This is a genomic window from Moraxella sp. K02 (genome assembly GCF_041154755.1).
Taxonomy (GTDB): Bacteria; Pseudomonadota; Gammaproteobacteria; order Pseudomonadales; family Moraxellaceae; genus Faucicola.
This window is the reverse complement of sequence record NZ_AP031590.1, coordinates 1,614,795-1,730,137: the sequence shown is the minus strand read 5'-3', so window position 1 is coordinate 1,730,137 and position 115,343 is coordinate 1,614,795. Positions and strand designations below refer to the sequence as shown.

Annotated in this window: 95 protein-coding genes, 4 tRNA genes, 3 rRNA genes and 2 riboswitches (2 of these 104 cut by a window edge); of the genes, 56 read left to right on the top strand and 46 right to left on the bottom strand. The window is 44.2% G+C overall.

The features are described from left to right. The 18 genes from ACAM39_RS07685 to ACAM39_RS07600 all read left to right on the top strand — a co-directional run. Positions 1-3,549, top strand: partial view of a pilus assembly protein gene (locus ACAM39_RS07685; protein WP_369627239.1) — the 3' portion only. Its footprint begins 834 nt before the window's first position; only the last 3,549 of its 4,383 coding nucleotides appear in the window; the start codon falls outside the window, past its left edge; the stop codon is at positions 3,547-3,549. Positions 3,550-3,560: 11 nt separating this feature from the next. Further along, entirely contained in the window at positions 3,561-4,127 is a 567-nt protein-coding gene (locus tag ACAM39_RS07680; RefSeq protein ID WP_369627238.1) for a type IV pilin protein, read from the top strand. Continuing rightward, a complete protein-coding gene (locus tag ACAM39_RS07675; RefSeq protein ID WP_369627237.1) occupies positions 4,121-4,543 on the top strand; it encodes a type IV pilin protein in 423 nt (140 codons plus the stop codon). Before ACAM39_RS07680 ends, ACAM39_RS07675 begins: the two co-directional genes overlap by 7 nt. A 272-nt stretch (positions 4,544-4,815) precedes the next feature. After that, positions 4,816-5,724 (top strand): IS982 family transposase, encoded by a 909-nt coding sequence (locus ACAM39_RS07670; RefSeq protein WP_369627236.1) that lies wholly within the window; start codon positions 4,816-4,818, stop codon positions 5,722-5,724. A 231-nt stretch (positions 5,725-5,955) separates the two neighbouring features. Continuing rightward, on the top strand, positions 5,956-6,405 hold the full coding sequence (locus ACAM39_RS07665; protein ID WP_369627235.1) for a pilin: 450 nt from the start codon (positions 5,956-5,958) through the stop codon (positions 6,403-6,405). Positions 6,406-6,484: 79 nt separating this feature from the next. Beyond that, a complete protein-coding gene (locus ACAM39_RS07660; RefSeq protein ID WP_369627234.1) occupies positions 6,485-7,855 on the top strand; it encodes an O-antigen ligase family protein in 1,371 nt (456 codons plus the stop codon). Positions 7,856-7,984: 129 nt separating this feature from the next. Further along, a complete protein-coding gene (locus tag ACAM39_RS07655; protein ID WP_369627233.1) occupies positions 7,985-8,470 on the top strand; it encodes a pilin in 486 nt (161 codons plus the stop codon). Between the two features lie 146 nt (positions 8,471-8,616). Further along, the gene (locus ACAM39_RS07650) at positions 8,617-10,416 is read left to right on the top strand and encodes a PglL family O-oligosaccharyltransferase (RefSeq protein ID WP_369627232.1); all 1,800 of its coding nucleotides are present in this window, start codon (positions 8,617-8,619) and stop codon (positions 10,414-10,416) included. Further along, on the top strand, positions 10,416-11,681 hold the full coding sequence (locus ACAM39_RS07645; RefSeq protein ID WP_369627231.1) for an exopolysaccharide biosynthesis polyprenyl glycosylphosphotransferase: 1,266 nt from the start codon (positions 10,416-10,418) through the stop codon (positions 11,679-11,681). The genes ACAM39_RS07650 and ACAM39_RS07645 overlap by 1 nt, the downstream gene beginning before the upstream one ends. Positions 11,682-11,720: 39 nt before the next feature. Continuing rightward, entirely contained in the window at positions 11,721-12,719 is a 999-nt protein-coding gene (gene pseB / locus ACAM39_RS07640) for a UDP-N-acetylglucosamine 4,6-dehydratase (inverting) (protein WP_369627230.1), read from the top strand. 70 nt (positions 12,720-12,789) lie between these two features. Next, complete coding sequence (pseC, locus tag ACAM39_RS07635; protein ID WP_369627229.1) at positions 12,790-13,983, top strand: UDP-4-amino-4,6-dideoxy-N-acetyl-beta-L-altrosamine transaminase; 1,194 nt, start codon at positions 12,790-12,792, stop codon at positions 13,981-13,983. Beyond that, the gene (pseF, locus tag ACAM39_RS07630) at positions 13,983-14,657 is read left to right on the top strand and encodes a pseudaminic acid cytidylyltransferase (RefSeq protein WP_369627228.1); all 675 of its coding nucleotides are present in this window, start codon (positions 13,983-13,985) and stop codon (positions 14,655-14,657) included. Before pseC ends, pseF begins: the two co-directional genes overlap by 1 nt. Before the next feature lie 14 nt (positions 14,658-14,671). Continuing rightward, positions 14,672-16,366, top strand: a complete 1,695-nt coding sequence (gene pseG, locus ACAM39_RS07625) for a UDP-2,4-diacetamido-2,4,6-trideoxy-beta-L-altropyranose hydrolase (protein ID WP_369627227.1) — start codon at positions 14,672-14,674, stop codon at positions 16,364-16,366. Between the two features lie 10 nt (positions 16,367-16,376). Further along, positions 16,377-17,429 (top strand): pseudaminic acid synthase, encoded by a 1,053-nt coding sequence (gene pseI, locus ACAM39_RS07620; protein WP_369627226.1) that lies wholly within the window; start codon positions 16,377-16,379, stop codon positions 17,427-17,429. After that, positions 17,429-18,685, top strand: coding sequence for an oligosaccharide flippase family protein (locus ACAM39_RS07615; RefSeq protein ID WP_369627225.1), 1,257 nt, complete (start codon positions 17,429-17,431; stop codon positions 18,683-18,685). The genes pseI and ACAM39_RS07615 overlap by 1 nt, the downstream gene beginning before the upstream one ends. Beyond that, positions 18,682-19,683 carry a glycosyltransferase family 52 gene (locus tag ACAM39_RS07610; RefSeq protein ID WP_369627224.1) on the top strand — a complete coding sequence of 334 codons (1,002 nt, stop codon included), beginning with the start codon at positions 18,682-18,684 and terminating at the stop codon, positions 19,681-19,683. Before ACAM39_RS07615 ends, ACAM39_RS07610 begins: the two co-directional genes overlap by 4 nt. A gap of 4 nt (positions 19,684-19,687) precedes the next feature. Next, entirely contained in the window at positions 19,688-20,512 is an 825-nt protein-coding gene (locus ACAM39_RS07605) for a beta-1,6-N-acetylglucosaminyltransferase (protein ID WP_369627223.1), read from the top strand. Beyond that, positions 20,509-21,318 carry a glycosyltransferase family 2 protein gene (locus ACAM39_RS07600; RefSeq protein WP_369627222.1) on the top strand — a complete coding sequence of 270 codons (810 nt, stop codon included), beginning with the start codon at positions 20,509-20,511 and terminating at the stop codon, positions 21,316-21,318. The genes ACAM39_RS07605 and ACAM39_RS07600 overlap by 4 nt, the downstream gene beginning before the upstream one ends. Position 21,319: 1 nt before the next feature. Here ACAM39_RS07600 and mnmC1 read toward each other — a convergent pair whose 3' ends face one another. Further along, positions 21,320-23,419 (bottom strand): FAD-dependent 5-carboxymethylaminomethyl-2-thiouridine(34) oxidoreductase MnmC1, encoded by a 2,100-nt coding sequence (mnmC1, locus tag ACAM39_RS07595; RefSeq protein ID WP_369627221.1) that lies wholly within the window; start codon positions 23,417-23,419, stop codon positions 21,320-21,322. A gap of 146 nt (positions 23,420-23,565) precedes the next feature. Here mnmC1 and ACAM39_RS07590 point away from each other — a divergent pair, with 146 nt between their 5' ends. Continuing rightward, a complete protein-coding gene (locus tag ACAM39_RS07590; RefSeq protein ID WP_369627220.1) occupies positions 23,566-24,915 on the top strand; it encodes an APC family permease in 1,350 nt (449 codons plus the stop codon). Positions 24,916-24,925: 10 nt separating this feature from the next. Here the strand turns inward: ACAM39_RS07590 and ACAM39_RS07585 are convergent, their stop codons facing one another. The 4 genes from ACAM39_RS07585 to ACAM39_RS07570 all read right to left on the bottom strand — a co-directional run bounded on the left by ACAM39_RS07585 (position 24,926) and on the right by ACAM39_RS07570 (position 27,623). Continuing rightward, a complete protein-coding gene (locus ACAM39_RS07585) occupies positions 24,926-26,206 on the bottom strand; it encodes a TIGR03862 family flavoprotein (protein ID WP_369627219.1) in 1,281 nt (426 codons plus the stop codon). 44 nt (positions 26,207-26,250) lie between these two features. Next, the gene (locus ACAM39_RS07580) at positions 26,251-26,679 is read right to left on the bottom strand and encodes an SH3 domain-containing protein (protein ID WP_369627218.1); all 429 of its coding nucleotides are present in this window, start codon (positions 26,677-26,679) and stop codon (positions 26,251-26,253) included. A 65-nt stretch (positions 26,680-26,744) separates the two neighbouring features. Beyond that, positions 26,745-27,047, bottom strand: a complete 303-nt coding sequence (locus ACAM39_RS07575) for a YciI family protein (RefSeq protein ID WP_369627217.1) — start codon at positions 27,045-27,047, stop codon at positions 26,745-26,747. 12 nt (positions 27,048-27,059) lie between these two features. After that, positions 27,060-27,623 carry an inner membrane-spanning protein YciB gene (locus tag ACAM39_RS07570; protein WP_369627216.1) on the bottom strand — a complete coding sequence of 188 codons (564 nt, stop codon included), beginning with the start codon at positions 27,621-27,623 and terminating at the stop codon, positions 27,060-27,062. A gap of 203 nt (positions 27,624-27,826) precedes the next feature. Between ACAM39_RS07570 and ACAM39_RS07565 the strand changes: the two genes are divergently transcribed. Continuing rightward, positions 27,827-28,753 (top strand): PHP domain-containing protein, encoded by a 927-nt coding sequence (locus ACAM39_RS07565; protein ID WP_369627215.1) that lies wholly within the window; start codon positions 27,827-27,829, stop codon positions 28,751-28,753. Continuing rightward, entirely contained in the window at positions 28,750-29,475 is a 726-nt protein-coding gene (locus tag ACAM39_RS07560; RefSeq protein WP_369627214.1) for a hypothetical protein, read from the top strand. The genes ACAM39_RS07565 and ACAM39_RS07560 overlap by 4 nt, the downstream gene beginning before the upstream one ends. Here the strand turns inward: ACAM39_RS07560 and ACAM39_RS07555 are convergent. Next, positions 29,472-30,044, bottom strand: coding sequence for a FixH family protein (locus ACAM39_RS07555; RefSeq protein WP_369627213.1), 573 nt, complete (start codon positions 30,042-30,044; stop codon positions 29,472-29,474). The two genes, ACAM39_RS07560 and ACAM39_RS07555, sit on opposite strands and share 4 nt — an antisense overlap. Positions 30,045-30,170: 126 nt before the next feature. Beyond that, positions 30,171-31,595 (bottom strand): cytochrome c oxidase accessory protein CcoG, encoded by a 1,425-nt coding sequence (gene ccoG / locus ACAM39_RS07550; RefSeq protein ID WP_369627212.1) that lies wholly within the window; start codon positions 31,593-31,595, stop codon positions 30,171-30,173. Positions 31,596-32,179: 584 nt separating this feature from the next. Here ccoG and ACAM39_RS07545 point away from each other — a divergent pair. The 6 genes from ACAM39_RS07545 to upp all read left to right on the top strand — a co-directional run bounded on the left by ACAM39_RS07545 (position 32,180) and on the right by upp (position 38,545). Next, positions 32,180-33,711, top strand: a 16S ribosomal RNA gene (locus ACAM39_RS07545). Between the two features lie 163 nt (positions 33,712-33,874). Then, positions 33,875-33,951: transfer RNA gene (locus tag ACAM39_RS07540), tRNA-Ile, on the top strand. An 85-nt stretch (positions 33,952-34,036) separates the two neighbouring features. Continuing rightward, positions 34,037-34,112, top strand: a tRNA-Ala gene (locus ACAM39_RS07535). A gap of 300 nt (positions 34,113-34,412) precedes the next feature. Then, a 23S ribosomal RNA gene (locus tag ACAM39_RS07530) occupies positions 34,413-37,540 on the top strand. A 98-nt stretch (positions 37,541-37,638) separates the two neighbouring features. After that, positions 37,639-37,752 (top strand): 5S ribosomal RNA (rrf, locus tag ACAM39_RS07525). Together the 16S, 23S and 5S rRNA genes with 2 tRNA genes alongside form the textbook arrangement of a ribosomal RNA operon. A gap of 157 nt (positions 37,753-37,909) precedes the next feature. Then, positions 37,910-38,545, top strand: a complete 636-nt coding sequence (gene upp, locus ACAM39_RS07520) for a uracil phosphoribosyltransferase (protein ID WP_309576005.1) — start codon at positions 37,910-37,912, stop codon at positions 38,543-38,545. 71 nt (positions 38,546-38,616) lie between these two features. Here the strand turns inward: upp and ACAM39_RS07515 are convergent, their stop codons facing one another. From ACAM39_RS07515 to ACAM39_RS07495, 5 genes are all read right to left on the bottom strand, one after another. After that, positions 38,617-40,269, bottom strand: coding sequence for a vWA domain-containing protein (locus ACAM39_RS07515; protein ID WP_369627211.1), 1,653 nt, complete (start codon positions 40,267-40,269; stop codon positions 38,617-38,619). Between the two features lie 113 nt (positions 40,270-40,382). Next, positions 40,383-40,595 carry a DUF2905 domain-containing protein gene (locus ACAM39_RS07510; protein WP_036595099.1) on the bottom strand — a complete coding sequence of 71 codons (213 nt, stop codon included), beginning with the start codon at positions 40,593-40,595 and terminating at the stop codon, positions 40,383-40,385. A 110-nt stretch (positions 40,596-40,705) separates the two neighbouring features. Further along, positions 40,706-41,842 carry an LPO_1073/Vpar_1526 family protein gene (locus ACAM39_RS07505; RefSeq protein WP_369627210.1) on the bottom strand — a complete coding sequence of 379 codons (1,137 nt, stop codon included), beginning with the start codon at positions 41,840-41,842 and terminating at the stop codon, positions 40,706-40,708. Beyond that, positions 41,829-42,002 (bottom strand): hypothetical protein, encoded by a 174-nt coding sequence (locus tag ACAM39_RS07500; protein WP_369627209.1) that lies wholly within the window; start codon positions 42,000-42,002, stop codon positions 41,829-41,831. Before ACAM39_RS07500 ends, ACAM39_RS07505 begins: the two co-directional genes overlap by 14 nt. A 70-nt stretch (positions 42,003-42,072) precedes the next feature. Next, a complete protein-coding gene (locus ACAM39_RS07495; RefSeq protein WP_369627208.1) occupies positions 42,073-44,466 on the bottom strand; it encodes a YgiQ family radical SAM protein in 2,394 nt (797 codons plus the stop codon). Positions 44,467-44,889: 423 nt separating this feature from the next. Here ACAM39_RS07495 and ACAM39_RS07490 point away from each other — a divergent pair, with 423 nt between their 5' ends. Together ACAM39_RS07490 and ACAM39_RS07485 are read left to right on the top strand one after the other, a co-directional pair. Then, on the top strand, positions 44,890-45,777 hold the full coding sequence (locus ACAM39_RS07490; RefSeq protein WP_353479292.1) for a threonine/serine exporter family protein: 888 nt from the start codon (positions 44,890-44,892) through the stop codon (positions 45,775-45,777). Between the two features lie 48 nt (positions 45,778-45,825). Next, positions 45,826-46,293: a threonine/serine exporter family protein gene (locus ACAM39_RS07485; RefSeq protein ID WP_369627207.1), complete on the top strand. Its 468-nt coding sequence runs from the start codon at positions 45,826-45,828 to the stop codon at positions 46,291-46,293. Positions 46,294-46,335: 42 nt separating this feature from the next. Here ACAM39_RS07485 and ACAM39_RS07480 read toward each other — a convergent pair whose 3' ends face one another. After that, positions 46,336-46,803 (bottom strand): Lrp/AsnC family transcriptional regulator, encoded by a 468-nt coding sequence (locus tag ACAM39_RS07480; protein WP_007115873.1) that lies wholly within the window; start codon positions 46,801-46,803, stop codon positions 46,336-46,338. Between the two features lie 174 nt (positions 46,804-46,977). On the opposite strand from ACAM39_RS07480, the gene rarD reads away from it, so the two are divergent. Together rarD and ACAM39_RS07470 are read left to right on the top strand one after the other, a co-directional pair. Next, positions 46,978-47,955: an EamA family transporter RarD gene (gene rarD, locus ACAM39_RS07475; RefSeq protein WP_369627206.1), complete on the top strand. Its 978-nt coding sequence runs from the start codon at positions 46,978-46,980 to the stop codon at positions 47,953-47,955. Positions 47,956-48,055: 100 nt separating this feature from the next. Then, a complete protein-coding gene (locus ACAM39_RS07470) occupies positions 48,056-48,634 on the top strand; it encodes a BLUF domain-containing protein (RefSeq protein ID WP_369627205.1) in 579 nt (192 codons plus the stop codon). A gap of 58 nt (positions 48,635-48,692) precedes the next feature. Here ACAM39_RS07470 and ACAM39_RS07465 read toward each other — a convergent pair whose 3' ends face one another. Further along, positions 48,693-49,259, bottom strand: a complete 567-nt coding sequence (locus ACAM39_RS07465; protein ID WP_369627204.1) for a DNA-3-methyladenine glycosylase I — start codon at positions 49,257-49,259, stop codon at positions 48,693-48,695. A gap of 121 nt (positions 49,260-49,380) precedes the next feature. Next, positions 49,381-49,506, bottom strand: coding sequence for a hypothetical protein (locus tag ACAM39_RS07460; protein ID WP_369627203.1), 126 nt, complete (start codon positions 49,504-49,506; stop codon positions 49,381-49,383). Positions 49,507-49,717: 211 nt separating this feature from the next. On the opposite strand from ACAM39_RS07460, the gene ACAM39_RS07455 reads away from it, so the two are divergent. From ACAM39_RS07455 to gorA, 3 genes are all read left to right on the top strand, one after another. Next, a complete protein-coding gene (locus ACAM39_RS07455; protein WP_369627202.1) occupies positions 49,718-51,013 on the top strand; it encodes an McrB family protein in 1,296 nt (431 codons plus the stop codon). Beyond that, positions 51,010-52,248 (top strand): 5-methylcytosine restriction system specificity protein McrC, encoded by a 1,239-nt coding sequence (locus ACAM39_RS07450; protein WP_369627201.1) that lies wholly within the window; start codon positions 51,010-51,012, stop codon positions 52,246-52,248. Before ACAM39_RS07455 ends, ACAM39_RS07450 begins: the two co-directional genes overlap by 4 nt. Positions 52,249-52,381: 133 nt before the next feature. After that, positions 52,382-53,752, top strand: a complete 1,371-nt coding sequence (gorA, locus tag ACAM39_RS07445; protein ID WP_369627200.1) for a glutathione-disulfide reductase — start codon at positions 52,382-52,384, stop codon at positions 53,750-53,752. Between the two features lie 87 nt (positions 53,753-53,839). Here gorA and ACAM39_RS07440 read toward each other — a convergent pair whose 3' ends face one another. Genes ACAM39_RS07440 through potA form a run of 5 tightly spaced genes read right to left on the bottom strand, consistent with a single transcriptional unit; the run spans position 53,840 to position 58,483 of the window. Further along, positions 53,840-54,361 (bottom strand): hypothetical protein, encoded by a 522-nt coding sequence (locus tag ACAM39_RS07440; RefSeq protein ID WP_369627199.1) that lies wholly within the window; start codon positions 54,359-54,361, stop codon positions 53,840-53,842. Between the two features lie 54 nt (positions 54,362-54,415). Further along, entirely contained in the window at positions 54,416-55,546 is a 1,131-nt protein-coding gene (locus ACAM39_RS07435; protein WP_369627198.1) for an ABC transporter substrate-binding protein, read from the bottom strand. A 22-nt stretch (positions 55,547-55,568) separates the two neighbouring features. After that, positions 55,569-56,372, bottom strand: a complete 804-nt coding sequence (gene potC, locus ACAM39_RS07430; RefSeq protein WP_219300369.1) for a spermidine/putrescine ABC transporter permease PotC — start codon at positions 56,370-56,372, stop codon at positions 55,569-55,571. Positions 56,373-56,382: 10 nt separating this feature from the next. Next, positions 56,383-57,252 (bottom strand): spermidine/putrescine ABC transporter permease PotB, encoded by an 870-nt coding sequence (gene potB / locus ACAM39_RS07425; protein WP_369628590.1) that lies wholly within the window; start codon positions 57,250-57,252, stop codon positions 56,383-56,385. A gap of 55 nt (positions 57,253-57,307) precedes the next feature. Beyond that, entirely contained in the window at positions 57,308-58,483 is a 1,176-nt protein-coding gene (gene potA / locus ACAM39_RS07420) for a spermidine/putrescine ABC transporter ATP-binding protein PotA (RefSeq protein WP_472828168.1), read from the bottom strand. A 381-nt stretch (positions 58,484-58,864) separates the two neighbouring features. Here potA and ACAM39_RS07415 point away from each other — a divergent pair, with 381 nt between their 5' ends. The 3 genes from ACAM39_RS07415 to gloA all read left to right on the top strand — a co-directional run bounded on the left by ACAM39_RS07415 (position 58,865) and on the right by gloA (position 61,999). Beyond that, entirely contained in the window at positions 58,865-60,511 is a 1,647-nt protein-coding gene (locus ACAM39_RS07415) for a DUF2252 domain-containing protein (RefSeq protein ID WP_369627197.1), read from the top strand. Positions 60,512-60,629: 118 nt separating this feature from the next. After that, positions 60,630-61,271 (top strand): carbonic anhydrase, encoded by a 642-nt coding sequence (locus tag ACAM39_RS07410; protein WP_060994471.1) that lies wholly within the window; start codon positions 60,630-60,632, stop codon positions 61,269-61,271. A 233-nt stretch (positions 61,272-61,504) separates the two neighbouring features. Further along, the gene (gene gloA / locus ACAM39_RS07405; RefSeq protein ID WP_007115888.1) at positions 61,505-61,999 is read left to right on the top strand and encodes a lactoylglutathione lyase; all 495 of its coding nucleotides are present in this window, start codon (positions 61,505-61,507) and stop codon (positions 61,997-61,999) included. A gap of 67 nt (positions 62,000-62,066) precedes the next feature. Here the strand turns inward: gloA and hemF are convergent, their stop codons facing one another. Further along, positions 62,067-63,062 carry an oxygen-dependent coproporphyrinogen oxidase gene (gene hemF, locus ACAM39_RS07400; RefSeq protein WP_369628588.1) on the bottom strand — a complete coding sequence of 332 codons (996 nt, stop codon included), beginning with the start codon at positions 63,060-63,062 and terminating at the stop codon, positions 62,067-62,069. Positions 63,063-63,356: 294 nt separating this feature from the next. Between hemF and ACAM39_RS07395 the strand changes: the two genes are divergently transcribed. The 5 genes from ACAM39_RS07395 to ACAM39_RS07375 all read left to right on the top strand — a co-directional run bounded on the left by ACAM39_RS07395 (position 63,357) and on the right by ACAM39_RS07375 (position 71,190). Continuing rightward, positions 63,357-63,536 carry a hypothetical protein gene (locus tag ACAM39_RS07395; RefSeq protein ID WP_062331398.1) on the top strand — a complete coding sequence of 60 codons (180 nt, stop codon included), beginning with the start codon at positions 63,357-63,359 and terminating at the stop codon, positions 63,534-63,536. 216 nt (positions 63,537-63,752) lie between these two features. Then, positions 63,753-67,400, top strand: a complete 3,648-nt coding sequence (gene smc, locus ACAM39_RS07390; protein WP_369627196.1) for a chromosome segregation protein SMC — start codon at positions 63,753-63,755, stop codon at positions 67,398-67,400. Positions 67,401-67,558: 158 nt separating this feature from the next. Next, positions 67,559-68,500, top strand: a complete 942-nt coding sequence (locus ACAM39_RS07385; protein WP_313092522.1) for a cell division protein ZipA C-terminal FtsZ-binding domain-containing protein — start codon at positions 67,559-67,561, stop codon at positions 68,498-68,500. Between the two features lie 186 nt (positions 68,501-68,686). Further along, entirely contained in the window at positions 68,687-70,708 is a 2,022-nt protein-coding gene (gene ligA, locus ACAM39_RS07380; RefSeq protein ID WP_369628587.1) for an NAD-dependent DNA ligase LigA, read from the top strand. 203 nt (positions 70,709-70,911) lie between these two features. Further along, entirely contained in the window at positions 70,912-71,190 is a 279-nt protein-coding gene (locus ACAM39_RS07375) for a glycine zipper domain-containing protein (protein WP_128679898.1), read from the top strand. Positions 71,191-71,433: 243 nt separating this feature from the next. Here ACAM39_RS07375 and ACAM39_RS07370 read toward each other — a convergent pair. The 7 genes from ACAM39_RS07370 to leuS form a co-directional block, all read right to left on the bottom strand. After that, a tRNA-Lys gene (locus ACAM39_RS07370) sits at positions 71,434-71,509 on the bottom strand. 143 nt (positions 71,510-71,652) lie between these two features. Next, positions 71,653-71,728, bottom strand: a tRNA-Lys gene (locus tag ACAM39_RS07365). Between the two features lie 273 nt (positions 71,729-72,001). Continuing rightward, positions 72,002-73,984: a MacB family efflux pump subunit gene (locus ACAM39_RS07360; protein ID WP_369627195.1), complete on the bottom strand. Its 1,983-nt coding sequence runs from the start codon at positions 73,982-73,984 to the stop codon at positions 72,002-72,004. A gap of 96 nt (positions 73,985-74,080) precedes the next feature. Next, positions 74,081-75,391, bottom strand: a complete 1,311-nt coding sequence (locus ACAM39_RS07355; protein WP_369627194.1) for an efflux RND transporter periplasmic adaptor subunit — start codon at positions 75,389-75,391, stop codon at positions 74,081-74,083. 300 nt (positions 75,392-75,691) lie between these two features. After that, complete coding sequence (holA, locus tag ACAM39_RS07350; protein WP_369627193.1) at positions 75,692-76,711, bottom strand: DNA polymerase III subunit delta; 1,020 nt, start codon at positions 76,709-76,711, stop codon at positions 75,692-75,694. A gap of 19 nt (positions 76,712-76,730) precedes the next feature. Beyond that, positions 76,731-77,297, bottom strand: coding sequence for an LPS-assembly lipoprotein LptE (locus ACAM39_RS07345; protein WP_369627192.1), 567 nt, complete (start codon positions 77,295-77,297; stop codon positions 76,731-76,733). A 116-nt stretch (positions 77,298-77,413) separates the two neighbouring features. Then, positions 77,414-80,074: a leucine--tRNA ligase gene (leuS, locus tag ACAM39_RS07340; protein ID WP_369627191.1), complete on the bottom strand. Its 2,661-nt coding sequence runs from the start codon at positions 80,072-80,074 to the stop codon at positions 77,414-77,416. 95 nt (positions 80,075-80,169) lie between these two features. On the opposite strand from leuS, the gene ACAM39_RS07335 reads away from it, so the two are divergent. Further along, positions 80,170-80,523, top strand: coding sequence for a Spx/MgsR family RNA polymerase-binding regulatory protein (locus tag ACAM39_RS07335; RefSeq protein ID WP_369627190.1), 354 nt, complete (start codon positions 80,170-80,172; stop codon positions 80,521-80,523). 98 nt (positions 80,524-80,621) lie between these two features. On the opposite strand, the gene ccoP is transcribed toward ACAM39_RS07335, so the two are convergent. Genes ccoP through ccoN form a run of 4 tightly spaced genes read right to left on the bottom strand, consistent with a single transcriptional unit; the run spans position 80,622 to position 84,070 of the window. Then, complete coding sequence (ccoP, locus tag ACAM39_RS07330; protein ID WP_369627189.1) at positions 80,622-81,800, bottom strand: cytochrome-c oxidase, cbb3-type subunit III; 1,179 nt, start codon at positions 81,798-81,800, stop codon at positions 80,622-80,624. Further along, a complete protein-coding gene (locus ACAM39_RS07325) occupies positions 81,797-81,970 on the bottom strand; it encodes a cbb3-type cytochrome oxidase subunit 3 (protein WP_036597952.1) in 174 nt (57 codons plus the stop codon). Before ACAM39_RS07325 ends, ccoP begins: the two co-directional genes overlap by 4 nt. Further along, positions 81,970-82,587, bottom strand: coding sequence for a cytochrome-c oxidase, cbb3-type subunit II (gene ccoO / locus ACAM39_RS07320; protein ID WP_369627188.1), 618 nt, complete (start codon positions 82,585-82,587; stop codon positions 81,970-81,972). Before ccoO ends, ACAM39_RS07325 begins: the two co-directional genes overlap by 1 nt. 10 nt (positions 82,588-82,597) lie before the next feature. Continuing rightward, entirely contained in the window at positions 82,598-84,070 is a 1,473-nt protein-coding gene (ccoN, locus tag ACAM39_RS07315; protein ID WP_369627187.1) for a cytochrome-c oxidase, cbb3-type subunit I, read from the bottom strand. 523 nt (positions 84,071-84,593) lie between these two features. Here ccoN and ACAM39_RS07310 point away from each other — a divergent pair. Next, positions 84,594-84,983 (top strand): SCP2 sterol-binding domain-containing protein, encoded by a 390-nt coding sequence (locus ACAM39_RS07310; RefSeq protein WP_369627186.1) that lies wholly within the window; start codon positions 84,594-84,596, stop codon positions 84,981-84,983. 35 nt (positions 84,984-85,018) lie between these two features. Here ACAM39_RS07310 and ACAM39_RS07305 read toward each other — a convergent pair whose 3' ends face one another. Together ACAM39_RS07305 and ACAM39_RS07300 are read right to left on the bottom strand one after the other, a co-directional pair. After that, positions 85,019-85,300, bottom strand: coding sequence for a hypothetical protein (locus ACAM39_RS07305; RefSeq protein ID WP_369627185.1), 282 nt, complete (start codon positions 85,298-85,300; stop codon positions 85,019-85,021). Positions 85,301-85,595: 295 nt separating this feature from the next. Next, entirely contained in the window at positions 85,596-86,573 is a 978-nt protein-coding gene (locus ACAM39_RS07300) for a hypothetical protein (protein ID WP_369627184.1), read from the bottom strand. 462 nt (positions 86,574-87,035) lie between these two features. Between ACAM39_RS07300 and ACAM39_RS07295 the strand changes: the two genes are divergently transcribed. Together ACAM39_RS07295 and lolD are read left to right on the top strand one after the other, a co-directional pair. Then, positions 87,036-88,271 carry a lipoprotein-releasing ABC transporter permease subunit gene (locus tag ACAM39_RS07295; protein WP_369627183.1) on the top strand — a complete coding sequence of 412 codons (1,236 nt, stop codon included), beginning with the start codon at positions 87,036-87,038 and terminating at the stop codon, positions 88,269-88,271. Between the two features lie 9 nt (positions 88,272-88,280). Continuing rightward, positions 88,281-88,958 carry a lipoprotein-releasing ABC transporter ATP-binding protein LolD gene (lolD, locus tag ACAM39_RS07290; protein ID WP_369627182.1) on the top strand — a complete coding sequence of 226 codons (678 nt, stop codon included), beginning with the start codon at positions 88,281-88,283 and terminating at the stop codon, positions 88,956-88,958. Here the strand turns inward: lolD and ACAM39_RS07285 are convergent. After that, on the bottom strand, positions 88,955-89,779 hold the full coding sequence (locus ACAM39_RS07285) for a YdcF family protein (protein WP_369627181.1): 825 nt from the start codon (positions 89,777-89,779) through the stop codon (positions 88,955-88,957). The genes lolD and ACAM39_RS07285 overlap by 4 nt on opposite strands. A gap of 102 nt (positions 89,780-89,881) precedes the next feature. Here ACAM39_RS07285 and ACAM39_RS07280 point away from each other — a divergent pair, with 102 nt between their 5' ends. The 4 genes from ACAM39_RS07280 to ACAM39_RS07265 all read left to right on the top strand — a co-directional run bounded on the left by ACAM39_RS07280 (position 89,882) and on the right by ACAM39_RS07265 (position 95,649). Then, entirely contained in the window at positions 89,882-92,758 is a 2,877-nt protein-coding gene (locus ACAM39_RS07280; RefSeq protein ID WP_369627180.1) for a ComEC/Rec2 family competence protein, read from the top strand. A 91-nt stretch (positions 92,759-92,849) separates the two neighbouring features. Beyond that, entirely contained in the window at positions 92,850-93,932 is a 1,083-nt protein-coding gene (sppA, locus tag ACAM39_RS07275; RefSeq protein ID WP_369627179.1) for a signal peptide peptidase SppA, read from the top strand. A gap of 125 nt (positions 93,933-94,057) precedes the next feature. Beyond that, positions 94,058-94,885 carry an alpha/beta fold hydrolase gene (locus tag ACAM39_RS07270; RefSeq protein WP_369628586.1) on the top strand — a complete coding sequence of 276 codons (828 nt, stop codon included), beginning with the start codon at positions 94,058-94,060 and terminating at the stop codon, positions 94,883-94,885. A gap of 29 nt (positions 94,886-94,914) precedes the next feature. Continuing rightward, the gene (locus tag ACAM39_RS07265; protein WP_369627178.1) at positions 94,915-95,649 is read left to right on the top strand and encodes a CPBP family intramembrane glutamic endopeptidase; all 735 of its coding nucleotides are present in this window, start codon (positions 94,915-94,917) and stop codon (positions 95,647-95,649) included. Positions 95,650-95,666: 17 nt separating this feature from the next. Here the strand turns inward: ACAM39_RS07265 and dusA are convergent, their stop codons facing one another. The 3 genes from dusA to ACAM39_RS07250 all read right to left on the bottom strand — a co-directional run bounded on the left by dusA (position 95,667) and on the right by ACAM39_RS07250 (position 100,087). Further along, positions 95,667-96,635: a tRNA dihydrouridine(20/20a) synthase DusA gene (dusA, locus tag ACAM39_RS07260; RefSeq protein WP_369628585.1), complete on the bottom strand. Its 969-nt coding sequence runs from the start codon at positions 96,633-96,635 to the stop codon at positions 95,667-95,669. 132 nt (positions 96,636-96,767) lie between these two features. After that, positions 96,768-98,090, bottom strand: a complete 1,323-nt coding sequence (locus ACAM39_RS07255) for an MFS transporter (RefSeq protein WP_369627177.1) — start codon at positions 98,088-98,090, stop codon at positions 96,768-96,770. 299 nt (positions 98,091-98,389) lie between these two features. Next, positions 98,390-100,087 (bottom strand): phospholipase D family protein, encoded by a 1,698-nt coding sequence (locus tag ACAM39_RS07250; RefSeq protein WP_369627176.1) that lies wholly within the window; start codon positions 100,085-100,087, stop codon positions 98,390-98,392. 157 nt (positions 100,088-100,244) lie between these two features. On the opposite strand from ACAM39_RS07250, the gene ACAM39_RS07245 reads away from it, so the two are divergent. After that, entirely contained in the window at positions 100,245-101,486 is a 1,242-nt protein-coding gene (locus tag ACAM39_RS07245; RefSeq protein ID WP_369627175.1) for an O-succinylhomoserine sulfhydrylase, read from the top strand. A gap of 98 nt (positions 101,487-101,584) precedes the next feature. Here the strand turns inward: ACAM39_RS07245 and ACAM39_RS07240 are convergent, their stop codons facing one another. After that, positions 101,585-102,355 carry an NAD-dependent deacylase gene (locus ACAM39_RS07240; RefSeq protein ID WP_369627174.1) on the bottom strand — a complete coding sequence of 257 codons (771 nt, stop codon included), beginning with the start codon at positions 102,353-102,355 and terminating at the stop codon, positions 101,585-101,587. A gap of 187 nt (positions 102,356-102,542) precedes the next feature. Here ACAM39_RS07240 and ACAM39_RS07235 point away from each other — a divergent pair, with 187 nt between their 5' ends. The 3 genes from ACAM39_RS07235 to ACAM39_RS07225 all read left to right on the top strand — a co-directional run bounded on the left by ACAM39_RS07235 (position 102,543) and on the right by ACAM39_RS07225 (position 104,942). Next, positions 102,543-102,872, top strand: coding sequence for a YbaB/EbfC family nucleoid-associated protein (locus tag ACAM39_RS07235; protein ID WP_007115923.1), 330 nt, complete (start codon positions 102,543-102,545; stop codon positions 102,870-102,872). 167 nt (positions 102,873-103,039) lie between these two features. Further along, positions 103,040-103,648: a recombination mediator RecR gene (gene recR / locus ACAM39_RS07230; protein ID WP_369627173.1), complete on the top strand. Its 609-nt coding sequence runs from the start codon at positions 103,040-103,042 to the stop codon at positions 103,646-103,648. An 82-nt stretch (positions 103,649-103,730) separates the two neighbouring features. Beyond that, positions 103,731-104,942, top strand: coding sequence for a ribonuclease D (locus ACAM39_RS07225; RefSeq protein ID WP_369627172.1), 1,212 nt, complete (start codon positions 103,731-103,733; stop codon positions 104,940-104,942). Positions 104,943-104,988: 46 nt separating this feature from the next. Here the strand turns inward: ACAM39_RS07225 and ACAM39_RS07220 are convergent, their stop codons facing one another. The 6 genes from ACAM39_RS07220 to gcvT form a co-directional block, all read right to left on the bottom strand. Then, positions 104,989-106,380, bottom strand: a complete 1,392-nt coding sequence (locus ACAM39_RS07220; RefSeq protein ID WP_369627171.1) for a GntP family permease — start codon at positions 106,378-106,380, stop codon at positions 104,989-104,991. 169 nt (positions 106,381-106,549) lie between these two features. Next, positions 106,550-109,432 carry an aminomethyl-transferring glycine dehydrogenase gene (gene gcvP, locus ACAM39_RS07215; RefSeq protein WP_369627170.1) on the bottom strand — a complete coding sequence of 961 codons (2,883 nt, stop codon included), beginning with the start codon at positions 109,430-109,432 and terminating at the stop codon, positions 106,550-106,552. A 94-nt stretch (positions 109,433-109,526) separates the two neighbouring features. Continuing rightward, complete coding sequence (locus ACAM39_RS07210; protein ID WP_369627169.1) at positions 109,527-110,261, bottom strand: nitroreductase family protein; 735 nt, start codon at positions 110,259-110,261, stop codon at positions 109,527-109,529. 133 nt (positions 110,262-110,394) lie between these two features. Beyond that, a complete protein-coding gene (gcvH, locus tag ACAM39_RS07205) occupies positions 110,395-110,775 on the bottom strand; it encodes a glycine cleavage system protein GcvH (RefSeq protein ID WP_007115930.1) in 381 nt (126 codons plus the stop codon). A gap of 229 nt (positions 110,776-111,004) precedes the next feature. Beyond that, entirely contained in the window at positions 111,005-111,391 is a 387-nt protein-coding gene (locus ACAM39_RS07200) for an MliC family protein (RefSeq protein WP_036604651.1), read from the bottom strand. 114 nt (positions 111,392-111,505) lie between these two features. Beyond that, positions 111,506-112,639, bottom strand: coding sequence for a glycine cleavage system aminomethyltransferase GcvT (gene gcvT / locus ACAM39_RS07195; RefSeq protein WP_369627168.1), 1,134 nt, complete (start codon positions 112,637-112,639; stop codon positions 111,506-111,508). A 128-nt stretch (positions 112,640-112,767) separates the two neighbouring features. Then, positions 112,768-112,902: riboswitch (glycine riboswitch) on the bottom strand. A 29-nt stretch (positions 112,903-112,931) separates the two neighbouring features. Further along, positions 112,932-113,048, bottom strand: a riboswitch (glycine riboswitch). A gap of 437 nt (positions 113,049-113,485) precedes the next feature. Between gcvT and ACAM39_RS07190 the strand changes: the two genes are divergently transcribed. Continuing rightward, positions 113,486-113,947, top strand: a complete 462-nt coding sequence (locus tag ACAM39_RS07190; RefSeq protein WP_369627167.1) for a hypothetical protein — start codon at positions 113,486-113,488, stop codon at positions 113,945-113,947. Between the two features lie 94 nt (positions 113,948-114,041). Next, a complete protein-coding gene (ruvB, locus tag ACAM39_RS07185; RefSeq protein ID WP_062331309.1) occupies positions 114,042-115,025 on the top strand; it encodes a Holliday junction branch migration DNA helicase RuvB in 984 nt (327 codons plus the stop codon). Positions 115,026-115,094: 69 nt separating this feature from the next. Here the strand turns inward: ruvB and ACAM39_RS07180 are convergent, their stop codons facing one another. After that, positions 115,095-115,343 carry the 3' end of a beta strand repeat-containing protein gene (locus ACAM39_RS07180; RefSeq protein ID WP_369627166.1) on the bottom strand. Its footprint extends 7,719 nt past the window's final position, so the window shows 249 of its 7,968 coding nt (coding positions 7,720-7,968); its start codon lies beyond the right edge, outside the window; the stop codon is at positions 115,095-115,097.

Below are 115,343 nucleotides of genomic sequence, written 5' to 3'. Positions count from 1 at the left end.
GATAAAGCAGGCGGTAATATACCCGATAGGTTAACCAGTCTGAAAATCGCAATTTTTAAACTATTAGACAATGGGGGGTTAGACCCAGATAAAGTTGCGATTGGTATCGGGCAGTATTCTTCACAAACAGATGCCGATAATACTACCAAACTATATCCACCAAATTCTTCTGTTCAAGGCGATAATAAAACAGGAAAAATTCTCGTACCTGCGGCAAAACTCGACAGCACCCAAATTGAAACACTAAAAAACGCTGTTGCTGGATTAATTGGTACAGGCGGTACACCAACTGCCAATGCGTATGCTGAGTCAGGAGCTTATATGCTTGCTACTAATACCACTAATAGTAGTTATTCGTCTTACTCAGGATTTAACCGCTCTGTAAGTAGTTCAAAAAACAACTCGGCATATGAAAGCCCATTAACTGGTCTTACAGGGCAATGTAATGGACAAGGTATTTATTTTTTAACAGATGGTTATCCTAATAATTCAGGCAGTGATATTGCAAATACGATAATGAGCAAAAGTTTAAATGTCACTAGCATTAGTCCAGATACTGGCTTGATAAATGTAACTAATGGCAATGATTCGGCTACTGTAAAAGCTTGGGATTATATCGGAGCCTATGCAAAAAAGCTTAGAGATACCGCAAATCCTATAAGAATGACTATCAAAACAGCTACAGTAGGATTTGGTAGTGAGTTCAATAACCCTAATGGATTACCGACTAAAAAAATCACAATTGGTGGCGAAGAAGTTAATGTCACCGATTGCGATCAACTCAGTACACAAGATGCCATCAATCTTTGTAAGTGGGGTGAGAAATCCTATAATTATGGCGAAGGTGGCTTTTATTCTGCTCAGTCTACCGAAGATGTGGTAGATAGTGTCATTAAATTTGCCAAAGACCTAAATCAAACTTTACCCTCAGCCCCTTCAGGAACCATTGTTATCCCTGATGACCCTTACCGAGCCGATAGCCAACTAGCGGTGGCGTATTATCCTATCTTACAAGCTGATTTAAAAAATAATGTTGCGACTTGGGCAGGTAATCTAAAAAAATACAACCTTAACGAAGGTACGCTTTACGGTAAAAATAATAGTTCATTATTTTTAGATATCGCAGGTAATCTCAATCCTACTACAGAAGACCTGTGGAGTGCTGTCAGTGTGGTAAAAGATGGTGTAAATGCCAATGATTTGGTTACCTCAGGCGGATTTTATAGTAACTTACTTACCCCGAACACCGCTGTGAATAATGTAAGAACCTTGTACATTGAAGATAACACTTCCTCAAATGATACAAGTCCTCGCCTACGAAAATTGGGTGTCAATGCCTCAGGTAAAGTCACCTTGGATGGAAGTATCATCAGTACCTCAAATACCTTTGTGGATACCACCACGTATTCGCGTACCAACGTCAATTTATTACTACAATTTTTAGGTTTTACATTGACTGATGCACAAAAAACCCAAGCCTTAGCGGATTTGGTACTCACTGCACCAACGTCACCTGTCAAAGTCCTTGGAGCCACTATCCATTCAACACCAAGCATGGTGTCCTACTCAGCCGATCTTGATACCGATGGTAAAGTCAGCAGTACCCGTGATGATTATGCGTTATTCGGTTCAAGTGATGGGTCACTACACATGGTAAATGCTGATGACTATACTACTACAGGCAATGGGGGAAGAGAGCAGCTTGCCTTTATCCCTAAACAAATGCTCATCAGCCAACCACAGGCGCTTATCAATGGTACAGGCACAGATGTTGGCAAACCTTACTTTGGTGTGGATGCCCCTTGGCTAGTGAGTGCTAATTATTTTTATGACCTTGATAGCAGCAAAGTCACTGTAACGCCTTGTGCAGCAAATACGACTATCGACCCAAATAATACCCGTGACTGCCGTAATACCTACGTCCGTGCTTATGGCGGACTACGGATGGGCGGAGAAGGTATGTATGGCTTGGATTTAACGGATAAAAATAATCCTAAGATGCTATTTAGAATTGATTCTGCTACGACAGGCTTTGACCGTATGGGACAAATTTGGGCAAAACCTACCAAGGCAAAAATTGCCACAGGCATAGACTCGACAACCAAAAAAGTCAATGCTTATAAAGATGTGTTAGTCTTTGGTGGCGGTTATGATACCTGCTATGAAGATGAAAACTATCAAGTTGGCACCACAACTTCGACCTTAAGCAATCAAAAATCACAGGCATGTAACCGCACAACCGCTGCAGAATCCCTAGGCAACGCTGTATATATGGTGGATGCCAAAACAGGGGATTTAATTTGGTCAGCATCAGGCTCAGCAACACCCACGCCATCAACCAGTGTAAGTACGATGACTAACAGTATCGTAGGCGGCATTACCGTCCTTGACCGCAACAACGATGGTTATATGGATCAGTTATACTTTGCTGACCTGGGCGGTCAAGTGTTCCGTGCTGATTTTACCAATGCCGGATTCATCAAACCTGTGAGCAGTGGCACAGCTGCACCTGAAACTTCATTTAGTAATACGCGCGTAGTACGTCTACTGCAACCTGCTTTTAGTGGCGCAGATATCAAATATAATCACCGTTTTTATGAGCGTCCTGCCGTCAGTTTTTACCGTGGCGATAGTAGCTTTACTAACAGCCGATTGTTCGCTGTGGTTAATGTCATCTCAGGTGACCGTAGTTCGCCGTTATCAAAAATACGTGCTAGCGATGCCTATGCCGATAGGCTGTATGGCATTATGGACACCGATGTCACGTTGGCAGATAGTATTTTATATGCCAGTGATTTTACCACCCGCAGAGAATCTACCGCCACCAATGCGGCTAAAGTACAAAAAGTGGTAAACTTGACTGCCAATACCACAGCGTCTAGCAACTTATTGGCGTTACCTACGGTCACTGCAGATTATACGTTAGCTACCAAACAAGCGGCTATCACTTCTGTAAAAGCCAAACGTGGCTGGTACTATCCATTGACGCGCTTTGATGGATTTAATCAAGTCAAATATACCAAAGGCGTGGGTAAGTCTGAGGTCATTAATAGTTTCTTATACACCACTGTCTACAACCCCGATATGAACTATGGCGTCACTGAGTCTTGTTCTGCAAAAATCACAGGCGGCTCAGAGCGTCAATTGTACTGTCTACCTTACGGTATCTGCTTAAAACAAACCACTGATTCAGAAGGGTTGGCTATCGATGAGTATGCGACATCAACAAATGGCACGGCAGGTTTTGCGCGGGCAGGGCAAGGTATCCAAGAATTGACGCTAGGACCGCGTAGTTCTACATTATCCAATCAACGCTTATTGATTGGTACGCAAACAATTACCGATAGAGCCTCCAACCGAGTGGACTTTGGTGATGACAACGGTAAGCTACTAGCGGGTGATACGGGATCTAATAATATTGGACTTGATAGAACTAGCCAACCATTATCTGGTCTAAGTAAAACAACGGGTGATGGCTCAGCACCAGAGAATATCTACAATGACCGATATACCTTAAAGCCAAATACTTGGTTTGAAGTTAATAAATAACCGAGGCAATGATGAATCGTCACAAGGGCTTTACGCTGATTGAACTGATGGTAACGGTAGCGATGGTTGCGATACTTGCCAGTATCGCTATCCCATCGTATCGGCAATATGCCATTCGCAATGCCGAATCACAAGCGCAAGCCAAAATGAAGCAGATAGAGATTGAGCTCAATCGCTGGCGGGCGACTTCACTGACTTATAAAGGCTTTTTCCCCAAAAAAATTGCCAATGACGGTACGGTCAGTTACAGTTATGATACTGGCGCAAGCGATGATGTGGCAAATACGGTGATTTATGTGCCCGCTAACAGCACAGCAGATAATTATCAATACAAGATACGGTTGGTGGATGGCGATAATACTGCCAATAGTCTGGTGCCAACGGCATCTTCGACACTCTCTAATAGCTTGACCGCAGGTAGAGCATGGGTGATGTTTGCCACCCCCAATCCCACAAAATTTAACGATGCGCATAAAATTTTGCTCACGAGCAGTGGAACACAATGCAAAACCAAAAATAGTGACACTAGCGTTACCATCGCATCAACCAACTGTGTTACTTATTCGGAGACATGGTAATGAAAAATCGATATAGCCAACAAGGCTTTACCCTAATCGAGCTGATGATTGTGGTTGCTATTATTGGCGTGCTGGCGGCGATTGCTTACCCCAGTTATCAACGCTACGTCATCAAAACCAAACGCACCGATATGATGACAGAAATGCAAAATATCGCCTCGCAAATTGAATCGCGTAAACTGGCACAAGGCAGTTACACTAACGCAGGCACGGGATTAAATGGGAGCTTCCCTAGAAGTGGTACAGCATTATATACCATCACCCTAGTACCCACCCCCCTAACTGAACGTTGGACAATTACAGCCACCCCTATTAGTTCATCGCAGATGGCAAATGATGGTACCCTCACGCTAAACGCTCAAGGAGTCAAATGCCGAGGTACTTCATGTGGTACAGGTCAAGAGTGGAATAACTAGCTTATCAAGCTAAGCATTGAACAATTTTTGGCAGTATGGACAATATTTAGGTTGGGTGATATAAAAATAGTGACAAATATTGTCATATCTTTGACAATAACATAGGGATAAATGAATAAATTGGGATAGTTAAAAAAATTTTCATTTAGATAAGCCTCGATACACTGAATAATTTTTAAATTAACCTGAATTCGACATAAGAAAGGATAAAAAAAGAAGTCCAACATGCTAAAGTAAGTTCACCACAAACACCTTTAACCAGGACTTCTTACATGGACAATCTTGTAGAACTTTACTGCCACATCGACGACTTTTGCAAAGCCTACACAGCCGAGCAACAGCAGAAAATGCTAAAACTAAAGAACAACAGCAGTAAAAAGCGACGCAACAAACCATGCAAAATAAGTTTAGCAGAAATCATCACCATCTTGGTACTATTTCATCAAATACGCTATCGAGAATTTAAAGCCTTTTACTATGGCTATGTCTGTCAATGGCTAAAAAATGCCTTTCCAAGACTACCAAGTTACAACAGAATGGTAGAGCTGATGGAAAAAGCCGTATATCCCATGTGTGACTACCTACAATTCTTAATGCAAGGCAACTGCACAGGGATTAGCTACATCGACTCAACCAGCCTAGCAGTTTGTGATAACCACCGTATCAAGCGCAACAAAGTCTTTGCCGATACAGCAGGACGAGGAAAAAGCAGTATGGGCTGGTTCTTTGGCTTTAAATTACACGCCATCATCAACCACCGAGGTGAACTCGTGAATCTTACCGTGACAGCGGGCAATGTTGATGACAGAAAGCCTGTCAAACAACTGTGCGAAAACCAAGTCTTTGGTAAACTGTTTGGCGATAAAGGCTACATTGATAAAAAGCTGACCGCTTGGCTAGACGAAAACTTGGATGTTGAACTGATTACCAACGTCAAAAAGAATATGAAAGCTAAAGACATTGCTTGGTTAGATAAGCGATTGCTTAAACGCCGTTTCTTGATTGAGACGGTGTTTGATGAGTTAAAGAATATTTGCCATATCGAGCATTCAAGGCATCGTAGCCATGTTGGGTTTATGAGTAATTTGGTGGCAGGGCTGATTGCTTATTGCCATGAGCCCAAGAAGCCGACACTTAAAAATGTGCTGATTGAACCTTTCGTCGCTAAGATTGCTTGTTAATTCAAAGCCTTAGAGTATGGCTTATGTCGAACTGGGGTTAAATTAATAGCAAAGTAGAAGGCATATTAGTGTTAATTTGGCTAAGAAATTAAATTGGCACACAAAATGCAATGATTGTATTACCAAGGCAAAGTGATGGTTAGCAAAACTTTGCAAATTGACTTAATTACTTGGATGACTGGCTATATGATTAGGTTATCCATTTTATACACTCAAGAATAGGAGTTCATTATGAACGCTCAGAAAGGTTTTACCCTGATTGAATTAATGATTGTTGTGGCGATTATTGGTATTTTGGCTGCGATTGCGATTCCACAATATCAAAATTACATTGCTAAATCGCAAGTAAGCCGCGCTATGGGAGAAACAGCCGCAATTAAAACTGCTGTGGAGAGCTGTTTAAATGAAGGTAAAACTGCACAGGGTGCATGTCCATTAGGGGTTACTACATCTAATATTCAAACTATAACAGTTCAAGGTGCTGCTCCTGCTGCTGATGGTACTAATGGTGCTGCTTTGACTACAGGTGCTACGATTGTAGCTACTTTTGCTAATAATGCAGCTGCTACCTTAAAAGATAATAGTGCAACATTAACTTGGACACGTGATGCTAATGGTTCATGGGCTTGTTCAACCACCGCTGATGCTAAATTTAGACCAGCTGGTTGCTCAGGTTCATAATTAATAATTCTAATAATTTTATACAGGCACATCTTCGGATGTGCTTTTTTATTAATTTATTATGCAATCGAGAAAAATAATGAAGCGTGTGAATTGGGATTATATTTTTTTATGTTTGCCGCTTGTATTTATTAGTAGTGCATTCCTCGGTATTAGCAGTGAATGGATGCATAACATGATTGATAGTTGGCGGTTACAAGAATGTTTAATACTGTTATTAAGCTTCATATATGGAATCCTACGTTTTAACACCCTAACTATTAAAAAATCAAAATTTGAAATTCTTTTTATTTTCTTATTATTCATATATAGCCTTACCATCATTTCTTTTTCTAAAAATAGTCTATTAGCTTTATTAGATATCTCATTAATGGGTGCCTTATTATGCTATAGCTATTTTGTTTACCTTTTAATGATTCAAATTCCAAGACAAAAAGTAGAATTAGCAATTGCAATCGTTGCGCTTAGTCCCTTAGGTTGTACAATATGGTTATTGGTGGGGTACTACTTATACATTACTGCTGATGTACCATTAGTTTGGCATGGACTGTTTATTAATATTCGTTATTATGATGACGCTTTATTACCTTTAATATTTTTATTATGGTATCAACCTGGTTTTCTAAAAAGATTTACAAAAACCACCAATCTAATCGTTAGTTTTTTTCTTTTAACCTTATGGCTAGATGCTGCTCGTGCTAATTGGTTAGGGATTAGTGCCGGTTTAATCGCTATTGTGTTATTTTATCCTAAAGGCTATCAGAAAATACTAAACCCACTTATAAGTATATTGATTAGCTTTATTTCATATCGGATTATTCAATGCTTTGATACTTCTGCTGTTCAATATACTGTCCTGCGAGGAGAAGATGGCACACGGTGGCGGATGTGGATTGGTGCTTGGTATCAATGGTTACAAAATCCGTTTAAAGGTCTTGGTGGTGGGAATTTCGTTTTTGCCGAAGAAATTAACCCTTTAAAAATCGGTCATCCCCATAATCTTATTGTACAATTAGTTGTTGAATGGGGAGTGACAGGGCTGCTTATCAGCTTTTTAATAATTTGTAGTACTCAATGGTTAATTAATAAACGTTCACAAGTTCCTGCAATATTATTTGCAGGTTCTATAGCGCTATTAGTTAATATGTTACTATCAGGCGCGCATGTATATCCAGTTAGCCAAATGACTATATTAATTTATTTTTGCTTTATTATAAGTATTATTCAAATAAAACTAAATGGCAGGTCAGTTTTTTTTCCAAAAGCTAATCAATTTAATTTTTTGAAAGGAATAAATATTTTAAAATGGGGGTTAGGCTTTATCTTGATAATTCTCTTTATTATCTCAGACAGTTTTTTTCAATATGGAAATGATAAAGGGATGGTGAATTCTAGCCCCTCGTTAGGACCTAGATTTTGGTCAAATGCTCATTTGGTGAACATGGAATGATTTTTGTATAGATTATATGGTGTATTATTCAAAACAAGATATATAGATTATGCTCGATTTCGTTATGGTGAGGATTTAAAGTAAATTGCTTAGCAATACAATATTATATTTTAAAGGGCTTTACCCATAATGGTATATAAAAATAATATAGGATTTACTCTAGTAGAATTAATTATAGCCATTGCTATCATTGGCATTTTATCCGCTATTGCTATAGCCCAATACCAAAATTATATGGTTAAAGTACAGGCAGGTAGAATTATTGGTGAGATTGGCGAGCTTAGATTGTCAGTAGAAGACTGTCTTAATAATGGTGTTAATAATATAGGTTTGGGATCTAACGAATGCGACCCTAGGGCATCGCCATCTAATATTATTCAAGGTAATTCTCAAGTAGGGATTGTATTGCCTGACAATACTGGTATTGCACAAATTACAAATCCTTTAACCCAACAATCTACCATCACCGCTACTATATCTAACCAGACCTCACCATTAATTCATGGTAAAAAAATTGTTTGGGAAAGAAATAGCAATGGTAGCTGGTACTGTAAGTCTAATATCGAGCAAAAATACCTTGGTTCAAACTGTAACTTCGATAATACTATTAACTAATTTAGTCATGATAGTATGCTAAAGCTTATGAAAATAATAAAGTGTTAAATTAACTCAAAATTTTTTCTTCAATATGACTATAAGATAAGAAAAATGCTAAACTACCCTGTTTAGCATTTTTGCGTTTAAAGCCCACGAAAAACACCATGCTACTATCGACATCAAACCAAACGCTCACCCAAGATATCCGTCTATTTACCCTATTCATGGGGTTAGCCATTTTGACCTATCTAATGCCTTGGCATTCGCCACTGGGTCGAGATTTCGTCGTCAATGCCACCGCGTTTGGCTTTATCAGCTTAGCCATAGCCGCTTTTTTTTGGCAACATCCCATCACAAAATTGAGCAAATCTGTGCTTACTTGGTTGCTGCTAGCCCTATTGATTGTATGTCAGCCATTATTTAATCATATCGCTTACCCTGATGCGTTAATCTTTCCGGTGATAAGCTTGCTGGTCGTTGCCTTGACTGCGTTGATAGGCAGTAATATTGAAAATAAAGCGAATTTATTAAACCGCCTGTTTATTGCGGTATATCTCATGGCAATCGTCACTTTTATGATTCAAATGATGCAAACCCAAGGCTATCAGATTGATTATAAAGGCTGGGTGATTGCGCGTGGTAATGCCAATGGCGGACGCTATGATGGCAACTTTGGGCAAGCCAATCACGCAGGCTATGCGTTTGTGTTGGCGCTGTGTGGGGTGATTTATCAACTGCAGCAGTCGTTTCAAGAAAGGTTAAATGCGCCGCAGTGGCTGATTGGTCGATACCGACAATATGCGCGGTTTGGCTTGATGGTATTGTTTGTGATATTTACCATCGGCCTTGCCTTGACCCAAAGTCGGGCGGGTCTGGTGATGATGCTTGCGGTGATTCCCATTTTCTTTTTGACCCAGCCGATAGCGTGGAAAAGCAAATTATCGGCTAGCGTTTTTGGTCTTGTCATATTTGTGCTTTATTATATGGGCGCAAGCTGGCTTAGTAATTATAGCAGCGCCAATCAGCTTGGGGCAGTGAGCCGTATGGCGGGCGGGCAGGGGAACCGCTCAGCGATGAGCGAACGCGCCATGATGATATTTCATGACCATGTGCTCACAGGGGTCGGTTGGAACAACTACATGGGCGCAAGCGTTGATTATGCCCAATATTTTAAATGGCCAGAGATTGCTGACCATTCCCACAATTTTGCCACCATGATTTTGGCGGAGCTAGGTGTGTTAGGCGCGCTGTGCTTTGTGCCGATTGTTTGGCTACTGGTGCGGGCGATTCATCTGCGCCATAGTAGCGAAAGCGCGATTGCACTGGCATTTGTCATCGCCAGTATCTTGTATGCCAGTGTCGAATATCCGTTATGGTATTTTCGTTATCTCGCGGTTTTTGCCTTGTTTTTGGCGTTGATTGAACAGACCAAATGGCAACTTGTGTGGCAACCCAAACTAAGAAAAGCCATGTCTGTTGTCATGCTGGGTTTGGCGATGTTATCAGGCTACTATATTTGGCAATATTTTCATCTCAATTATTTAGATTATAATCGCTTTATCAAGCATACCAATCATCTAAATCAAGACAAAGGAATTGACTACCAAAATGATGTGTTTGGCTTTAGCGCGTATCATGACCGCATCCTTGCCATGCAAGTGCCGATTAACCGTCATCAGGCAAGCGTAAAGGAAGCCATCTTTGAAGAGGTGATAAATACCGATTCTTCCCAGTATAATATATTAGCTTATGCACAGTTCTTAGCCTATAAAGGTGACCAGCAAGCGGCATTAAAACATATCGAAGCGGCTTGTGTCATGGTAAAAAATTTGTCGGATTGTGATAATGTGGATACTGACTTGGGCAATCTTGCCAAACAAGATCCTGCGACATTTGCAGCTTTATACCGTGAGTTTCAACAATGGCGAGACGCCAATCCTGAAAAAACAGGACTTAAACCATAATGCAGCGGGTAATTTTTTTAGTATGGCAAAATATCGCGTTCCGACTTATCGTGGGCTGGGGGGTGGTGGTAATTTTGCCCGCCTTGCTGATGTGGCGAATGCGCTTTTTGCAGGGGCGCTGGCTACTGACTGAATTTAACAGTATGGTGTTAGCCACCTTGGGTGTCTTGCTAGTTACCCTTGGTCTGCGCAAACTCACCGATTTTCCAGGTCAACGCTCCATCAGCTTTGTGTTGCCAACCTTATTATTGGTGATGATGCTGTTAGGCATGGTGATTATCGTTTTTCGGTTGCCGTATTCGCTATATTACTTTGGCTTATCGGGTGTTATCGGGGCAGTGTTTTTCTTTTTATCGTTTTTACTTGAGCAAAAAGCGCACCAACCTTATATGGCGTATATTCCACTGGGACATTGTCAAAACTTTGAAGCGATTTTTCAAATCCGTTGGCTGCGCCTTGAAAAACCGCATTTGGATGCCATACAATCCAAAAAAGTGCAAGCGATAGTAGCAGACCTGTCATCGCCTGCACTCGATGAAGACTGGCAGCGATTTTTAACCGAGCAAACGTTACAGGGCAGACCAGTGTATAATAACCGCCAGGTGTATGAGTCTTTGACCGGTCGTCTGCCGATTCATCATTTGTATGAAAATGAGTTGGGTTCGTTGTTGCCCTCGCAAACCTATTTATGGTTTAAACAACTGATTGATATTATAGCAATTTTATTGGTATCACCCTTTGTACTGCTGATTGCGGTGATCACTGTCATTGCGATACGGTTGGAAAGTCCGGGTAAAGCCATATTTGTCCAAGAGCGGGTCGGGCAAGGCGGCAAACTGTTTAAAATCTATAAATTTCGTAGTATGCGCTTTGATTCAGAAAAAAATGGAGCAAAACTGGCGCAACAAAATGACCCTCGTGTGACTAGAGTCGGTAAGTTTATTCGTAAAACCCGTATCGATGAGCTGCCGCAATTTTTGAATGTGCTCAAAGGCGATATGAGCCTGATTGGACCGAGACCTGAACAGCTGAGTTTTGTCAAAACCTTTGAAAAAACCATCCCTTTTTATAATTATCGACATATCGTTAAACCCGGTATTTCTGGATGGGCGCAGGTCACACAAGGGTATGCCAGTGATACCGATGAGACAGCGCTCAAGGTACAGTACGATTTTTATTATATTAAACATATTTCTTTTGCATTAGATATCTTGATTGTGCTCAAAACCATTCAAACCATGCTGACAGGTTTTGGGGCTAGATAAACTGCGATAAATAACTTTAGCCATAATAGGTAGCGCACTATGTTAAGCAATTCAACCATTTTAGTGACAGGCGGGACAGGTTCATTTGGGCATACCTTTGTGCCGATGACGCTTGAAAAATACAATCCCAAAAAACTGATTATCCTCTCGCGTGATGAGATGAAACAGTGGGAAATGGCAAAACTGTACCAAGGCGACCCGCGGGTGCGTTTTTTTATCGGTGATGTGCGTGATAAAAACCGTCTATATCGAGCGCTTGATGGGGTGGATTATGTGGTGCATGCGGCAGCAACCAAAATCGTGCCCACTGCCGAATATAATCCGTTTGAATGTGTCAAAACCAATATCAACGGCGCAATGAATTTAATTGATGCCTGTATCGATAAGGGGGTGAAAAAAGTCGTTGCCTTATCGACTGACAAAGCGTCCAGTCCCGTGAATCTATATGGCGCGACCAAATTGGCATCGGACAAACTGTTTGTCGCAGGCAACGCCTATTCAGGGGAGCATGGTACACGCTTTTCGGTGGTACGTTATGGCAATGTCATGGGGAGTCGTGGCTCGGTGATTCCGTATTTTCTATCCATTAAAGACAGTGGCGTGCTGACCATCACAGACCCGCGTATGACCCGTTTTATGATTTCGCTTGAGCAAGGTGTGGAGTTGGTTTGGCATGCATTTGAAGACATGGTGGGCGGCGAAATTTATGTCAAAAAAATTCCCTCCATGACCATGCCAGATGTGGCAACTGCCGTTTCTGCCACAGCCGAGCAGAAAATCATTGGTATTCGTCCCGGCGAGAAACTGCATGAGCAAATGATTAGTGCTGAAGATTCTTTTCATACCTACGAATATCCTGAGCATTTTAAAATCTTGCCAACGATTAATGGCTGGGATGAAACGCCTGAACGTATCAAAGATGGTGTTAAGGTGCCAGAAGGCTTCGTGTACGCCAGTGATAATAACAGTGAGTGGATGACGACTGGACAACTACAAGAATGGATTGAAACCAACAAAGCAAAAATTGGTAAAATTTAATCGCTAACCCTTGATAACAAACCCACTTGATAACAACCCCCCCCCTTGGGCAAATATTATGACAAATATTATGGCAAATCAATTTATCCCTTATGGTCGTCAGCATATCACCCAAACTGATATTGACGCAGTGGTCGCTGTGCTACAGTCTGATTTTTTGACCCAAGGTAGTCAAGTGCCGGCGTTTGAAGAACGCGTCGCTACCTATACGGGGGCAAAGTTTGGCGTGGCGGTGAATAGTGCGACCTCAGCACTACATATTGCTTGTTTGGCATTGGGGCTTGGTCAAGGTGAAAAGGGTAAAGATGACTGGCTGTGGACGACGCCGATTACCTTTACCGCATCCGCCAACTGTGGATTGTACTGTGGTGCTAACATTGATTTTGTGGATATTGATCCGCTAACACTCAATATGTCTATCAACGCCTTGGAAGAAAAGTTACAGCGTGCCGATGCTGAAAACCGCTTGCCAAAAATAGTTATTCCCGTGCATTTCACCGGTGAACCCTGTGATATGGCGGCCATTCATGCGCTATCACAGCAATATGGCTTTAAGGTGATTGAGGACGCCTCCCATGCCATTGGTGGCAAATATCACAATCAACCAATCGGCAATTGTGAGTTTAGCGACATTACCGTGTTTAGCTTTCACCCTGTCAAAATCATTACCACCGCAGAAGGCGGACTGGCAACAACGAATGACTCGGCATTGGCGGAAAAAATGCAGCTACTGCGTAGTCATGGTATCACCCGTGATGCCAATCTAATGACCGATGAGCCTGACGGTGGTTGGTATTATCAGCAAATTGATTTGGGCTTTAACTATCGCATGACCGAATTGCAAGGGGCATTGGGGGTGAGTCAAATGAACTATTTGGATGACTTTGTCACTCGCCGTCACCAGCTTGGCAAGCGTTATGATGAATTATTAAAAGATTTGCCGATTATGTTGCCTTATCGCAATCCTGCTAATTATTCGGGGTTTCATTTATATCCCATTCAACTAACAGCGGACAGTGGCAAAACGCGTAAGCAAGTGTTTGACAGTTTGCGGGCGCAAAATATCGGGGTGAATGTGCATTATATCCCTGTGCATACGCAACCGTTTTATCAACAAATGGGCTTTAAACTTGGCGATTTTCCGCATGCTGAGCAATATTATCAACGGGCGATTAGTTTGCCATTGTATTATGATTTGAGCGAAGCATTGCAAGACCAAGTGGTGGATGCCTTAAAGATAGCGTTGGCTCAGGCATTAGCATAATGAACGTCTGTATCATCCCTGCGCGTGGGGGTAGTAAACGCATTCCCCGCAAAAACATCAAAGATTTTTGTGGCAAGCCCATGCTGGCTCGTGCCATTGCAACGGCAAAAAACAGCCAACTGTTTGAGCAGATTATCGTCTCCACTGATGATGGCGCTATTGCTGATATCGCTCAACAGTATGGTGCAACTGTCAGCCAAAGACCTGCCGCGCTTGCCGATGATTATGCCACTACCGCTGCGGTGATTCGCCATACGCTGCAGCGCGTGCCAGAAGCTCGCCATATCTGCTGTCTATACCCCTGTACGCCTTTTTTAAAACCGCAGTATTTAACCGACAGTTTTGAGCGCTGGCAGTCATCCAACAGTTTGTATTGTTTTCCGGTTTTAGAATTTGAATCCAATGTGTTACGCTCACTGAAATTAAGCGATACTGGTGAAGTGTCGAGCATGTTTAGCCAACATGAACTCACCCGAACCCAAGATTTGCCGCAGGCGTATTTTGATGCAGGGCAGTTTTATTGGGGCAGTCGTGAGGCATGGCTCTGTGAGGATAAAATCCATAATCATGCCCTAGGCTATGTGTTGCCAAAATACAGTGTTGTTGATATTGATGATGAAAATGATTGGCGATTTGCTGAGCGCCTGTACCAAGCGCAATTGGCGCTAGCATGAAGATAGGCGCTAACATGAAAATCGTGGTCCGAGCAGACGCAAGTTTAACGATGGGTAGCGGTCATATCATGCGTTGCCTCACGCTCGCTGACCGGTTAAAACAGCAAAGGCATGATATCTCGTTTATTTGTCGGGCGCATGACGGGCATTTGGCGGATTTGATTGGGCAAAAAGGTTTTGCTGTGCAGCTGTTAGCCAAAAGTGAGACTGCAGATTTTATCAAACAGCATGTCCATAGCGAGTGGCTAGGGATTAGTGAAAGCGATGATTTTGCCGAGTGTCAACCTATCTTGCAAGCATTAAAGCCAGATTGGCTGATTATAGACCATTATGCGATTGGCAAAAACTGGGAGCAGCAAGCCAAACGACTTTTGCCAAACCTTAAAATTTTAGCCATTGACGATTTAGCCGACCGAACGCACGACTGTGAGATTTTGCTCGACCAAAATTTTGGGCGAAAAAACGAAGATTATCAACCGCTTGTGCCAAGTGATTGCCAGCGACTACTAGGTACACGCTATACACTATTACGGGATGAGTTTGCCAGCTGGCGAGCTATGAGCCTAAACAGACGTAAAAGCGTACAGTCGCCCAACAATATATTGGTCAATCTTGGCGGTGTCGATAACGATAATGTCACGCTCAAGATTTTGCAAAGTCTCAATACCTTTGTGCAACAATCTGCGCAAGTGTTTAACGTGACTGTCGTCATGGGCAAAACCGCACCGCATATCGAAAGTGTACAAAGGTTTGCCAAACACGCAAGTTTTGCGTGTGCCGTACTTGTCAATGTGACTAATATGGCGCAATTGATGGCTAATGCTGACCTTGCGATTGGGGCAGCAGGCAGCACCACTTGGGAGCGCTGTTGTTTGGGCTTACCGATGGTGCTGATGGTGCTTGCCGATAACCAACAGGTGATTGCCAAAGCGTTGGCGGATAAAAACTTGGTCAAAGTGGTGACTGATATAGCTAGATTGGATGAGCAACTGCCCCGCTTGTTGAGCGAACTGGCCGACAATTATAAAAAATTCAGTCGTCAATCTGCCAAGTTGGTCGATGGGCAAGGGGCAAAACGCGTTGCGCACTGGATTGAATTTGCGCAAAAATTTCAACATTGTCAAGTGCGACAAGCGACCCAAGCCGATAGCCAGATGATTTGGCAATGGCGTAATCACATCGACGTGCGCCGGTGGATGTTTGGGCAGGATGAAATTGCCCTTGCTGATCATGAAAAGTGGTATGGCAGACAGCTTGACCGTGACAATGTGCATTTGCTGATTTTTGAAACGGATGGGAGTAAAGGCGGCGAGCCGATGGGGCTAGTCAATGTTACCCAAATGACGGTAGATAAATACCAGACGCTGCAGTTGGCAAACACCCATACGCCAAACCCTAATGCGTCAAATCCTAATTCATCAAGGCAGAATGAAAAAACTGCCAGTTGGGGGTTTTATTTATCCCCTAATAGCGCAAAAGGGCAGGGGCTTGGCTTTGCGTTGGCGGTTTTGGCGATTGCACGGATTTTCAACACCACCGATATTGGCAAAATCACCGCGCAAGTGCTGGCATATAATACCGCGTCACTGGCGTTGCATCGTAAATTGGGATTTAGCGAAACAGGCGTGCTACAACAGCATTTTGGTGTGGGTGAAAAAGTGTATGATGTGGTTGAGTTTGAATTAAAATCGCAAGATTTTTTATTTTAATGGTATTTTTATGAAGCAAAATTTTAGCATTAACCATCGCCCAATCGGTGTTGACCATGCGCCATACATCATCGCCGAAATGTCCGCCAACCACAACGGCGACATCAATAACGCTTACCGTATCATTGACATGGCAAAGGCGTGCGGGGCTGATGCGGTCAAAATGCAAACCTACACCGCAGATACCATCACCCTCAACAGCAGCGCCGCAGATTTCCAAATTCATGGGGGACTGTGGGACGGGCGTACCTTGTATGACTTGTACCAAGAAGCTTACACGCCGTGGGACTGGCATAAACCATTGTTTGACCACGCTCACAAAGTCGGTATCACCATGTTTAGCTCACCGTTTGACTTTACTGCGGTGGATTTGCTCGAGGATTTGAACGCCCCAGCGTACAAAATCGCCTCGTTTGAAGCCATTGATTTACCGCTTATCAAATATGTAGCAAGTACCGGCAAGCCAATGATTATCTCCACAGGGATGGCGGACCAAACCGAAATTGCCGAGGCGGTTGCCGCCGCTTATGATGGCGGCTGCAAACAGCTTGCGTTATTGCACTGCGTGAGTGGTTACCCAGCTCCCGCACAGGACTATAACCTGCGTACCATTGTCGATATGCAGCGCTGTTTTGGCGTGCCGATTGGCTTATCCGACCATACGCTTGACAACACCACCGCCGTGACAAGCGTGGCATTGGGGGCGTGTATCATTGAAAAACACGTCACCCTAGACCGCAATGGCGGCGGGGCGGATGACAGCTTTTCACTGGAAAAAGACGAACTCACCGCGCTCTGCCGTGACAGTAAAACCGCTTGGCAAGCGTTGGGACAAGTCGATTATGGGCGAAAATCAAGCGAAATCGGCAATGTGCAATTTCGCCGTTCACTGTATTTTGTCAAAGACATGACGGCAGGGGATGTGATTGATGAAAGCTGTATCCGTAGCGTTCGCCCTGGCTTTGGGCTTGCCCCGAAGTTTTATGATGAATTAATGGGCAAAAAAGTGCTAACGGATATCCAAGCCAATACCGCCACCTCGTGGGATGTCCTTGAAAGGTAATGTTAAATAAAATCAAACGTTTAACAAAATCCGCCCTGCTCAAAGACAGCCTAATTTATGTGGTAGGCGAGATGACCGCCAAAGCTGTGCCGTTTTTGCTATTGCCCTATTTGACACGGGTATTAGGCACAACGGGTTTTGGTGATTTGTCCTATTATTTATCGCTCACGGCATTTATTGTAATCGCCATGAGTCTGTCGCAAAATGGCGCTTTGACCCGTTACTTTTATGTGTATGGCAGGCATGGGCTAGGCAATATTTTATTGGCGGGCGGGCTATATAGTGTGGGCGTGCTGCTGATTGGGACGGTGATTAGTTGGCTGTTACATAGCGAATTGTTATTTTACTGCTTTTTTACCGCCTTTTTGCAAACCTTGATTCAAAACCAACTGGCACTGCGGCAATGCCAAAAACGCCCGTTTAGCTATCTGACCATCCAACTGGGCTTAGCCTTGGGCAATTTGCTATGGACGGTGCTGATTTTTCAGTTTTTTGCTGGCGATACCACGGATAAAGTTGCCCAGCGTCTTATCGCGATTATCTTGGCGCATGGGTTTACCTTTGTGGCAGCGTTGGCGTGGGCAAAATACCAATTTGCTATCAACTTTCGCTTTACCCCAAAACGGCTCAAACTGGGACTGGGCTATATTTTAACCCTAGGCTTGCCGCTACTGTTACATGGGTTAAGCTATACCATCAAAGGGCAACTTGACCGAGTGTTGATTCACGAGCGGTTTAGCAGTCATGAGCTAGGGGTATACTCGGCAGGGGTGCAAGTCGCTAGTAGCTTGACTATTGTGATTATGGCGGTCAATTCTGCGCTGGTGCCTCACTTATATGAACGGCTAAAATCGCAGCGCATGACAGTGAGGCAATTGCATCGACTGTTTTGGCTAAGTTTGATGGTGCCTTTTCTGTTGACTGCCATGGCGTGGGCGATGCCATCGTCATTGATGGCGTGGCTATTGGGGGCAGATTTTGCCCAAAGCCAGTATTATGTGGTGATGTTTGTACTGGCGTTTTCGCTGATAATTCCGTATTTATTGTTGGTGAATTTTTTGTTTTATCATGCCAAAAGCGCGCAAATTTCGCTGTGTTCCGTCATCTCAACGGTGGTGTATTTGGTTGCCTTGTGGGTGTTAAGTGGCGTATCACTGGCAGTGGTGCCGTATGCGACTATTATTAGTGGCGTGGTGATTTTGCCGCTCTTGTATTATTATACGCTGCAGGTGGAAAAGGTCAAAAAAACGCCATGAATCTCATTATTTGTATCACCCCCTTGCAAGTGTTGATTGCCAAGCAAATTATTAAGCAACACAGTACCCCCTTTATTGGGCTGTATTTGCCGTATGGCGTCCATTCAAAAAGCGAGCCCAAACACCGCTATTATTTTGACCAACTTGAGCAGGTCTGCGAAAAATCCGCCTTTATCGAACTGAACAATAAAACCTGGGGCGAACGTTTTGCCACCTTAAACCACATCAAAACCACACTTAACACGCTTGATATTTGGCAAAAACCTATCGAAAATGTCTATCTTGCCAGTATTGACGTGTTATTTTTGCAATATGTTATTTCTAAAGTAAAATTCCAACAGCTGTATACCTTTGATGACGGTACCGCTAATATTTTTCCCAATTCTAGCTATTTTCAACCGTTACCAAAATCCTTGCCACTACAACTTTTTAAACACGCCGTGGGCATTACTTATCCCAGTATCCCTAGTATTTTGGCTATCTCCAAAAAACATTTCACCATTTTTCCCCAGGAAAAAAATATTATAGACGCTACCGAGCCTGTTTATTTGTTTGATAAAGTAAACAATCAGCCTGATGAAAATTTGCCGTTAAAACGGCTGTTATTGGGGCAAGCCCTCGACAATTTTATCGGTGACAAAGCTTATGCTGATATTGTAGAAACAATGGTCAAGGCATTTCACCTTGACGCATTTTGTCCACACCCGCGAGAAAACTTGGATTTTAGCCATATTTTGCCGGTGATTGATAGTGATAAAATCATTGAAGATTATCTAAGCGAGGCATTGCAACAAAACCCCCAGCAACGCTTTGAAATTTATACCTTTATCAGCACTGCCGTGTTTTCGCTCAAAGAATTTCCCCGCACCCAAGTATTTATGGTGTATACCCAAGCGCTGTGGGATAAATTCCCTGATGCGTATGAATTTCTTGCCAGTCGTGGTTTTACCCTGATTAATTTAGATGACGCAGATAATCTAAATGGGTTCAAAGGGTAACTGCATGAAAAAACACGCCGTGCTGGTTCAAGCCCATCAAGATATCAGTTATTTTATTAAGCTGGCGAAAATTCAGCCCAATGTCAATTTTTATGTGCATATGGATGCTAAATCCGATTATTTTCTTGACCCTGAGACTGCACAGCTAGCCAATGTCGTTTTGCTGAGCGACAGGATATCGGTACGTTGGGGCGGGTTTAGCCAAATTGAAGCGTCGTTAAAATTGTTTGAAACAGCGTTTGCCAATGAGGACAATGCTTATTTTCATCTGTTAAGCGGTGAAGATGTGGTGTTACAACCATTTGAAGTGATAGAAAAACAGTGGCAACAGTGGTTTGATTTTCAGACGATGATGACCTGCGAGATAGCGCCACAGTATGCCTATCGCTTTATTATGGACAGTCCCCATGCCGATAGCAACTGGCAACGGCAATTGACGGGCAAAATCATCACCAAACTGCAACAAGGTGTGGCAAAAGTAAAACCCTATCACTCGCCCATTTATTTTGGCTCACAATGGTTTTCAGTAACGCGTGAAGACTGGGAAAAAATTGTGCCTTTTACCGATGAATACAGTGATTTTTTCCGTCACAAACTGGTGCCCGATGAACACTTTTTTCAAACCCTAATTACTGAAAAATTAACCAATCAAATTCGCCTAAGTAATGATAACCGCCGACAAATTATTTTTGACAAAAATGTAAATAATGGCAATAGTCCGATTTATTTGGATCTATTAAAGCTGGAGCGGGCGAAATTTGATGGCTATTGGTTTGCGCGTAAAGTAAAAAAGGATGTGGCATTGACTTGGCTGGGTGAGTTAACATGAAATTTTCTGTATTGATGTCGCTGTATGACAAAGAAAACCCCGAATTTCTGGCCGAATGTCTAGCCAGCTTGGGCAATCAAACACGCCAAGCCGATGAGATTGTGTTGGTGTTTGATGGTCCAATCAATTTGGCATTGCAAAAAGTGGTACAAGAGTTTAAGCCGCAGCTACCGTTAACGATTATCGCTTTAACAAAAAACGTCGGACTTGGACAGGCTTTGAATGCAGGTCTAAACGCTTGTCAACATGACTGGGTCATGCGCATGGATACGGATGATATCTGTGTGCCTAACCGCTTTGAGCAGCAAATCAACTTTATCCAAAACCATCCAGAAATTGACGTGTTGGGCGGGCAAATCATTGAATTTGAAAAGCAGCTGTCACAGGGGAAAAAATCTCGCACGGTGCCAACCTCACACGAGGCGATTTTTGCCTCCGCCAAGTCGCGCAATCCCATCAACCACATGACCGTTGCCTTCAAAAAATCAGCGGTACAAGCGGTCGGTAGCTATCGGCATGCGCCGCTGTTTGAAGATTATGATTTGTGGGTACGGTTATTGGTCGCTGGCTATCAGTTTGCCAATTTGCCAGAGGTGCTAGTGTATGCACGGGCAGGGGATGCGATGTATGAACGGCGCGGGGGCTTGACGTATGCCCGATACGAGTGGGCAATTCAGCAAAGTTTTTATCAACAAGGGTTTTTGCATATTGCGCAACTGCTTAAAAACCTCGCCATTCGCTTACCGGTGCGATTATTGCCAAATAGTTTACGCAGTTTGGTTTATCAAAAACTGCTGAGAAAATAACCTAGCGCCGAATGACCTTGCGATTGGGGCTTAAACTGTTGACCATCTTGTTAGCTAACGGCAATATTTCCCCGCACAGTAACCCGACCAACAGCTCACTACAAATCGGGGCATAAGCATAGCCCTTTGACCCCAATGCCGAAAATGTCCAGACTCGGCTTTTGCTTTCATAACCCGCTTGCCACACCTGCCCAACTAGGGGTAGATAATCCACGGTTTGGCTGCGGATACTGGCGCGACCCTGCCAATGAGATATGTTTTTTTCGACGGTAAACATATCGGTGTTGTTGACCAAATCGGGCACTGCACCCGCAAAATCTGCCACATTCATCTTATGGTCAGCAACTGCTGGCGTGGTATCCAAGGTATCCCTGACAAAACTTGCCCCAAGCATGACATGGCGTTTACTGTTTTCGTTAAAACTGGCGTAATAACTGCCATACTTTAGCGGCAGTCTTGGCAACTGTGCTATATCATGCTCATCGACAGCAAACCACGTCACTTGCCCACGGCTGTGATTAAAGCGTTTGATGGTGGGTAAAAAATCGCAGGTGTCTAAAGCCATGCACAAAATCACATGGTCAAAAAGCTGCTGACGCTCAGTGAATGTTAATAGCACTTGGTCGCAATCTTGCTGAAAATAGGCTTGCTGAAAATAGGTTAATTCCTCGGTTTGAAAGCTAATATTAGGGTGGCATAAAACAGCTTTGGCGAAGTTTGCGGTAGTGATTAACCCGGCATTGGGCAAAAATATCGCTTGCCCAACCTCATAACCGACCTTCGCTTTGGCTTGTTCTGCGGTCAATAAACGGGCAAATTCAATTGGAAAATCTTTGACTTCATCGAGTTGTAAGCGATTGTGTGAGAGTAAATCCAAACAGCCGGTGGTTTGTAGGATTTCAATACCGGTTTGTGCGGTCAAATAAGGGTAAAATCGACAGCTTGCCAAATAACCAATCGCATGTAGATTGGTTTCAAGGCGTTTTAGGCTGGTAAGTTTTGGCGCAAGAAAACCGCGGATGTTGCCCGATGCGCCTGCCAATGGCTTATCTTTATCAAAAATGGTGACCTTGTGCCCACGGGCGGCTAAGGCATACGCACTGCTTAACCCCGCCACTCCAGCCCCAATCACCGCCACAGACAGCGGTTTTGTAATAGCGGAAAAATTGGGTAATTCAAAGCCTTTAACGTTATTGGCTTTTCGACGCTGACGACGTCGGGATTCAAACGTGTCAGTAAAGGGTAGGGTGACAAAAAATGGTTTAATTTTTTTGTTATAGCGAAAATGGATTTCGCAAAAATTGCCGGATGTTGACTTAGGTTGAAAGCTTGCGGTGAGCATTTCTCGCTTTTTGCCAAAGCCTTTACGTTTGGCTAAGGTAAAACCATGATGTTTTAGCCCCTGTTTGACTGCGCTTGCCACGCTAAATGTCGCCAAAGTCGTGTGAGGTTTGGATAACCTTGCAATTTGAGCCAATAAATCCGCTGACCAAAGTTCTTGGTTACAGCTCGGCGCAAACCCATCAAGCAGCCACGCATCGACTTTGCCTTGCCCAGTCACTTGCGACAAACTACTCGTCGCATCGCCAAGCCATAAATCAATCGTCAATCGTTCATCAAACCAGTTCAAACGATGGCAGCCAGCCAGTGGTGGCGGATAGTTGTCAATGAGCTGTTGTGATAACCCAGCAAGCTCTGTCCACACGCTCAGCGCTTGTGCAAGGTCAGTTTTGCTTAAGGGAAATTTTTCGGCGGTAATGATATGTAAATGGCTATGATTGTCAGGTCTGATTTGTTGCCACAGTTGCCAAATAGCCAAGATATTAAGCCCTGTCCCAAAACCAATTTCACCGATGACAAATCGTTCAAAGTTCCGCAAATTAGTGAGGCGAGTGGTTAAGTCGTTGCCATCAATAAAAACATAGCGAGATTCTGCCAAGCCGTCTGTTTTGGAAAAATAAACATCGCCAAAGTCGCCAGAAATGGGGACAGTCACGCCGTTATCGTCTAACTGCCAGTGTAGTTTGGCGGTTTGAATGGTTGATGCTGGGGTGCTACTTTTGCTTGAGCTTGTGACAGGACGTTGGCTAGATTGTGACATCAGTGACCCATAATAAATAACTAAAAGTTAGTGCTGAGTAAAATATTACTAATACAAGGCTTGAAAACAGCGATTAGGGGGTATAGCATAACTGATTTTTTATCGTTGCAACATGGCATGCAGCTTTTTTTGGGTGTGGTAACAACATGAATCAATCAACTAACGGGCGTTATAACCTAATCACCGCATTGGCAATGATTGTGGGGATTGTGATTGGCTCAGGGATATTCTTTAAGGCAGACAATGTTTTAAAATATACCAACGGCAATGTGGCGTTGGGCGTGGTGGTTTTTGTATTAGCTGCGGTGGCGATTATTTTTGGTTCGCTATCGATTGCTGAGCTGGCAAAACGTACCGATGCACACGGCGGCTTGATTGGCTATGCCGATGAATTTGTCAGCCCACATTTTTCTACGATGATTGGCTGGTTTCAATTGTTTTTGTATTACCCGACGCTTGGCGTGGTGGTGACGTGGGTGGTGGGTATTTACACCGCCCTGTTATTTGGGGTAAAAGAGGCATCGCTTGAATTACAAATGGGCATTGGACTTACGTGGTTTGTCATTTGTTATCTGTTTAATGTGATGGCAGCGGTGTTTGCAGGGCGTTTCCAAGTCTTTGCCACTATCGTTAAATTAATTCCATTATTTGTGCTAGGGGTGATGGCGTTTGTCTATGGTGACCCTATGACTGCGTTAACCCATCCAAGTGAATCCGCGCGTCAAGCGACGCAGTCTTTGGCATGGCTCGGTGCCATCGGTCCGATTGCGTTTTCGTTTGATGGCTGGGTGGTCTCTACCAGTATTTCAGGGGAAATCAAACATGCCAAACGTAATTTACCGATTGCCTTAGTTGTCGCGCCTATGTTGATTCTATTGGGCTATTTGCTGTATTTTGTTGGACTTACCTCATATCTAGGCGCCGCAAAAGTGATGGCATTGGGTGATGAAAGCGTGTATGTGGTGGCAACCCAGTTATTTGGCGAAACCGCTGCCAAAGCCTTTTTGATATTTGTGGTGATTTCGGTGATGGGTACGGTGAATGGCTTGGTATTAGGGCTGATTCGTCTGCCGCATTCTTTAGCGCTCAAATCATTGATTCCGTTTAGCGCGCAATTGCGTCAGGTCTCGCCCAACTATCAGCTATCGGTTGGCTCAGCGCTGCTAGGTTTTGCCTTATCGATGTTTTGGGCGGCTGTGCATTATGCGGTGATGAAAAATCAGCTACTTGGCGATATGGATATTTCAGAAATCGCGATTGTGGTGAGTTACTTGCTGTATTTGGTATTTTACTTTGCGGTGTTTCGCTTATGGCAACAAGGTCATATCAAAAGTATGTTGTTGGGTGTGATATCGCCGATTTTGGCTGCATTGGGCTCATTGATGGTAATGTTCGGCGGTATGCAAAATCCGCTGTTTTTGCCTGTCTGCTTACCCATTTGTGGGCTCGTACTGCTGCTTGCCTACTTTTACAGTCGCTATCTGCACAGTCGATAAGTGCCTTATGTCAAGTGCATTGCGTCAACTTTTTGGATAACGCTAAAAACTGCGCCACGCCTTGTCCGGCGGCTCGGCCTGTGGCAAAACAAGCCGTTAGCAGATAGCCACCCGTTGGCGCATCCCAATCAAGCATCTCACCACAGCAAAATACATAAGGATTGGATTTTAGCGCAAAATCCTCGGTTAATGCGGTGCGTTTTACCCCACCGCCACAGCTAATCGCCTCTTCAATCGGTCGAAAACTATCGAATTCTACGGTTAACTGTTTGATTGCTTTTGTCATTTTATCGGCATCATGCCAGTGCGTTTTTGCGACGATTTCTCTGAGTAAGGCGATTTTGACCGAATCAAGTCCTGCCTTTCGCCAAAGGTTAGCTAGCGATTGTTTTTTGGGATTTTTTAAACTACTCAATAATTTTTCGTTAGCCACATCAGGTAGCAAATCAAGTTGTAGTGATACCTTGCCCGTATGATTTAATTGCTCACGCATGGCACGATTGAGCCGATATATCAGCCCGCTTTCCATGCCATACTGGGTGATGATAATGTCGCCAAAACCCTGCTCAATTTTGCCATCGGGCAATGTCAGCTGGGCTTTCACCCGTTTTAATGCTTTGCCAAAATCGCGGTGTAAATGCGCCGACCAAGGCTGCGACAGTGGGCGACAGATACCGACATTGCTGGCATAAAACGGCGTCAATTCTGCATCGCTGAGCCATGTCTGCCATTTGCCATCACTACCGAGCCGCGACCATGACATCGCGCCCGTTGCCAACACAATCGCATCAAAGCTTTGGCTAACAGTTAGGTTGCCGCTTTCATGCGCTACCGAAAAAGTCGCTTGCTTGCCGTCAATATCATCACAGCTATGCCGATAAAAAAACGTTACACCGTCCTGCTGCAGCGCTTGCAACCACGCCCGCAGTAGCGGCGAGGCTTTCATCATGGTAGGAAAGATGCGACCTGTCGAGCCAACAAAAGATTCAATCCCTAAGCGGGTCATAAAATCACGGATATGCGCCGCATTAAAATCTTCAATATGCGGCGTAAGCCAATCGTTGGGCTGATAGCGCGTGACAAAGGTATCAACGGGCTCAGCGTGCGAGATATTGAGTCCAGATTTACCGGCCATTAATAGTTTGCGGGCAGGGGAAGGTTTTTGTTCAAATACTTGGATTGTAACATCAAACTGGCGCAGATAATCTGCCACCATCAGTCCAGCAGGACCTGCGCCAATGATGGCGACGGTGGGCTTTTTTGGCAGGTCGGCTTGGTTATTTGGCATCATAGCAAGTCAATGTCAGGCTTATAGTAGTAGGCTTATAAAGTCGACTACCAACGACCTTTACGCCCTGCGACCAGCCAGCCCAGTGCGATGCCAAGTATCCCACTTATCAATGCAGTGAGCGCACCGTAGATAAAAATCTGTCCACTGCGCTCATTGACAAGCACTTTGACCTGCGTATTTAAACTATCGACTTGGTTTTGTAATTCAGCATTTTTTGCCAATAATTGTTGGTTAGCGTTGGACAACTGGCTGTCAGTGGGCTGGTTGAGCTGGGCAAGGGTAGGTTGGTTGGGGTTTTGCATCGGTGAGGTGCTACTGGCAACGCTTGAGGCAATCTGTGGCTGTTTGGCGAGCGGTTGTCCTGTTTTTGGGTCAGTGACGACAACTTGCGGTGCTGCATGGGTCAGGCTTGTCACCTGTAATACCGTCAATAACACTGCGCCGTTTGCCAAAGAGCCCACCAATTTTTTCATGCTTACCACCTATCACCACCCAGACTTTGCCAATTATGTACTACAAACAACGGTTAAAGCCAATATTAACTCACTGATTTAGGAAAAACTTGGATAAAAGGTTTGATATCCACATGACTATACACTCCATTTAATAAGTAAGGCTCTTCGCTTGCCCAAGCTTGCACGGCTTCATCGCTGTCAAAATCTACAATCAATACACTGCCACTCATTTCAGGCTCTCCGTGCGCAATTGGCGTAGGGCCTGCGATGATTAGACGGCGCTGCTCATCTAACACCGTTAGACGCTCAAGATGAGCCGGGCGAAACTGTTTGCGTAGCTCAAGGCTATCAGGGACGTCATGACCGATAATGATATAAAGTGCCATCCATATTCTCCTTTAGTTTTTTCCTTTATCATTGATTTGTTGCTGCATGTCTGGGTTTAGGTGGTTTTTTAAGAACACAAATTGCCCGATTAAAAACACCAGCATCACCGGTATCCATCCCCAGCTTTTAAAATTAATCCAGGTATCGTTGTTGGTAAAAAACGCAAAATAATATTGCAAACCTGCCATCAGCAAGAAATACCCTGCCCAAGCGAGGGTGAGTCTATTCCAGCCCGATTGGGTCAATCGAAACACATTTTTCATTGCCAACTCTAATAGCGGTTTACCTAACGCGACACTGATAATGAGGGCAATCGCAAATACGCTATTGATGACGGTTGATTTCCATTTTAAAAACGCTTCGTCATGGAAAATTAAGCTTAACCCACAAAATCCCACGGTTAAAATCAGCGTCACCCACTGCTGTTTATTGAGCTTGCCTTTTTGCCGGGCAAAATGCACCACATATACCACCAGTGTGGTAATCAATAACGCCGCCGCACCTGCCAGTACCCCTTGTTGTTTGGAAAAGTAAAAAAATGCCAGTAAAGGTAGCAAATCCAATAAACCACTCATAGTCATCTCTAACAAAAATCGCTTGTAAAAATCTTAGCCGCTAGTTTACACGGATATGCTAAAATCGAAAAGTAACTTTGCGATTTTCCTTGCTTCATCAATCACGTGCACCTGTGAGCGAGCCTGCGCAGAGTTAACCCCTCTTTGTCTTAACCCCTTTTGTCCTATTGTTGGCAACCAGCTTTTGTAATTAAGGCGTATTTGTGAATTCTTTAAATCTCGATATCTTGTCTAGCAGTCCTATTTATACCCAACTTCCGATTGATATGCACTGCCACAGTACCCGCTCAGATGGCACTTTTAGCCCAAGCGAAGTGGTGCAAAAAGCGCATGAAAAAGGGGTGAAAGTATTATCCTTAAGCGACCATGATACAGTACTTGGTATCCTTGAGGCGCGCCAAACCGCTGATAGCCTTGGTATGACGCTGATTCACGGTGTTGAAATCAGCTGTCGTCATCGTGTCATGGGCGGCTATTCCAAAAAACCTGCCCAAAATGAAAAAGTGATTCATGTACTGGGGTACGGCTTTAGTGATATCGAAACAATGCATAGCAAACTCGCTGCCATCCAAGCCAATCGAGAAACGCGCGGCTATGCGATGTGCGAGCGTGTGGCAAGTACCTTTAAACGCCCGATGGATGAGATTTGGCAGGCGGTATTAGTGCAAGCCAAAGGTAATCCGCAAGCGGTCGGTCGTACTCACATTGCCAAAGTGATGGCGGATCAAGGCTTGGTGAGTGACGTGCAAAAAGCCTTTACCGGCTATTTGGCTGACCATAAACCTTGCTATGTGGCACTTGATGGCTTATCGCTTAAAGATTGCATCAATTTGATTCATGACTGTGGTGGCAAAGCGTCTTTGGCTCACGCGACCCGTTATAATTTAACTGCCAACAAAGTGCGTAAACTGATTGCAGATTTTGCCAGTAGCGGTGGCGATGCAGTGGAATTGCCCGCCAGTAATGAACCGACTTCAACCCGCCATATGGTCGATAGAGTGATTAAAGAGCATGAGTTAAAGGTGTCTATCGGTAGTGATTTTCATGGCAGCACCATGCCGTGGCGGGTGCTTGGCGGTGTGCCAAAACTCCATGAAGGACAAGTGGGAGTTTGGGAAACTATGGTATGAAAATAGAAAAGCGCTATATCCTCATAGCGCTATTTATTGCTTTTGCGTTGAGCATAAATATATCATTCAGCGGTGTATTGGCATTTGTCATTCTAGGTAGTACGTTTTATGGATTTCATCTAATAGCCAAACAATCACGCTTGGATGATAAGAAACTTAAACAAACAAAAAATGAACCTACCGTACAGAAGCTTCTTAAAGCTAAACAGTCACAAGACTTAATAAATTGGCAGTTTGAATCAATCCCATCTTCTGTAGCTTACACGAATCAAAATGAACTTGGCTTATTGTTGTTACGTGCTGTTAGTTTATCAATTGGTTTGATAGTAATTTCAACAGAAGAGAGTCTTACAATTAAAGCTGTTTATGTCGTTGTTATTTTTCTTATAATTGGGGTTTTTATCAAATTTTTTAAAAAAGTAGCATCAATCGACTCAATCAATAATCCAATCAGCATAGAAAAAATTGAACTAACCCCCGATTGTCTTGTTCATAAAAAACATAACATAATCAAACCAATAGTTTGGCAAGACATTGAATCAATCGAATATCTTGAAAGAAATAAGATAGAGCCTTCAGCTATCAAAATACTCGTAAAGAATCAACAACCAGTTATTTTGGAGCAAAATTTTCTTACGTCAGAGATTCATACCACAATGGAAGTGCTAAAAAATTATTGGTATCTTTGTGCAAAAGGTTATCCCTTACCAAAAATTACTTAATTTTTCGCCTTTACATCAAACGCAGTCAGTGGCTTAAACTCAATCGACTTCGCCATCGGCAATTCCTCAATCGCACGCAGTCGCCAGCTATTGGCTGGGTCATGCACCACAATATAGTATTTGCCTTTAGACGGGTCTAGTTGCACATTGCCCGCATAACTGCCATCACTTAAGCGTTTGACGATAATGTCACGGTCTTTTTGCTTTTGGGTGGCATGGGAAATCTCCACTGCCAATTGCTCAGGTGCGTTAAACTTGTCACTGACGGGCGCCTCAAGTTTAAAGTTCACTGCCTGTTGGCTAATCATCATTTGACCGGTCAGCCCCAAATCATGCGCCAGTTTGTCTTTGGACACATCCGCATATAAGGTCTTACCATCCATGTACCAGTCATCACGCACGGTAGAGTCTTGGATTCTCACCGAGTAAAACACAAACCAGATACAGGCAACTACCACAAATAGCGGCAGACCAATGACAAAAATCCAAACCATATAGTTTTTATACCAAAGTTTGGATATCGACTGATTAGAAGTTGATGAAGCAGGAGAATTTATCGGTGTTGCCATAGACCACTCAGCAGATAACAATCAAAAAGCTAGTATAGCAGAAAAACCCATGCCCCAATAACGTGCGCCAATAATTTGGCACAAAAAAAGCTGATTATCAAAATCAGCTTTTTTAGCCAATCAAATTTATTTATTGGTAGTAAACACGTTATCTTTTACCGCTTTGTATTTACCGCCATCATCCACGCTCACCACTTGCATTTGGATAGGAATATTGCTTTGGGTAATCACTTTTGGATCGCCTAGTACACTGACAGGGAAGTCATAACTTTCGCCCGCTTCTAATGGAATGGTTTTAAAGCGGCTATCAAGTTTTAAGCCGGGTTGTGGTGTCAATGTCACCGCATAATCATGGTTTTGCTGGGTTTTATTGGTGATTTTGATGATGTAGTTATTTTCTACCAAACCTTGCGCATTGATTGACGACAACTGATTACGGTCACGGCGAATATCAATCTGTAGCGGTACACGGCTGGTTAAAAAATAAACCCCCGTCCCAATCAACAACGTAATCACCGCCAAATAAGCAAAAAACCGTGGACGCAAAATTTTACTTGGCTCATTCTCTACTAATTGGCGTTCGGTACTATACCGAATCAAACCGCGTGGTTTATTGACTTTATCCATGATGTCATTACACGCATCGACACAAGCCGCGCACTGGATACATTCAACTTGCAAACCATCACGAATATCGATACCGGTCGGACACACTTGCACACACATCAGACAGTTGATGCAGTCGCCTAAATTCTCATCTTCACCGCCTCTTTTACGCGCGCCACGTGGCTCACCACGTTTATAGTCATAAGTTACAATTAACGTATCTTTATCGAACATCACACTTTGGAAGCGACCATAGGGGCAAATATGGGTACAAAAGTGCTCACGCATATAGCCTGCATTGGCAAACGTCGCAAAGGTAAAAATAAGTACCGAAACCCAAGTTAATGGCGTCCAATCTGGCACAGGAATAACGCCAAACCATTGCCAACTATGATAAAGATAATCAGTCCCAACGGCATAGCTACTAAACGTCAATGCCGTCACCAACGCCATGATAAACCAAATCAAATACACCAAGCCGCGTTTCATGATTTTTTCGCCATTCCAAGGCGCTTTATCTAACTTAAACTGCTTATTACGATCACCAATGACAAGCTTCTCAGTATATTGGTACATATGCGTCCAAATCGTCTGCGGACACGCATAGCCACACCACACACGACCGGCATAAACGGTCACCATAAACAATAAAAAGGCCGCAACCATAAAGAAAAACGCAAAAATAAAAACGTCTTGGGGTAAAAAAGTTAGCCCAAATAGCACAATCTTAGAACCCGAGAAATCGAACCATATTGCTTGGTGTCCGCCATAGCGAATCCATGGCAACACCAAAAACAACAACAATAAAAAATACATACTGACAACGCGAATATTTTGATAAAAACCCGTCACAAAACGAGGATGTACGCGTTTTTTAGTGGCATCTACTTGGTGGACAGGTAGTCTAAAATCATTACCAGCAGGGGAAGGAGGTTGTACAGACATTGTTTGCCCTCACATATTTTCTGACATGAACATAAAAAATTGCGAGACGACGACCGTAAAACTAGCGAACATCGCCTAACAAAAAATTGCTTAAACAATATATTCAATTATATATCAAATAGTACTAAATACCCACAAAATAAAGGGAATTATCGACAACTGCAAAATAAATGAAAAAACTTTTCGTAGTGGTATTGACAGGCAAAAAGAAAAGCGTATAATACGCACTCACTGGCAGCGACTACAGCCACAAACTGTAGTAAAAACAACAACTTAAATTAATATAGATATAAGTTGAGCGGTCATAAAAAATTAAAGAAAAAAGTTATTGACAACACAAAATAAGCTGTTAAAATAGCGACCTTCTTAACGACATCAGCCGATGATGTTGTGAACTAAATAACAACAAACACAAGAACAACTTGTGTGGATTTTCACTTTGGCGCGAAATATTAAGATTTAATTATTTTGTTGTCTGAGTAGAAGATACTCGTAAGTTTATTTGAGCAAAGACAGTATAAATAATTGAGTCAACAAATTAAATCTATTGACACCGCGTAGCGGTGACAACAGATAGAAAGATTAAACTGAAGAGTTTGATCATGGCTCAGATTGAACGCTGGCGGCAGGCTTAACACATGCAAGTCGAACGATGAAACTCTAGCTTGCTAGAGATGATTAGTGGCGGACGGGTGAGTAACATTTAGGAATCTGCCTAGTAGTGGGGGATAGCTCGGGGAAACTCGAATTAATACCGCATACGACCTACGGGTGAAAGGGGGCGCAAGCTCTTGCTATTAGATGAGCCTAAATCAGATTAGCTAGTTGGTGGGGTAAAGGCCCACCAAGGCGACGATCTGTAACTGGTCTGAGAGGATGATCAGTCACACCGGAACTGAGACACGGTCCGGACTCCTACGGGAGGCAGCAGTGGGGAATATTGGACAATGGGGGCAACCCTGATCCAGCCATGCCGCGTGTGTGAAGAAGGCCTTTTGGTTGTAAAGCACTTTAAGCAGGGAGGAGAGGCTAATGGTTAATACCCATTAGATTAGACGTTACCTGCAGAATAAGCACCGGCTAACTCTGTGCCAGCAGCCGCGGTAATACAGAGGGTGCGAGCGTTAATCGGAATTACTGGGCGTAAAGCGAGTGTAGGTGGCTCATTAAGTCACATGTGAAATCCCCGGGCTTAACCTGGGAACTGCATGTGATACTGGTGGTGCTAGAATATGTGAGAGGGAAGTAGAATTCCAGGTGTAGCGGTGAAATGCGTAGAGATCTGGAGGAATACCGATGGCGAAGGCAGCTTCCTGGCATAATATTGACACTGAGATTCGAAAGCGTGGGTAGCAAACAGGATTAGATACCCTGGTAGTCCACGCCGTAAACGATGTCTACTAGCCGTTGGGGTCCTTGAGACTTTAGTGGCGCAGTTAACGCGATAAGTAGACCGCCTGGGGAGTACGGCCGCAAGGTTAAAACTCAAATGAATTGACGGGGGCCCGCACAAGCGGTGGAGCATGTGGTTTAATTCGATGCAACGCGAAGAACCTTACCTGGTCTTGACATAGTGAGAATCTCTCAGAGATGAGAGAGTGCCTTCGGGAACTCACATACAGGTGCTGCATGGCTGTCGTCAGCTCGTGTCGTGAGATGTTGGGTTAAGTCCCGCAACGAGCGCAACCCTTTTCCTTATTTGCCAGCGGGTTAAGCCGGGAACTTTAAGGATACTGCCAGTGACAAACTGGAGGAAGGCGGGGACGACGTCAAGTCATCATGGCCCTTACGACCAGGGCTACACACGTGCTACAATGGTAGGTACAGAGGGTTGCTACACAGCGATGTGATGCTAATCTCAAAAAGCCTATCGTAGTCCGGATTGGAGTCTGCAACTCGACTCCATGAAGTCGGAATCGCTAGTAATCGCGGATCAGAATGCCGCGGTGAATACGTTCCCGGGCCTTGTACACACCGCCCGTCACACCATGGGAGTCTATTGCACCAGAAGTAGGTAGCCTAACGAAAGAGGGCGCTTACCACGGTGTGGTCGATGACTGGGGTGAAGTCGTAACAAGGTAGCCGTAGGGGAACCTGCGGCTGGATCACCTCCTTAACTAAAGCACTAAGTGAGAATTCACAGCAAGTTGTTCTTGTGTATAAATAAGCTAATAATCGTTAATCTACAGCAGCGCAAATAGCAAGGCTAAGACTAAAATCCTTAGCAAAGGATTTTAGCTCGAACCTAAAATTGCGATGCAATTTTTTAACGGTTCTCGGGGTCTATAGCTCAGTTGGTTAGAGCACTGCCTTGATAAGGCAGGGGTCATAAGTTCAAGTCTTATTAGACCCACCATTTAACCAGAGGTTAAATGCTTTAGAATTTACTTGGTAAATTCTCTTGCACTCGGGCAAAGCGATGCTTTGCTGATCCTTGCTCAGGGGCCATAGCTCAGTTGGTAGAGCGCCTGCCTTGCACGCAGGAGGTCAGGAGTTCGACTCTCCTTGGCTCCACCATAATTAGCTTAACGTAATAAAGCAGACAGAGTAATTTAGTAAGTGTATTAAGAGATTACTTCAATCTGTTTTATCAGAAATCACGACCTGACGAGGGTCTGATAATTCAATAACAACATAGAGAAATGAGTCTGGGTTAATTATCAAGTTCCAACGAAGATAATTAACCTTAGTAATCAGCCAATCAGACCCAAAGAAATGATTGGAACAACTGATTACTTAAAAGTAAAGAGAACTGAATCAAGCGTAAACATAGGTGAAGATCGTTACCATTACCTATACGACCCTTTAGGGTTGTATAGTCAAGTAATGAAGTGCACATGGTGGATGCCTTGGCAGTCAGAGGCGATGAAAGACGTGACAGCCTGCGAAAAGCGTCGGGGAGGCGGCAATATCCTGTGATCCGGCGATATCTGAATGGGGAAACCCACTTGTCATAAGACAGGTATCGTAAATTTATTTACGAGGCAAACCGGGAGAAGTGAAACATCTCAGTAACCCGAGGAAAAGACATCAATAGAGATTCCCCTAGTAGCGGCGAGCGAACGGGGAGGAGCCGACGAGTTTTAGTGTAGAAGAAAGGTTTGGAAAGGCCTACTGTAAAGGGTGATAGTCCCGTATTCGAAACACTTTAATGAGCATATTAAGTAGGGCGGAACACGAGAAATTCTGTCTGAAGATGGGGGGACCATCCTCCAAGGCTAAATACTCCTGACTGACCGATAGTGAACCAGTACCGTGAGGGAAAGGCGAAAAGAACCCCTGTGAGGGGAGTGAAATAGAACCTGAAACCGTGTGCATACAAGCAGTCGGAGCCCCGCTACTTAATTATTTTGGAATGATAATGTTCTACGTATATATACTCAAAGGTGAAGATGGTTCGCATTATTGTGGATACACATCAGACCTAAGACAACGATTTGCCGCCCATAACAGTGGTGAAAACAAATCGACCAGTTACCAGCAATGGCAACTACTATACTATGAAGCATATCAAACAAAACAATTAGCAATGAGAAGAGAGCAAACGCTCAAACATCATGGCAAAGTTTACCAGTCCTTAATCAAGCGACTGGCAGAATAATTAAGTAGCGGGGTGACGGCGTACCTTTTGTATAATGGGTCAGCGACTTATATTCTGTAGCAAGGTTAACCGAATAGGGGAGCCGTAGGGAAACCGAGTCTTAATAGGGCGTCTAGTTGCAGGGTATAGACCCGAAACCGAGTGATCTATCCATGAGCAGGTTGAAAGTGACGTAACAGTTACCGGAGGACCGAACCCACTGTCGTTGAAAAGCCAGGGGATGACTTGTGGATAGGGGTGAAAGGCTAATCAAACTCGGTGATAGCTGGTTCTCCCCGAAAGCTATTTAGGTAGCGCCTCGGACGAACACCATTGGGGGTAGAGCACTGTTTCGGCTAGGGGGTCATCTCGACTTACCAAACCGATGCAAACTCCGAATACCGATGAGTGATATCCGGGAGACAGACGGCGGGTGCTAACGTCCGTCGTCAAGAGGGAAACAACCCAGACCGCCAGCTAAGGCCCCAAATTCCTAGTTAAGTGGGAAACGATGTGGGAAGGCACAGACAGCTAGGAGGTTGGCTTAGAAGCAGCCATCCTTTAAAGAAAGCGTAATAGCTCACTAGTCGAGTCGGCCTGCGCGGAAGATGTAACGGGGCTCAAACTAGGAGCCGAAGCTGCGGATTTAATTGTTTCAATTAAGTGGTAGGGGAGCATTGTGTAAGCCTGTGAAGGTGTGTTGTAAAGCATGCTGGAGGTATCACAAGAGCGAATGCTGACGTGAGTAACGACAATGCGAGTGAAAAGCTCGCACGCCGGAAGACCAAGGGTTCCAGTCCAACGTTAATCGGGGCTGGGTGAGTCGACCCCTAAGGCGAGGCCGAAAGGCGTAGTCGATGGGAAATCGGTTAATATTCCGATACTTGTTTATGATGCGATGGAGGGACGGAGAAGGTTATGCCAGCTTGGCGATGGTTGTCCAAGTGGAAGGATGTAGTTAGACTTAGTAGGCAAATCCGCTAGGTTATTAATGAGATCTGATAGCAAGCTGTACTTGTACAGCGAAGTGGCAAATACCCTGCTTCCAGGAAAAGCTTCTAAGCGATAGTCATAAAGAAATCGTACCCTAAACCGACACAGGTGGTCAGGTAGAGAATACCAAGGCGCTTGAGAGAACTCTGCTGAAGGAACTAGGCAAAATGGTACCGTAACTTCGGGAGAAGGTACGCTGCCGATGGTGAGTAGACATGCTCTACAAAGCTATTGGCAGTCGCAGATACCAGGCCGCTGCAACTGTTTATTAAAAACACAGCACTCTGCAAACACGAAAGTGGACGTATAGGGTGTGATGCCTGCCCGGTGCTGGAAGGTTAATTGATGGGGTTAGCGTAAGCGAAGCTCTTGATCGAAGCCCCAGTAAACGGCGGCCGTAACTATAACGGTCCTAAGGTAGCGAAATTCCTTGTCGGGTAAGTTCCGACCTGCACGAATGGCATAATGATGGCGGCGCTGTCTCCAGCAGAGACTCAGTGAAATCGAAATCGCAGTGAAGATGCTGTGTACCCGCGGCTAGACGGAAAGACCCCGTGAACCTTTACTACAGCTTTACATTGAACTTTGACCTTACCTGTGTAGGATAGGTGGGAGGCTTTGAAGCAGGCACGCCAGTGTCTGTGGAGCCATCCTTGAAATACCACCCTGGTAATGTTGGGGTTCTAACTCAAGCTTAACAGAGCTGAGGACAATGTATGGTGGGTAGTTTGACTGGGGCGGTCTCCTCCTAAAGAGTAACGGAGGAGTACGAAGGTGCGCTCAGAACGGTCGGAAATCGTTCGAAGAGTATAAAGGCAAAAGCGCGCTTAACTGCGAGACCCACAAGTCGAGCAGATACGAAAGTAGGTCTTAGTGATCCGGTGGTTCTGTATGGAAGGGCCATCGCTCAACGGATAAAAGGTACTCTGGGGATAACAGGCTGATACCGCCCAAGAGTTCATATCGACGGCGGTGTTTGGCACCTCGATGTCGGCTCATCTCATCCTGGGGCTGAAGCAGGTCCCAAGGGTATGGCTGTTCGCCATTTAAAGAGGTACGCGAGCTGGGTTTAGAACGTCGTGAGACAGTTCGGTCCCTATCTACCGTGGGCGTTGGAAATTTGAGAGGATCTGCTCCTAGTACGAGAGGACCAGAGTGGACGAACCTCTGGTGTTTCGGTTGTGACGCCAGTCGCATTGCCGAGTAGCTATGTTCGGATGGGATAACCGCTGAAAGCATCTAAGCGGGAAGCCCACCTTAAGATTAGATTTCCCTAAAGAGCCGTTGTAGACTACGACGTTGATAGGTTGGGTGTGGAAGCACAGCGATGTGTGTAGCTAACCAATACTAATTGCTCGTTTGGCTTGACTATACAACGCCTAAATGGCTTTGTAGGTAATAACGATTATCACCTCGCTTGATATAGCTGATACTTTACTTTTAAATTAACTCATTCCTCTATCCCCCTTTGCTGACGATAATAGCTTGGAGGTCCCACCTGATCCCTTCCCGAACTCAGAAGTGAAACTCCAATGCGCCAATGGTAGTGTGGTTCGCCCATGTGAGAGTAGGTCATCGTCAGCTCCCTATACCAACACCCCCTTACTATCAGTAAGGGGGTGTTTTTTGTATCCCTGAAAGACTCAGAGAAAAACTCAGAATAGAAAATTAATGTTTTTATCGCAGACTTTGGGTAAAATAGGCGAAAATTTTTGGTGTGAAATTTAAAGTGAGTGTTACCATGCAAATTACCATTATTGACCATCCCTTAGTTAAGCATAAATTATCCTTGATGCGCGAGGCAGATAGTAGCACTTATAAATTTCGTACCTTGACTAAAGAGCTTGCCCGTTTGATGGCGTATGAAGCAAGCCGTGATTTTCCCATAGAAACCATCAGCATTCAGGGCTGGGAAGGCAACCAAATTGAAGGCATTCAAATCAAAGGTAAAACCGTCACTGTCGTACCCATTTTGCGCGCAGGTTTAGGAATGCTTGATGGGGTTTTAGACCTTATTCCCACGGCAAAAATCTCGATGGTTGGATTGCAACGTGATGAGGATACCCTTGAGCCCGTGCCTTTTTTTGAAAAGTTGGTCAAAGATATTAATGAGCGTCCTGCGTTGATTTTAGATCCTATGCTTGCCACGGGCGGTAGTATGGTAGCAACGATTGATATGATGAAAAAACACGGTTGTAAAAATATTAAAGCCTTGGTATTAGTGGCAACGCCTGAAGGGGTAAAAGCGGTAAATGATGCCCATCCTGATGTGAAGATTTTTACCGCAGCACTTGATAGTCATCTCAATGAACAGGGCTATATTATTCCAGGGCTTGGGGATGCAGGGGATAAAATTTTTGGCACAAAACAGCACTGATGGGCAAAACAGTAAAGCAGTAAAAAAGCTAGATGATTTATCTAGCTTTTTTATTGACAGTTGTATAGTGACTATTTTTTGGTCGATTGTAAGCTATCGGCTAAGTCGATAAGCTTGATAAACTCGCGGCGAATACCTTGTGGGTCGTTGCCGATATTGGCTTGGGCGAGTCGCTTGCTGTCATTTAGTTGCCAATTACCGAGGTATTTGCTTTGCTTGAGGGTTTCACCAAAACTTGCCACACTTAGCGCAAATGCCAGCTCGCTGCTCGGCTGTTGGGTCTGATTGCTAATTGGCAGGGTCAAAAGCGTTGATGTGTTGCTATTTGGGGCTTTATAGCGCAGTTTTAAAAACCCCAGCTCAGTATTTTTGCCGGTGTGATTGATAGGGTAAGCTTGGTAGCGGCTATCGTCTAGCCAACCTTGCTGCCCGACAGGGGTAATTTCAAACAGCGCAACCACAGATTTGCCTGCACCTAGCTCACCTGCGTCTACTTTATCGTTGTTAAAATCTTCTTTTTCAAGGACACGATTTTCATAACCAATTAAGCGCCATTCTTTAACCGTCTGGGGATTGAATTCCACTTGGACTTTGACGTCTTTTGCTACGGTATTAAAGGTTGCTGACATTTCGTCTACCAAGGCTTTTTTGGCCTCAGACAGGCTGTCAATGTAGCTATAATTACCGTTGCCGTTATCCGCGACTTGTTCCATCATGTGGTCGTTTAAGTTGCCTTCACCAAAGCCAAACGTGGAAAGTGACACACCGCTGTCACGCTCACGGCGGATAATATCTAACATTTCATCGACGTCCGATACACCGACATTAAAATCCCCGTCGGTCATCATCAAAATGCGGTTGATGCCGTCTTTTTTATAGTGGATTTTTGCTTGTTGATAAGCCAGCTTTATCGCTGCTTCGCCGTTGGTCGAGCCACTGGCGTCTAGGCTATCAATCGCGGCTAATATTTTATCGGTATCACTGCCTTTTGTGGCAGGAAGCGTCACTTGGGTACGACCAGCATAGGTCACGATACTGATGGTATCTTGCGACCTCAATTGCTTGGTGAGCATTTTTAGCGAAGATTTGACCAGTGGTAATTTGTCGTTGTCTGACATCGAGCCTGACACATCCACCAAAAATACCAAGTTGGCAGGCGGTAAGGTGCTTTGTTTGTTGACGGTAGGGTCATCCGCTTTGATAGCCACTTTGATGATACGATTGGCGGTACGCCACGGTGCGGCAACTGTTTCGGTGCTTACCAAAAAAGGGGCGTTGGCAAGGCGCTTGGCTTGTGAAAAGTCATAGTTAAAATAGTTAATAAGCTCTTCAATACGCACCGCATCAGTAGGCGGTAATTGTCCGTCGCTCAGAAAACGGCGCACATTGGCGTAGCTGCCCGTGTCGGTATCGATACTAAAGGTGGCAACGGCATCGGTGGCGGTTTGGTGAATAGGGTTGACTGCAAGGTGCTGATATTTTTCGCTATTATCCTGTTGTCTCGGCATCGGTATCGGCATGATGGGCGAGTAGCGTGCCATCTTGCTCATTGCTGCCGCTTCCATCATCATGGCAGGTGCCGCAACTACGGGCGTTGGGTGCGAAATAACAGGTGTGGCAGGGCTGGTATCACGGCTATTTGACGGTGAGGGGCTACACGCCGTCAATAAACTTTGGGCGATGATGAGGCTCAGTAGTGTTGGCTTAAAAATGTCGCGCTGCATGACTAACTCCTTTTCAATCGTGACTGGCATAATCACAGGTTACGACATTTTTTGATGAAGAAGGCAGTTTTTTGCGATAAAACCCGCTAGACAGGGCTGTGGTTAGCGCGGTGTCAGCGGTTAAATAGGTTAAGAATAATAGTGAGAATGATACTCACGATAATCATGGTGACGATGGGGAAGTGAAAACTAAAGCCGCCGCCTTCTGAGCGATAATTAACGTCTCCCGGCATACGTCCAAACCAGCTAAAGGCATTGGGGAAAAACAGATAAATCAAGCCAATGATAAGAAATAAAATCCCTATTGCAATAAAAATTTTTGCCATGATTAAAGCCTTTTTTGTTTTTATAATGGTTTGTATTTTATAGGCTTTTAAAATTTGAATTAGCAATTTTTAGTTGTAGGGCTGTAATAAAATAGTAAAAAACAAAAGGTTTAAAAATCGAAGTTGGGTAAAGAAGGCTCACAACGTTTTGCATTAGCAGCAGCAATTACTCTCCCGACTGAAGTTAACTGAAAATTAAATGGTAAATTATCAATCCATTTAGATATCATAAGCAATTCAGCGTAGGATTCAAAAATAACATTAAATTTATTTTTAATTTCCATTGTTAGAGTTGAATCAATTTTATAACTATCATATATTTCATATAATACATTTTTTTGATTTTGGCTAAGTTGAATTCTTTTGGGTGGATTTAAACTATTATAAATATTATAAGTAATTCCATTAGTGAGATGAATTTCTTCAATCATGTTACGAGAACTAACATCTAATCTTACATAATCATTTAGAAATTTATTATCTACTAAGATATTTAAAGGTATCTTATTTTTAATTAATTTTTCTTTAGCTTTAATCAAATCTTCTGAATTTTTGCTTATACCTATAGCCATTAGACCGTTTAACGATTCGAAAATAGTATCACGAATGTTAGTTGGCTTGCTAAAAGGAATTAAGCGAATGACACTTAAAATATCTAATTGGTCAAGCCAGTCTTGACCTTCGGGTAATTTATCATAAACTATTTTTTTGGATAAATTATTCAGGATGTTTAAGCTAGTTTCAACTGAACTGGAATTTACTACAATATTTGAATAAACAAAGTATGCTGTTAGTCCTAATAAAGCTTCATCAGAAATTTCATCTATAATCTCTACAGCTCTATTTATTCCTGTTCTAATAAGTTTATTTTGACCTCGTTGGAATCTATCAAACATTAGTTCGGATAATAATTCAAAATCAAATTCCCTTTCAGATGCAGCAGCAGTTCTTTGAGCTTCTAATAATAGAACTTGGAAACTTGGATCAGCAAATGCAGTTAAAGCATCTTCAACCTTTGTCATTTTTTCTATTAAAAGATTTTCAAAATTATTTATCCTTTTAGTGGCGGTTCTAGTAGCTTCATCTGAGAAATCTTTGATAGCTAAGTTCAATTTTTCATCGAATATTTCTCTAGCTCTTTTTTCATCAATGCCAATTGTAAGGTTGGATATCTGTAGTTGGTTAGAATTATTCCCTGCTTTTTGGCTTTGGGAATCAGAATTAGAAAAAGGATTACTTAGCATCATAATCCCTACCAACTTGAGTCTGCGTAGAGTTATCACCCGCAGATTGATTTTGGTTTATAGTATTTTTAATACCAATTCTATAACCAACTGCACCGCCTGCAACTAGACCGAATACTAAAGTAATTAAAGAAGTACCTAAACCATCAAAAAACCATTCCATACATTTCTCTATAAAAATTAGTTATTTTGTATAACGTATAGTCATTTATAATTTATTCAAGACTTTCTAATTATTTACTTTTCCTCGGTGGTAAGCCAGTATGCTGAGTCTGGAAGTTACCTTTTTTCGGCTGTTTTTGGTTTGACGGTTTTTTACCAAAACTGCTTGGTGTGGGTTTCTTGCCAGATTTTTGAGCCGTGTTATCCTTAGCACTACGCTTGACCGAATCACCGCCGGCAGAACTATTTTTCTTACGGGCTGATTGATAAACATCTTCGCCCTCAAGTTTAGCATTGTATGGCGGTATCAAACATTGGCTACCATGCCCAATCAAATCCTCACGCCCCAAGTCTTTGAGCGATTGACGCAGCAGTGCCCAATTTTTGGGGTCGTGATAGCGTAGATAGGCTTTGTGGAGTTTACGCTGTTTGCCTGATTTGACGATTTCCACCCCTTCGCTGTCACGGGTGACTTTATGCAGCGGGTCTTTGGCAGTATGGTACATGGTAGTAGCAGTTGCCATTGGGCTTGGGTAAAAGGCTTGGACTTGGTCGGCACGAAAGCCATTGCGCTTGAGCCAAATCGCCAAGCTCATCATGTCGGTGTCGCTGGTGCCAGGGTGCGCGGCGATAAAATATGGAATTAAATATTGCTCTTTACCTGCTTCACGGCTGTATTTGTCGAACATCTGCTTGAAAGTATCATACGTACCCATACCCGGTTTCATCATTTTGGAGAGTACATTGGTTTCGGAATGTTCGGGGGCGATTTTGAGATAACCGCCGACATGGTGGGTGACCAATTCTTTGACATATTCGGGGTCTTTAACCGCCAAATCATAACGTAAGCCTGACGCAATCAAGATTTTTTTCACCCCTTTGATATCACGAGCTTTACGATACAGTTGGGTGAGATGACTGTGGTCGGTGAGTAAGTTGTCGCAGATATCGGGATACACGCAGGAAGGTTTGCGGCAGTTTTTCTCAATAGCATCGTCTTTGCAATGCAGACGGTACATGTTGGCAGTCGGTCCGCCAAGGTCAGAAATTACCCCAGTAAATGATGGCTCGGTGTCGCGGATTTTTTTGATTTCGCCCAAGATAGACTCTTCTGAGCGGTTTTGGATAATGCGTCCTTCATGTTCGGTAATCGAGCAGAAGGTACAGCCGCCAAAACAGCCGCGCATGATATTGACTGATAATTTAATCATGTCGTAGGCAGGAATTCTTGCGTTGCCGTAGCTAGGGTGGGGCAAACGGGCATAGGGCAAATCAAAGATATAATCCATCTCTTCCATAGTAAGTGGAATAGGCGGCGGATTGAGCCATACATCAATGTCGCCATGTCGCTGCACCAAGGCGCGGGCGTTATGCGGATTGGTTTCTAGGTGCAAAATACGGTTGGCATGGGCGTAAAGTACCGGGTCGGATTTGACTTGCTCAAAGTCGGGCAAGCGAATCACGGTTTTGTCACGGGGCGGCAACGGGCGTTTGTGTTTTAAGGCGTTTTTATTGGGGTCTTTGAGGTTAACCACTTGGATGTCTTGGCTTTCAGCGACTTTATCAGCATTGAGCACTTTGTGCTCGACTTTATCCGCCACAAACCCTTTGTATTGACTCTCAAGGGTTTTTTCTTGTTCGATGTGACAGTCGCCCACATCTTCCATCATCACATATGGATTGATAATCGGGTCAACGCGCCCAACAGTGTCGACGTCGTTACTGGCGATTTCTATCATATCGGCTTGCCAGTGTTTTTTGGTTTGTGTCGACAGATACGCGGTGCCACGCACTTTGGCAAGGTCTTCAAAACGGTAACCTTTGGCAAGTGCGTGTACAACATCGACAATCGCGCGCTCGGCATTGCCATACAGCAAAATATCAGCGCGGCTATCCATCAAAATGCTACGGCGCACTTTGTCTGACCAATAATCATAATGGGCGATACGGCGCAGCGAGCCTTCAATCCCGCCCAAAATAATGGGCACATCGGGATAGGCTTCACGGCAGCGCTGGCTATATACCACAGCCGCACGGTCGGGGCGTTTGTCGGGGGCATTGTCTGGCGAGTAGGCATCGTCACTGCGAATGCGTCTATCGGCGGTGTAGCGGTTAATCATGCTGTCCATATTGCCTGCGGTGACGCCCCAGGCAATGGTCGGTTTGCCAAGGGTCATAAAAGCGTCTTTGCTCGTCCAGTCAGGCTGGGCGATGATACCGACGCGAAAGCCTTGCGACTCTAACAGTCTGCCGATGATTGCCATACCAAAGCTTGGGTGATCGACGTAGGCATCGCCTGAGACGATAATGACATCACAGGCATCCCAACCAAGGGCATCCATTTCGGCTCGGCTCATCGGCAAAAATGGCGCAGGCTCAAAGCAGCTTGCCCAGTGTTTGTCATAGTCAAATAGGGCTTTGGTACCTTGTTTAAAGGCTTTGTTGGCAATAGTTTCGGCGGACATAGGCTTGGATATTAAATAGAATGAATATGGCTCATTTTATCATGAATCAATTTTGCGATGGGGGTTTATAGGGCGAAATAACAAAAAAACCTGATTAAATTAGTCGGGTTTAATTAAAGGGTAAAGCGATTCCATATTTTTGTAAAAATTAACGGAAAAAATGATTATCAAATGGCTAGATGGTGATTAAAATGGAGGGTAATGGAAAGTATTGAATATCGCCCTACTATTTAAACCAAAATAAACCAATCGCAGCTTTTTAAATAGATAGAAGCTTGTTAAACAACGGGTAGTTTTCAACTTTTTGTTCATTTTTCATCAACTTTTTAATCAACCTTTTAATCAATAAAGCCATACTGATTCGCTCTGATTTTATGCTAGTTTAATGCTAAAATGAGATATCAAGGTTGTTAAAATGATGCTATGACCGATACCTTTGCTGATGCCCTAGAAGCGCTTGATCCGCTAACACCTGAGCCTGCCAAGCTTTCGCCGCCGACAGAGCCGAAGCCTAGACGGCGGTTGCCGTATATGGCGTATGAACACCAGCAGCAAATCACCCGTCTGTGTGTGCGCTGTGGGCTGCTACTCATGCAATATGGGGCAGAGTCGGCAACGGTAACAGATTTGTGCCGCCGATTGGGGACAGCGCTGGGGGTGGCTAGCGTGGAGTGTGGGATTGCCTATAATGGCTTGACCATCACCACAATTTATAATAACCGCTGTATTACCACCTTGCGCGCGTCAACCACCCATGCCATCAATGCCAGTATCATTGTGCAAATTCAGCGAATCGTACTGGATTTGGAAAGTATGCCGGTGACGAGTACCCTAGAGCATGCGACCTACCGATTTGATGAGATTGATCGGGACACTTATCCTGCCAAGATGGTCGCACCGATGGTCGGTGTGGCGTGTGCTTGCTTTGCGTATTTGGCAGGGGGCGATATACTGGTGTGTTTGGTGACTTTTATTGCGAGCATGATGGGGTATTCGCTGCGGCTATGGCTGAGTAACCGCAACTTTAACCCCTTTATATCCGCGCTCATAGCGGCGTGTTTTGGCTCCATCTTCGCCAGTACCGCGCTGTTATTGGGGATTGGTAACGACCCGCATATTGCTATGGCGTCGAGTGTGCTTTGGTTGGTTCCTAGTTTTCCTTTGATAAACTCGTTGTCGGATATGCTCAAGGGTTATATGAACATCGGTATCGGGCGCTTTATGTTTGTGATTATCTTGACGTTATCGAGCTGTATCGGCATTGTGTTGTCATTGCTACTACTAAATATCAGTCATTGGGGCGTGGGTTGATGAAAGCGTTTGATAAAATTCTATTGCCAATATTGGGTAGGGTGAAAAATGGCGATTGATGCGATTGCCTTGATACGCGCAGCAACTTTTGCTTGCTTGATGACGCTTGGCTGGACACTGCTGGTCAATGTGCCGCGCCGCTATATTTGGCAATGCTTATTGTTGACGGTGCTGGGTTACGGACTTAGAGAACTCTTAAAACAACTGTCAGTCAATTTGATACTAGCGACGTTTGTGGCAGCGGGTATGTCATCCTTTGTGGCAATTTATTTGGCAAAAAAATATTTACTTACCCCAAAGATGATTTTGGTGCCTGCCATGCTGTGTATGATGCCGGGGATTACTGCGTACAAAGCCATGATTAGCTTTGTACAGCTAGGCTATTATGGCTACAATCCACAAGTATTCACCCAAATGATGGATTTTAGCTTCAATGCGATATTTGTGACCGCTGCGTTGGTGTTTGGCATCTCGTTGCCGACGTCATTTTGGTATCGCACCAAGCCTATTGTTTGAGCCCATTGTTTGAGCCCATCATCTGATGGCGCAGTAATCTAACTAATCTAACTGGATTTTCGTGCCTACCTTGGAAAAATTCATCACAAATTGACTTTTAAAGCGTCGGACATTGTTTTCATAAGTTAAATTATCACGGGTAAAACGGTGATATTCCGCCATATTTTTGGCGTGTACCAATAGCAAAAAATCATAATCCCCTGAGATTTCATAACAACTCATGACGTTGGGCAATCGGCTCATCAAGCGCTCAAAGCCATGCTGCAGCGCGGTATTTTGTTTTTCCATTTCAATCAGCACAAACGCGCTTAAATCAAAGCCCAATTCGGTGGGGTTGACAATCACCACTTGGCGAGTAATCACCCCGGTCTCTGTCATCATTTGGATACGGCGCTGACAGGTCGCTACCGATGCATGCACTTTTTCGGCGATGTTCTTGAGCGGTAGCGTCGCATCTTCTTGCAACAAGTTTAAAATACGTTTATCGATATCATCGATTTCATGAATCATAGCCATGTCCTTCTAAAAATATACAATAAGACAAATTGAGAAAAATATAGCAAATTTATCTTATATTAATGTTAATTTATCATAAATAGGGGGATTTTGAAATAATTTATCAAAGATAATTGTTATACTGCTTGGCAATTTAACCGCAAAAGCAAAAATATAACGAGGTCAATTATGTCAGTCTCCAGCGTTTTATCACCATCGTCTATCGTTGTCCAGCCCAAGGCAACAACTTCTCAGCCCGCTACCGCTGCCAAAAAGTTGCGTTTTGGGGTGGTGTTGGCATTGATTTCTAATGTGTTGTTTGGCGTGCTGTATCTGTATAGTCACTGGCTTGCACCTTTGTCAGGCACGCAAGTTTTTTTGTGGCGCATGGTGGCGATGTGGTTTGGGTTGGTGGGATTGTTGGCGATGACGCAAAGTTTTGGGCAACTCAAAACATTTTTGATGGGATTAAACAAACAACAATGGGTTTTATTGCTGTTACCGACACCGATTTTGGCAAGTCAGCTGTGGCTGTTTATGTGGGCGCCTATCAATGGACAGGCGGTCAATACCGCAATGGGGTATTTTTTGTTTCCCTTGATGATGGTACTGATGGGCTGTGTGGTGTTTAAAGAAACCTTAAATCGATTGCAGTGGGCGGCGATTATCGTTGCGGCAGCAGGGGTGGGATTGCAATTTTGGCTCGCGGGGAGTGTATCGTGGGCGACTGCATGGGTGTGTTTGACGTATCCGATTTATTATGGACTGCGCCGCTGGCAAGGGGTGCCTGCGCTGATGGGGCTGTTCGTTGATTTGTCAGTGATTGCACCGATTGCCCTGGGTTTTTTATTATGGCAAAACACGAGTGTATCGATAGTCACGGGGTCAATGACAATAGGGCTGTTAGTGATTGGGCTGGGCATGATTAGTGCGCTTGCTATGCAGACCAATCTCAAAGCCAGTCAGGTGTTGCCGATGAATACCTTTGGTATGCTTAGTTATCTTGAACCTGCGCTGATGTTTTTATTGTCCATTTTTGTGCTGCATGAAGCTGTTAATGGTACCATGATTGCCAGTTTTGCTTTAATTTGGGTAGGGGTGTTGCTGATGATTGTAAATGCAATACGAGCGTCCAAAAATAACCACTCAACCGCTATTTGTGACTAGGTAAGCTAATATTGTTGATTTAATGGATGGATAAGTATGTAAGAAATTGTTAAAATTGCGCTGAGCAAAAATTGTACAACGATAAAGACTGAGGTGCTGCTTGGGGCAAATTCACTATCTAACTTATGTGAGCCGCATAACATTGAAAGCTGGCGTAACCCCTAGAACGCTGTCTGATATTATGGCAGTGGCACAGCGTGAGAACCTTGCCCATCAAATTACCGGTTGTTTGTGCTTTGGTAATGGCTATTTTTTTCAGTACATTGAAGGCGAAAAATCAGCGATTGAGCAATTATTTGGTAACATTCAGCGTGATGGGCGCAACCGCGATGTCACGCTCAAATCTAAAGGGGTCATCGAACAACGGCTGTTTCAAGATTGGCAAATGTTGATGGTCAATATCAATAACCCAGAAACGCATGAAGATATTATCAATGCGTTTCTACCCCTATTGTCAGCTGGGTCAAAAGCGGTAGCGGCTGATAAGTTTGTTGAGGTCATGCGGTCACAATATCATCGCCGTAGCTTGGTGGATTTTCAAAGTTATTCTCTCAAAAATGTCAGTCATTATGGGGTCAATCTGCGGGGATTGCTCAAAGTGCATCAGCATTTTTTATTGGTTCAAAGCATTCTACTGGTATTGATTTTGATTAGTTTTAGCCTATTTTGGGGTCTGTAGTATCGAGAAATCTGTAGCATCGAAGAGTATGTTATCCGCTATTGACTATTAAACCCGCTTAGCGAAAATCACACGCCGCTACATGGTCATTCACCATACCGACTGCTTGCATAAACGCATAGCAAATCGTCGAGCCCACAAATTTAAATCCGTCTTTTTTGAGCTGTTTTGACATGTTATCTGAATATTCAGTGTTGGTGGGGATATCAGCAAAGGTTTTTGGGTGGTTATCCTGTGGTATTTTTGCCAAGCCGCTGGGCGACAAGTTCCAAAGATAATCACTAAAAGCTTGCGTCTGGGTGATTTTTAGATAGCATTTGGCATTGTTGATGATGGCTTTGATTTTACCGCGGTGGCGAATAATCCCCGCATCGGTCATGAGGCTATCGACCATGTCATCATCAAACTGCGCGATAATTGCAGGGTCAAAATCAGCAAATACTTGGTAATAACGCTCGCGTTTTTTGAGTATGGTAATCCAGCTGAGTCCCGCTTGCATACCTTCTAAACACAGCATGGCAAATAGATGATGGTCATCATAACTGGGCTTTCCCCATTCATTGTCGTGGTAAGCTTGATAAAGTGGGTCCGTGCCGCACCATTCACAGCGGTTATAGGCTTTCATCCTAGGTCTCATGGTATTGAAAGGTTTATTATAACCGCCTTGGGCAAAAAAAACGCCAGCATTTGCCAGCGTTTTTTAGGTATCAATTTCTAGTCTGTTTTCTAATCTATGTTTTAATCCATCAAATCGATATTTTTGGTTTCTTTAATTGAGAAGTACCAATCATGGATGCCACGGCGACCTTTTTTGGGTCATTGCGTAGCGCAATATTGTGATGATCAGGGTGCGCGGTTGCAGCCGTCGTCATGAAGTCATCCCTCCTTAGATAATAAAAGTTTAAGTGAAAATTAAGATACATAAAATATTGGAATGAATTATAAATCATAATTTGTCATCAACTTGATAAAAATAATTAAGGTGATGCAAAAATTTGGTTATTAATCACTCATTTGATAAATTTCGTCAGCTTATCCATAATAAGTCATCACAAAATACACATTAAAAATTAAGAAGTAACCATGATTCGTGAGCCAGTAAAAAATATTATCTATACGGGCGTAGCAGGGACAGGTAAGACCTATCAACTGCAACAAATCGCCAAACAATATACCGAGATATTGCCAGTAGCCAATGCAGATGATTTGCTAAAAGCTTTGCTTAAGCCACTAAGTTGGCGAGAGGTGATTTGTTTAGTATTTTTAGATGAAAGAAAAAAGGGAAAGTCATTACTTAAAGTTGCTGAAATTACTAACAACTTATTCTTTGTTACTAAGCTAAAAATTAACCAACGCGAAAAGGCAATTGCTAATACGGCATGGTCAACGCTACAGCAATTTAGTCCTGCAGATTCCAAAAATGTATTGGTAAAAAATAAATCTAGCCAATCGTATTTTGATAAAGACGATAGTAGTAATTGGTTTTTATTAGCAGACAGTTTGCCGTTATTAGCAGACTTGCAAAACAAGCTTGATGATTACCAAGCGGCGATTGACAGCCAGTCTCAGCCCAACTATTTACAGCCAAAGCTAGAACGCTTTAGTTTTGTCAGTTTTCATCAAGCGTATGGGTATGAAGAATTTGTCGAAGGGATTCGTCCCTACATCGCGGACAATGGGCAGATGAGCTACCGCGTTGAGTCAGGGGCATTTCTTAGACTGTGTCAACAAGCCAAACATGACCCTAGTCACCGTTATGCCATGTTGATTGATGAAATCAACCGCGCCAATGTCGCCCGCGTGTTTGGGGAGTTGATGAGTTTGATTGAACCGAGTAAACGTGCAGGACAGACAGATAGCCTGTCGGTGAATTTGGCGTATTCGCGTCAGCCGTTTAGTGTGCCTAGCAATGTCGATATCTACGCCACCATGAACAGCCAAGATCATTCATTGTCGCCGCTCGATATGGCATTTCGCCGCCGTTTTGAATTTATTGAATGTCAACCACAGCCACAGTTATTGGGTAAAGTCATGGCAAATGGGGCTGAGATTGATTTAGCCAAATTGTTGACCGCATTGAATGAAAGAATCTCGCAAAATTTGGCAAAAGACAGCCAGTTAGGGCATAGTTTTTTGTGGGGTATTGATTCGCTGCACGCGTTAAGCGCTGCGTTTAGCCAATCCATCATCCCGCAAGTGGCACAAGCCTGCCAGCACCATGGACAAATCTTGCAAGCAATCTTTGGGCAAACCTTTATTAGGCTGATTGATAACAAAAAAGCAACTGGATTTATGGCGCAGCAAGCGGGGTTTGACATCTATACCCAGGCGCTTGATGACCCAAATAGCTATCTTGCAATCTATCAAAGCGCCCAATGAAAGCCATCATCACGTTTGAACATAGTTACTTGACCACGGCAGATTTTGACGATGGGCAGGATTTTGACTGGCTTATCGAGCAGAATTTTGACGTGTTTCGCATTGAGCGTAAACAGCAGCGGTGGCAACTCAAAGTGCGCCACTATATCGGTGTGATTGGGTTGCCCAGTGGCGGGCAAGTGGAGATTTTGCCAAAACTTGCACAAGCCCACATTACCCATGCTGATGAAGTTACCCAAACCCGTCAATGGGTGCAACAGATGCTGACAGCGGTGTGGCAAGCCTTATTGCCCAAGTCGTTAGCCAATCTAGCCAATCAACTACTCATCAATCCTCCAGCCACCAATCCTCCATCAATCAATCATTCACTGTCGCTTAGCGAGTGGCTGCAAGCGTATTTTTGGCAGGGATTTGCGCAGTATGTCCCCAATCAGCAATATCAGCAATTTGAGCAAAATCAGCCCTATCTGCAGGGTAAATTGCTGGTCAAAGAGCAATTGCAGCATAACTGCCACCAGCCGCATAAGTTTTATCATCAGACTGAAAATTTTGTGATGGATACCGCTGGCAATCGCTTGGTGAAAACCACCATCGAGCGGGTGATTGGCAGCATGACTAGCAGCCCATTGTCGAGCCCATTACTGCCGCAGTGGCAGGCAGTGGGTACCGTTGCCAAAGACTTATACGACACCTTATTTTATCAAGCGCTGCAAGAATTGACCGCGTTGCCCAGTCTGACTGCCGAGCGTAATTATACTTTTATCAGCTTTTGTTATGCGCTGCTGACGCTACAACAAGCGAGTAGCCAAGGGCAGTTTTTGACCCCAACTTGGCTGGTGAATATGCCATTTGCCTTTGAAAAATGGGTCGGCAGAAAAATCCAACAACAATTTACAGCGCAGAATTTTGAACTGGTTGAGCAAAAAAGACAGCCATTGACCGTGCAGCAAGGGTTAACCATCAAACCCGATATTTGGCTAAAGTCTGCCGATAAACTCATTATCGCTGATGTAAAATGGAAAAAAACGGCTACTTTCAACGACATAAGCTTGGCAGATATGTACCAACTACTTGCGTACGCCAGTGAATTTGATGCCGATGAAGCTTGGCTGATTGTTCCAACGCTAAGCGCGCAATTGAAGGCACAGCCGATTGAATTTTGCCAACCCAAAAAAACCCGATTTTATCTGATGCCTTTTGCGGTGAGGCAAGGGTGTTTAAACCTTTTTCATTAAAATTATTCAAAAAAAAGCTAATTTGTTTTATTTTATCAATGAGAAAGGTGAGAATTAACAACTTTTCTAGCCGCCAAAACTTGGTAAAATAACCACATGTAACTTTGAAAATGACCAAAAAACAGGAAGAATTATGAGCAAACATTATGATTATATCGCGATTGGTGGTGGGTCAGGGGGCATTGCATCCATTAACCGTGCTGCTAGCTATGGTAAAAAATGTGCCTTGATTGAAGCCAAGCAGCTAGGCGGTACCTGCGTCAATGTGGGCTGTGTGCCCAAAAAAGTGATGTGGTATGGCGCCAATATGGCAGCGGCGATCCATCATTATGCGCCTGACTATGGCTTTGATTTGGATGTTAAAAAATTTGACTTTGCCAAATTGGTACAAAGTCGCCAAGCTTATATCAGCCGTATTCATCAGTCGTATAACAACGGCCTCAAAAATAACCAAGTCGATGTGATTCATGGTTTTGCCAAATTTGCCGACCAACATACCGTTGAGGTGTATAAAAATGACGGCACAATAGAGACCATTACCGCTGACCATATTTTGCTAGCGATGGGTGGTCGACCTGTTCGCCCCGCGATTGAAGGGGCAGAGTTCGGTATTGACTCGGATGGTTTTTTTGACTTGACCGAGTTGCCACCGCGGGTAGCGATTGTGGGGTCAGGCTATATCGGTGTCGAGATTGCAGGGGTGATGAATGCATTGGGCTCAAAGACCCATCTGATTGTGCGTAGCAAGCGGGTGCTCAAAAACTTCGATGCCGACATTGTCACCACGCTCACCCATATCATGCACGATGATGGTATCGAATTTCATTATGGATTGCTGCCACAACAAATACGTAAAAATCAGGACGGCTCATTGAGCATTGAATTGTCAAACAATGAGACCTTGACGGTGGATTGTTTGATTTGGGCAACGGGTCGCGAACCTGCAACCGATACCATCAATCTTGATAAAGCGGGCGTTGAAGTCAATGAGCAAGGCTTTGTTAAAGTCGATGCCTATCAAAATACCAATGTCGAAGGTATCTATGCCGTCGGCGACATCATCGAACATGGTATTCAATTGACCCCAGTGGCAGTGGCAGCAGGTCGTCGATTATCTGAGCGCTTGTTTAACAACAAACCCAATGAGCATTTGGACTATAATCTAGTGCCGAGCGTGATTTTTAGCCATCCACCGATTGGTACTATAGGGCTGAGTGAAGAAGAGGCCGTCAAAGGCTATGGCATCAATGCGGTTAAAGTCTATAAATCCAGTTTTACCCCGATGTATAGTGCAGTGACCAAGCACCGTGAACCGTGTCACATGAAGCTGATTTGTGTGGGTGAAGAAGAAAAAGTGGTGGGCTTGCATGGCGTCGGTTTTGGCGTTGATGAGATGATTCAAGGTTTTGCTGTGGCTATCAAGATGGGCGCCACCAAACGTGACTTTGATGACACGGTGGCGATTCATCCGACTGGCTCAGAAGAGTTTGTCACCATGCGCTAAACGGATTTTTAGGGTAAAAAAAGCGGACTTAATCATAAGCCCGCTTTTTTCGCTTTTAAACTGTTAAATTTTTATTCTTTTACTCTTTTACTCTGGGATTTGTATATCAGTGATATCAGGATAAGCTTGTTTGATAAACTCAATTTGTGCAGGGGATTCGATACGTACAATATACCATTTGTTAACGTCATCCATCTTATCTTGAATCGCCACGACATGGCTGTTGATAGTGATATCATCCATCGTGAATGTTGTCGGGAATATCACATACTCGCGCCCAGTGGTCGACTGATAGACTTTGGCTTTGCCCAAATCATAGCGATAGCTAAGTTTGGCGGTAGCCATATCTTTGAAAGTGTCATCTGCTGTTTGTATCATATGGGTTTTGAGGGTAGCAGTATCCATATCAAAACGCTCACCGATCACTACAAAAATTTGCGGCGGCATCAACGCCATAATGGGTGCGATTTGTTTGGCTTTAATGCTATCAACCACGATTTGCATATGTTGGTCAATGATACGTTCATCGGCTTTATCATAGGCGACAGCTGATAACGATAGCGGTAACAATGAGAACCCTAACATAAGCTTTTCTATTTTTGATTTCATAGATACTCCTTCATTTAGTGTATTTTTTAGTACCGCTCTTTACCAATTTGTCTGTTACATATCCACTTTGAGCCTATCCCAATACTGCTGATATAGCGCCATGATCTCATCACCTACGTCTTCACGGAACATGGCATGTTTTAGCAAATCAGCTGGCGGATACACAATCGGATTGTTGGCAAGCTCAGATGGCATTTCTTTTTTTGTCGCCTCATTGGGCGAGCCGTAGCCGATTTCTTCACTAATCATGGCAGCGTATTTGGGTCGCAAGATAAAATCGATAAATTTATGGGCGTTGTCGTTGTTTTTGGCATTTTTGGGGATGACCATGTTATCCATCCACATAATAGCGCCTTCTTTTGGATAGACAAAGTCGAGCTCTGGCATCCCTTGGTCTTGCGCCATGATGACTTCACCATTCCAAGCCAAGCCCAAGTAAGTTTCCCCTTCCATAAACGGCATGCGCGGTGCATCTGAATTAAAGGTGCGCACATTGGGCATCAGCTTGGTGAGTTTTTCATACGCTTGTTTGATGGCTTCAGGGTTTTTGGTACTGCCGTTATAACCAAGCGTCAATAGACTCATGGTGAACACGTCACGGATGTCATTCATCAGCATCACGCGCCCTTCGTACTCTGGCTTCCATAAGTCATTCCAACTGCTCAAGCTTGCTTTAGCAATGCGTTTGGTATTGACGGCAATGCCTGATGAGCCCCACAGATAGGGGATACTAAACTTATTTTCAGGGTCAAAAGGGGCATTAATAAAGGTTTTGCCGAGGTTGCCAAAATTGGTTAATTTGGCATGGTCAAGCGGCTCAAGCATCCCTTCTTTACGCATTTTATCGACAAAATCCGTCCCCGGAAATGCCACATCATACTCACCACTGCCATTCATCAGTTTGAGTTTGGCATACATGGCTTCGTTAGAATCAAAGGTGCTATAAATAACGTCGATACCTGTCTCTGCGGTAAAATCTTTAAGCACTTGGTCAGAGATATACTCCGTCCAGTTATAGACATTGACAACCTTGCCACCTTGACTGGCAGTAGGCGCAGACGCCGCAGTGCTAGTCGCGGTTTCGCTCGCTTTTTGACAACCCGTTAGATTACTTGCCAGCCCACCCGTTAAAACGGCACCGCCAACACCCAAGCCATACCCTAAAAAACGTCTTCTATTTATCATCCGAGATATCATATAAGTCTCCTTAACGTTTTTGGGTCGATGGTAGATTCATCGACTTTTTGGCAAGTAATAACTGCGAGATAATCAGACCCAGTAGTGAGATTGCGAGCAAGATTGTACCAACGGCGTTGACTTCAGGTTTTACCCCAACACGCACCATCGAATAAATCTGTAATGGTAAAATCTCAAAATCAGGTCCTGTATTGAACGTCGATACCACCACATCATCAAGTGATAGGGTAAAGGCAAGCACCCAGCCCGCCAAAATCGCAGGCAAAATAATCGGTACAAGCACCGTACGAATCATGGTAAATTCATTGGCACCCAAATCACGCGCCGCTTCTAACACTCGGGTGTCGAGGCTAGATAGACGCGCAGTCACCGTAATCACCACAAAGGGCAGACAAAAGGTAATGTGCGCAATTAGCAAGGTCACAAAACCCAGCTGTATCCCCACAATCAAAAATAACGCCAATAGCGAAATCGCCAAGACAATCTCAGGTGACATCATCAGCACAAATAGCAAGCTTTGTAGTATCGATTTACCCTTGAAGTCATAACGCTGTAACGCTAACGCCGTCAAACCGCCAATCGCAGTAGAAATCGTCGCAGCCACTACCGCCAATATTACCGAGTTGATGGCAGCTTGTACCATCGCGGCATTACTAAATAACTCGCTATACCAATGGGTACTAAAACCGCCCCACTGATAGCCGACTTTTGAGGCATTGAACGAGAAAATCACCATCACTGCAATCGGCGAGAACATCAGCAGATATACGATGGTCAAATACAGGCGAGACAGCCATTTCATAGTATTAGACATAGCGTCCCCCTTATGCCACTTCGTTGTAGTCAGTTTTGCCAATACGTTTGCTACTGGCTCGATACGCCATAATCAGCAATGCCATGGCAAGCGTCAATAGCACGGACGCCGCGGCGCCAAATGGCCAGTCACGGGCATCCAAAAACTGCGATTTGATGATATTACCCACCAGCAAGTTGCGCGAACCGCCCAAGATATCCGCCACATAAAACATGCCCATGGCAGGCAACAGTACCAGCAATACCCCTGAAATAATCCCTGGTGTAGTCAGCGGTAAAATCACGTGCCAAAAGGTCTGTAGCTTGTTAGCGCCCAAATCTTTGGATGCCAAAATATAATCGTCACGCAAATCCACAAATACCGCATACAGGGGCAGTACCATAAACGGAAACAGCAAATACACCAAGCCGCCAATCACAGCTTTTTGGGTATATAAAATTTGCAGTGGCTCGTTGATAAGCCCAAGGTTAATCAGCAGGGTGCTAAGTAGACCATTGGCCGCCATAATGAGTTTCACCGCATACAGGCGCACCAATGAGTTGGTCCAAAATGGAATCACTAGCAATAACATCAATAATGACTGCCATTTTTTATCCGCTTTACTAACAAAGTAGGCAAACGGATAACCCAGCAGCAAACAGATAATCGTCGTCATCCCTGCCATCGACAGCGAATGCAAAAACACTTTTAAATAAAGCGGATCAATCAATCGAATATAGTTGCCCATGGTGACCGGCAGTGTTAAAAACTTATCTTCATCACGGGTCAAAAAACTGGCGGCAATCACCAAGATATTGGGAATCAGGGCAAAAATAATCAACCATGCCCAAATCACAAACAGGGTCGCACGCTGAAAGCCGCGCCCGCCTTGTTTTGTCATAACAGCGGCAGGCGCGGTAGCAGTCGAAATGCTAGCGGTCGAAGGTGAAGTAGTATTATTCATCTGGCAAAATCCACTCCCAACCATCGACCCAGTCAATACGCACTTCTTGACCCAGTTTATAGTTAAAATTCGGATCGTCTTCGTTAAAGTACTCTGACGTTTTGACGATATTGCCGTTTTTTAATCGAATCACAGAATCTAGGGTACTGCCTTTATAAGCACTATCTACCACGTTGCCGATTAAGCCTTCATGAGCTTCATGGGTGTAGTACACGCGGATATCTTCAGGACGCAGCAGTAAGTTGACATTTTGACCGACTTGCACGTCAAATTTTGGCCGGGGTAATGCACGAATCGGATGAAAGCCGTCATTTTGCTCCACCACTTCCACTTTGATGGTGGCTGGATTGACCTCTAACACTTTACCTTTAAACAAGTTGGTTTCGCCAATAAAGCTTGCGGTAAACAAATTGGCAGGCGATTCATAGATACCAATGGGCGTATCAATTTGCTGGAATACGCCGTTTTTCATGACGGCAATCCGGTCAGACATCGACAAGGCTTCTTGTTGGTCGTGGGTCACGAACACAAAGGTAATACCCAGTTCACGCTGCAAGCGTTTGAGTTCTGATTGCATTTGCTCACGTAGTTTGGCATCGAGCGCTGATAGAGGTTCATCAAGTAGCAGCATTTTTGGGCGATTCACCACGGCACGGGCGATGGCGATACGCTGCTGCTGACCCCCTGACAAATCTTGCGGACGACGATTGATAGTGTGGTCAAGTTGCACCATTGCCAGCGCTTCACGCACCCGCTGGTCGATTTCGGTTTTGGGCACGCCTTTAAGTTTTAGTCCATAGGCGATATTGTCGTACACATTCATGTGCGGAAACAGGGCATACTGCTGAAACACCGTATTAATCGGACGTTTTTCCGCAGGTAAGCCTGCAATATCAACCCCTTCTAACTGCAAACTACCGGCATTGGGTAACTCAAACCCGCCAATCAAGCGTAGCAGGGTAGTTTTGCCGCAGCCAGAAGGACCTAGCAGCGTCAAAAACTCCCCGTCATAAATATCTAGATTAATATTTTGCAAAATTTGGGTATCGCCATAAGATTTGGATAAATGACGGATTTGCAGTAGTACAGGTTTTTGGTTGGTCGGCTGGGCGCTATCAGGCATAGCTGATGGTGCGTTTAGGGTGGTTTGTGGCGTTGATGCAGACATAGGCACAATCTCACGGCAAGGCTAAAATAGCGGGCTAAAATGGCATATTTATGTAGGGTCAAAGCGCAATCAGCATGACAACATAAATACAGAGTTTTTCGATAGTTTCACCTGTGAAAATACAGTTAAAAATTGCGTTCAGTATAACGGCTAAAATTAAAAAATGTTACTGAAAATTTACCTGCTGTTGATAAAATTTTAGTGGCTAATAAGGGGTTGATTTGGCACAAATAAGCAACGTAACTTTTTACCAAAGCCATTAAAATAGCAAGCTTGAACGACTTTTATGTGATGATAATTTAGCCAGTGACCGATTGAACATTTAGCTATTGAATATTTACCTATTGAAAATTTACCTATTGAAAATTTAAGAGACACGCCATGCCTAGCAAAAAAAAGCCTCAAGACCCAACGACTCAAACAGCCACTCAAACAACAAATGCCCAAACAACAAATGCCCAAACAACAACCACTCAAACAGGCGCAAACAATACGGCTTCTCAAACCACGGCTAACAAAATACCCGCAAAAAAAACAGACGCTAAAGAAACAGCCACCAAAAAAACAACAACGGACACAACAGCTGCGCTGTCCATCGCTATTGCTTTACCCAAATCCTTACAGCATGCTCAGTGTGTGGATTTGACGCGCCATCGCTACCAAGGCAAGCTACTAACCCAAGCAGATAGTATTGCGCTTGGCAAACAGCAGCGTAAGGCGTATCCATTAAAAACCTTGGCTGCCATCAGCCAACGTCCGACTGCCATCGACGCGCTCAGTGTTTATCATTGGTCCAATCAAGGTCGGTTGGCAGGGTTATTACCCATACGAGCCAAGCGCATGAGTGTATCGCCGTTTACTTTTTTTCGCGGGATGCCCGCTTTGATGCTGTTTGACCAAGCATGGCAGGGGCAACATTCTGGGCTATTTCAGCAGATTTGCGGCGATTGTCATGTCAGTAATTTTGGCGGTTATGCCAGTCCTGAACGCAATTTATTATTTGGCATTAATGATTTTGATGAAACCATCGTTGCGCCATTTGAATGGGATTTGCAGCGACTGGTCGCCAGCATTCTAATCGCCAGTCAAAGTTTTAAGTATGTAGAATCGGTGGGCTATAAGGCGATAGAAAAACTGCTGACCAGTTACCTTGATGGACTAGAAGCGCATTGCAGCTTGTCACCGCTACAAGTGTGGTATGAAAAAATCGACACCCATAAAATACTGGCAAATACCGAAGACGTGACTGTTCGTAAACGCCGTCATGCCGATTTTGAAAAAGCCAAAAAAAATGATGCGGTAAAAATGCTGCCAAAATTGACTGAGCGTGATACTGTCACAGGGTTACGCGCGTTTAAAACGGATGGTGAATTGCAGCGACCACCACACCGAGGACAGCCATTTTTTGGCGGTAGCCACGCTTTTTTTGACGCTTATCGAGATACCCTAAAGTCAGATAGACAAGTGTTGTTTGACCGGTATGATTTTACCGATGTGGCGCTCAAAGTAGTTGGGGTGGGGAGTGTCGGTACCGTGTGTGCGGTGGCATTATTCCAAGATGCCGACCATGAGCCGCTGATATTGCAAATGAAGCAAGCCAAAGCGTCTATCTTGACACCCTTACTGGCAAAACAATTTAGCCATCAAGGCAAGCGCGTGGTTGAGGGGCAACAGTTGATGCAGGCATCGAGTGATATTTTCTTGGGCTATGCATCGCTCGATAACTTTGAGGTGGATTTTTATGTCAGGCAGCTGCGGGACATGAAGTATTCGGCGTCTCTTGAGAGCATGACGGCTGCCCATTTTTACGAATATATCGAAAGCTGTGGCCATGCCTTGGCACATGCGCATACCAAAGCGGGCAATGCCGATACGCTTATGGGTTATCTGGGCAATGGTAGTGAAATCATCGCTGTCATGCAAGGGTATGCCGAGCAAACTGCGGCTCGCAATGCCCAAGATTATGCGCAATTTATGAACCAAATAGCCGATGGGCATATTGCTGTGGCAGGCGATGAGGTATTATAGTAGCTATAGAACCGTCTTGAAAAATTTTGAGTTGTAAAAAGTTTAAAATGATAAAAAATATCGCGTTTTATATCATCACAAATTTCGTTATTGCCCCTAGGTGAAAGGAGAAAACCCAATGCCAAACAGTCACTTACCGCGTCCCGAAACTGCTGAGCAAGCGCTCGAGATGCTCAAACAAGGCAACGCACGATTCGTAGAGAATGTGCAAAACCCCCAATCAACCTTGCTAGCGTCTAATGCACTCACCCATGTGCATGAACCGTTTGCGATTATTTTGGGTTGTTCAGATGCGCGCGTCCCGGCTGAGATTGTCTTTGATCAAGGTTTGGGTGATTTATTCGTCATTCGTGTAGCAGGCAACGTGGTCGCGCCGTCTCAGATTGGCTCGGTTGAGTTTGCCACTGAAAAATTCGGTACCAAGTTAGTCGTGGTGTTGGGTCATTCACATTGCGGCGCGGTGACGGCTTGTGTGGAGACACTGATCAATCCTGACCAGCAGTTTTCCCCCAATTTACGTTCGATTGTTGATCGGATTCGTCCCAGTGTTTACAACTTGCATGAAATCTATACCGCCAATGGACAAGACATTGACGCGCAAGAGTTGATTAATCGAGGCATTAAAGCCAACGTGCGTATGTCAGTCACCCAGCTCAAACATGGCTCTCGTATTCTTGAAGATGCGGTTAATAATGGTAGCTTAATTATTGTTGGTGCGGTGTATGATTTGGACACGGGTAAAGTGACCTTTATTGAGTAGCGAATATTGCATAGCGAATAGTGAATTGAGCAGCTTACCTAAGCGTAATGTTATGAGCCATGATGTTATTAGCCATGATGTTATAAGCAATGAGGGCTATATTTTTACCCAAAAGTTAATTAAAATTAAACAGTATTAAATTTTTGGCAAACTGTCGCTATTAATGACGTTTAGTCAACGTCTTTTTCTTTTAAGGTTTTTACTTTTAGAGGCATATTACAATAAGGATTACTATGTCAAACTTGTCCGCTACCAATGGGTTTATCTTTAATCACACCATGCTTAGGGTGAAAGACCCGCAAGTGTCTTTGGCTTTTTATCAAGATGTATTAGGTATGACGCTACTACAAACCAAACGCTATCCACAAGCGGAATTTGATTTGTATTTTTTGGCAAAGCTCACCGATGAACAGGTGGCAAATTTGCCGACCGATACCGCCGCGCTAGCCGCATTTACCTTTAGCCAGCCAGGGGTGCTAGAATTGACCCATAATTATGGCACTGAGTCTGATGCAGAGTTTCACTATCACAGTGGCAACAGCGAACCACAAGGATTTGGGCATATTTGTTTTGCCGTGCCAAATCTGCAAGAAGCGGTGGCTTGGTTTGAGCAACATCAAGTCACCTTTAAAAAACGCCCTGAAGAAGGCGCGATGAAAGATATTGCCTTCATCTTGGATCCAGATGGCTACTGGATAGAAATCGTACAACCAAATTTAATGGGTTAATCACCCATGAAAAAAAGGGCAATCGCAATTGCCCTTTTTTATGGTGTTTTATTAAGATTGTGTCCTATTAAACCTTGAGGTTCAGCCAATCTCTGGGTTTTAGATAAAAATCCGTGAGTTCAAATTCGGGCGTTCCTGCGAGAGGCTCATAACGATATTCCCAGCCGGTGAGCGGCGGCAGACTGACCAAAATCGACTCAATGCGCCCGTTTGATTGTAGGCCAAACAAGGTGCCGCGGTCATACACCAAATTGTATTCGACATAGCGACCGCGACGGTACAACTGAAAATTACGCTGCGGCTCGCTATAGCGCGTGTGTTTGCGTTTCTCAAAAATTGGGATAATGCCTTCAAGATAGCCATTGCCTACCGCCTGCATAAAGGCAAAGCACTTATCAAAATCCCAACCCATGCTAAGCGTGTTCAAATCATCATAAAACAAGCCGCCGATGCCGCGTTGTTCGTTACGATGCTTTAAATAAAAATACTCATCGCACCAAGTCTTAAACTTGGGATAAACGTCTGCCCCAAATGGCGCGCACAAATCATGACACACTTGGTGCCAATGTACGCAGTCTTCCATCACGGGATAAAACGGCGTCAAATCAAAGCCACCACCAAACCACCAAATCGGCTCGTAGCCTTCTTTTTCCGCGATAAACATGCGCACGTTGGCATGGCTGGTTGGCACGTTGGGATTGGTCGGATGAATCACTAGCGAGACACCGAGTGCTTGCGCTTGGCGACCGGCAAGTTCAGGGTGGCGAGCGGTGGCAGTGGCTGGCAGATGGTTGATAACAATGTGGCTAAACATCACCCCGCCTTTTTCAATCACTTTGCCACCTTGGAGTACATTGGAGCGACCACCGCCCAAATTTTGATGGGCGCCTTGCTCAGTGGGTCTTTCCCAAACATCAGCGACAAATTTGGCGTTGCTGGCACCTTCAGCATATAGATTAAAGCCGCCAGTGCCTTCTTGGTGTTCTAGCGCTTGGCAAATACGGTCTTGTAAATCAAGTAAATAAGCGCGAACGGCTTGAACATTGGGTGAGGAGAGCAGCATAGACATAGCAATAGTTCTTTTAAAAATTTTTAGCGATTATTGTAGCACACAATTGCGTGGGTAAAATTTAGCGTATTGACTGATGATACGCATAAATATTTACATAAAACCCTTAAAAAAATCGTCACAGCCGCTATCCAAATGGTCAGAAAACTCATAAAATGCCATGACGTCTTGATAACCTGATTGATAAAATTAAGTTGAGATTTTATAAACTGCTTGACCTAGTGATACAGTTAACAGGTTACCAAGTTATCAGATGGATGATTACATTAACCGTTTTTGGAGAAAACTATGAATAAATTATTAATCGCATTAGTGACGGTCATCAGCCTTGTGGGTTGTGGTAAAAAAGAAGAAGCCAAGACTGAAACCACCACGACGACAACCACCACCACAACAGCTTCTGTACCTGCCAATACAGCAACTGCAACGGCAAATACAGCGACTGCTACTGCGTCACCGGCAAAATAATATTCGCCAATAGCCTATAAAACCGCTAAGCCACTTAGCGGTTTTTTTTATGCTTTTTTTTATGCCATGGCAGATTTATCAGCTTAAGGGCTTAGCAGGTTTAGTCTGATTTGTGTGTACCCAGTTAGCATAGATCAAGTCAGCATAGATTTAATGAATAATCGCTAAAATTTTGCTAAAATAAGCGCCTTTTTTTGATACCTACACTCTAGCAACATGCGGTTAAAACAGCTCAAACTGGCAGGCTTTAAATCCTTTGCCAACCCTACAACGTTTCATTTCCCCAAAACCATCACCGCGATTGTCGGGCCCAACGGCTGCGGCAAATCCAATGTGATTGATGCCATCCGCTGGGTGCTGGGCGAATCCTCCGCCAAGCAGCTTCGTGGCGGCGCGATGAGTGATGTCATCTTTGCAGGCACGCAAGACAAGTCTGCCAAAAGCTTGGCAAGCGTAGAATTGGTGTTTGAACATACCCGCGGCGAAGATGGTAGCAGCGGCATCCACCACGCGCTCAATCTGTATCAAGAATTATCGGTACGTCGGCAAATCAATAAAGAAGGCAAATCCGATTACTTTATCAATGGTACCAAAGTCCGTCGCCGCGATGTGGTCGATATTTTTTTGGGCACAGGTCTTGGCGCGCGCTCGTATGCGGTGATTGAGCAGGGTATGATAGGGCGTATCATTGATGCCAATGCATTGCAGCTACGAGAGTTTATCGAAGAGGCGTCGGGCGTGTCGCGCTACCAAAGCCGGCGTGATGACACCCAAAAACAGCTCGATACTGCAAGCGATAATTTAGCGCGGCTACATGATATGGTCAGCGAACTGACCAGCCAACAAAAACGCCTAGAAAAACAAGCCAAAACGGCACAACAAGCCCAACAATGGCAACAAGCGCAGCAGGCGATCAGTGAACAGCTACTCATCGATGACTATGGGCGGGCATGGCAAAAACAGCAAACACTCGCGGCAGATTTTCAAGCAATGCGTGAGCGGGTGGATGCTCAGCAAATATTGATTGAAGGATTAATCGAGCAGCAGCAACTTGCCCAGCAGGCTCTGACTGAGCAACAGCAGACTCTACAAACCCAGCAAAATCTTGCTAAGGATTATTGGCAGCAGCAGCATGAAACGCAAAGTCTACTGAAACAAGCTGAGCAAGCCCTTGCCAATGACCAACAACGTCTAAATGTCCTCAATGTTGAGCTGGGTCGTTTTGCTGAGTATCAACAAGCGTTACAAGCACAAAAACAGCAAGCACAAATGCGTATTGAAGGCTTACCTGCAAAGCTTGAGCAGCTCACCGCACAGTTGCGCCAATTGCGTGAGGAGCAAGATGATTGCAAACAGCAGCGTGAGCAAATTGCAAAAAATATAGTGGCGTTAAATAAGCAAAAGCAAGACGTAGAAAAAAATCTTGCCGTCAGTGAAAACGCCCTTAAACACCATGCCAGCCAACAACAGCGCCAACAACAACGCCAAAGCGAACATGACAAAGCCGTACTGGCATGGCAGACTGCTAACGCCACATTTGATCAGCAATTTGCAGCGTTTGATAATAACGAACTAGACATGCAAATGACGAGACTCAGTGATGAGATTGAACGTCTTGAAGCCAATATCATTGCCCGTCAAGAGTCTATCGCTGACCAAGCCGATGAAGTTGACAGCTTAACCCGTCAGCATCGCCAAGCTGAGCAGCAGTACCAAGCGTGGCAAACCGAGCACGCGACACTACAAAATTTTCTAGCCCAACAAGAAACTGCCCTTGCCCAAGTTAGCCACCATTCAGTCAATCAAGAACACACTAGCAGTTTGCCAAAACTTATCAGTCAACTGCAATTGACCGAAACAGGTAAGGGGTATGCCAATGTTTTTGATACCCTAGTTACGGTATTTTCCAAATGGTCTATCGCGGCTGACCAAGATTTTGCCCAAATCATCCATGACCATGCGGTGTTTATTGATAATCAATCAGCTTTACCTAACACCTCGAAAAATAATACAGCGAACAGCCATCTAATAGACGGTTGTTTGCCACTGTCTGCTTTGATTGCGGCGCCCAATCTGGCTATTTTTCAGCAGGTTTGGATCAGTGCGACGCCATTTGACCGGGCAGATGTGCAGGATAAAGGGCTGCTCGATAACTTACCAACGGGCGATTGGTTGCTGGTGCATACCTCAGCGCAACAACTGATACTCTGTAATCATCAGCTGCTGATTAACCTAAGCCATTTGTTGCAAGCTGAGGGTCAGCAGGTTATCAGTTTTAGCCAGCAGTTGATGAATGAGACCCGTATTGAGCAGCTCGATGAACACTTAGCGAAGCAACAACCGCAACTGCAGCGTCTAGCCGATCGCTTGCAACAAGCGAAGGTTAGTCTGCAAGAATGGCAAGCCCAAGACCAAACCGCGCGTAATCAACTGCTAAGCCTAACCCAGCAACAACAGCAATACCAGCAACAAAAACTACAACAGCAGTATCGCTATCAATCCGCACTCGATAAACTTAATGAAGATAAAAAACGCCTCGACAGTGACAGCAAGCGTCTACAACAAGAGGGGCTAGGTTTTGCGGACAAATTGCAGCAAGAGCAACAGCGGAGTTATGAGCTAAGCAACACGCTTTCGCATTTACAACCGCAATTACAGCAACAAATCAGCGAACGCCAGTCACTCGATGAGCGCTTAAACCAGTTTGCGAGTCAGCAGCGCGAGCTAGAACAACAACAAAATCGCATCACCCAAACACTGGCAACCGGACAATTGCAAATCACCGCAAGTGAGCAGCAACTTGCCAAAGCTTGCCAAGACCAAGCAAGATTCACCAGTGAGCAGCAGCTGCTGAGTCATAAAATTAGCGAGCAGCAGGCACGCTTGCCACAGCTACAACAGCAACTCAAGGTGGACTCGACGCAACTGCAAACCGCCAATGACAGCGTTACGCAATTGACAATGACCTTGAAAACCATGGAAACCGAGGTGCATCAAGCGCAATTGGGTGTGCAAGAGTCTCAGCAGCAGTTAAGCCAACTACAACAGCAATATCACACCACCGACACCGCATTGGCACTAGCACAACAAAACGTCGCATTGATTGGTGAGCAATTGACTAGTCGCAAAATCGCCGTGCCAAAAACTGACAACATTGATTTACTGGGTAGCAGCAAACGCGAGCAACTACAACGACAACTCGAGCAGTTAGCATCACAAGTGCTTAATCTTGGGGCAGTCAATCATGCCGCGGTAGCCGAGCTCAGCGAAGTGAACAGCCGCTTAGCGCCCCTTGCTGAGCAAATCTCGGATTTGACCGCCAGTATTGATAAGTTGCAACTTGCTATCCAGCAGATTGACAGTCAGACCAAACAGCTTTTTATGGATATGTTGACCCAAGTCAATATCGAACTTAACAAGCTATTTACCCAAGTGTTCGGCGGCGGGCAAGCGCAGCTGGTGTTATCAGACCATACCAATGTCAAAGATAGCAGCGGCAAAGGCTGGCAGTCAGGGTTAGAGCTTATGGCGCAGCCGAAAGGCAAAAAGAACAGCCGTCTGGCACTGTTATCGGGCGGGGAGAAGACCTTAACGGCGCTAAGTTTAATCTTTGCTATTTTTAAACAGCAGCCTGCGCCATTTTGTGTGCTCGATGAAGTCGATGCCCCGCTCGATGATGCCAATGTCACGCGCTTTACCCGCTTAATTGAGCAGCTTGCCAAAGACGTACAATTTGTTTTTATCAGTCATAACAAACTTGCCATGCAAATTGCCGATGAGCTCAAAGGTGTGACCATGCCAACGGCAGGGGTGTCCAAGTTGGTCAGTGTGGATATGGCTGAGGTAGAGGCTTATTTGACATAAGCGATTTTCACCTGTCAAATACGCAAAAAGTCAAGCCTTGTCACGGTTTTTTCTAGCTGATTTTATGAAGTCATGATAGTATAACGGCAAAAATACCGATGTAAAAATTTTTACACTACAAACAGGGTCGTTATCGTCTTTCTCAAAGGTCGTTGTTTATGTCTATCACTCAGCTTATTCTTATCATTCTTGCGGTTGTTGCTATCGTTTGGGGTATTTACACGCTACTAAAATCCATTCGTCAAAAAAACCAAGATGTATTAGCGACTGACGCGATTGAACATGATAAAGATGGTCTACCTATTATTCCACGCCATCAGCGCCCTGAGCCCGAAGAAAGCCAATTGTTTAAAGCAGAAATTACACCCGACAATCCTAAAGGCGAAGTAAAGCTAAGCGCGGACGATACCGAGTTGCACCTAGATAACTATCCAGCCAATGGCGGTTTTGCCAATGCCACTAAATCTGCCAATGACAAATTATTGGCAGAAACTAATACATTTGTGGAAAACGAAAACGACGCTTTTAGCATGCTTGCCAATGCCACAGAGACTATCAGCCCTGTTGTGCATACTTTCGATGAAAATCAGCTAAAAAATGACAGCTTTACTGATAACAGCCCAATTTTGGACACCCATATCCAAGCGCAAATTGACGAAGAACAAAACAGCCCACTCAACAACGCGATTCAAAATATCAACATCAGTATTTTTCCTAATCAGCAGTTTGTCGACATTAAAGGCGATTATTTGTTAGAGCTGATTGACAAGTATGGCTTGAAGTTTGGTGCGATGAATATGTTCCATCGCTATGAAAACAAAGACGGTACAGGCTTATTGTGGTTTAGTCTGATGATGATTGACAATGAGGGTATTTCACCTTTCGATCTCAATCGATTACCGACGCAAACCATGAAAGGCTTGGTATTATTTTTATCGCTACCACACCCACGCCCTGTTCAAGGCTTTGATAGCATGATGAGTATCGCAGGATTGCTTGCCAATGACCTAAATGCCACGGTATATGACGACACAGGTGAGCCGATTAACAAAGAAAACACCCAAGCCATGCGCGAGCTAGCCATTAATTTTGGTCGATAGATTTTACTAAAATGAAAACAAGGTACTCCTCGTGAGTGCCTTTTTTTATGGTTAAAAGTTTTATTATCAAAAATTTTATGGTCAAAATGTTTATTGTTTTGACTTAGGTGATGACTGAAAAAATTGACCAAGTAAACCATCACTTTGTTGTAAAATATCCGTTATCTTTTTTAAATCATCATGATTATGAACACAGCCGCCATTACTGCGCAAATGCGCAAACTCATTGCACAGCTAAAACAACATAACCACGCTTACTACGTCTTAGATAATCCGCTGTTAGAAGATAGCGAATACGACCAACTCCGCCAAGAACTGGTGGCACTAGAAACCGCCCATCCTGAATTGGTACAAAGCGACAGCCCTACCAACCAAGTAGGTGACAAGCCGTTGCCGTTTTTTAACCAAGTCACCCACCAAATACCCATGCTGTCACTGGGTAATTTATTTACCTTTGACGATTTACAGAACTTTATGCGACGGGTCAATGACCGTTTGACGGACCATCAGCAAAACCCCGAATATGAAGTCGAACTCAAACTTGACGGGCTTGCGGTTTCACTGTTGTACCAAAACGGGCAGTTGTCCCAAGCGGTCACGCGCGGTGATGGTCAAACGGGCGAAGATATTACCCAAAACGTGCGTACTATTCGAAATCTTCCGCTGCAGTTGCCGATTGATATACCGCGCCTAGAAGTGCGCGGCGAAGTACTCATGCCCAAAGCAGGGTTTGCCAAGCTCAACCGTGATGCACAGGCAAAAGGGGAGAAAACCTTTGCCAATCCGCGTAATGCCGCCGCAGGGAGTTTGCGCCAACTTGACCCCAATATCGCCAAAAGTCGTCCGCTGGCGTTTTATGCCTATTCTGTCAATCAAGGCTTGCCCGCTGAGATTACTACCCAATCCGATGCGCTTTTTTGGCTACAAGGGTTGGGCTTTAGCATTAGCGATATCAAAATCGTGCAAACAGCCGAGCAGCTACAAGCGTATTATCAATCGGTGATTGAGAAACGCAGTCGCTTACCCTTTGAAATTGATGGCACGGTGATTAAGGTCAATAGTTTAGCCTTGCAAGAGCAACTGGGCTTTTTAAGCCGTGAGCCACGCTGGGCAACCGCCTATAAATTCCCTGCCGAAACCGTCATGACCCGTCTAAATGCAATTGAATGGCAAGTAGGGCGCACAGGTCAGTTGACGCCCGTGGGCAAGCTTGAACCTGTCAATGTCGGTGGCGTCACTGTCAGCAATGTGACCCTGCATAATATCGGTGAAATTCAGCGTTTAGATATTCGAGCAGGGGACATGGTCAGCGTACACCGTGCCGGTGATGTCATTCCCAAAGTTACGCGCGTTTGGACGGACGAGCGACCCGCCAATGCCCAAGCGGTGAGCCTGCCGACGCATTGCCCGGTGTGTGATTCACCCGTTATCATGCCAGAGGGGGAAGCGCTGGCACGATGTACCGGGGGGTTATTTTGCCCAGCCCAGCAACAAGAAGCACTGATTCACTTTGTCAGTCGTAAAGCGATGGATATCGACGGGCTCGGTGAGCGCTGGTTGATTAACTTTTTTGAGCAGGGTATTGTTAAAAATGTCGCAGATATTTATGCGCTCAACAATCACCGCGACGCGCTCATCAACCTTGAAAAATTGGGCGAAAAATCTGTCGAAAATATGCTAGCCGCCATTGAAAAAAGTAAAGATACGACCTTACCGCGGTTTATCTTTGCTTTGGGTATTGGTGGCGTGGGCGAGAGCACAGCGATGAATTTAGCCATGCAATTTGGCGACTTGCAGCCGCTCATGGCAGCGAGTATCGAAGCCTTACAAAAAACCCCCGATGTCGGTGAAAAAACCGCAGACTCGATTTTTGAGTTTTTTCGTGCCGAGCACAATATCGAAGTCATCAATCGATTATTACAAGCGGGTATTCATTGGCAGCCTGTCAGCCAAGTGCCCGAAGGTAATCAGCCGCTTAAAGGTCAAAGTTGGGTCATTACAGGCACCCTTGAAGGCATGGGACGTGATGAAGCCAAAGCCAAACTGCAAGCATTAGGGGCGAAAGTCTCAAGCAGCGTTTCTGCCAAGACTACCGCATTGCTCGCAGGCGAAAAAGCGGGTAGTAAACTTGCCAATGCCGAAAAACTGGGGGTGAAAGTGGTGACTGAAGCGCAATTCACCGATTTATTGAACACGTATCATGCCTAATATATGTGCGGTATTGTAGAAAAAGTTAACGCAACCTTGAGTAAGCTATTTGTTGCCCAAATTATAGCAAGGTTACTTACAAAACACGTATAAATCAGCCTTTATTCATAACAATAGGGTGAAAAATTTGCGCTAATATAACTTCCGTAAGTTGCTAAAAGCACCTGATATTTTAGCAAATGGAAACCCTACTGGAGAAAAGTATGAAATCACTTAAAACACTTGCGGTACTTGCGACACTTGTTGGTTCAACGGCATTGACAGCGTGTGCTACCACTGATGCCTATGGCAACCGCGTCACTACTCAAGGCTCTTCTCGCGCGGCGATGCAAGGTGCGGTAGCGGGTGCCGCATTAGGTGCACTGGCAAAATCAGATGGCGACCGTAGCGACATCGGTAAAGCCGCAGCAATCGGTGCAGCCGCAGGTGGTGCAACAGGCTATGTATTAAGTACATCACCTAACTACCCATACCAAAAATAAGCTATAGTGAAAGCCATAGCCTATATCTACAGTATCCAACAGTGATGCTGTTAAAAGCCAAACCATTAAAGGTTTGGCTTTTTCTTTGCTAAACGTTAAGCCAGCTATTTAATGCAATCAAAGATGCGTTAAAGTAGAGTAGTTAATTTTTATTTGTCTAATCTAAACTACTAGCCTAAATCATAGCGCTAAAAATCAAGCGTATAAAAAAAGCCCTTATCAATTCGATAAGGGCTTTGGATATGGTGGATCGTCCGCGACTCGAACGCGGGACCAATGGATTAAAAGTCCACTGCTCTACCAACTGAGCTAACGATCCTAAGAAGCATTAAGAAAACGTCTGGGAGACGTTTTTAGCTGCGCAAGAGCAAATCTATGATTTGCTAAAGCATTAAAAATTGCAAAGCAATTTTGATTTCACAAGTCAAATTCATAAAATGACATTGTCAAACTTTCAAAATATGGTGGATCGTCCGCGACTCGAACGCGGGACCAATGGATTAAAAGTCCACTGCTCTACCAACTGAGCTAACGATCCAAAACTGTTAAGGCAATCAAAAACGATTTTTCACGTTTTTGTTTTGGCTATTGCCGTTAAGTGAGTGCATATTATACGCATTAAATCTTGGTTTGCAAGCATTTTCTCACACTTTTTTTAACTAAAGATTTCCATGAAAATAGAGGCGTAAATTCATCGACTTATGATACGTTTTCACCCCTTTAATCTTTAACTTATCCAGCCTTAATTAGATGAATCTTGATTGGCTAAATGTTAATTAATCAGGTGATAAAAATTTTATTCACCACCTGATTATTCACCACCTGATAAGGCATCAACAGGATTGAGTCTGGCGGCATTGCGCGCCGGAATAAACCCAAAAACCACACCAATGAGAGTGGAACACACCACAGCAGCTACAATGGAGGTGGTTGAATACACCACTTGGAAATTACCCCCTGCAAATTTGTTAATTAAAGCCCCAATGGCAAACGCTAGGCTAATGCCTAAAATCCCGCCCAAGATACACACCAAAATCGCTTCTATCAAAAACTGCTGCATGATATCAGATTGCCTTGCGCCCACTGCCATACGCACACCAATTTCACTGGTACGCTCGGTGACTGAGACAAGCATAATATTCATAACGCCAATACCCCCCACAATCAAAGAAATAATAGCTATCGATGATACCAATAATGTCATCGTGCCTGTGGTGGATTCAATCGTCTGACGAATTGAATCAGAGTTTTGAATACGAAAGTCATCGGTGCCGTGTCGCTGCTTTATCAAATCAGAAACAGCTTGCTCAGCAGCACTAGACGAGATAGTGTTTTTTAGTAGCACAATAAAACTATCTACATGACTAGTACCAACCATTCTACGCATCACAGTGGTATAAGGCATATATAGGGTAGGGGTGTCTGAACTTGGACCAAAAGCTTGCTCTGACGGCTGCAGCACACCGATGACGCGAGCGGGCACACTACCCACCAACATCACTTCACCAATGGGATCGCTGACATTGGCAAAAAAGGCGGTTTTCGCATTATCATCAATAATCACATCTTGGGTCATCGAGGTGATACTATTATCATTAAAGGTTTGCCCAAGCGCCAGTTTTTCCCCTTTCACTGTTAGATAATCTTTGCCCACGCCACTGACATTCACAGAAGCTTCTGTTTCACGGTAACGGGCGGTGGCGCTATTGCTGCTGACTTGTGGACTGACGCTTTGCACATAAGGCTGTTCTGCGACAGCATTGGCATCGGCATCTGTTAAATTATTATCATGGTATTTACGGCGAGGGTCACCAAATTTATAGCCATCTCGTATGGTTAAAGTATTGGTGCCTAAGGCGCTGATATCATTGAGAATTTTTTGTTGAGAACCTTGCCCTAGACCCACTACCGATACCACAGAGGCAATACCAATGATAATACCTAACATGGTTAACAATGTCCGCATTTTATGGGCTTTCATCGCCAAAACAGACATCTTAAAGGCTTCAGACAAGCGGTCTAAAAACGCGGTAACGCCAGATTTTTTGGCAAAATTTAGGTGTTGAACCTCAGTGGTTTTGTCAAATCTATTGTCGGTATAATAATCTTTAAGAATCTGTCCGTCTTTGATTTCAATCACGCGTTCCGCTTGGGCAGCGATAGAAGGATCGTGGGTCACCATAATGATGGTATGACCTTGGCTATTTAGATTTCTCAAAATTGCCATCACATCTTTACCCGATTGGCTATCTAATGCCCCAGTCGGTTCATCAGCAAGGATAATGTCGCCACCATTCATTAACGCACGAGCGATAGACACACGCTGTTGTTGACCACCCGAGAGTTGGCTAGGGCGATTTTGGGTTTTTGCCGCAAGACCTAAGTCGTCTAACAATTGGGTGGCGCGCGCTTCACGTTGCCGCACCGGCATCCCTGCATATACAGCAGGGACAGCGACATTGTCTTGGGCATTGATGTCACCGAGTAAATGATAGCGCTGAAAAATAAACCCAAAATGCTCACGGCGAAGCTCGGCAAGTTCGTCTGCGGTAAGTTTGTCCACCGCTTTGCCATAAATGTGGTAACTGCCCGCAGTCGCCTGATCTAGGCAGCCTAAGATGTTCATTAAGGTGGATTTACCCGAGCCTGATTGACCGATAATTGCCACCATTTCGCCTTCATAAATGGTCAAGTCTATCCCATGTAAAACCCGAATTTTTTCATCACCTGCAGGGAATTCACGGATTAAATCCTTCACTTCCATAATAGGTTGTTTGGTGTCTTGCGTTATCATCAGCCGTGTGTCTCACAGTTAGCATGCGTCATAGGGTTAGCATGCGTCATAGGTTACAATCAACGTTTCCAATCTAGGGTTATCATCTACCGATGATTACAACATCGGTGGACCACCCTTATTTTTAGACGATGAACTTGATTTACTCACCGTTGCTTGCCCTACAACCACCTTATCACCTTGGTTGACGCCGCTAAGAATTTGGGTGGTAATACGATTAGTGACACCTGTTTTGACCGCTTGTTTTTTGGTAGTACCGTCGGCTTGTACGACTTCAACATAATTGCCCATTTTTGGGTCAGTTTTGATTGCCGCAGCCGGTACGCTAAGCACATTATTGACTTTATTTTCAACAATATAGACTTGTGCTGTCATGTTGATACGTAGCGCGCCATCGGGATTGGGGACGGTAAAATAACCAATATAATAAATCGCCGAATCCGTTGACGTAGATGAGTCACTGGCGGTAGTACCATCGGGCGCAGGTCCAATGGTTGACAGTGTGGCTTGGTATTTCTTATCTGGGCGTCCAATGATATTAAAATAAACAGGCAACCCTACTTCGAGGTTAACGACATCGGCTTCTGATATTTTGGCTTTCACGCGCACACTACTCAAATCTGCCAATGTCACAATGGTGGGGGCTGATTGATTGGCGTTCACCGTTTGCCCTTGTTTGGTGGTAATAGAAATCACCGTCCCTGACATCGGGGCAACAATTTGGCTATATCCAAGATTTTTTTCAGCCGTATTGACATCGGTTTGTGCTTTTTTTATGGTTTGTTGTGCACTAACAATATCGGCTTGCGATGAGGCAATATTTGCTTGAGCGGTCGCAATCGCTTGTTGGGCGCTGTCTACATTGGCTTGGGCTGTTTTGACAGCGGTATCCGCTTGCTCCAGCTCTTGTTTGGAGATGGCATTCATGGCAAGCAAAGATTTTAGGCGATTGTATTCTGTTTGCGATTGTTGCAAGGTTGCTATTTTACCTTTCAAGTCGGCTCGCGCTGTGGCAAGCGCGGCTTGTTTGGTCTGATAGGCGGACTTGGTACTTTCCAAATTCGCTTTGCTTTGCTGTAAGGTAGCCTGCTGCGTGGTTAAGGTATTTTGCAGGGTAACTGGGTCAATTTGAGCAATAACATCGCCTTTTTTGACCGTATCACCCACCTCGACATACAATTTTGTCACTTCCCCTGACACCTGAGCGCCCACATCCACTTGTTTAATGCCTTCAATTTTGCCCGTGGACATGACACTGTTCTCAATATCGCTACGCTCGACATTGGCGGTGATGTAATTGGGTTTTTGGGGTTTGGGTTTAAAGTACCAATAAGCTAACGCTGCCAGCGAAATAACGATCAAACTTAAGATTGCCCATTTGAGCCATTTTTTTTGGGTAGCCGTCATCGTGCCAAGCCTTATCAAGGGATAAACAATTGAAAAAAATTAAATAAATACAGCTTTTTAACAGGGAGTATTAAAAGCTAAATGAGAATAAATTGCAATAAAAATAGGGAAGTCGCAAGGATTTTTAATTATAACCACATAATCTTACTGGATTATAAAATAAATGTTATGAGTAAGAAAAACGCATTAAAAATTTGGGGGTGGTGGATTGTATGGTGATTTGATGGGCGGGTTGTTTGAAAAGCTGTAAAGGTTGCGGAGCATTTTTAAAAGCAACTTTAAAAGTAACTTTTAAAGCAATTAGTGAAATAGCGGTTGACCCGCTAGGCGAAAAGCGAGTTGGTAGAGTAGTTCCCAAGCCGGTTGTTGTACCCGTCCTTTGATGGCTTGGTCGGCTTGGTACAGCGCATCCGACCAGTTTCGGGTAGCGTCATGGGAATGACGATGCAGGGCTTTACTATACAGCTGTTGCTTGCTTTGCCAAATGCCGAGACTTTGATAGCTTGCCCCTGATTGCAAGCTTAAAATATTGCGCATGTCTTTGGCTATCATCCATAACACCAAACTCTCTGGTTCTTCACTGGCTTTGAGTTGCTGTAAGATTTTTGCAACCTGCGCGGTATCACCTGCCAACATGGCATCCGATAAATCAAAGGTGGTAAACATAGATTGACTCACCAACCCATCAAACAGGTGAGGCTCATCGATGGTCACAAAATGGGTAGGGGGATTCGCATCTGTTGTAGCATAAAGATAGGAGAGCCGCCACAGACTTTGGTAAGCCGCCAGCAAATTATGCTGAGTTTGTGCCATCAGCATTTGCCAAGCGGGTTTGGTGAGTTCGAGCCCAAAATCTTGGGCGTGTTGCTGTAGCAGTTGTTCGCGTTGCTGCTCTTGATAAAGATGGCATTCAATGACTTGACCAAATTTATCGCAAAGCAAAAAAAACGCACTGCTTTGGCTTTTTTTATCGTATTTATCACTGATAATGACTAAGCAATTGCTCGAATTGCTCGTCGCAAATTGCGCTAATTGTGTTAATGCCTCTTTATCGGGTTTATGATTACCATGAACGATAATGGCTTTGTTGTCGTCAAAGAGTGACATACTGTTCAGCTCTGCCAAAATCGCTTGCCATGATTTGGCGCTGGTGATATCCATGCGCGAAATTGCCATATTATGCTGTCGCCAATTGGGCGACATTTTTTCAATTAGCCACTGTGACAGCAAATCTTCATCGCCATGCAGTAGCCACACCCCAGTGGTTGGGTCTTGCCTACTTTTGAGATGTTGAAAGGCATTTAAAAAATTGTACTGCATCAGCGTATTATCAATTAGGTTAGGGGGTAGTTGCGGTAGGTACTTTGGTGATTTTTGGAAGGCTTAGTGCGACATATTGGTCAGCAATACGCTGCGCCAGGTTGTCATACAACCATACTTTAATTTGCTCAGCTTGGGGGTTGTCAGTGGCTACCACACCTTGGTCATACTGATAGCTGCGCTGTACTTGAATCGTATTGGTCAGCGTCCGGGGTTGACCATTTTCAATGGCGCGATAGCTCACCTCTGCGCTTAGTACCATACGAATTTCGGTCAAAATACCGCGTAGCTGGTAGTTTTGTAGGCGGATATTCTTGACTTCAATACTGGCAGGCAAAGTGGTATTTGATTGGGTGGTTGCATTTTTATCAATCACCCTATCTTGGGTATTAATGCTCAGCTGGTGGAGTTGTTTTTTTAACGAATTTTTGACCGCATAGTCTTCTGGCGTGTTGTTAAAAATCAGCTCAGTGGTCGGGATATTCTGTGACATGGGCGCATCATAACCACGTAGATGAAAACCACAGGCAGGTAGCTGCGTCAGTAACACACTGCTTAGGAGGATACGAAGAAATGGCTTATTCATATAGTTACCTGTCTATGATTGTCGGTACTTCTTGTTATAACACTTTGTTATAATGCTTCATTATAAAGCTTTAAGGTCAAAAAGGGCTTAGGTTGCCAATAAGCCCTTATAATCAATTAGGCTTTTACCACAATATTGACCAGTTTATTGGGCACCACGATTTCTTTGACGATATCGCCGGTGATAAATTTAGCGACGCTGTCGAGTTGTTTCGCTTCGGTTTTTAACCAATCGCTGTCACTGTTTGGCGCCACATCCATTTGACCACGGATTTTGCCGTTGACTTGCACCACCATGGTAATAGTGTCTTGTACCAAGGCTGAAGTATCAACGGCTGGATAGGTTAGCGTCATCACATCCATCCCTAACTCCTCAAGTAGGACTTCTGCCATGTGCGGCGCGTACATGGTGAGCAAGGTCAATAAAGTCACCAGTGCTTCATTGGCTACCGCCAAATCGCTATCTGAACGAATGTCAAAAGCGGTGAGTTCGTTCGACAATTCCATTAAAAATGACACAGGCGTATTGAGCGCCAAGTTTTTGCCAAAGGCGTCATCTAATTTGCCAATAGTATCATGTGTTTTACGGCGTAAACTTTTAGCGGCTTTACTAAGCGACTGGGCATCACTCACCGATAGCGTTGCTGCGGTTAAAGATTGTTGTGCCAGTGTGTCGGCATGCTCGATAGTATAACGCCATACTTTTTTCAAAAAGTTATACGGACCTTTTAGCCCATCGTCAATCCATTCAAGCGTCTGGTCGACAGGCGCGGTAAACATGGTGTAAAGTCGAACCGTATCTGCGCCATATTGATCAATAGTCGCTTGGGGGTCGACACCATTGTTTTTTGACTTCGACATTTTTTCGATTTTGCCAATTTTGACTGGCTGACCATCGGCTTTTAAGGTCGCTTCGATGGGCTGACCTTTGTCGTTGTAGCGGATATCAACGTCTTCTGGAAAGTAATAGGATTTGCTACCATCGGCATTTTCGCGAAGATAAGTACCCGCCAAGACCATGCCTTGGGTGAGTAAATTGGCAAAGGGTTCATCACCCTGCACCAAACCTTCATCACGCATGAGCTTGTGGAAAAAACGCGCATACAGTAAATGTAACACCGCGTGCTCAACACCGCCTACATATTGATCCACAGGTAGCCATTTATCGGCTGCGACTTTATTAATCATCCCATCGGTATAATTGGGTGACGCAAAACGCGCGTAATACCAGCTTGATTCTACAAAAGTATCAAAGGTATCGGTTTCACGTTTGGCAGGCTTGCCGCAACATGGGCAGTTGACATCGGTAAATGAAGTAAGATTGTTGAGGGGATTGCCACGTCCATCGGGCACCACATCTAAAGGTAATACCACAGGCAGCTGACTTTCAGGGACAGGCACTGTACCGCAGTCTGTACAGTTGATAACCGGAATTGGGCAACCCCAATAACGCTGACGAGATACCCCCCAATCGCGTAGCCGATAATTGATGGTTTTTTTACCCAAGCCTTGTGGCTCAAGTTGGGTTAAAATTTTGTCAAAGGCTTGTTTAAAATTTAAACCATCTAACTCACCCGAGTTAATAGCCACGCCATTTTGCTTATCGCCATACCAGTCTTGCCAAGTCGTCGCATCAAACTGTTGACCTTGCTTGTGGGGTTCTTTTAGGTCAATCACTTGCTTGATAGGTAACTTGTATTTATTGGCAAATTCAAAGTCGCGTTCATCATGTGCAGGCACTGCCATGACAGCGCCAGAACCGTAGCTCATTAATACGTAGTTCGCGACCCAAACAGGCACTTGCTCACCGGTTAACGGATGGGTGACAGTCAGACCCGTGTCCATACCCATTTTTTCAGCTTTGGCTAAGTCTGCTTCGGCAACTGAGCCTTTTTTGCAGGCTTCAATAAAGCTTTGTAGGGCAGGATTTGTCGCGGCCGCGTGTTTTGCTAGTGGATGCTCAGCCGCCACAGATACATAAGTCACGCCCATTAAGGTATCAGGACGGGTAGTGAACACATCTAGGGTTTTTTCTTCACCATTTAAGGTATAGGGAAAATGAATTTCCATGCCTTCAGAGCGACCAATCCAGTTGCGCTGCATGGTAATCACTTGCTGTGGCCAATGACCTTCTAGCTTATCCAAATCATTTAACAGCTCGTCTGCATAGGCGGTGATGTTAAAGTAGTACATGGGGATTTCGCGTTTTTCAATTAGCGCACCTGAGCGCCAACCGCGACCATCCACCACTTGCTCATTGGCAAGGACGGTATTATCAACAGGGTCCCAATTCACGGTTGAGAGTTTTTTGTATACCAAGCCTTTTTTGAACAGTTGTACAAATAGCCATTGTTCCCACTTGTAATACTCTGGCGTACAAGTGGCAAATTCACGTGACCAGTCAATCGATAGTCCTAATGATTTGAGCTGCGCGCGCATGTTATCAATGTTTGAAAACGTCCACGCAGCAGGGGCGACAGCGTTGGCAATCGCCGCATTTTCTGCAGGCATACCAAACGCATCCCAGCCCATTGGTTGCAACACTTCATAACCTTTTAACCGATAATAACGGCTCAACACATCACTAATCGTGTAGTTACGCACGTGCCCCATATGCAGCTTGCCACTGGGGTAAGGAAACATAGACAGCAAATAACGTGACGGCTTATCAGATGCCGCATTATTTACTTGATAGCGATTTTGCTGTTCCCATTTTTGTTGTTGGGCAGGCTCGATAACTTGGGGTTGGTATTGACTGGTTAAAGCTGAATTACTCATAATGGTCTGAATTTGCAGTATTTGAATGGGAAAATATATTAAGCCCCATAGCATAGCCTAAAACCATAAAAATTGCGATAAAAAAAGGAGCCAATATGAGCATCACCATCCACGGTATCAAAAACTGTAGCACCATGAAAAAGGCGTTTGATAAATTAACTGCACTGGGTTTGGAGTATGAATTTTTTGACTATAAAAAACAGGCGATAGATAAACCGACATTAGCCCATTGGGTAAAGCGAGCAGGTATAGATAAGGTATTAAATAGCAAAGGCACAACCTACCGCAAACTTAGCGATGCGCAAAAAGCCCAAATGAATCAAGATGTGGATGCTGCGTTAGATATGATGGTAGCTAAGCCGAGTATGATTAAGCGCCCGATTGTCGTCTCAGACAATGAGTTAATCATTGGTTTTGATGAAGCTGCCTTTGAAAAACTAGGCATGTAAAACTAGGCATGTAAAACTAGGCAAGTAAAGAGGGACAAATAAATCCCCAATAAAAAAGCGAGTAACTAAAACTCGCTTTTTTAAGTGGCGGTTAAAAATTATTTTACCGCACTAGCAACCGCAGATTTTACCGCATTTGCAGTTTCAACTGGGGTAGAGGCTGCACCACGTTCTTTATTAACAACAGTGGTTGGCGTCATCACAGAACCATCTTGTTTGTGATCGCTTAAGGAATAAACATACGCTGCCAATAACATAATACGCTCGTTACCCAGTTTGGTATCCCAATGTGGCATCACACCGGCACGACCATTACGTAACGTAGTACGAACCGTTTCACGGTCGCCACCATATAACCAAATGTCATCCGTAAGATTCACCGCACCGACATCAGGGTTACCTTTACCATCTTTACCATGACATACTGCACAGTTGGTATCATAAATAGCCTTGCCTTGATTAACCAAAGTTTGGTTCAACTGACCATTTTCTTTTGAGCCCTTGCCTGGTGATAGTGATAGTACGTACTCAGATGCGGCGCGAACACCATCCTCACCAATCTGCGCTTTCCAAGCTGGCATACCACCAACGCGACCATGATTTAGGGTTAACAAGATTTTATCGGGTGTACCGCCATAAATCCAGTCATTGTCCGTCAAGTTTGGATAACCGGGTGCACCATGCGCTTGTGAGCCATGACACACTGAACAGTTTTGTAAAAACAAACGCTGACCAATTTTAATCGCTTGTGGATCTTGAGAAAGTTTTAGAACGGCAGGTGCCAGCCCTACAATACCTTTATCAATTTGCGATTTTAATTCAGCATTGGGTTCTGCATTTTTAGCTTGCTGCGCTTGTAATTTAGCAAGGCTATCAATTTGTGCCGTTACCGCTTTGTCTTTTAAGATTTTATCATTGAACGTGCCAGTAAATACGGCATTATTGCGCTCAAGATCGGATGCTAATTCATTAGCACTGGTCCAAGGAACATCTTGACCATCTACTTTTACCGTAGTGATACCTTTCCATGAGCCTGGCATTACTGATGGGAACAATAGCATGTATAGTAATGCCCAAGCTAATGAACCCCAAAAGATTGCTAACCACCATTTTGGTAATGGACGGTCAAACTCTTGGATACCATCGTATTCATGACCTGTGGTACCGTCATCCGACATGGTTGGGCGATAACCCAATACACCGACTAACCAATACAAAATCCAAGCCCAACAACCGATGGAAAATAGGGTTATCCAAAAACTCCAAAATCCACTCATTTTTTATCCTTATTGCGTTGTGATGCGTCTGTTAGGTCTTCGTCATCTAACGCAAGTTTTGCATCTTCTTCAAATCGTTTGCGATTCTTTGGTGAGTAAGCCCACCAAACAATCGCAATAAAAGCGATAAACGCTGCGACCGTTGCGATACTGTGTAATGTGCCCAGCATTAACGTTGACCTTTCATTGCAGTGCCCAGTTGTTGTAAATACGCAACAACGGCATCGAGCTCAGTTTTACCTTGTACCGCATCAGGTGCACCTGCAATATCAGCATCGCTATATGGCACACCAAAACGGTCACGGAATAGACGCATTTTTGCTTGCACTTTTTCAGGGTTAACGTCTCGTTCTGCTAACCAAGCAAATGGTGGCATCACAGATTCAGGTACCAATGATTGTGGGTTAATTAAGTGTTCGCGTTGCCAGTCATCAGAATAACGTCCGCCAACCCGCGCAAGATCAGGTCCAGTACGCTTGGAACCCCATAAGAAGGGGTGATCCCAAGCTGATTCAGCAGCACGCGAATAAGGTCCATAACGCTCTACTTCAGCCCGAAGAGGACGAACCATTTGGGTATGACAGACGTGACAGCCTTCACGAATATAAATATCACGACCTTCCATCTCAAGGGCAGTCCATGGCTTCATATTGGGCAAAGGTTGGTTAACCTCTTTGGTATAAATCAATGGCACGATTTCTACCAAAGTGGCAAAGCTGATAGACACAACAATTAGGATAACTAAAAGACCCGTGTTTTTTTCAATAATTTCGTGATTGAGTTTCATGAGTCTCTCCTTAAATCTGTTTTGCGGTAGCAGTTTCTACTACAGGTGTAGTGGTATCTGCTGCTTCAACAGTTTTAGTGCTTGGCATCGTGATAGTTTTGTAGACGTTGTAAGCCATGACGACCATACCTGAGACATACAAGAAACCACCAAATGCACGACCAATGTAAGGATAGTGCGAGAACAAGACCGTATCAACGAAACTATACACTAGCGTTCCATCTGGATTTGTAGCACGCCACATCATACCTTGACCAATACCTGAAATCCAAAGCGACACGATGTAGAAAATAGTACCTGCGGTAGCCAGCCAAAAGTGCGTGGTGATCAAATCAGTTGAATACATTTTTTGTTTGTTCCAAATACGTGGAATCAATACATATAATGAACCAACGGTAATCATACCAACCCAGCCTAACGCACCAGAATGCACGTGACCAACGGTCCAGTCAGTATTATGCGATAACGCATTGACGGTTTTGATTGACATCATTGGACCTTCAAACGTTGACATCGCATAGAATGACAGTGCAACAATCAAGAAACGAATAATAGGGTCTGTGCGAAGTTTATCCCAGCTGCCTGATAAGGTAAGTACACCATTAATCATACCGCCCCATGAAGGCGCAAATAAAATGATAGAGAATACCATGCCTAAAGACTGTGCCCAGTCAGGGAGTGCTGAATAATGAAGATGGTGACCACCCGCCCACATATAAGACGCAATTAACGCCCAAAAGTGGATAATAGATAAGCGATAGGAGTAAACAGGACGACCGATTTGTACAGGGACAAAGTAATACATCATACCCAAAAACGCGGCTGTTAAGTAAAAACCTACGGCGTTGTGACCATACCACCATTGCACCATAGCGTCAGTCGCACCGCCAAACAATGAATATGACTTCCAGAAACTCAGAGGGATTGACATACTATTGACAATATGGAGTAACGCAATGGTCAAAATAAATGCAGCAAAGAACCAGTTAGCAACATAGATATGCGAGGTTTTGCGTTTCAATAACGTACCAAAAAACACAATAGCATAAGATATCCACACCACGGCAATTAAAATATCAATGGGCCATTCAAGCTCAGCATATTCTTTCGCTGAGGTTAAACCCAAGGGTAGGGTAATAATTGCGCCAACAATAACAAGATTCCAACCCCAAAAGGTGAACCAGGCTAAATAAGGTGCGAATAAACGCGTTTTACAAGTTCTTTGAACAATATAATATGAAGTTGCGAATAACGCACAACCACCAAATGCAAAAATCACCGCGTTGGTGTGCAATGGACGCAAACGGCTAAATGTTAGCCAAGGGATACCAAAATTGAGGGCAGGCCATGCCAATTGTGATGCAATGAACACCCCAATTGCCATACCGATAATACCATATACTACCGCCATGATTGAGAACAACTTAATGATGTCCACTTCATAATCATCGGTAATAGGTATTGCTGTGTTTTGTAAATTCATTCGATGATTTCCTTTACAGCCTATATTATCAACAAGTTTAAGCAGAAATCTCCTTTGTGCCTGTCAATAAAACTATCAGGTCAGAGGCGTTGGCACTAGTTATTTTTTTATAAGATAGGCTAACTGTTTAGTGGCTAGTTTCACGATGAGTTTTAAAGAAATTAGCGGCTAAATCTTGACGCAAAACAGTAAATTTACAAGCAGTAAAATAGGCTCAAACTCACGATTCTCACCAAGTATTGTAACTTAATCTTTGCTAAATATCATCTAATGTAACGTGCATAGCGCAAAAAAAAATTACACACCAACTATTATAATATGAAAAATAAAAAAAACCATGTAAATTGTGGGGATTTTTTTAACACCCCATACACGATCTAGTAACAATGCTAAAAATGGTTAACCGAGTGCCATTATCGTTGCTCTATAAATGGGTTTATTATGCGTTAGAGAATTGTCATTCATACAAAATCTCGGTAAGATGCACAAGTTTTAATACAACTAACGATAATGAGGATTTAAAATGGCTAAAATTTTAACACAAGAATGGTTTGATAAAGTTAACGAATTAACCAATAAAGCAGGTGACCTAAATCTACCACCCGCGATTAAAAATATGTCGATTAATTTACAAGTCACAGATAGCGACAATCAAGAAGTCAATGCCGCTTTTTATGATGGGACAATCCATCAAGGTTTAAAAGATGGTGCTTTAACCACCTTAAAACTGGATGCCGACACGTTAAAAGCGATATTTTTTGATCGTGATATGAACCGTGCGATGGAAGCCTTTATGTCTGGCAAAATCCGCGTCGAAGGCGATATGGGACAATTGATGTCTATCCAAACCGCAAGCCCAAGCGCTGAACAAAAACAGCTTTTCAAAGACATCTTAGCCAATACACAAGCGTAATCGGATTGATAGCATAATAGATGCTATTGCTAGCATTATCCGTGTGTTAAGCGAAATATCACCAACACCCCGAGCACAAAGAAAATCATCGATAATATTCGGTGATTTTTTTTATCGCGTGCTTGGGTGGGGTACAGTAGTAAACCTGTGGTATAAACCATCAGACCATTGACTGAGCTAGTTTGAGTGGCTAAGGTGGTTTGGGCTGCTAAGGTCGTTTGAGCAGATAGTGGCAGTGAGCTGTGATTTACCAATCCAGTCTGGGTTTGGGTAGTGTCTGAAACAGAAACTGCGGATTTAGTCGACTGATTTGGCATGGGTAATCTTCCCAAAATAACTAATAGAACACTCACAAAACCTTAGCAGCTGAGGCGGGGTAGGCGGTTGAGCCGCTATAGGATTTATGACTGAGCCGCTGTAGGATTTATGACGTTGATTGATAAAATTGATTAAAATCAAACTTAAAATAACGATAATATAAAATTATAGTCAATTCAATGAATTAAATAAAATAACGCGCTAAATTTACATTTATTTACAAAATAACAAAGCCACTGTCATAGTCGGCAGTGGCTTCAAGAAAATTAATCAATAATCTTACAAGGGAAAGGCTTAAAACGCTCTATAATTGGTGGCTACTTTTTTCTGATTTTCCATAAAAATAGTCCCCTGTAGCCAAATATTGGCCTGAATATAATCGTTGACTTGAATGGTCGCATCGATGTTATCGGCATTGACCGCTAAACGAATAACGACAGGATTATCAAGGCTTTCACGTAATATGACTACATCAAGCAATACAAAGTCAACCCCATTAAAGCTGGTAGTCTGTTTGCCAATAATTTGACCTTGACACCAAGCTTCATCTTGTTGTCCGATGGTTTCACCAAATAAATAAGCACACATGTGACCGACGTTGATTTCAATTGGCTCCAGCGGCAAATCGTTTTCGCTAGGTTGCCAAGCGGCGATTTGGGCTTCAAGGTCTTTTGGGGCAACGTTATTATTTTTGGTCAAAATATCATTGAAAGCGCGGTGATAGCGAATCGCTTCAGGCTCATCAACCACAATGGTTTCTGAGCGGTTACTCAAGCTTACGGTATAAGCAAATGCACTCAGATTGATTAAGTAGCGGTGATTTTTTTCATAGTTGTGCGCATTGATGGCATAATACTGGTCAAATACATACAGCACAGTATTGTCATCAGTTTTTAAGCGCAAAATCGCTTCTATCTGATTGTCACATTTATAGACACCTTCAATAGTGACCCATTGCCCATACGGACTATTGACACAAGGAAACGCATTAATCAAACGTTTGGGTGAGCGATTGCTATCAATTTCAATCACTTGATTGATATGAATCGGCTGATTACCCGATAGTAAAATATGCGAAGACGTGGCGTTGGCAGTCTTTAGTGGGGTAGGCATGGTGGCAGTATCAATATGCGATTGCAACCAATTTGGGACGTCATCGGCAATGTTGTTGGTAAAACATGACCAGTGATCTGCATGACCAACCGCTTGATCACAGTTTAGACTAATCGTATTGGGGGCATTTGAAGAAGGGGGTTGGTGAGTATTGGTCATAAGACGTCCTTTAAGTGACAACAGGTTTATGTTGCAAACAAACTTAATAAACTAAACAGCTGTCACGATATATATCAAAATTTTAATGATTAAATTATCAGCTATCAATAGGCTAATATCAGCCTTCAAATCATCCCAGTTAAATCAACGAGTATCCGCTATCAACCTATCTGTTAATAATGGATTAACCCTTGATTAAGCAGGGATGAAATTTAATTCTGCTATGTTAATGGGGACATGCAGAATTTTTTCACCTTATTTTGCTTAAAACATCCACAATTTATTGCGCGGATATGTTTGATTCTGCGAATTTTTAGCAAAATTGCAAAAAAACTTTTGCCAAAACGGTAAAAAAATGTGTCAGACTATCACGCTTTCAAGAAGGCTTGAATAATGGTTTTAAAATAAGCTATGTCGTTGCCTGCTTGTATCATCAAAATAGTGATAATTTTTAGGAATGCTATGTTTCGACCGTTGGCTTTGTTTTTAGGATTACGGTATACCCGTGCTGAGCGAAGTAACCGATTTATTTCTTTTATTTCTTTGATTTCAATGGTGGGTTTGACACTTGGCGTCGCTGTGCTCATTACCGTGTTATCGGTGATGAATGGCTTTGACCGCGAACTCAAGAGTCGCATTTTGGGCATGGTGCCGCAAGCCACCGTCACTGCCAGTGAAATTATCCCAGATTGGCAGACGCTGGCACAAACTATTCAAAAAAACCCCAAAGTTGAAGCCGTTGCGCCTTTTATCCAATTACAGGGTATGCTCACCGCAAATGGACAAGTCGCAGGTATCATGGTGACCGGTATTGAGCCAAGCTATGAGAAAAAAGTCTCGATTATTCATCAGCATATGGAGAGTGGTAGTGTCGATAGTCTAAAAGCAGGTCAATTTGACATTGTGATTGGCAAGCAAATGGCGGATTCACTGGGGGTGAAACAAGGCGATATGGTCACCTTGGTTTTGCCAGAAGCTTCGCCATCGCCTGCAGGCGTGATTCCGCGCTTCAAGCGTTTTACTGTCACTGGGGTGTATGACATTAGCCCTGAAGTCAATAATATTATGGCATTCATCCCGATGAATGATGCGGCTACGTTATTGCGTCTGCCTGCGGGGGCCCAAGGTATTCGCATGAAGCTAAAGGATTTGTTTGCCGCACCACAAGTGGCTCAGCAAGCCGCGAGCCTTGCACCCAATATGCTTATGCCTAGTGACTGGACATCAACGCATGGGAATTTATTTGGTGCCATCCAAATGGAAAAAGCCATGGTGGGGTTGTTGCTGTTTTTGATTATTTTGGTTGCTGCATTTAACATCGTCTCATCCTTGGTGATGCTGGTCACTGATAAAAAGGCGGACATCGCGATTTTAAAAACCTTTGGTGCGTCGCCTAAGCTCATCACCCAAGTATTTATGGTGCAAGGATTGTTTATTGGGGTGATTGGTACCGTTGCGGGAACTATTTTGGGCGTGATTTTAGCGTTGACCGTGAGCGATGTGGTAGGCGGCATCAATAGTTTATTTGGGTTACATTTATTTGATGCCTATTTTGTCAACTATTTACCTTCACAACTTAAATGGAAGGACGTAGCCATCATCGTGGCAGCCTCGCTGGTAATAAGTTTTGTGGCAACCATTTATCCAGCACGCCGAGCAGCTAGCATTCAACCGGCTCAAACATTGCGTTATGAATAGGAGTGAGCCATGACGGCGATTTTAACAGCAAAAAATATCACCAAGACCTATCAAGATGGTAAAACCACCACGAATGTGCTCAATCATCTGGATATCAGTATTAACAGTGGCGAGCGCATCGCCATTGTTGGCACGAGCGGGTCGGGTAAAAGTACCTTGCTACATATCTTGGGTGGCTTAGATGTGCCGACCAGTGGGGAGGTTTGGCTACATGGGCAACGCATCAATGATTTGAATGAAACCCAGCGCGGTGAGCTTCGTAACCAATATTTGGGCTTTATTTATCAGTTTCACCATTTGTTGGCGGAGTTTACTGCGATTGAAAATGTGGCAATGCCGCTATTGATGCGAAAAGCAGTGCCAATCGCAGTAGCGCGTCAACAGTCTATTGAATTATTGGAAAAAGTAGGGCTAGGGCATCGGCTGACCCATCGCCCAGGCGAGTTATCTGGCGGTGAACGTCAACGGGTGGCGATTGCTAGGGCGCTGGTGACGAAACCTTCGTTGATACTGGCTGATGAACCCACAGGGAACTTAGACTACGCCAATGCACAGGCGGTGTTTGAAATCCTATCAGAGCTACAAAAAGATTTTAATACCGCGCTATTGATGGTCACCCATGACCGGCAACTGGCACAGTTGGCGGATAAACAATTGGCGTTACAAAATGGCACGTGGGTGGCTTAATACTCATCGAGTAGCCAACCGCTGATAAAAGCAAAGTATTCGCGAAACCACACATTTGGACGGATATACCAAGGGGTGTCAGACCCGACCACCTGTAAATTGGTATATCCTTGTCGTTTGCCAATAAGGCTTGCGCGCAAGGTGTGAAAATCACTGGTGACTGCGATTATCGGTTGATTTAAGGCAATCCCTTGCTGCGCTAAAATCTTTTTACTATTGACAAAGTTAAGCTCGGTACTGGTGCTTTGTTCTTCAAGCGCAATATGTGCCAAGCTGATGCCATAGGTGTCATGTAAATAGTCCGCCATCGCTTTGGCTTCACTGATATCCTCCCCCGCATCAAAACCACCACTGGTTATCACGAGTGCGTTTGCAAAACGCTTGATGACTTCAGATGCTTTATCCAAACGCAGTTTTACCGCATCGGTCGGCTTATTGTCTTTTGTTCCGCCACCTAAGACAATAATCGCTTGCGCTGCCTTAGGGGAGTTATCGGTGTTAAAGTGCTGTTTTAAATAGCTGACAAAGACAAAAAAACTTATCAACCAGACAAAAAATAATAGCCAAATCAGCTGCCATAATTTTTTTAATGACGGCTGTGAAGCCAAATAAAGTTGGATACGTTCCCAATATATCGCATGGCCTAAAAAAATTAGCCCTATGCCCAATGGCACTAGGGTGCCAATATGAAAAACACGATTGGCCAGCAATAGCCCGCAGTCAACAACCAGTATCAATCCTGCAACCCCTAGACTGATTTGGATACTTTTTTCCCCTACGCCTGAGGCATTGTCATTGCTGCTAATAAATTGAGTCAACATCGATTAATAATTTCCAAAAGTTGCTATTTGTTTTACTATATCGTTCATTCGATAATTGTAAGGGAAGTAGCGGGCTATCGCTATCTTTATCAAGGATGAAACATGATTTGGCTCATCACGGTTGCCAGTTTGTTGGGTTTTTTAGTGGTAAATACACTAGCAAATCAACCCTTGATGACAGGTTATGCGCTGCCAAGTTATGAGATAGCCAGTTACGATGCGAAAATTTGGCAGATGTTATCAGTGGCATTATTGATAGCGCTGCTAATCAATGTAGGTTTATACCATGGATGCAACCGTAAACAGCTAAAAAGAGCGTCGCCAAACCCTGCATTCGCCTACCGTTTTGCCTTACCGTTATTATCAAGTTTTATCTTTTTGTTGACGCTCATGTTGAGTGCCAGTTACGGTTTATATCATCATAAGCTGTATCAAAACGCGTTATTGCCCTCAGTGCTCACAGTGGATGCCATCGTTGAATCCCATCAAATCAGCGATACGGTGAGCCAAACAAGCCTATTATCAAATGATAATGCCCTGATTGGCAATGGTTTCATCAAACAAATCCTGCAAGTCCGCGTTGATAAGGGCGGCGATGCTGATGCATCGTCAGCAACCCCTCAACCACCGCTAACGGCACTGATTAGCGCTAACATCAAAGACAATCCTGATTGGGAAGCGACCTTGTCGCAGTTAAGACCTGGCACACAGCTTAACGTAAAATTACAGCTTGAGCCCATTGCACAGCCTAAGCCTACAAGTTTACCCAATAATGCCAAACCGCTCATGCTAGGATTTGATGAAGCGCAATGGTTAAGACAGCGGGGCGTGCAAGCAAAGGGAGTGATCATCGGTATTGAAAAAACGAGCCTGCAGGAATTTAACCCATCTCATGTGAAAGACCGTATGGTTATTGCTATCGAAAAATTGCGCTGGCAACTACGCCAAAAAATCCTCGCCAATTTGCATACAACCCTGCTGAAACAATCGACGCTTATAGTCAATGCTAAAAACGATATTGCGCAACCCGTGCTTAAAAGTTCTGGTGAAACTTCTAGTCAGAGTGCTAGTCAAAGTTCTGGTCAAAGCGCTATCCAAAGCCATGCAATCTTATTGGGACTGTTAACGGGTGATAAAAGCCTGATGGATAGCGACCTTAAGAATCGCTACCAAGTCACGGGTATTAGCCATTTATTAGCAATTTCAGGCCCGCATGTGATGATGCTCGCCGCTATCGTATCTGTTTTTGTATTATGGCTCGTTAAGTGGTTTGCGCCCCAGTTGTTGGTCAAATTACCGAGTAGTTTATTGGTGCTTTGGGTGAGTGTGGTGATAGCAGGGTTTTATGCGCTGCTGGTGGGTTTTGAAATACCTGCCCAGCGGACATTTTGGATGCTGTTACTGCTCACACTATCGAAACAGTTATTGGTTAATTTTTCAGCTTATCGGCTGTTGGCGTGGGTTGCGCTAGGCATGATTTGGCTAGAGCCGACAGCGGTCGGGCAAGCAGGGTTTTGGTTGTCCTTTGTGGCGGTGGTTTTACTGTTAAAATTTAGCGAGACCATAGGGACAGTTAGCGCCATTGAAATTAAGGATGTTAGTCAGTTACTAGCGCCTACGGCACGCAGCGATGTGCTGACCGGTTTTGTTAAAATTATAAGCCATCAATTCAAGGCGTTACTAAAACTGCAAATTTGGCTATTTATTTGGATGCTGCCCATCGTGGTGTGGTTTTTTGGCAAAGTATCCGTTATTGGCATTTTGGTAAACTTGCTAGCCGTACCATTTTTAGGGTTGGTTATTGTACCCTTGGATATGTTGGCAGGCGTCGTTAGTTGGCTACCTGTGGTAGGGGATTGGCTGAGCCAAACCATTTGGTCGATGCTAACAACCCTGCTCAATGTATTTCACTTTTTGCTCAACCAACTTATCGACACGGGTGTTGCTAAGCAATCATTTTTTGCCTTGTCACAAACGCAGCTTGTCCTGTGTTTGTTCATTGCGTTACTGGGGTTGTTAAAAGGCTTGTTGCCTAAAATGCTGATGTTACCACTGGCTATCCTATTGATATTATTGCCACTGCAGCAGCGCAGCTTAAATAACAATAAACCGACTCTGGCAGTTGGTGATAACCCTAAACTGGTAATCAGTTTATTAAAAAAAGGCGATGATAGCTGGCTGATTTTGTCCGACAATCAAGTCAAAGCCGCGCAGGCGGATAAACCCAATTTTTTGAAAACCAAACAAGCTATCAGCAATGTTGCGGCTGATGAAGAAATCAGTTCGCTGTTGAACCGTGATATTTATCCGCTGTTGGCAAATCAGCAGGTTCATCGATTAACTGGGGTGATTAGTCAAACGCCCAGTGTCCGCGTCAATGAGCTGGTGCAACAACTGGCAACCCATGTACCTATTAAGGCCTACTGGCTGGCAGGGTATGATGTCGAACACAGCAGGCTTGATGTGACAGATAAGGCTGTATCTGCAAGTTTTCGCGCGATTACACCTCGCAGTTGCCAAACCGCGCAACGTTGGCAACAAGATGGCTTGGAAGTGACAGCGGTATCGGGATGGCACTTGGATTTAGCCTTAACCGATGAGCAAAAGCTAGCGACCCAAACCTGTTATATTCACATCCGTTTTATGCCACCAACCAGCAAACCCTACGATGTGTTGATGTTGGCAGGAAATAGCGATATCCCCATGCAAATGACTGAAAAATTATGCACGGTGTCGGCGACCCATTTACTCATTCAGCCCTATACTTTGTCCATTAAAACATCGCGGCTAGCGTTGACTAAACCTTCCTTACTGCATGTAGTGACAGGCGCGTATAAGTCGCAAAAACTGGGCGAAGATAGCCAATTATCGCTGGCTAGTTGGTCAGTGGATAAGCCTGCCGACCACCCGTTCGAAGTCCTGTATGCCGATCAAGTGGGCGCGGTAATTTACGCGCTTACCCCAGACAATACTGACTGATACTTGACGATTTGGCTACAAGGCAGTGATTGTAATTTTGACCGCTTCCCCCTATCATGGGCGGTAAATTACCTATTGCAAAGGAACTTTTATGTCAGATAATTGGCCACCCGATCCCAACCAACCCTCACAATCAAAGCCACCCGTTCATCCAAATCATACGCAAAATTTGCCACCCAATGCGCCATACGCAGGCCAAGAATGGCAATTGCTAGAAAAAACCCTGATGGCAAGCCTTGTGGAGCAGCGCCGTGCAAGACGCTGGGGTATTTTCTTTAAGCTCATCACCTTGGGCTATGTGCTACTATTTGGCGCGGTGGTGGCAAAAGGCTGTAGTGGCTCTGCCAAAAGTGGCGTGAGTGATATTGGTATGAGCAAACCGCATTTAGCCGTCGTCGATGTCAAAGGGGTTATCAGCAGCGACAATGAAGCCAATAGTCAAGCGGTGGGCGAGGCATTAACGGAAGCGTTTAACAACGACCAAGCGCAAGCGGTGGCGTTACGCATCAACTCACCGGGTGGCTCGCCTGTACAATCCGATGAAATCTGGCAAACCATGACCGAATTGAGAAAAGCCCATCCTAACAAAAAACTATATGCCGTTATCGAAGATATGGGTGCTTCAGGCGCGTATTATATCGCATCTGCGGCTGATGAAATTTGGGTCAATCCCTCAAGCTTGGTCGGCTCAATCGGCGTGATTATGCCAAGCTACAATGTCCAAGGTTTGATGGATAAATTAGGCGTTAAAGATGGCACCATGACAGCAGGTTCGCACAAAGACATTTTAAGCATGAGCCGCCCGCTCTCCGAGTTTGAGCGCCAGCATGTACAAGGTGTGCTGGATAACACCCACGCCCATTTTATCAATGCTGTCAAACAAGGTCGCGGCAATCGCCTCAAAAACCCTGATGCCAATCAGCTTTTTTCCGGATTGTTTTGGAGTGGTGAGCAAGCGATTAATCTTGGTTTGGCGGATAAAAAAGGCGGCATTAGCACCCTTGAGTCTCAGTTAAAACTAGACAATGTAGTAGAATATAACCCAGAAGACCCAGTGAAAAAAGTGTTCGGTAAATTTGCCAGCCAAATCGGCTATGGGTTTGGCGAAACGGTCTCCAAAGGCTTTGCTAGCCAATTAACCCACGCCGCTGCAAATGACAAAGGAATGCAATAACGATGTCATCTGAGACGAGCCAGCATCCTTTAGCCCATCGTTTACCGTCTGCGCCAACGCTAGCGACAGGCATAGAGGGGATAACAGCGATAGAAGGGACAGGGCAAATAGGGAAGACAGAAGCGATAGCGCAAAAACCCTTGATACACTTTGCGCATGCCAATGGGATTCCATCACTTAGCTATCAATCTCTGTTTGATTTGCTTAGTGATGAATTTGATATTGTCTATATTCCAGCGTTAGGCATTGACCCGCGTTATCCGGTCGATAACCATTGGCAAAAACTGACCCAGCAAGTGATTGATAGCATCCAAGCGCACTTAAGCGCGCGCGGGCAAACCAAGGTCATCGGGCTAGGGCATTCGCTTGGGGCATTGTGCACGCTGCAAGCCAGCTATGAGGCGCCCGAGCTATTTAGCCAAGTGATTGCCTTAGACCCACCGCTCATCCATGGCTATTATTCGATGGCACTACATTGGGCAAAACGCTTTAGCCCACGGTTAGTAGATAGGCTCACGCCTGCAGGTCTATCAAGCCATCGCCGTGACACATGGCCAAGCCGGGAAGTCGCTTACGAGCATTTGCGGCATAAAGCATTCTATCGACACTTTGATGAGCGCTGTTTTAATGATTTTATTCGTTATGGCTTGACTGATACCGCAGATGGGCAAGTGACCTTAACCATTCCAAAAGCGGTAGAAGTGGCGGTATTTCGTACCAACCCCTCATTATACTGGCAAAAACCTAACCATCCGCCGGCTGTCCCTGCTAAACAAATAATTGGTAAAGATAGTCTGTTTTTCAAACGTGGGTTTCCTGCGCTGGTCAAACAGCGTATGGGCATTGATTTTGAAGTGCATGAAGGCGGGCATATGTTCCCGTTAGAATACCCAGCCAGTACGGTTGAACGAATCAAAGCGCTTATTCACTCAGTCAATCATGATATCCAGTAACAACACAAATATCCATTAAAGGGTTTAATGTGCAAAATTTATCGTTACAGCCTAGCACCCCCATCTACGATGTACCAAAGACCATTGTGCTATCTATGGTGTTATTGGCGGTGTTTTTTGCCAGTCAATTGATTGGCGTGGTGTTATTTGCGCCATGGGTGCTACAAGATGCAGCAAATTTGGCTATCGCTGAAAAAGTGTTGCAGGGCAGTGAAAACGGCACCTTAATGAGTCTATCGCTAGGCTTTACCTTAACCATGGTGCTCGGCTGCGTTTATTTGTTTATCCGCTTTAAAAACAGCCGTGTCAAAGATTATCTTGCCATGAAGCCCTTTACTTGGTATCAGTTGTTGCAATGTAGCGCGCTGCTGATTGTGCTGAATGTTATCATCAATCTAGTCACCGTCTGGCTGGGTCGCGAGCCCATGATGTTTATGGACAATCTTGCCGATTCCGCGCATCCACGGTGGCTGCTTGTGCTGGCGATGGTGGTATTTGCGCCGATTTATGAAGAAGTGATATTTCGCGGGTTTATGTGGACAGGGCTTGCCAACTCAAAGCTCGGTATGTGGGGTGCCAGTGTGCTAACCAGTATCGTATTTGCGGTGATTCATATGCAATACGGGGTGGTCGAGTTGTTGGGGATTTTTTGTCTAGCGATGTTATTTAGCTATGGGCGTATCATGTCAGGGTCACTGTTATTGCCTGTGGTGTTGCATATGATGAATAATGGTTTGGCGATGTGGCAGTATTTATACGGTTAGTTTTTTTTAGCTAAATTTTAACCCGCATTTAACGCCAAAACCGCTTCACCGGCTTCACGAACTTGGGCAACTGAGAGGGATTTTTGCCCGCTAAGCGCCTGACGCCATTTACGACTGCCTGTCAATCCTTGAAACAAGCCCAAATAATGGCGCATAATGACCGTCAATGGTGTGCCACGCGCGTCACTGGCTGCCAAAAAATCTAGTAATTGATAAAAAATATCCGCTCGGCTAGGCACAGGCTTGCCCCACAGCTGCATGGCTTCGGCTAGAATATAAGGATTATGATAAGCTTCACGCCCAATCATCACACCATCGACTTTCGTCAGATGGGTGTTGATTGCATCAATAGTGGTGATACCGCCATTAATTTCCACGAATACATCGGGAAAATCCTGCTTTAAGCGGTACACATCCTCATAGCGAAGGGGCGGAATTTCACGATTTTGTTTAGGGCTTAAGCCTTGTAGCCAAGCGGTGCGCGCATGGACGATGACATGCTGACAACCTGCTTTCACCACATGATCTACAAAATCCGCCATAAACTCATAACTATCAAAGTTATCAATGCCGATGCGATGTTTGACAGTGACGGGAATGTCCACCGCATTACGCATCGCAGAGACAATATCTGCCACCAATTTAGGCTCTGCCATCAAGCAAGCTCCGATTTTGTAATGTTGTACCCGATCGGACGGGCAGCCGACATTGAGGTTGATTTCATCGTAACCGTAGTCTTGTCCGATTTTTGCACAGCGCGCCAATTCGTCAGGATCTGAGCCGCCAAGCTGAAGTACCAAAGGATGTTCATTGGGATAAAATCGCAGCTGATAGTCTGTATCCCCCTGCAATATCGCAGAAGTACTGATCATTTCAGTATAAAGGTAAGTATAAGGATTGAATAATCGAGCAAAGTAACAATAATCGCGTGTACTCCAATCAATCATCGGTGCGGTGGACAATCGTTTATGATGCATGGTAGTCATAGGCAGGGTTATAGGCAGTGTCATAGGCAAATATTCAAAAAAAATGGCTAATCTATAGCTAATCTATCAGCTAATCAATAAAAGCAGGCGCTAAAAAAGCGAGGGTAAAACAACTATCAGCGATGAAAAAGCTTAGGAATTCATCAGCCGCTTATCTTCCATGCGATACAAACCATGCAAATTGGTCAACAACATACCCATGATAATGCCAATCACACAGACAAACACCAGATACAGTGCGCTTGAAAGCATTAATTTACGTGAAAAATAAATCAATAGCACAGGCAATAATGCGCCTGCCAATGCATACGCTAAGTTATAGGTAAAGCTAATACCACTAAGGCGTACACCAACCGGAAACAGACGCACACAAATACTTGGGACTAAGCCAATCACGCCAGAGAAAAACCCTAAAATCGCATAGTTAATCAGTAGTAACTCGCTACTGTTTTTTAGCGAAACAAAGAAAACAACACTGGCAATGCTTAAAAATATACAGCCTAAAGTAAATACACGACCTGAGTTAAAGCGATCGGCAAAATAACCATAGGTTAAAGCCCCCAATCCACCAAAGATAATACCCACCCCATTAGATATCATCATCAAACTGGTATCGACATCAAAAAACTGGATGCCCAAAATCGGCAAAAGCAGATAAATCGTCAAATAAACACTGGCGGTAAACCAAGACAAACCCAGCGTCATCACCGTACCATAACGGTATTTGACAATAGCTCGGCGTATTGGCAGACGTTTAACCAAGCGATTTTTAGACTTAGCCATCAGCCAAAGCGGGGTTTCTTCAAGCTTGGCTCGTAACAGCACCGCAAATAGCGTACCGATACTGGCAATGACAAAAGGAATACGCCAACCATACGATTGCATCTGGGTAGGGGTGAGCATATTTGATAAGGTGGCGCTTAAAATATTACCCATCAAAGTCGAAAAAATCAATGCACCGATGAGGCCGCCACACACTGACCCTAATTGACGCCGTGGCATATGCTCAGCAATGTATACCCATGAAGCGGGCACCTCAGCCCCATAGCCAAAGCCTTGAATTAAACGCAATAATAGCATGAGAACAATCGCTGCCACACCGATATGATGATAGGTAGGCAAACAGGCAATCACTAAACTAGACCCACCCACCAACAGCAAACTATACAGCAACACATGTTTTCTGCCATGGCGATCGCCGATATCACCCAATATTAAACCGCCTAGCGGTCTTGACATATAACCGGCTAAAATCAGCAGCAAAAAACAAATCGACTTTAACGACTCAGGTATATTTTCTGGGAAAAAAGCTTGATTGATACTATCATTAAAATAAAAATAAATCGTAAAATCAAAGGAAGCAAAAAAAGCCCCAAAAATCGTTAAATACACCACGTTTTTTTCGTAGCGATTTAAATCCCTAATTTCTTCGTTGGCATCATGAAAAAATGGCATAGTCGACAATATCACCTAGAAGCTGGCTAAAGGTTTGCACGCTTTATAATCAATGAACAGATAGGTTACTTAACGCGCTAAAGAATTAAATTCGTCACTCTTCACCTGACAAATTAAATCACTTGACAAATTGAACAATAATTTATCAAAACTGTAATAAATTTAATTATTTAAATAAATATTACAAGTAAACGTCATGATTTAACAGTTGAGATATATTACTTTTTGAAACCGCATACTATAGTGATTTTGATACTGTTTTTATTATCAAAAATGTGTGTTTTTTGTAATATAGCCGCTTACAATAAGCGCTTAAATGGCAAGGCAGAAAAAATCTTTAGCCAAAGTCCATTGACAAATGTCATGTGCGGCTCTTTATCCAAAGTGATAAGCTTCTTATTGGTTTTATCATCATGGGTTTGCCACATCAGTTGTTCATCATCAGTGAGATTGACGCGGTAACTGACATTGAGCATAGAATTATCAAACGTATTATGGAAGGATTTGGCAAGCGCTTTATCTTCAATCAGCACACCAAGCTCGGTATTGATGTTGGCAGAGCGCGGATCCACATTGTAAGAGCCAATAAACGTGTATTTGTCATCCACGGCAAAGGCTTTGGTATGCAGACTGGTGCTGTATTTACTGCGATATAAGCTACGTTTTTTGCGGCGAAAGTCTGCATCGGCAGAGGATTTTAGCTCATACAGTCCAATTCCTGCTTTGAGCATCGGCACGCGTGCCACGTTATACCCTGAATGCACGATAGGCACATCGGTTGATTCATACGAGTTGGTAAAAATATTGATTTTTACCCCGTTTTCCATGAGTTTGCTTAGTTGCAGTACGCCCAAGTCAGTGGGCACAAAATACGATGACACAATGGTCAATTGCTGTTTTGGGGTGCCAATACGTGCCCGAAGCTGTGATACCAATCGGCTATCTTTATCATCTTGATTAAGCAGTTTTTTGACATCATCTGCCAAAAACTGCATCGGTTGCCAACGAAATTGGATTTTTTTGTTATACAATTGTTTATCGACTATGGCGCCATTTTGTACCCGATAAAGTTGCGAGCTTTTATGTAGATGGGACTGGCTGTTGATCGGTGCAATCGCAGTCAAAGTCCCCAAAAATGGCTCATCGCTTTTATTACGATCGGGGTTTTTTGAGGCGCTGACCAAACGCTCGATATCATACGATAAAGGACTATCCCAATAATCTTCAAAACTATCATTGATTTGGTTGACCACTTTGCCGGCAAGCAAAACATCCAAATCAGCAAACTCAGCGATGCTATCTTTACGCAGATATTCATCGCCAATATTGCGCCCACCAATGATGGATAGCTGGCGGTCAAAGGTCATGCTTTTATTGTGCATGCGGCGTTGGTAGCGGGGCAGTGCTACCACAAAATTGGCGGGGGTAAAGCTACGCAGCACTTTGGGGTTAATCAATCGCACTTGGATATTAGCATGCGCAGCAAAGGCAAGTAGCTGTTGGTCAAGTTCAGGATTGGTGTTCAAATCATCGAGTAACAGTCGTACTTTGACACCCCGATTGGCGGCTTGGTACAAATCTTTGAGCATCAATTGCCCTGCTGCATCGTTGTGCCAAATATAGTATTGGATATCGATGGTCTGCTGAGCCATTTCGGTCAAAATACTGCGTGAGGCGAACGCATCACTGCTATCAATCAGCGGATAATAACCGGAAAATTTGCTCGGTGAGGGGTTTTTGCTAGCACTGATACGACTGATTAAATAATGACCTTGTATACGCGATTTTTCGGAAAATTTTTGCGCACCTGTCAGCTGCGTTGACACAGTTGGCGTAGTAGTGATATGAGGGTTGTTCGGCAGCATTTGGCAAGCGGTAAGTAGCGTAAGTAGCAGCGCAAATAGCAATGGCAAGCGAAATGTCACAATTTTGGTGGTGAATTTTTGCGATGCTAATCTGACAAAGCCAACAGATACTGAATAAAATGCTGCTATCAAAGCCTGAATCCTTTTAAAAAAATCACTGATTAACGTGGCACTCACCTAAGAAAAGTTGGTTGTCATGGCGTTTTTGCATAAAATACTGACTTGAAAGCCACCGTCAAATCCAACTTATGCTATCATAATTTATTTGATACACAAAAGATGTAACATTATGACCCAATTAGATCCCAACTGGCAAAGTGATGCACTTGATTTAAGCCTAGACTATGCCGACCAAACCATCGCCGTGCGCGGTGGTTACCACCGTACCGATGAAGGTGAACATAACGAAGCGATTTTTACCACTAGCTCCTACGTATACAAAAATGCCGCCGATGCCGCCGACCATTTTAATGGCAATAAAAAAGGCAATGTTTATTCTCGGCATACCAATCCAACCGTGCGCGCTTTTGAGCGCAGATTGGCAGCTTTAGAGGAAGGCGAGCGCTGCGTGGCAACTGCATCAGGCATGGGCGCGATTTTGACCATGTGTTTGGCGTATCTTCAAGCAGGTGACCATCTACTAGCAGCCAAGCAATTATTTGGCTCGTCGGTCGCCCTGTTTGATACCTACTTTAAAGCATTTGGCGTCGAGGTGAGTTATGTCGATTGCTTTGACAATGACGCTTGGCAACAGGCGATGCAGCCAAATACCAAGGTGCTGTACTGCGAAAGCCCTTCCAATCCTTTGGCGCAAATTGCCGATTTAAGTTTTTTATCAAGGCTCGCGCATGACCACGATGCGCTATTAATCGTCGATAACTGCTTTGCAACCCCAGCCATTCAAAAACCTTTGATATTGGGTGCGGATGTGGTATTGCATTCCGCCAGTAAATATATTGACGGTCAAGGTCGGGTGTTAGGCGGTGCGTTGGTCGGTAACAATGACTTGATGGAAAAAGCCTTTGGTGTGGTGCGTACCGGCGGGATTAGTCTATCGCCATTTAATGCGTGGGTGTTGCTAAAGGGTCTAGAAACCTTGTCACTGCGTATGAAAGCCCACTGCGAAAATGCCAATCAAATCGCTAAATTTTTGCACAATCACCCAAAAGTCAGCAAAGTGCATTTTTCAGGGTTGCCCGATCACCCATCCCATGACATCGCCAAACGCCAACACACGGCACTCAAAAATGTGCAAGGCGGTGCGTTTGGCGCCATTATTGGCTTTGAGGTGGCTGACCAAGCAGCAGCCTGGCATGTTATCGATAGTACCAACATGATTTCGATTACCAATAACCTAGGCGATGCCAAAAGCACCATTACCCATCCCGCGACGACCACCCATTTTCGCATGACACCTGAAGCAAGAATCGAGGCGGGCGTGAGCGAAGGCTTAATTCGCTTCTCGGTGGGGCTTGAAGATGTCGATGATATTATTGCTGATTTAAAACGCGGTTTGGATACACTCGCCTGATATAAAGCCCAAGCCACTAGCCAGAACCCAAAAGCCAGTAGCAAAATTTACTGGCTTTTTTATGTCACTGTTTTATTGTGTTTTTTTATCTGGCTTTTTTATTTCAGCGCATTGACCAACAACGGCAATATTTTCCCCGCGTTATCCGGTAACACGATGTCAACCGCTGCGGTATGGGTCGGATTGGGATTAATCTCGATAACGGTTGCGCCCTGTTGTTTTGCCAAATCAATCAAGCCCGCCGCAGGATAGACCACGCTTGATGTGCCGATACTCACCAATACATCACAATTGAGCGTTGCCGTTTCTGCCGTTTGCCAAGTGTCCTGTGGCAACATCTCGCCAAACCACACAATATCCGGGCGAATCAAACCGCCGCATTCACAATGCTTCAATGCCGTATCGGTCACAGCAATGGCTTTTTCATACGGCTTGCCACAATCATGACAACGATTTTTGGCTAAATTCCCATGCAGTTTTGCCACCGTGGCACCGCCTTGCTCATGCAGATTGTCGACATTTTGGCTAAACAGCGTCCAAGTTTTGCCTTGCTCTTTTGCCGATGCTTGCCATTCACCTAAAGCAAAATGGGCAGGATTGGGCTGTTTATCGGCGATTTGTCCACGCCACCATTGGTGCCATTGCCACACCAAGGCAGGCTCATTTTCAAACGCTTGAATGCTGACCAAATATTCGGCTTGGTATTGTTGCCACAGTCCGGTAAGTTTATCCCGAAAAGTCGAAATGCCACTTTCAGCCGAGACGCCTGCCCCTGTCAGGATGGCAATATTTTGCGCACATTTAATAACATCAGCGGCTGTGCCGAGAGCGACTTCTAGCAATGGGGGTGTAGTTGTTGTCATAGTCATAGTTTTTTGCTGTTACTGGGTTTATGGTAGTGAGGTTATCTTAGCATTTTTATGTGAGTGATTTTAGATTAGCAGTTTTAGGTTAGCAGTTTTATGTTAAAAATTTGGGCTAACGATTAGCAATAGACAGTTTGCGGTCAAATTCGCTACAATGAGCCACCAACATTAGAAGCAAATAGGAAAAATCATGAACTTACAAGCCCTCATGCAACAAGCGCAAATGATGCAAAAGCAAGTGGAAAAAAACGTTGAAAATGCCAAGAAAAAACTGGCAGAAAAAGAAGTGCATGCCGAAGCGGGTAGTGGCTTAGTGAAAGTCACCATGAATGGTCGGCATGTGGTCAAACGTTTGTCAATCGATCCAAGCCTATTGCAAGATGACCCTGATATGATTGAAGATTTGATTGCGGCTGCTATCAATGATGCCGTGCGTCAGGCCGATGAACTACATGAGACTGAAATGGCGAGTGCCACCAACGGCATGGGGTTGCCACCAGGCATGAATGGTTTATTTTAAACCCACTAGGGCTATCCAGTAAGGCTATAAAGTAGCGCTATAAAATAGTGGAAAATTGCCTTGCGATTAGGCAGGCAAACCCCCATAAAAAGCTGATAATTGACTGTCAGCTTTTTTATTTTCCAGCCAGCTTTTTTATTTTTTATGATTTTTATAAGAATGCGCCTATGCTAACGCCGAAATTTGATGAACTTGTAAAACAACTCAAAGTACTGCCCGGGGTCGGACCCAAATCTGCCCAGCGGATGGCACTGCACTTGCTTAGCTATAAACGCCTGCAAGGTCAAGCATTGGGCGAAGCTTTGATTGTGGCGATGCATGATATCAAGCAATGCCAAGTATGCCGTGGCCTTTCTGATGAGGATATTTGCCCGATATGTAGCGATCCGCGCCGCAATGAGCGTGTGCTTTGTATCGTAGAGACGGCAGCAGACATGATGGCAATCGAGCAAACCGCCAATTTTAACGGTAAATACTTTGTGCTTGGCGGGCATCTATCACCCATTGATGGCATTGGCGTGGAGCAGCTTGGCATCAATCAGCTGATTGGGCTGTTAAAGCAACACCAAGCCGCGAAAACCCCGGTGGAAGAAATCATCTTGGCAACCAGTACCACGGTAGAAGGGCAAACCACCGCGCATTTTATCAGTGAAGCAGTCAAGCCTTACGTTACCCATATCACCCGGATTGCCCAAGGGATTCCGATGGGCGGTGAGCTTGAGTATTTAGATAGCATGACACTGGGTCAAGCCCTGCAAAATCGTGGACGGTTATAAAATCTTTTCATCAGTTTGACAAGACAAAATCCTAGATTCATCATAAAATACGCTTAAATTATCCGTCCACAAGACCCAAGTTATGCTCATCCAACATCCGTTAAGCCCCGCCCAATTACAACAACTTCATGACTTGCCAATCCATTGGGTGAAAACTCAAGACGCGCTTTTTGCCCTGCTCGATGACCTAGAGCAAGTCGATACCATTGCGTTAGACACTGAGTTTATCAAGCGCGACACTTTTTTCCCCATTCTTGCGCTGATTCAAATCAATACGGGTGAGGCGATTTATTTGATTGACGCGCCCAAGCTGTATTTAGAAGAATTTTGGGAAGTGTTAGCAGATATACCCACCGTGGTGTTACATGCGTGTGGCGAAGATTTGGGAATTTATTATTTACTCTCCAACTTGCCTGCGCTGCGCAATGTGTTTGATACCCAAATTGGTTTGGGTTTTTTGACCGGTGAAAACTCCCTTGGCTATCAAAAATCGCTGCAAGAAACGATTGCTGTGCATGTGGATAAAGGTGAAAGCCAATCGGATTGGTTGCAGCGTCCATTAACGCCTGAGCAAGAAAGCTATGCGGTAGACGATGTGCGTTATTTATTGCCGATGTTTGCGGCCATCAAGACACAGTTGATCGAGCAAGGTTTATGGCAATACGCGGTTGAAGACTGCCAAAGCTATACCCAAGAAATTTTTGCCAACTTTAGCACGCCTGATAACGCCTTATACTTGAGTGTCGCTGATTACCGCGATAATCGCGAGCAACTCGCCATGCTACAAACGCTGTGCGAATGGCGCGAACAACTTGCCAAATCAATCAATAGACCACGCACTTTTATCCTGCGACCGCAGGCGCTCCGTGAAATCGTCGAAAAACCGCCCTTTAGCATGAAGCAGCTAAGTTTTACCAGTATCAAGCCCAATGTGATTCGCATGTATGGGCAAGAGATTTTGACGCTGATTGATAAGGTACGTAAAGAAGATGACGCGTCCTATCCAGCTCTATTGCCTTTACCCTATCGCAGTCTGTCTAGCGATGTGCAAAAACAACTGGAAAAAGCCATCAAACAGCATGGGCAAAACCTGTCAATTGATGAGACAGTATTGATGCGAAAAAAATGGCTGTCAGAGCTGTATGCTTATGCCGTCGCAGCAGAAAAACCGGCATTAAGCCCTTGGCTGAGTGGGTGGCGCAAAGCGTGGATTATGGCAGAGATTTTACCCATTTTAGATACGGTGATTGCCAACAACCCGCCATCTGGCGAGCATGAAACAACCGCTGAATAAATAAAAAAATCCCAACGCTGAGTGGGATTTTTTACTACTAAATGGCTTAAAACGAACCAAACATGGTACCCAAAGCAATAACCACCGTCACCGCAATCAGCGGAATTGCCATCGTCACCATGGCGACATCTTTATAAGATTGCTTGTGGGTCAAATGGCAAATGGCAAATAACGTAATCACCGCACCACTATGCGGTAGCGTGTCTAAGCCACCTGCTGCCATCACCGCGACCCGATGCAATAATTCAGGATCGATGCCATGCGCCACTGCCTGTGCCAAATATTCTTTGCCTAAAATGGGCAGCGCGATACTCAAGCCGCCAGAAGAAGAACCGGTGATGCCCGCTAAGGTGGTCATAGCCACGGCTTCTGAGATTAATGGGTTATTGGGCGATAGATTTAACACGCTATCGCGTAACACCGCAAAACCCGCCAATGTCGCAATCACCGCACCATAACCGACTTCTGAGCCTGTATTAAAAATAGGCAACATGGAGCTATAAGTGCCTTTATTAAGACTGTGTTGCAAGTTCGTCCATTTGCCCAAGCGCAGCACAATCAACGCAATAATCGCGGTGACTAAAGCGATAATGATTGACCAAAGTCCCAAAGCGCCCTTGATATCCAAGTCTTTAAACTGCGCTTGCAGTGCAGAGAAATCCATACTCGGAAAAACCGCGTACGTTAATAAGGCATTGATGCCGATGACCAATACCAAAGGAATCATCGCCACCATAAAAGAGGTTTGATGGGGGTCTAGGTTATCAGCATGCAGCTCATCATCTTCATGAATACCATATCCCTCGCCAACCGTTTTGGCGCTATGGGCGCGTCTTTGCAGCCACAGCATACCCAAGCCAAACATCACAAGCGAACCAATAATACCCAGTATGGGTGCGGCAAAGGCATTGGTACCGTAATAGGGAATGGGAATGGCGTTTTGGATGGCAGGTGTTCCGGGTAACGCTGTCATGGTAAAAGTAAATGACCCTAACGCAATCGCCCCTGGAATGAGCCTTTTTGGCACCCCTGCTGACTTGAACAAATCTTTAGCAATCGGATAAATGGCAAAAGCCACCACAAACAGCGACACACCGCCATAGGTTAAAATCGCACAAACCAAAACCACAGCCAGTATGGCTTTACTCGCGCCTAATTTACTAACCACCGTTCTGGCAATCGCTGTGGCAGCCCCAGAATCTGCCATCAGCTGACCAAACACCGCGCCCAGCAAAAATATGGGAAAAAACTTCAACAAAAAGCCACTCAACGCTTTCATAAAAACGGTGGTATAGATAGGTAGTGAGCTTAGAATATCGCCTGACAGCGCCACCGCTAAGGTGGCCATCAAGGGTGCTAAAATTAATACAGAATAGCCGCGATAGGCGAAATACATTAATAGAAAGAGCGAAATAATAATCGCAATGGTACTAAACATAATGTCATCCTTGACTTATGATGGGTGTAAAATAACGCGTGATGATTACAATTTTTTTGAGTCCCCTGCATCATAGCAGAATTGTTTTGACTCGCAATTGCCTTTATAGCAAAAAGCCACACATTTTTGCATGGCTTTTGTAAAAAATACGGTGAGTATTGATTGAAGTTTACTCCGCGATTTCACCATTCTCATAACTTGAGATATCAGGGCAAGAACAGATTAAGTTTTTGTCGCCATACACATCATCGATGCGGCTGACCGATGGCCAAAACTTATTGTCGCGTATATAGGCGAGTGGATAGGCGGCTTCTTCACGGCTGTATGGGCGATCCCAGTCACCAGTCACCACTTGCGCGGTGTGTGGTGCGTTCACCAGTGGGTTGTTATCTGCTGGCCAGTCACCGTTTTTAACTTTCATCGCCTCAGCTTTGATTTGAATTAAGGCTGAGATAAAGCGGTCTAGCTCTTCTTTGCTTTCTGATTCAGTGGGCTCAATCATCAAAGTACCTGCCACGGGAAAAGACATGGTTGGCGCATGAAACCCGTAATCCATTAAGCGTTTGGCGATATCAACTTCGGTGATTCCTGTTTCGGCTTTTAGTGGGCGGATGTCAATGATACATTCATGGGCGACGCGACCATTTTCACCACTATAAAGCACGGGGTAATGGTCTTTTAATTTCATAGCCGTGTAATTGGCATTTAATAACGCAGCTTCTGTCGCTTGCACCAAGCCATCACGACCCATCATGGTGATATACATCCATGAGATAGGCAAGATGCTGGCTGAACCAAACGGGGCAGCCGATACCGCACTCATGCCATCTTGGGCATTGGGCACTGCAGATACAACGTGGTTGGCAATAAAAGGCGCCAAATGTGATTTCATGCCGATAGGACCCATGCCAGGACCGCCGCCGCCGTGTGGAATACAGAAAGTTTTGTGCAAATTCATGTGTAGGACGTCAGCACCGACATCCGCAGGCTGCATCATGCTGACCTGCGCGTTCATGTTAGCGCCATCCATATATACTTGACCGCCGTGTTGATGAATCAAGTCACAGATATCACGGATACCTTCCTCAAACACACCATGTGTCGAAGGGTAGGTAATCATCAAGGCGCCCAGATTGTCGCTGTATTTTTGCGCTTTTTCAGCCAAGTCGGCAATATCAACGTTACCACGCTCATCGGTGGCTACCACAACGACTTCCATCCCCATCATTTGTGCCGTGGCAGGATTGGTGCCGTGTGCGGAGCGCGGAATCAGACAGATATGACGGTTGGGTTGACCTAAGCTTTCATGATAACGACGAATCGCCAATAGCCCCGCGTACTCGCCTGATGCGCCTGAATTTGGCTGCATAGAGATAGCGTCAAACCCTGTGATGGCTTTGAGTTGCTCTTGCAGACCTTCAATCATTTCAATATAGCCGCTCACTTGTTCACGTGGCGCAAATGGATGCACATTGGCAAATTCATTCCAAGTAATCGGTAGCATTTCGCTAGTGGCGTTAAGTTTCATGGTACAGCTACCCAGCGAAATCATACTGTGATTCATCGCTAAGTCTTTGTTTTCTAGCTTTTTCAAATAACGCAGCATTTCATGTTCGGTGTGATAACGATTAAAGACAGGATGAGTTAAAATCGCATCGGTACGTAGCAGTGACGCTGGCAGAGACAAACTGATATCATCAGATAATTGAGCGGCTACGCCTGTAAATAACTGCGTGAGTACACCAAAATCCGCCGCATCACTGGTTTCGTTAAAGGCAATGGCGATATGGTTATCGTCTACTTTGCGCAGGTTATAGCCGATATTAAGGGCATTTTGATAGATTTGCTCAGTTTGACCTTGGGTATTGACCAATACGGTATCAAAAAACTGCTCATGCACAATCGACATCCCAGCTTGTTTGATGGCTTGGGCAAAAGCGCTGGCTAACGCATGAATGCGGGTGGCGATACGTTTAATGCCTTCAGGACCATGATACACCGCATACATCCCTGCCAAATTGGCCAATAACACTTGCGATGTACAAATATTTGAGTTGGCTTTTTCGCGGCGGATATGTTGCTCACGGGTTTGTAGTGCCATACGCAAGGCTTGTTTACCTTGAGCATCCACCGATACGCCAATGATACGACCTGGGGCAGAGCGTTTGGCACTGTCTTTAAAGGCAAAATAAGCCGCGTGTGGACCACCAAAACCCATCGGCACACCAAAACGCTGGGTGTTACCCAGTGCCACATCCGCACCCATGCTGCCCGGTGATTTAAGAAGTACCAGACTCATCACATCCGCAGCAACGATTGTCTGCGTGCCTTTGGCTTTGACTGCACTGATGATATCAGTTAAATCAACCACATCGCCTTGCGCGCCCACATATTGGAAAATCGCGCCAAAGAAATCACCCTGTTTGGCAACGTCAAAATCACCGACCACTATCTCCCAACCAAAATATTTGGCACGGGTTTTGATGACATCTAAGGTTTGAGGATAGATACGGCTATCAACAAAAAATTGATTAGATTTACTTTTACCCACGCGTTTTGCCATCGCCATCGCTTCAGCCGCCGCCGTCGCTTCATCAAGCAAACTTGCGCCCGCCAATTCAAGACCTGATAAGTCAATACAAACTTGTTGGAAGTTTAGTAATGCCTCTAAGCGACCTTGGGCAATCTCCGCTTGATAAGGGGTATAAGCCGTGTACCAGCCTGGGTTTTCAAGCACATTACGTTGAATCACCGCAGGTAGGCGAGTCGGATAATAGCCTAAGCCAATATAGCTTTTATTGACCTTGATTTTATCCGCCAACCCGCGCAACTTTGCTAAGGCATCATGCTCAGTCATACTGAGGGGTAAATCTAACTCTTTGCTAAGACGTACAGAAGCTGGCACCGTCTGTTCAATAAAGCTTGACATGCTGTCAGCGCCGACGGCTTTTAGCATTGCTTCTTTTTCATCTTGGCTAATGCCAACATGACGATGAATAAATTCTGATGATTGGAATAAATCAGCAAATGATTGAAAAGACGGTTGACTCATTCAAGTTTCCTTTAGCGTCTGATAAAACATTGAAAATAAAAATAGCAGGTTTTGCCATGACTAACATGACAAACATCGGTTGAATGGATAAAAATTACACTTTAACGATAAAGCGCTCACGCTCAAAACGGTATTGCTCACTATAGATACCACGCTCGTCGCGCTCACCGGCAGCAATTACCATGCAAATATGCTGCTCTTCATTGAGGTCAAGCAATTTTTTGAGCTGTGGCTCATCAAATCCCCCCATGGGGCAACTATCAAAGCCGTGTGCACGCAAAGCGAGCATCAAATTCTCAGCTGCCAGTGACGTGCTAATGAGCGCCCAGTTTTTGAGATCGTCAGCATCATAGATGGGTTCAACCATCGCCCCTCTGACTTTGCGAGTGGCTTGCGTCAGCGCCCATTTGGCAGGGGTGAACACATTCATCACACCGCGCGTCATGGTCAGCGGAATGAGCTTGCCATAATAATCTTGCACGGGTTTTGGTACGGGTTTGACGGGAAAATACTTGATATTGTCTTTGGCATGTTGACGCCACGTGTCAGTACGAGCGACCACGACAATCAGCTTATTGGCGGTTTTTGCTGCATTTTGGCTCATACAATAGGTCACAGTTTTTTGGCGTTTTTCTTCAGATTCAATCACAAAAAATTGCCAAGGCTGTAAATTACTTGAGCTAGGCGCTAACATCGCCATATCAAGACAAGCATTGAGCACTTCATCACTGATCGGCGTTTTGGTAAAGCGTCGTACCGAACGGCGAGTGCTCACCACATCATAAAAACTGACTTGTTTTGGGTCAGCAAGCGGGGTAAGTGTTGACATAGCAGCTCTCAAATTAACAAAATAAAGGATGCGTTACAGTTAATTGATAGGATAACAGGCTAAGGCAATCAAGCGATTACCTTAGCTAGGCTCTATAAAGACGATTAGATAAAAGCGGTTAAGATAAAAACGATTAAATACTATCTTGGTACTCGTCTGCGTCCATCAAGCCTTGGTAATCATCAGCATTGTCTGGTTTGATTTTAAAGAACCAACCTTCACCATAAGGGTCTTCATTAATGGTTTCTGGCGCATCTACCAAAGCTTCATTGACCGCTAGGATTTCACCAGCGATGGGCGCGTATACATCAGATGCAGCTTTCACCGATTCGACCACGGCAATTTCAGCATCTACGTCAACGTGTTCACCCACTTCAGGCAATTCAACATACACGATGTCACCGAGCAAATCTTGGGCGTGGTGAGTAATACCAACGGTGATAGTGCCGTCTTCTTCTTGGCGTAACCATTCATGACTAGCCACATATTTTAAATCTGCTGGAATATTGCTCATAACTATTTTCCTCAAAGCGAAAGTAGGGGTGAAAATAAAAGGCTGTTAGCCAAGCAGTCACACTTGGCGCCTTTTTACTAAACATTTTTAAAAGCCTAGTATTTAAAAGCCTAGTATTTAAAAGCTTAGTAATTTAACAAACTGAGTAACAAAAATTTGGTCGATACAATGTATATCGACCAAACTTAAAATAACTTAGCGGTTTAACCCATTCAACAAGTGAATCAGATTAAATAGCATTACACACAAAGTTATAATCACGACCTTGTGAAGTCACGGTTAACGCACCTTCTGCACCTTTAACGCCCCAATCATACATGGTAGTTTTGGTGGCATTCGACAAGGTATAGCGGTTACCCGAGCCTGATACATCTTGTTTTAATACCATCGCTGCTTGGTTTAGGCCAAGCATTGGCGAGGTGATTTTTAAATTAGCGACATTGCTGCCGTTTTCTTCACCATAGAATGCTACAACTTCAGTGTTATTGTCACATTTAAAGGTTTGTGAATTTGCTTGAATGGCCAACACTTGTGACGGACTAGGCTGTGCCACTGGGGTTGAGGTACAGGCCGCCAAACTTGCCAAAAACGGTACAACAAACAGTAGTTTTTTCATGATTTTACCTTCTAAAGTATGATGAATTTATTATCGGTTTTTCAAAGTACGCTGACTAATCATTTGAATATGGTTCATTAATAAGCGCTAAATCCATCATAACATGATAAAATCTTAGTTGAATTGTTTGTTGCCATTTCTAACAAACGGTAACGAAATGATACGTACTGGCGTCGGTGTGCCCCGCAAATCAACGGTGGCTGCTGTATCCGTCGTCTTCGGAATACGGGCAATCGCAATCGATTGTTTGAGGCTTGGGCTAAAGGTACCGCTGGTGATTACGCCAGTTTTGCCATTGTCTAGCGTTACCGTCATGCCTTCACGCAGTACCCCACGTGACTCTAGCACTAAGCCTACTTGCATGACGTCATTACCCTCAGCAATCGCTTGGTCTTGTTTGGCTTGCATAGCCTCACGACCCACAAAATCCCGATCATCTTTTACCGCTAGCGTCCATGCCATACCGCATTCATACGGATTGATGGTTTCATCCATTTCATGACCATACAAATTCATGCCCGCTTCAAGACGTAATGTATCACGGGCACCTAATCCTGCTGGGGCGATGCCATGGTCTTTAAGTAAGGTAAAAAATGCTGAGGCCTCGGCTTGTGGTAAAATGACTTCAACGCCGTCTTCACCCGTATAACCGGTACGCGCCACAAACCAATCTACGCCTTCAATTTCGGTCAAATCTTTGCCCACAAAGGGTTTTAAGGTAGTTAGGCTATCTGCCCAATTTGGTTTGGCTTGGCTCAGTTTCTGCAGAGCATTGGGGCCTTGTACCGCCAGCATAGCAAGTTCTGGGCGCTCAGTAATGGTGACAGCAAAGTCTTTGGCGATTTTGTCAAACTGTGCCAAATCTTTATCACGGGTGGCGGCATTTGATACAATACGATATTCGGTCTCTGCATCGTTCATCCGGTAAACGATTAAGTCATCAATCACACCGCCGTTTTCGTTTAGCATGGCAGAATAAAGCGCTTTACCGACAAATTTGAGTTTGGCGACATCATTGGCGAGCAGTTTTTGCAGCCAAGCTTTGGCGTCTTTGCCGGCGATATCAGTCACGACCATATGGGACACGTCAAACATGCCCGCATCCGTACGCACAACGTCATGTTCTTGAATCTGTGAGCCATAATGGATAGGCAATTGCCAACCAGAGAAGTCAACGATTTTGCCGTTGCTATCGATATGGGATTGATAAAAAGGGGTGCGGTTTAAAGGCTTGTCTGTGGCTGACATGGCAAATCCTTGAGTGGGTAAAAATCAAATAACGGCTTAATGGTTTAATAGCGTGGGATAAAACGCTAAAGCCAAACATCGCACATCAATAGAGCACTAACACTAATCCAACTTTATGTCGGTAGCTATCAGCCCTATCTGTCCTGTTACCTGAGATTTTCAATCGACTTGTCAGCTTCTTACTTCTTATAGTACAGATAGACAAGTCAATCTTTTCCCCTTCGGTGGTATTGCAAAGCAATACACTCTCCAGATTTGTTATATTTTGATGCAGTGCATAACACTGCCAAAAATTACGATTCCAGTCCTTTTACCTGAGCGATTATAGGGTCTTTACGCCTTCGGTGATGGTTTTGGTATTTCATAATTTGATGAAAAACAAAACAACATTCTCTCCTGAAATCTTCGGTTATTATGCTGGGTTTTTAACTTTTTGACAAGCAAATTTGCACAGATTTTATGACCGCCTGATGTTTTGGCAAGACTGCATTATGAGGATTATTGTGTTATAGCAAATAAAGCCAAAAGCAAGTATGATTAAAGCCATTGATGAATATGAAACTTTAAGTAGTTAAATAAAGTTAAAGTGTTTAACTAAAGTGCTTAAATAATTTTTGTGGTTTTGGGTTAAATTTTTGCGTGCTGACCCCATTAAAAGCAGAATAATTTAGCCTTTAATATTTTGAATATCTTTGAATATTAACCCCAAATACCAAAACTTGTTATTAAAAGTTGCTATAAAGGTCAGTGCTAACCTCGCTGAGTGAAAATTGGCTGATTGAGAACTGGTAGATAAGTTGGGTTATTACCTTATAAAGATGGCATGATAAAAGGAATAAAATAACGATGGACTTGATGAATATTTCGTTGGTAGGTATTTTAACCAGTCTAGCAATGGGGGGTGCGTTGCCCGATGATAGCAAAACCCAACAGCAAGTGGCGCAAGTGTCGACGCATATTTTGCCAAATATCGCAGGACAGTGGCAGCTGCGACTGGATAAAACCGACGCTGCGCAGCCAAGTTGTCAAGAGCGGTATAATTTTGGGCGAGATCAGCAATTTATCGGTTCAAGCGGTCAGGAATTTACGTATGGTAAATACTTGTACGCTGACACAGGGGATGGCTTACCTGCACTAGCGATCCAGACCCAATATGATAACAATGCAACAGACTGTTCTGGCAATCGCGTTGACCAGACGGGCGATATTTTGGTTGCTTATGTCAAACAGCAAGGCGAGCAAATGCAGTGGTGCAAGGATAGTAAAGGCACCCGATGTGATATGACATTGTACCGTGTGTTGCCTTAATTTTTTTTACTTTTTCTATCTATATCCCATAGCACTTGCAAGATTTGCCAGTGCTATTATCCCTGTTAAAATTTGCAACTAGTGTCAAATACTTATGATTCCACCTTTTTCAAGTGCCAATTCGCAGCAACGTCTGATTAGTCCGATGGGGCGCTCAGAAGACCAAAATGACAATAATATCCGTCCAGCCTTACTCGCTGAATATATCGGTCAGCCTGTGGTCAAAGAACAAATGGGCGTGTTTATCAACGCGGCATTATCGAGAAAAGAAGCGCTCGACCATACCTTGATATTTGGACCGCCTGGACTGGGTAAAACCACACTCGCCAACATTATCGCCCGTGAGATGGGCGGGAATTTGCGCTCAACGTCTGGCCCTGTGCTTGAACGCGCGGGTGATTTGGCAGCAATGCTGACCAATCTGGAGCCTGGTGATGTGCTGTTTATTGATGAGATTCACCGTTTGAGCCCGATGATTGAAGAAATCTTGTATCCTGCGATGGAAGATTTTCAGCTTGATATTATGATTGGCGAAGGACCTGCTGCACGCTCTATAAAGCTTGATTTGCCGCCTTTTACTTTGGTGGCTGCAACCACGCGCGCAGGATTATTGACCTCGCCACTGCGGGACCGTTTTGGCATCGTACAGCGATTAGAGTTTTATAATGTCGAGGACTTAACGACCATTGTCACAAGATCGGCTGGATTACTTAATGTGCCTATGACCAAAGAAGGGGCGGTCGAAGTCGCTAGACGTTCGCGCGGTACACCGCGTATTGCCAATCGGTTGCTACGCCGTGTACGCGACTATGCCCAAGTTAAAGGCGATGGCACCGTCACCGCTGAAATTGCGCATAGCGCACTCGATATGCTCGCAGTTGATAAACGCGGGCTTGATAATCTTGATAGACGTTATCTTGAGATGTTAGAAGAGCGTTTTAATGGCGGACCTGCGGGGGTTGAGTCGATTGCGGCGGCTTTGGCAGAAGATAGAGGCACGCTTGAAGATGTGATTGAGCCGTATCTGATTCAGCAAGGTTATATCGTACGCACCGCACGGGGGCGGATGTTGACTTAGTCTTTTGAATGTTGTAGTGACAAACAAAAACCCCTTACATTGTGTAAAGGGTTTTTTACTGACTGAAAATCAGTAACAGTATGGATTGTTATTAATATATTTATAACCATTAAATTGTGTTCTAAGACCAAATGGACTGATCCAGTTTGGACGAAGTGGTGGTGTTGCATCAGGCTCAGATACATCTTCTTCAGCGGTCGGTAAAGTAATCGTACGGTATTCGACAAATTCAGTACCATCGACTTTGGTCGTCACCTTAATCATACCTACAAACCAATCAGCTGATACTTTGGTATAGCGGATGCTAAAGTCTAGCTT

Coding starts and splice junctions, on each gene's coding strand:
- ACAM39_RS07655 (WP_369627233.1), top strand. CDS start 7,985: ATGGTATATAAAAATAATATAGGATTTACTCTAGTAGAATTAATTATA.
- ACAM39_RS07280 (WP_369627180.1), top strand. CDS start 89,882: ATGATTTGGCTCATCACGGTTGCCAGTTTGTTGGGTTTTTTAGTGGTA.
- ACAM39_RS07585 (WP_369627219.1), bottom strand. CDS start 26,206: ATGATGCCAAATAACCAAGCCGACCTGCCAAAAAAGCCCACCGTCGCC.
- ACAM39_RS07285 (WP_369627181.1), bottom strand. CDS start 89,779: ATGTTGACTCAATTTATTAGCAGCAATGACAATGCCTCAGGCGTAGGG.
- ACAM39_RS07220 (WP_369627171.1), bottom strand. CDS start 106,380: ATGTTTAGTACCATTGCGATTATTATTTCGCTCTTTCTATTAATGTAT.
- ACAM39_RS07245 (WP_369627175.1), top strand. CDS start 100,245: ATGACCCAATTAGATCCCAACTGGCAAAGTGATGCACTTGATTTAAGC.
- pseF (WP_369627228.1), top strand. CDS start 13,983: ATGAACGTCTGTATCATCCCTGCGCGTGGGGGTAGTAAACGCATTCCC.
- ACAM39_RS07225 (WP_369627172.1), top strand. CDS start 103,731: ATGCTCATCCAACATCCGTTAAGCCCCGCCCAATTACAACAACTTCAT.
- ACAM39_RS07200 (WP_036604651.1), bottom strand. CDS start 111,391: ATGAAAAAACTACTGTTTGTTGTACCGTTTTTGGCAAGTTTGGCGGCC.
- ACAM39_RS07555 (WP_369627213.1), bottom strand. CDS start 30,044: ATGGCAACACCGATAAATTCTCCTGCTTCATCAACTTCTAATCAGTCG.
- gcvT (WP_369627168.1), bottom strand. CDS start 112,639: ATGTCAGCCACAGACAAGCCTTTAAACCGCACCCCTTTTTATCAATCC.
- ACAM39_RS07515 (WP_369627211.1), bottom strand. CDS start 40,269: ATGCAGCGCGACATTTTTAAGCCAACACTACTGAGCCTCATCATCGCC.
- ACAM39_RS07560 (WP_369627214.1), top strand. CDS start 28,750: ATGAAAATAGAAAAGCGCTATATCCTCATAGCGCTATTTATTGCTTTT.
- ACAM39_RS07440 (WP_369627199.1), bottom strand. CDS start 54,361: ATGAAATCAAAAATAGAAAAGCTTATGTTAGGGTTCTCATTGTTACCG.
- pseI (WP_369627226.1), top strand. CDS start 16,377: ATGAAGCAAAATTTTAGCATTAACCATCGCCCAATCGGTGTTGACCAT.
- smc (WP_369627196.1), top strand. CDS start 63,753: ATGCGGTTAAAACAGCTCAAACTGGCAGGCTTTAAATCCTTTGCCAAC.
- ACAM39_RS07305 (WP_369627185.1), bottom strand. CDS start 85,300: ATGCCAAATCAGTCGACTAAATCCGCAGTTTCTGTTTCAGACACTACC.
- ccoG (WP_369627212.1), bottom strand. CDS start 31,595: ATGTCTGTACAACCTCCTTCCCCTGCTGGTAATGATTTTAGACTACCT.
- ACAM39_RS07665 (WP_369627235.1), top strand. CDS start 5,956: ATGAACGCTCAGAAAGGTTTTACCCTGATTGAATTAATGATTGTTGTG.
- ACAM39_RS07650 (WP_369627232.1), top strand. CDS start 8,617: ATGCTACTATCGACATCAAACCAAACGCTCACCCAAGATATCCGTCTA.
- ACAM39_RS07325 (WP_036597952.1), bottom strand. CDS start 81,970: ATGCTGGGCACATTACACAGTATCGCAACGGTCGCAGCGTTTATCGCT.
- ACAM39_RS07450 (WP_369627201.1), top strand. CDS start 51,010: ATGAAAGCCATCATCACGTTTGAACATAGTTACTTGACCACGGCAGAT.
- pseG (WP_369627227.1), top strand. CDS start 14,672: ATGAAAATCGTGGTCCGAGCAGACGCAAGTTTAACGATGGGTAGCGGT.
- ACAM39_RS07490 (WP_353479292.1), top strand. CDS start 44,890: ATGACCGATACCTTTGCTGATGCCCTAGAAGCGCTTGATCCGCTAACA.
- ruvB (WP_062331309.1), top strand. CDS start 114,042: ATGATTCCACCTTTTTCAAGTGCCAATTCGCAGCAACGTCTGATTAGT.
- hemF (WP_369628588.1), bottom strand. CDS start 63,062: ATGCTGCTCTCCTCACCCAATGTTCAAGCCGTTCGCGCTTATTTACTT.
- dusA (WP_369628585.1), bottom strand. CDS start 96,635: ATGACTACCATGCATCATAAACGATTGTCCACCGCACCGATGATTGAT.
- ACAM39_RS07335 (WP_369627190.1), top strand. CDS start 80,170: ATGAGCATCACCATCCACGGTATCAAAAACTGTAGCACCATGAAAAAG.
- lolD (WP_369627182.1), top strand. CDS start 88,281: ATGACGGCGATTTTAACAGCAAAAAATATCACCAAGACCTATCAAGAT.
- ACAM39_RS07210 (WP_369627169.1), bottom strand. CDS start 110,261: ATGTCAACACTTACCCCGCTTGCTGACCCAAAACAAGTCAGTTTTTAT.
- ACAM39_RS07375 (WP_128679898.1), top strand. CDS start 70,912: ATGAAATCACTTAAAACACTTGCGGTACTTGCGACACTTGTTGGTTCA.
- rarD (WP_369627206.1), top strand. CDS start 46,978: ATGTCAGTCTCCAGCGTTTTATCACCATCGTCTATCGTTGTCCAGCCC.
- gorA (WP_369627200.1), top strand. CDS start 52,382: ATGAGCAAACATTATGATTATATCGCGATTGGTGGTGGGTCAGGGGGC.
- ccoP (WP_369627189.1), bottom strand. CDS start 81,800: ATGAGTGGATTTTGGAGTTTTTGGATAACCCTATTTTCCATCGGTTGT.
- ACAM39_RS07255 (WP_369627177.1), bottom strand. CDS start 98,090: ATGCCATTTTTTCATGATGCCAACGAAGAAATTAGGGATTTAAATCGC.
- ACAM39_RS07610 (WP_369627224.1), top strand. CDS start 18,682: ATGAATCTCATTATTTGTATCACCCCCTTGCAAGTGTTGATTGCCAAG.
- ACAM39_RS07465 (WP_369627204.1), bottom strand. CDS start 49,259: ATGAAAGCCTATAACCGCTGTGAATGGTGCGGCACGGACCCACTTTAT.
- ACAM39_RS07240 (WP_369627174.1), bottom strand. CDS start 102,355: ATGACTATGACAACAACTACACCCCCATTGCTAGAAGTCGCTCTCGGC.
- ACAM39_RS07415 (WP_369627197.1), top strand. CDS start 58,865: ATGCCTAGCAAAAAAAAGCCTCAAGACCCAACGACTCAAACAGCCACT.
- upp (WP_309576005.1), top strand. CDS start 37,910: ATGCAAATTACCATTATTGACCATCCCTTAGTTAAGCATAAATTATCC.
- ACAM39_RS07435 (WP_369627198.1), bottom strand. CDS start 55,546: ATGATAAATAGAAGACGTTTTTTAGGGTATGGCTTGGGTGTTGGCGGT.
- ACAM39_RS07510 (WP_036595099.1), bottom strand. CDS start 40,595: ATGGCAAAAATTTTTATTGCAATAGGGATTTTATTTCTTATCATTGGC.
- ccoN (WP_369627187.1), bottom strand. CDS start 84,070: ATGAATTTACAAAACACAGCAATACCTATTACCGATGATTATGAAGTG.
- ccoO (WP_369627188.1), bottom strand. CDS start 82,587: ATGAAACTCAATCACGAAATTATTGAAAAAAACACGGGTCTTTTAGTT.
- ACAM39_RS07500 (WP_369627209.1), bottom strand. CDS start 42,002: ATGGAATGGTTTTTTGATGGTTTAGGTACTTCTTTAATTACTTTAGTA.
- ACAM39_RS07455 (WP_369627202.1), top strand. CDS start 49,718: ATGATTCGTGAGCCAGTAAAAAATATTATCTATACGGGCGTAGCAGGG.
- ACAM39_RS07680 (WP_369627238.1), top strand. CDS start 3,561: ATGAATCGTCACAAGGGCTTTACGCTGATTGAACTGATGGTAACGGTA.
- ACAM39_RS07660 (WP_369627234.1), top strand. CDS start 6,485: ATGAAGCGTGTGAATTGGGATTATATTTTTTTATGTTTGCCGCTTGTA.
- gcvH (WP_007115930.1), bottom strand. CDS start 110,775: ATGAGCAATATTCCAGCAGATTTAAAATATGTGGCTAGTCATGAATGG.
- ACAM39_RS07575 (WP_369627217.1), bottom strand. CDS start 27,047: ATGGCACTTTATATCATTATCGGTCATGACGTCCCTGATAGCCTTGAG.
- ACAM39_RS07670 (WP_369627236.1), top strand. CDS start 4,816: ATGGACAATCTTGTAGAACTTTACTGCCACATCGACGACTTTTGCAAA.
- pseC (WP_369627229.1), top strand. CDS start 12,790: ATGGCAAATCAATTTATCCCTTATGGTCGTCAGCATATCACCCAAACT.
- leuS (WP_369627191.1), bottom strand. CDS start 80,074: ATGAGTAATTCAGCTTTAACCAGTCAATACCAACCCCAAGTTATCGAG.
- gcvP (WP_369627170.1), bottom strand. CDS start 109,432: ATGAGTCAACCGTCTTTTCAATCATTTGCTGATTTATTCCAATCATCA.
- recR (WP_369627173.1), top strand. CDS start 103,040: ATGCTAACGCCGAAATTTGATGAACTTGTAAAACAACTCAAAGTACTG.
- ACAM39_RS07345 (WP_369627192.1), bottom strand. CDS start 77,297: ATGAATAAGCCATTTCTTCGTATCCTCCTAAGCAGTGTGTTACTGACG.
- ACAM39_RS07295 (WP_369627183.1), top strand. CDS start 87,036: ATGTTTCGACCGTTGGCTTTGTTTTTAGGATTACGGTATACCCGTGCT.
- ACAM39_RS07480 (WP_007115873.1), bottom strand. CDS start 46,803: ATGATTCATGAAATCGATGATATCGATAAACGTATTTTAAACTTGTTG.
- ACAM39_RS07645 (WP_369627231.1), top strand. CDS start 10,416: ATGCAGCGGGTAATTTTTTTAGTATGGCAAAATATCGCGTTCCGACTT.
- ACAM39_RS07485 (WP_369627207.1), top strand. CDS start 45,826: ATGGCGATTGATGCGATTGCCTTGATACGCGCAGCAACTTTTGCTTGC.
- sppA (WP_369627179.1), top strand. CDS start 92,850: ATGTCAGATAATTGGCCACCCGATCCCAACCAACCCTCACAATCAAAG.
- ACAM39_RS07615 (WP_369627225.1), top strand. CDS start 17,429: ATGTTAAATAAAATCAAACGTTTAACAAAATCCGCCCTGCTCAAAGAC.
- ACAM39_RS07460 (WP_369627203.1), bottom strand. CDS start 49,506: ATGACGACGGCTGCAACCGCGCACCCTGATCATCACAATATTGCGCTA.
- ACAM39_RS07190 (WP_369627167.1), top strand. CDS start 113,486: ATGGACTTGATGAATATTTCGTTGGTAGGTATTTTAACCAGTCTAGCA.
- ligA (WP_369628587.1), top strand. CDS start 68,687: ATGAACACAGCCGCCATTACTGCGCAAATGCGCAAACTCATTGCACAG.
- ACAM39_RS07360 (WP_369627195.1), bottom strand. CDS start 73,984: ATGATAACGCAAGACACCAAACAACCTATTATGGAAGTGAAGGATTTA.
- ACAM39_RS07570 (WP_369627216.1), bottom strand. CDS start 27,623: ATGAGTGGTTTATTGGATTTGCTACCTTTACTGGCATTTTTTTACTTT.
- ACAM39_RS07385 (WP_313092522.1), top strand. CDS start 67,559: ATGTCTATCACTCAGCTTATTCTTATCATTCTTGCGGTTGTTGCTATC.
- ACAM39_RS07580 (WP_369627218.1), bottom strand. CDS start 26,679: ATGAAAAAATTGGTGGGCTCTTTGGCAAACGGCGCAGTGTTATTGACG.
- ACAM39_RS07310 (WP_369627186.1), top strand. CDS start 84,594: ATGGCTAAAATTTTAACACAAGAATGGTTTGATAAAGTTAACGAATTA.
- potC (WP_219300369.1), bottom strand. CDS start 56,372: ATGTCTAATACTATGAAATGGCTGTCTCGCCTGTATTTGACCATCGTA.
- ACAM39_RS07235 (WP_007115923.1), top strand. CDS start 102,543: ATGAACTTACAAGCCCTCATGCAACAAGCGCAAATGATGCAAAAGCAA.
- ACAM39_RS07675 (WP_369627237.1), top strand. CDS start 4,121: ATGGTAATGAAAAATCGATATAGCCAACAAGGCTTTACCCTAATCGAG.
- ACAM39_RS07605 (WP_369627223.1), top strand. CDS start 19,688: ATGAAAAAACACGCCGTGCTGGTTCAAGCCCATCAAGATATCAGTTAT.
- pseB (WP_369627230.1), top strand. CDS start 11,721: ATGTTAAGCAATTCAACCATTTTAGTGACAGGCGGGACAGGTTCATTT.
- ACAM39_RS07300 (WP_369627184.1), bottom strand. CDS start 86,573: ATGACCAATACTCACCAACCCCCTTCTTCAAATGCCCCCAATACGATT.
- ACAM39_RS07395 (WP_062331398.1), top strand. CDS start 63,357: ATGAATAAATTATTAATCGCATTAGTGACGGTCATCAGCCTTGTGGGT.
- gloA (WP_007115888.1), top strand. CDS start 61,505: ATGTCAAACTTGTCCGCTACCAATGGGTTTATCTTTAATCACACCATG.
- holA (WP_369627193.1), bottom strand. CDS start 76,711: ATGCAGTACAATTTTTTAAATGCCTTTCAACATCTCAAAAGTAGGCAA.
- mnmC1 (WP_369627221.1), bottom strand. CDS start 23,419: ATGTCACAATCTAGCCAACGTCCTGTCACAAGCTCAAGCAAAAGTAGC.
- ACAM39_RS07590 (WP_369627220.1), top strand. CDS start 23,566: ATGAATCAATCAACTAACGGGCGTTATAACCTAATCACCGCATTGGCA.
- ACAM39_RS07355 (WP_369627194.1), bottom strand. CDS start 75,391: ATGACGGCTACCCAAAAAAAATGGCTCAAATGGGCAATCTTAAGTTTG.
- ACAM39_RS07495 (WP_369627208.1), bottom strand. CDS start 44,466: ATGTCCGCCGAAACTATTGCCAACAAAGCCTTTAAACAAGGTACCAAA.
- potB (WP_369628590.1), bottom strand. CDS start 57,252: ATGACAAAACAAGGCGGGCGCGGCTTTCAGCGTGCGACCCTGTTTGTG.
- potA (WP_472828168.1), bottom strand. CDS start 58,483: ATGTCTGCATCAACGCCACAAACCACCCTAAACGCACCATCAGCTATG.
- ACAM39_RS07410 (WP_060994471.1), top strand. CDS start 60,630: ATGCCAAACAGTCACTTACCGCGTCCCGAAACTGCTGAGCAAGCGCTC.
- ACAM39_RS07600 (WP_369627222.1), top strand. CDS start 20,509: ATGAAATTTTCTGTATTGATGTCGCTGTATGACAAAGAAAACCCCGAA.
- ACAM39_RS07505 (WP_369627210.1), bottom strand. CDS start 41,842: ATGATGCTAAGTAATCCTTTTTCTAATTCTGATTCCCAAAGCCAAAAA.